The organism is Enterobacter sp. QK-SA4 (assembly GCF_056856775.1).
Genome location: NZ_JBXFXH010000007.1, coordinates 1369491 through 1484833, shown reverse-complemented (window position 1 = coordinate 1484833; position 115343 = coordinate 1369491). Strand labels below are relative to the sequence as shown.

The following is a 115343-nucleotide window of genomic DNA, read 5'->3' as shown; positions in this document are numbered from 1 at the left end:
GGATAAGCTGGGCCTGCATCAGGTTCAGCGTGTCGAGGCCGGGGATCGTATTCGGCGTTAGCCAGGCGGCAATGCGCGCCAGCTGGGTCAGCCCAAGGCTGGACTCAATCGACGAGCTGATGACCGCCGTCAGCCCCGAGGCGTGCGCCGCCGCGACCTGCTCGCGCACCTTCGCCAGGCTGCCGGTCAGCGTCGGCTTAATCACCACCGCGCTGACGCCGGGCTCGGCGATAAATTCAAAATCGTCCTCACGCAGGCTTTCATCCCAGGCGATGGCAATCCCCGTTTCGCGGGCAAACGCGCGCGAGTCATCGCGGGTTTTGCACGGCTCTTCCAGGAAAGCAATGCGGCTGCGGTACGCCGGGTTGACGTACTTTGCAAACTGCTGCGCCTTGAGCGGCGTCCAGGCGCGGTTAGCATCCAGACGCAGATGAAGGTCGGGGATCGCCTCCAGCAGCAGGTTAGCGACCATGCCGTCGCGCACCGCTTCGTAGAGGCCGACTTTAATTTTCGCCACTTTCTCGCCCGGCATGGCGGAAAGTAGCGCGAACAGCTCGTCAGGATCGCCCGTACAGAGCGGTGCCGCGCGGTAGTTGGCCTCTTCAGGCAGGCTGTCGTCCAGCTCCGCCAGCGCGCAGCTGATGCCAAAAGCCGCGGAAGGTACGTCCGGCAGCGCCGGATCCGCGCCCTCACGCCACGCGTCTGCCCACGCCAGCAATGCTGACTGCGCGTCATCCAGCGACTCCAGGCTAAAGCCCGGCAGCGGTGAAATCTCGCCCCAGCCTTCCCGCTCGTCCTGCTGCAGATGCACGAAGAAGCCATCACGGGTTTTTAACCGCCGTTCACGCAGCACCACGCCCGCGTCCATCGGTATCTGCCAGCGGTAAACCTGCGCGCGACGCATTACGGATTCCGTTTGTATTTGCTGAAGTCCGGCTGGCGTTTTTCGTTAAACGCGTTGCGCCCTTCCTGACCCTCTTCGGTCATGTAGAACAGCATGGTGGCGTTACCCGCCAGCTCCTGCAGACCCGCCTGACCGTCACAGTCGGCATTGAGTGCCGCTTTCAGGCAGCGCAGCGCCATTGGGCTGTTTTGCAGCATTTCACGGCACCAGCGCACGGTCTCTTTTTCGAGATCGGCAAGCGGCACCACGGTATTCACCAGGCCCATATCCAGCGCTTCCTGGGCGTTGTACTGACGGCAAAGGAACCAAATTTCGCGGGCTTTTTTCTGCCCGACGATGCGCGCCATATAGGAGGCACCCCAGCCGCCGTCGAAGGAGCCCACTTTCGGGCCGGTCTGGCCGAAGATGGCGTTCTCGGCGGCAATGGTCAGATCGCACATCATGTGCAGCACGTGACCACCGCCGATGGAGTAGCCCGCCACCATCGCCACCACCGGTTTTGGACAGGTGCGGATCTGGCGCTGGAAATCGAGGACGTTCAGGTGGTGGGTACCCGCATCGTCCTGGTATCCGCCGTAGTCGCCGCGCACTTTCTGATCGCCGCCGGAGCAGAACGCTTTATCGCCTTCGCCGGTCAGGACAATCACGCCGATGTTGTCGTCATAGCGCGCATCCGCCAGGGCCTGAATCATCTCTTTCACGGTCAGCGGACGGAAGGCGTTACGCACCTGCGGACGATTGATGGTGATTTTGGCAATGCCGTCGGTGGATTTGTGGTAACGAATGTCGGTGTAGCCTTCGGAGCAGTCCTGCCATTCAACCGGGGCGTAAAGCATGTTTTCATCAGGGTAGATCATAGAGTGTCCTTTATTCGATAACACAGTATCTGAGCCAGACTCGCGATAACCGCATCGGGGTTTTCCCGGTGGGCATTGTGTCCGGCGTCTGGAATGGCATGGCGAACGGCGTTCACTTCCGCGGCAAGGGCCGCGAACTTCTCATCCCGTTCGCCATAGAGATAGTCAAAAGAGAAATCACGTGCGCTAAGCGCGGCACGCAAATCTGGCTGCACGGCCAGCGAGGTCGCCTCGAGCATCATCGCCAGCGTCGCGCCGTTGTTCTGGCTGCGCAGGGTAATCAGCGCCTCGCGCTGGGCGTCCGTGAGGGAGGCGAACACGGGCTGTTGGTACCAGTCAGCGAACACCTTCTCCAGTGGTTCGGTGCGAAAACGCGTTGCCCAGCGGCGGTCGGACGCCAGCCGCGCACTTCGCGCCTCGGCATCCTGCAGGCCCGGATGCCCACCTTCAACAATCACCCCGAGCGGCCCCTTCGGCTGCTGGCAGGCATGGAACATCGCAATGCGGCCGCCGAGGGAGTACCCGATGAGCCAGAATTTAAGTATGTTGTAACTAAGCAGAGTTTGAGTGAGCAACGTGCTCATCTCGTCAAACCCCGTCACGCCCAGATTCCGGGATCCACCGTGACCCGGCAGATCCAGATAGAGCCGGGGATAATCGTCGAGCCCTTCACCGACCCTCTGCCACTCGCGGCAATCTCCAGAAAAACCGTGCAAAAAGACCAGCCAGGGATAGCCTGTCTTACCGGCCTGCTGCACGCCCGAGAGGATCACAGCTGGCTCACCTGCGCCAGCAGGCTTTGCAGGGCCTGCGCACCGTCAGCCTCGTTCACCACCAGCTCAACCAGCGTCGCGCCCGGCTGTTTCCAGGCGCTGCTTAACGCCGCGTCCAGCTGTTCCCAGCTTTCCGGGCGATGGTATTTCAGGCTAAACATCGCCGCGGCGTGTTCGAACTGCACGTTCTGCGGCATCAGATAGAAGCGCTCGCGCTCGCTCTGGGGCGTTGGCAACAGGGAGAAAATCTGCCCGCCGTTGTTGTTGACCACAATCAGCACAAACGGGGCTGACGCCTGACGCAGCAGCGCCAGCGCGTTGAGATCGTAGAGCGCGGAGAGATCGCCCACGATCGCCAGCGTCGATTTCGCGCTGGCGCGCTGCACGCCCGCCGCCGTCGAGATCAGCCCGTCGATGCCGCTGGCGCCGCGGTTGCTGTACACCGGGTAGCCCGCGGGCAACTTCGAGAAAGCGTCAATCAGCCGCACGACCAGGCTGTTGCCGACAAACAGCTGCCCCTGTTCAGGCAGGTACTGACGAATGCGGTGCGCCAGCCCGGCTTCGCTAAACGCTTCACAGTGCGCTTTGGTCAGTTCCCACGCCTGGCGCGAAAGGTCCGGTATAGCCACCGCCCAGGGCTTGCGTTTTTCAGCCGGATGAAGCGTCAGCCAGGCGTCGATGCTGCTGACCAGACGACGGCCGCGGTGGTGCGCCGGGTCAAGCCGTCCTTCCAGCGAATCCACCAGCCAGTACTCTTCCAGCGTGCAGGTGGCCTGCCACTGCAGTAACCGTTTGCCGGTTAAACTCGATCCAAGCTGGACCACAATCTGCGCCTGCGCAAGCTCGGTGACCGCTTTCGCGTTACCCAGCCAGAGATCGGCGCACGGCAGCGGCTGCCCGGTCTGGGAAAGTACGTCGCCAATCAGCGGCCAGCCAAGGGTTTGCGCCCATTCGGCAACCAGCTTGCCTTCGGCGGTGCTCATGCGCCCGGCAATCACCACACCGCGCTTCTGCCGCCAGAAGAACCAGTCGCGCTGTTTCGCGCTCTCAAGATGCATCTGCTCGCGCAGCCACGGTTTTTCACTCTGCCACCAGTCGCCGAGGGACTGCTGCCAGTCAAGACCCGTGTCGTCCAGCTCGCCGTACAGCGGCTCGGCAAACGGGCAGTTGATATGCAACGCCCCGCTGCGCAACGTCTCCATGGCGTGATCGACGGTGGAGACCAGCCAGCTTGCCGGAATATCCTGGGTGGGACGCGGTAACGAAATCGTCTGCGAAGGATGCGAAGAAAAGAGCCCCGGCTGGCGAATGGCCTGATTGGCACCGCAGTCGATAAGCTCAGGGGGACGATCGGCCGTCAGTAAGATCAGTCTTTCACCCGTTAACCCGGCTTCAATCAGGGCCGGATAAAGATTCGCCACGGCGGTACCGGAGGTGACGATCACCGCCACAGGTTCTTTGCTGACTTTCGCCAGACCCAGCGCAAGATGCCCGAGGCCGCGTTCATCAAAGTGGGTATGGTGAATTAACGCCCGGTTTTCTGCGGCCGCGAGCGTTAGCGGCGTTGAGCGAGAACCCGGTGCAATACACACGTGCCTGACGCCATGGCGCGTCAGGGCTTCAAGGATCACCGCCGCCCAGCGTCGGTTAAAAGAACTTACTGACATGAGATTGTCCGGTATCAAGAATGCGACACAGTATAAATAATAGAAAAAATTGGAATTTTGATATGAATCGGGATTGCGCGAATCTGTATTAATCCCTTAGGAGCAGAGAGCGCAATCCGGCGGCTTTGTTTTCGATCTCCTGCCACTCCTGCTCCGGGTCAGATCCGCTGACAATACCGGCACCGGCGTAGAGCCGCAGGGAGTCCTCCTGAACGCGCGCGGAGCGCAGCGCCACGCAGAACTCACTCTGTTCGGGGGATAAATACCCGGCCGAACCGGCGTACCACTCGCGGTTAAAGGGTTCAACCTTCTGGATAAACTCGCGCGCGGGCTGTCGGGGTAATCCGGCAACGGCCGCGGTCGGCTGCAACATGAGCAGACACTGCTCGTCGTCGGCCTGTTTGAGCTCGGTCCAGATACAGCGGCGCAAATGCTGCACTTTACGCAGGCGTACCACCTGGGGGGGCAGTACCTCAAGCGTCTGCGTAGAGTGCTGAAGACGCTGGCAGATATCTTCCACCACCAGCATATTTTCGCGCTGGTTTTTATCGTCGTTCAGCAGCCACTCGCCGAGACGCTGCGCCTGGCTATCATCGCTATGGCTGGCAACGGTGCCCGCCAGCGCTTCCGTGCGCAGCAGCTTGCCGCGCCGCCGCCAGAGACGCTCGGGGGTCGAGCCGAGAAAAGCGTTGCGGGCGTCGAATACCATGCAGAAATGATAGCAATGTAAATTGAGGGCGCGGCTGGCGGCCATCAGTGCGATAGGGTTAACGCGCTGCGTGAACTGCAGATCGGTTGCCCGGGCGAGCACCACTTTTTCAAAATCACCACGCGCGATGGTCTCCGTCGCCCTGCGGATTAGTCTCAGCCATTCGGCCTGCTGCGGCTGATGGGTTTCGTGCTCAACCCGCACGGAGAGCGGACGGATAGATCTCGCAGGACGGAGCTGCTGTAAAAAATCCAGCGCGGCGCGGGCATCCTCCTGAAGCGAGCGGTTGCTCCACAGCTGCAGACGCAGCGTAGCGGTGCCGGCGGTGCGTCGCCAGAGCAGTCGCGGTAAAAAGAGGCTGCCCTGTTCGGGATTAAAGGCGTTCAGGCCGCAGATGCGGGTATCACCTGCCGCGTTTTGCGCGCGCAAAAACTGCGAGGCTAATGCCAGAGAGGAAAATTGGGTGACCGCCCCCAGCGCGGCCAGCTCTTCATCGCCGTTACGCTGCTGCCAGTAAAACTGCGGATAACACTGCTGCTCGCCCAGCCAGGCGAGGGGATCGAAGGCGTCGTTTAACGGGAAAGAGACGTCGAAATGACGTATGCCGGGTGCTGCGGGTAACGCTTGCGAAAGCTGGGTACGCAGTTGCTCCAGCGCGAGGAAAATCGAATTCACGCGAACCTCTCCCTGTTAAAACGTCATATTATACGGGGTACTGGCCATAAATAGCAGTACCCACGTATAGGGAGTGGTTAAGCGGCTTAACGACGGGCTAACAGCAGCCCCAGCACCAGCCCCACGGCAGCACCCACCCCAATACCCTGCCACGGTTTTTCATGAACGTAATCATCGGCACGGTACACCGCTTTTTTGGCACGGTAGTAGTAAGTATCTGAGGCATGGCTGACGCGGTTTTTCACTTCATGCAGCGCCTGCTCGGCGCGGGCTTTTAGCTCAATATATTTCTGATCGGCAGGGTCGCCAGAGGAACGTAACACCTCTTCCAGCGTTTCGCTCAGCAAGGCCAGGTCGTCGTCGATACGGGTATCCCAGGATTGAAATGACATATTTTTCTCCATGTTAGTACACCAGTCCGCTAACTATAGCCAACGACTCGCCATTACGCCTGCTTCGTTTCCCGCGCCATGCCGATATGCGGAATACCATCTTCATCGTATACCTCCGTTACCGGCGTAAAACCAAAATGGCCGTAGAAGGACTGCAGGTGCGCCTGCGCGCCCAGGTATAACGCCTTGTCCGGCCACTGTTTCCGGCACGCCTCCAGCGTTTTTTCCATCAGCTGATAGCCCAGCTTTTCACCGCGCGCCTTGCCGCTGATGATGACGCGGCCAATGACGACAGGCTCAAAATCGTCTTCGCTTTTCAGAATCCTCGCATACGCCACCAGCTCGTTATCCCGCCAGCCGAGGATATGGCGGTTCTCACCGATAAGGTCATCCCCATCGATGTCCTGATACGGGCAGGTCTGTTCTACAACAAACACTTCACAGCGCAGCTTCAGCAGTGCATAAAGTGAATGAACGGTGAGTTCGCTATGATGTAAATCTTGCCACTGGATCATGTCAGTCTCCTTCCTGGGGTTCATCACGTTATACTAAACCCCTCCCCGTTCGGCAAAGGGCTGATTGCGTTATGGAACTGATTTTTCTGGGTACGTCCGCTGGCGTGCCAACCCGCTCACGAAACGTGACGGCGATCCTGCTGGATCTTAAGCATCCCACCCGCGGCGGGCTGTGGCTGTTTGACTGTGGTGAAGGGACGCAGCATCAGCTGTTACACACCGCTTACCACCCCGGCAAGCTGGATAAAATTTTTATCACCCATCTGCATGGCGACCACCTGTTTGGCCTTCCCGGCCTTCTGTGCAGCCGCTCGATGGCCGGTAACGCCAACCCGCTGACGATTTACGGGCCAGCGGGTATTCGTGAATTTGTTGAAACTACGCTACGCCTGAGCGGGTCATGGACCGATTATCCGCTGGAGGTCGTTGAGATTGCCGAAGGGCTGGTATTCGATGACGAGGATTATCGGGTTACTGCTCAACCGCTCAATCATCCTGTGGAGTGCTATGGCTACCGTATTGATGCGCATGATAAACCCGGCGCGCTGGATGCCGCCGCGCTGATGGCCGACGGCGTAAAACCCGGGCCGCTGTTCCAGCGTCTTAAGCACGGAGAGACCGTCACGCTGGAGGACGGACGAGTCATTAACGGCCAGGATTATCTCGCCGCACCGCAGCCCGGCAAAAAGCTGGCGATTTTTGGCGATACGGCCCCATGCCCGGCAGCGCTCACGCTGGCTCAGGGCGTGGACGTGATGGTGCATGAAGCGACGCTTGAAACGGCGATGGAAGAGAAAGCCAACGGCCGGGGCCATAGCTCCACGCGACAGGCGGCACAGCTTGCCCGTGACGCGGGCGTCGGGCGGCTCATCGTCACTCATGTCAGCTCGCGCTACGACGCGCGGGGCTGCGAAAAGCTGCTGGCAGAGTGCCGCGCGCTGTTCCCGGAATGTGAGCTGGCCGAAGATTTCGCTCAGGTTAGCGTTTAGTCCTTCATTTTTCCCTCAGGATGCCGATAACGATTAAAAGGTCAGCATTTCTCTCGAGGGTAGAATGGATAATTTCCAGAAAGATATTGATGACAGGGCGAATCTGACCCTGTCGAACCGTTTTGAACTGTTGCTGTTCCGTCTTGGCACCTCTCTGAACGAAAATAAATCTGAGCTGTTTGGCATTAACGTCTTTAAGCTGCGTGAAATTGTGCCGATGCCGGAGTTCACGAAACCCGCCGGGATGAAATCGCCGCTGATGGGAATGGTGAATATTCGCGATCAGGTGATCCCGGTGATTGACCTGGCCGCCGTGGCGGGCTGTAAGCCCACTACCGGGCTGAACATCCTGCTGATCACCGAATATGCGCGCAGCGTGCAGGCGTTTGCCGTGGAATCGGTTGAGAACATCATGCGTCTGGACTGGAAGCAGGTGCATGCGGCGGAAACCGCCGTCAGCGGTCGCTACATCACCAGCATTGCGTGTCTTGACGAGAAGACCGATACCAACGATCTGGCGATGGTGCTGGACGTTGAGCAGATCCTGTATGACATCACCCCGGCCAATCACGATCTGCACGCCACGAATCTAAAGACCACCAAATTCCATATCAAGCCAGGCGCTGTCGCTATCGTTGCAGAAGATTCCAAGGTGGCGCGCTCGATGCTGGAGAAAGGTCTGCAGGCGATGGAGATCCCCGCGCAGCTGCATATCACCGGCAAAGACGCGTGGGAGAAAATTGGCGTGCTGGCCGCACAGGCGCAGGCTGAAGGAGTTCCCATCACCGATAAGATCGCTCTGGTGCTGACCGACCTCGAAATGCCTGAGATGGACGGTTTTACGCTCACGCGCAAAATCAAAACCGACCCGGTATTGAAGGACATTCCGGTAGTGATCCACTCTTCCCTTTCCGGCAACGCCAACGAAGACCACATTCGCAAGGTGAAGGCCGACGGGTACGTCGCGAAGTTTGAGCTGAACGAGCTGTCGTCGGTGATTGAGGAAGTGCTGGACCGCTCGATGAAGAAGATTGCCGGGCCGTTGATTAGCCGCAAGCAGCTGGCTTAAGCATGGTGCGGGCTGGTGCCCTCACCCCGGCCCTCTCCTACTGGGAGAGGGAGAAAACCATAAAAAAACCCGCCGAGGCGGGTTTTTTGTTTTTACATCAGCGGCATCGCTCGCTGCACGATATCAATCAGCGGCTGCGGATAGATACCGAAGATCAGCACCAGCAGTGCGGAGATAAGCACGACGATACCACCGGCGCTGTACTGCCAGTTGGTTGGGGCATCACGGTTGAGCTGCTGAGGCGCGCTCAGGTACAGGCTCACGGCCACGCGCAGGTAGTAGTAGAGACCAATCGCGGAGCCGATAACCACGCCCGCGGTCAGCCACCACAGGTGCGCCTGCACACCGACGGCCAGCACGTAGAACTTACCGATGAAGCCAAGCGTCATCGGGATACCTGCCAGAGAGAGCATCATCACGGTCATTACCGCGGACAGGATCGGACGGTGCCAGAACAGACCACGGTAGGAGAACAGTGAATCGGCATCCGGGCCACGGTACGGGCTGGACATCAGGCTCACCACGCCGAAGGCGCCGAGACTGCTGAACAGGTAACCGGCCAGATACACGCCTACGGTTTCCATCGACATCTCGCCGCTCTGCAGCGCAATCAGCGCCACCATCAGGTAGCCCAGATGAGAGATAGACGAGTAGCCCAGCAGACGCTTGATGTTGGTCTGGCTCAGCGCCATCAGGTTACCGAAGATGATGGATACGAACGCGATAATGCCGAGCACAACGCGAACCGCTTCGCTGTCACCCACAGGCGCGTACAGGAACAGACGCATGACCACACCGAAGATAGCGATCTTGCTCGCCGTCGCCAGGAAGGTCGACACCGGAGCCGGGGCGCCCTGGTATACGTCTGGCGTCCACAGGTGGAACGGCACCAGAGAGAGTTTGAAGCCGAGGCCAACAATCATCATGCCCAGACCCGCCAGCAGCAGCGGCTCATGCAGCATGCCGTCACCGAGGCTCTTGCCGAGCGCCATAAAGGAGAGGTTACCGGACTGTGCGTACAGCAGCGCAATACCAAACAGCAGGAAGGACGATGCAGCAGCAGACAGAATGGTGTACTTGATACTCGCTTCCAGTGAGCGCTTCTGACGGAAGGCGTAACCAATCAGGCCGAACAGCGGCAGAGAGATCAGCTCAATACCGAGGAACAGCGCGGCCAGGTGGTTCGCATTCGCCAGCAGAATGCCGCCCAGCGCGGCAATCAGAACCAGCAGGTAAAACTCTTCTTTGTTGTCGTTGTAGCCTTCGAGCCACGGGTACGCAAAGGTACAGGTTGCCAGGCTCGCCAGCAGCACCAGACCGGTATACAGCATGGCGTAACCGTCAACGCGCATCAGCGGGGTGACGTCCATCGCCCCACCCTGGCCAACAAACCAGAGAGAGACTAACGCGGCGTTCAGGCCGATGACCGACAGCGTGGCATTCAGGAAGTGATTGCGTCGCCACGCAATGGAGAGCATCACAACCACCACCGTCAATCCGACGATCAGCAGCGGTAGCAGCGCGATCAGTTGTTGTGGAGTTATTGTCATGGCGAATTACGGCCTTGTAGTAGAAGCAGAATTAACAAACCACTGCTGGATGTTGCCCATCGCGCTATGCGAGGTATCCAGAATCGGCTGCGGGAAGAAGCCCAGCAGCACCAGCAGTACGACCAGCAGCAAGATGATGAACAGCTCACGCAGCGACATCCCCGGCAGTTCTTGTGCAGCAATTTCGCTCTTCGCTTTACCGAAGTAGGCGCGGTGCAGCATCGCCAGCGAGTACACGGAAGCGAACACCAGACCAAAGGTGGAGATCACGGTAATCACCGGTACCACTTTGAAGCTGCCGAACAGAATCATAAATTCGCCGACGAAGTTACCGGTACCCGGCATCCCCAGGGTAGCCACCGCGAAGAACATGGACAGCGCTGGCAGCCATTTAATTTTGCTCCACAGGCCGCCCATCATGCGCATGTCGCGGGTATGCAGACGCTCGTACAGCTGACCGCACAGGATGAAGAGGCCGGCTGCGGACAGACCGTGCGCAATCATCTGGATCACCGCGCCCTGGTACGCCAGCTGGCTGCCGGTGTAGATAGCAATCAGCACGAAGCCCATGTGGGAAACGGAGGTGTAGGCAATCAGACGCTTGATGTCGTACTGCGTGAAGGCCATCCAGGCACCGTAGAAGATACCGATCACACCCAGCCACATGGCAATCGGTGCGAACTCTGCGGAGGCATTCGGGAACAGCGGCAGTGCGAAACGCAGCAGACCATAGGCGGCCGTTTTCAGCAAGATGCCCGCCAGGTCAACGGAACCCGCCGTTGGTGCCTGAGAGTGCGCGTCTGGCAGCCAGCCGTGCAGCGGAACGACCGGCATTTTCACCGCGAACGCGATGAAGAAGCCCAGCATCAGCAGGTATTCAACGCCGTGGGACATTGGCGTCTTCAGCAGATCTTCGTAGTTGAAGGTCCAGGTGCCGGTCGCGTTGTGGTGAACAAACACCAGCGCCAGAATGGCAATCAACATCACCAGACCACTCGCCTGGGTATAGATGAAGAACTTGGTTGCCGCCGTGATACGCGTTTTACCGTCGGACGCCTTGTGGCCCCACAGCGCGATCAGGAAGTACATCGGCACCAGCATCATCTCCCAGAAGAAGAAGAACAGGAACATGTCGATGGCAAGGAACACGCCGATCACGCCGCCCAGGATCCACATCAGGTTCAGGTGGAAGAAGCCCTGGTATTTTTCGATTTCTCGCCAGGAGCAAAGTACCGCCAGAACGCCGAGCAGACCGGTCAGCACCACCATCAGTAGCGACAGACCGTCAATCGCCAGGTGGATCGTAATGCCGAAACGCGGGATCCACGGCAGGATGAACTCAGACTGCCACTGCGGAATGCCCGCAGACTGGGTCAGTGAGTAACCGCCCTGCAACCACAGTTGCAGGCCAAGCGCGAGCGTCAATCCCATGGTGATCAGCGCGATCCAGCGCGGCATCTTCACGCCAAAGCGTTCAGTCTGCCAGCACAGGAAGCCGCCGATGAAGGGAATTAATATTAGCCAGGGTAGTAACATGGCGATTTACATTCCTTTTTAAGGCCCCCAGCAGGGGCCTGATTTTCAACGAATTCGAATAAAATTCACTTAACGATCAACGCAACACCATCAGCAGCGCCAGCACGACAACCGCACCGATGCTCATGGACGCCACATACCAGCGCAGGTAACCGTTCTCGCTGTACAGCAGGCCTTTACCTGCGAAGCGGGAAAGGATCGCCGGGATATTCATCAGGCTGTTCAGTGGGTCGCGCTTCAGCAGCCACGCAATGCCCAGGAACGGCTTAACGAAGATCATGTCGTACAGCCAGTCGAAGCCCCACGCGTTGTACCACCAGGTGCCCAGCAGACGGCCCGGCGCACTGTTGGCAACGGCAGTCACCAGCGTACGTTTGCCCAGCCACAGCCATGCAGCGATCAGGATGCCCGCGATAGCGACCACACCGGAGGTGATTTCAAGCGTCAGAACGCGACCGTGCTCAAGCTCGGTGGTGTCTGGCAGTACGCCCTGCAGCGGTGGCACAATCATCGCGCCAACGAAGGTGGACAGTACCAGCAGCACAATCAGCGGCAGGTGGTGGGTAATCCCCTTCCCTGCGTGAGCGTGAATTTGTTCTTTACCGTGGAATACGATGAAAATCATACGGAAGGTATACAGGGAGGTCATGAACGCACCGACCAGACCCGCAACCATCAGATTGATATGACCATTCGCCATGGCACCCGCAAGGATTTCGTCCTTACTGAAGAAGCCCGCGGTGATCAGCGGCAGTGCCGCCAGCGCCGCGCCGCCTACCAGGAAGCAGACATAAACCAGTGGAATAGACTTACGCAGTCCGCCCATCTTGAAGATGTTCTGCTCGTGGTGGCAGGCCAGGATCACGGAACCAGATGACAGGAACAGCAGCGCTTTAAAGAACGCGTGCGTCATCAGGTGGAAAATGGCTGCGTCCCACGCCTGAACACCCAGCGCCAGGAACATGTAACCGATCTGGCTCATGGTGGAATACGCGAGAACGCGTTTGATGTCGGTCTGCACCAGCGCGGCAAAGCCTGCCAGCACCAGCGTGACCGCACCGACGATACCCACCAGATGCAGAATTTCCGGGGTCATCAGGAACAGGCCATGGGTACGCGCAATCAGGTAGACACCGGCGGTTACCATGGTCGCGGCGTGGATCAGCGCGGAGACAGGGGTTGGACCCGCCATCGCGTCGGCCAGCCATGTCTGCAACGGCAGCTGCGCGGATTTACCCACGGCGCCACCCAGCAGCATCAGCGTTGCCCACCACAGCATGTTGTTGCCTGCAGCGAAGTGCGCCGGCGCCAGTTCCACCATTTCGCGGAAGTTCAGCGTGCCCAGTTCGTTGTAAAGAATGAACAGCGCGAAAGCGAGGAAGACGTCACCCACGCGGGTCACGACGAACGCTTTCATGGCCGCTGCGCCATTCTTCGGATCGGTGTAGTAGAAACCGATCAGCAGGTAAGAACACAGACCTACGCCTTCCCAGCCCAGATACATCAGCAGCAGGTTATCGGCCAGCACCAGCACCACCATGCTGGCGATAAACAGGTTGGTGTAGGCGAAGAAGCGGGAGTAACCCTCTTCACCGCGCATATACCAGGAGGCGAACATGTGGATCAGGAAGCCAACGCCGGTGACCACGGAAAGCATGGTCAGCGAGAGGCCATCCAGCACCAGGTTGAAGCCGATGTTGAAATCACCGACCGACATCCAGGTCCACAGCGGCACGCTGAAAGGCTGACGCCCGTTGTTAAAGAAATCGATACCCGCATACGCCGTCACCAGCGCAGCCAGACCGACGGAGCCAATGCCCACGGTCGCAGACAGATTCTCAGACCAGCGGCCGCGAGAAAACGCCAGCAGCACGAAGCCAATCAGCGGAAAAATAATGGTTAAGGCAAGCATGTTCATCCACGCAACTCACTTACTGAATCGATGTTCAGGTTCTGGCGGCGACGATGGAGCTGCAGCAACAGCGCCAGGCCAATACTCGCTTCGGCAGCCGCAAGGCTGATGGCGAGAATGTACATCACCTGACCATCGGTCTGGCCCCAGTAGCTTCCGGCGACCACGAAGGCCAGCGCGGAGGCGTTAATCATGATTTCCAGACCGATCAGCATAAACAGCAGATTGCGGCGGATAACCAGACCGGTCAAACCCAGAACGAATAAAATCGCAGCGAGGATCAGTCCATGTGTTAAGGGGATCATGCGCGCTCCTCCGTTTTTCTTTTCGCGCGGTCGTCAGTGCGGTTGCTCAGCACCTCACCAGCACGCTCTTCGCGGCCAACGTGGAAAGCAACAACCAGACCTGCCAGCAGCAGCATTGAGGCCAGTTCAACCGCCAGAACGTATGGGCCAAAGAGCGTGATACCGACCTCTTTAGCGCCAATCGGCGTGCCGTCGATGCCCTGATCGTTGACCCCCAGAATGGCGTAAACAATCACCGCCAGCATGATGGCCGACAAAATTGCCGGACCAATCCACACCTGCGGTTTTAACCACTGACGTTCCTGCTCTATTTCAGAGCCGCCCAGGTTCAGCATCATCACCACGAACACGAACAGCACCATGATGGCCCCGGCGTAGACGATGATTTCCAGCGCACCGGCGAAGTGCGCGCCCAGTGCGAAGAACACCCCGGAAATGGCCAGCAGGGAGATGATTAAGTACAGCAGCGCATGCACCGGATTGGTGTGCGTAATCACTCGCAGCGTAGCCAGGATGGCGATAAGGCCACAGATATAAAAAGCGAATTCCATTGCCCTCTCCTTACGGTAACAGGCTCTTGACGTCGATAGGCTTAGCTTCGTTCTCTGCTTCGCCCTTATCTTTGCCGTCGATTGCCATACCCGCCATCCGGTAGAAGTTATATTCCGGGTATTTGCCCGGACCGGAAATCAGCAGATCCTCTTTCTCGTACACCAGGTCCTGACGCTTGTACTCACCCAGCTCGAAGTCTGGAGTCAGCTGAATCGCCGTGGTTGGGCACGCTTCTTCACACAGACCGCAGAAGATGCAGCGTGAGAAGTTGATGCGGAAGAACTCAGGGTACCAGCGGCCGTCTACCGTCTCTGCTTTCTGCAGAGAGATACAGCCTACCGGACACGCTACCGCACACAGGTTACAGGCAACGCAGCGCTCGGAACCGTCCGGGTCGCGCGTCAGCACGATACGGCCACGGTAGCGCGGCGGCAGATATACCGGCTCTTCCGGGTACATCCGGGTTTCGCGTTTGGCAAACGCGTGCAGGCCGATCATCCAGATACTGCGTACCTGGGTACCGAAGCCTACCAGTAATTCTTTTAAGGTCATGGTCTATAGCCCCTTATGGCTGCTGCCAGAGAATGACAGCGGCCGTTACCAACAAGTTGACGAGCGTCAGCGGCAGGCACACTTTCCAGCCGAAGGACATTACCTGGTCGTAACGCGGACGCGGTAACGCTGCGCGAATCAAAATGAACATCATCATGAAGAACGCGGTTTTCAGCGCGAACCAGATGAACGGCGGTAAGAACGGGCCATGCCAGCCACCGAAGAACAGCGTTACCATCAACGCGGAAATGGTGACGATACCGATGTACTCGCCCACGAAGAACAGACCGAATTTCATACCGGAATATTCGATGTGGTAACCGTCCGCCAGTTCCTGTTCGGCTTCTGGCTGGTCAAACGGGTGACGGTGACACACCGCCACGCCCGCGATAGCAAAGGTAATAAACCCAAAGAACTGCGGGATAACGTTCCAGATGTCGGCCTGGTTGTTGACGATGTCGGTCATGTTGAATGAACCGGCCTGCGCCACAACGCCCATCAGGGAGAGACCCAGGAACACTTCGTAGCTCAGCGTCTGCGCGGAAGCACGCATCGCACCCAGCAGCGAGTATTTGTTGTTACTGGACCAGCCTGCGAACAGCACCGCGTAAACCGCGAGGCCTGCCATCATCAGGAAGAACAGAATGCCGATGTTCAGGTCAGCGACCACCCAGGTCGGGCTGACCGGAACGATAGCAAATGCCAGCAGCAGCGAGGTGAAGGCGATCATCGGTGCCAGAGTAAAGATCACGCGGTCAGAGAAGCGCGGGATCCAGTCCTCTTTAAAGAACATCTTGATCATGTCCGCGACCAGCTGGAGTGAACCACCCCAGCCCACGCGGTTCGGTCCGTAACGGTTCTGGAACAGACCGAGCAGACGACGTTCACCAAAGCTCATGAACGCCCCGCAGGTGACCACCACCAGCAGAATAACAATCGCTTTCAGAATGCTCAGCAGGATGTCGATAAGATCCGGCGTTAACCAACTCATGCTTTTGCCTCCTGCAGATTATCAAGACGCGCACCCGCCAGAACCGGCGCGATGCCAGGCATACCCATCGGCAGACCCACCTGCCCTGCTGTCAGACCTTCGGAGATAATCAGCGGCAGGCTGATTGTCTGGCCGTCATAGCTAAAGGCAATGTTTGCGCCCGCGTTAACGCCAAGCTTCGCGGCATCCGCCGGGTTGAGCTTGATGTACGGCTGCGGCATACGAGTCTGGAAGACAGGTGAACGCTGGGACAGCTCGTCGCTACCGAACAGATGGTAGTACGGCGCGATACGCCAGCTACCGTCCTGCGCCTGGAAGCTCGCCGGTACGGTGGTGAAGAAGTCCAGACCGGTTTCGGAGGCTTCAATCAGACGCACGCCCGGATCGCCGTGGCGCAGGGAGCCACCCACTTCAGCCTGAAACTTGTTCCATGCCTGCGGGGAGTTCCAGCCCGGTGCCCATGCGAATGGGATTTGCGAACGCGGCGCAGACGGCTGGTTGTTCCCTTCCATCGAGAAGGCGAACATGGTGTCTTTATCCTGCGGCTGGCGCGGTTCGTGCACGCTGATGTTGGCGCGCATCGCGGTACGGCCGCTGTAGCGGTGCGGTTCACGCGCCAGTTTCTGGCCGCGAATGCGGAAGCTTGCTTCAGGTGCGGCATCTTTAATGCCTGCCAGCTGAGGCAGTTTTTCCACTACCGCGTCGATAACGTGGTCGAGCTGCGTCCAGTCTACTTCACGGCTCTGCACGGTGCTGTGCAGGGAGTGCAGCCAGCGCCAGCTTTCCAGCATCACGGTGTTGCTGTCGTAGTACGCCGGGTCGTAAACCTGGAAGAAACGCTGTGCGCGACCTTCGTTGTTGATAACGGTACCGTCGCTTTCTGCGAAGCTTGCCGCAGAGAGCACCAGGTGCGCTTTATCCATAATCGCCGTGCGCTGATGGTCAATGACCATCACCAGCGGCGCTTTGGAGAGCGCGGCGTCAACGCGAGCGGCAGAGGCGTGGCGATGCAGGTCGTTTTCGAGCACCACAACGGCGTCAGCAGAACCGGATTCCAGTTCGCTTAACGCTTCTTCCAGCGAGCCGCCGCCGATCATGCCCAGACCAATGCTGTTCACCGCACGGGCAATCATGGTCACACCGACGTCCGCACCGCGGCCTTTCAGGGCTTTGGCAACGTTGGCTGCCGCCTGAATGATCTCGGCGCTACCGGCGTTGGTACCGGAAATAATCAGCGGTTTTTTCGCACCCGCCAGGGCCTGAACAATCACGTCGACCTTGTTCTGCAGGTCGCGATCCAGCTCAACGGCCGGCGAGCTGCTATCCAGCGCGTGGGCAATCGCAAAGCCAAGACGAGCCTGATCTTCAACCGGCGCGCAGTAGGTCCACGCAGCGATATCGTCCAGACGGGTGTTATCGACGTTGGTCACAAACAGAGGATGCTTCGCGCGCTGGCCGATGTTCAGGATCGCCGCAATCTGCCAGTCAGCCACTTTCTGCGCCGCTGCCATTTCACGTGCTTTACCCTTCACCGCCTGACGAACCGCCAGAGCCGCGCGTGCGCCCGTCTGCGTCAGGTCTTCACCCAGCACCAGGACCGCATCATAAGATTCGATTTCGCGCAGCGCAGGGGTATGAATACCGCCTTCACGCAGCACTTTCAGTACCAGCTGCAGACGTTCCTGCTCGCCCTGAGCGATACCGGTATAGAAGTTTTCCGCTCCAACCAGCTCGCGCAGCGCGAAGTTGCTTTCGATGCTGGCGCGCGGGGAGCCGATACCGATCACTTTCTTCGACTGACGCAGAATATCTGCCGCGCCCTGCATCGCCTGCTCAGCGTTCAGGGTAATGAAGTCGTCGCCACGGCGCTGAACCGGCTGACGCGGACGGTCTTTCAGGTTCACATAGCCATAGCCGAAACGACCGCGGTCGCAAAGGAAGTAGTGGTTAACGGTGCCGTTGTAACGGTTTTCGATACGACGCAGCTCGCCGTAACGCTCACCCGGGCTGGTGTTACAGCCGAGGGAACACTGCTGGCAGATGCTTGGCGCAAACTGCATGTCCCATTTACGGTTGTAACGCTCGGAGTGGGTTTTATCGGTGAATACGCCGGTCGGGCAGATTTCTACCAGGTTACCAGAGAATTCGCTTTCCAGCGTACCGTCTTCCGGACGACCGAAGTAGACGTTATCGTGCGCGCCATATACGCCCAGATCCTGACCGTCTGCGTAGTCTTTGTAGTAACGCACGCAGCGGTAGCAGGCGATGCAGCGGTTCATTTCGTGAGAGATGAACGGCCCCAGGTCCTGGTTACGGTGGGTACGCTTGGTAAAGCGATAGCGACGGAAGCTGTGGCCGGTCATCACGGTCATATCCTGAAGGTGGCAGTTACCGCCCTCTTCACAGACCGGACAGTCGTGCGGGTGGTTGGTCATCAACCATTCCACAACGCTTTCGCGGAACTGTTTGGCTTCTTCGTCATCAATCGAAATAAAAGTGCCTTCGGTGGCTGGCGTCATACAGGACATCACCAGGCGACCACGCGTGTCTTCCGCGTTTTGATATTGCTTCACCGCACACTGGCGGCAAGCACCGACGCTGCCCAGCGCCGGATGCCAGCAAAAGTACGGAATATCGAGGCCAAGAGACAGACAAGCTTCCAGCAGGTTGTCCGCCCCGTTGACTTCGTATTCTTTGCCGTCTACATGAATCGTAGCCATTAGCATGCTTCCAGTTGGCTCGGTCGAAACCGAGCGTTAATCAAAATTCTTGTCGTTACCAGCGCGCTTTAAGCAGGTTCGGCTGAATCCCATTAATCGCATGGGTATTACTGAACGGCTGCTTGATGCCTGCTTCGAACTCGTCGCGGAAATATTTGATCGCGCTCTGCAGAGGTTCGACGGCACCCGGTGCGTGGGCACAGAAGGTTTTACCCGGGCCTAAGAATCGACACAGTTGCTCAAGCGTCTCGATATCCCCAGGCTGGCCTTCGCCACGTTCGATTGCACGCAGGATCTTCACGCTCCACGGCAGACCATCACGGCACGGTGTACACCAGCCGCAGGACTCGCGGGCGAAGAACTCTTCCAGGTTACGCACCAGCGAGACCATGCCGATCTCGTGGTCGACGGCCATCGCCAGCGCCGTACCCAGACGGCTGCCTGCTTTACCAATGCTTTCGAATTCCATTGGCAGATCAAGGTGGGCTTCGGTCAGGAAGTCTGTCCCTGCCCCACCCGGCTGCCAGGCTTTGAATTTCAGGCCATCGCGCATGCCGCCAGCGTAGTCCTCAAGAATTTCACGTGCGGTGGTACCGAACGGCAGTTCCCAGACGCCAGGATTTTTAACGCGACCAGAGAAGCCCATCAGCTTGGTACCAGCATCTTTGCTTGAGGAGATGCCCTGATACCACTCCACGCCGTTGGCGAGGATAGCCGGAACGTTACACAGGGTTTCAACGTTGTTTACGCAGGTCGGTTTACCCCATACGCCGGAGCTTGCCGGGAACGGTGGCTTGGAACGCGGGTTCGCGCGGCGGCCTTCCAGGGAGTTAATCAGCGCGGTTTCTTCACCGCAGATATAACGTCCTGCGCCGGTGTGCACGAACAGTTCAAAGTCAAAGCCGGTACCCAGAATGTTTTTACCCAGCAGGCCCGCTTCGGTGGCTTCGGCAATCGCGCGACGCAGGTTTTCCGCCGCTTCGATGTACTCACCGCGCAGGAAGATGTAGCCACGGTAGGCTTTCAGCGCAAACGCGGAGATCAGCATGCCTTCCACCAGCAGGTGCGGCAGTTGTTCCATCAGCAGGCGGTCTTTATAGGTGCCCGGCTCCATTTCATCGGCGTTACACAGCAGGTAACGGATGTTCATGGATTCGTCTTTCGGCATCAGGCTCCACTTCAGACCGGTGGAGAAGCCCGCACCGCCGCGCCCTTTCAGGCCGGAGTCTTTCACCGCGTTAACGATGTCGTCCGGCGCCATGCCGCCAAGGGCTTTACGCGCGCCGGCATAGCCGTTTTTGCTCTGGTATTCATCGAGCCATACCGGCTGTTTGTCATCGCGCAGACGCCAGGTCAGCGGATGCGTCTCAGCAGTACGAATTACAGTTTTCATTTGTACTGCTCCAGCAGGTCAGGAATCGCTTCCGGCGTCAGATGGCTGTGAGTGTCCTCATCAATCATCATGGTCGGCCCCTTGTCGCAGTTACCCAGGCAGCAGGTTGGCAGCAGAGTAAAGCGTCCATCGAACGTGGTCTGGCCCGGCTTGATATTGAGCTTTTTCTCAATCGCAGCCTGAATGCCCTGATAACCGGTGATGTGGCAGACAACGCTGTCACAGTAGCGGATCACATGGCGGCCTACCGGCTGACGGAAGATCTGGCTGTAGAACGTGGCTACGCCCTCTACGTCACTTGCCGGAATACCCAGCACTTTCGCGATCTCATAGATCGCCCCATCCGGCACCCAACCACGCTGTTTCTGTACGATTTTCAGCGCTTCAATGGACGCCGCACGCGGGTCTTCGTAGTGGTGCATCTCGTGCTCAATGGCGGCACGTTCTGCTTCACTCAGCTCAAAAGCCTCGGTTTGTGGTTGTTGATTCTCGTGCATAATTAGCGGTCCACATCTGACATAACAAAATCGATACTACCCAGATACACAATCAGGTCGGAGACCAGACTGCCGCGGATGGCGGACGGGATCTGCTGCAGGTGCGCAAAGCTCGGCGTACGTACGCGGGTACGGTAGCTCATGGTGCTGCCGTCACTGGTCAGGTAGTAACTGTTAATACCCTTGGTCGCTTCAATCATCTGGAAGGATTCTTGCGCCGGCATTACCGGACCCCATGAAACCTGCAGGAAGTGGGTGATCAGGGTTTCGATATGTTGCAGCGTGCGCTCTTTCGGTGGCGGCGTCGTCAGCGGGTGATCCGCCTTGAACGGGCCTTCCGGCATGTTGTTGAGGCACTGCTCAAGGATGCGCAGACTCTGGCGCAGCTCTTCCACTTTCAGCATCACGCGGGTGTAGCAGTCGGAAACACCGCCGCCCACCGGGACTTCAAAGTCGAAGTTCTCGTAGCCAGAGTAAGGGCGCGCTTTACGCACGTCGAAATCAATACCGGTCGCACGCAGACCTGCACCTGTCGTACCCCACTCCAGCGCTTCTTTCGCGCCGTAGGCAGCAACGCCCTGGGAACGGCCTTTCAGGATGGTGTTACGCAGCGCGGCTTTCTCGTAAGAGGCCAGACGTTTTGGCATCCAGTCAAGGAACTCACGCAGCAGACGGTCCCAGCCGCGCGGCAGATCGTGTGCCACACCGCCGATACGGAACCAGGCCGGGTGCATACGGAAACCGGTAATCGCTTCCACCAGATCGTAGATTTTCTGACGGTCGGTAAAGGCGAAGAAGACCGGGGTCATCGCGCCGACGTCCTGAATGAACGTGGAGATGTACAGCAGGTGGCTGTTGATACGGAACAGTTCTGACAGCATAACGCGAATCACGTTAACGCGATCCGGCGTAACGATACCCGCCAGTTTCTCAACGGCCAGCACGTATGGCATTTCGTTGACGCAGCCGCCGAGGTACTCGATACGGTCGGTATACGGAATGTAGCTGTGCCAGGACTGACGCTCGCCCATCTTCTCAGCACCACGGTGGTGGTAGCCGATGTCCGGAACGCAGTCGACAATCTCTTCGCCATCAAGCTGAAGAATAATACGGAATGCACCGTGCGCAGACGGGTGGTTTGGACCGAGGTTGAGGAACATGAAGTCCTCGTTGTCGGTACCGCGCTTCATGCCCCAGTCTTCCGGTTTGAAGGTCAGCGCTTCCATTTCCAGATCCTGTTTGGCTTTGGTCAGCTCAAACGGATCGAATTCGGTTGCACGTGCCGGGTAGTCTTTACGCAGCGGGTGGCCGGTCCAGGTCTGCGGCATCATGATGCGCGTCAGATGCGGGTGGCCGTCGAAGGTCATGCCAAACATTTCCCAGGTTTCACGCTCATACCAGTTCGCGTTCGGGAAAAGTTTGGTGATTGTCGGCAGATGCATGTCGTTTTCAGACAATGCCACCTTGAGCATGATATCCGTATTACGGTCTATTGAGATCAGGTGGTAGAAAACGGAAAAATCCGCAGCAGGGAGACCCTGGCGGTGGGTACGCAGACGTTCATCCATGCCGTGTAAGTCAAACAGCATGACGTACGGTTTTGGCAATTTCTTGAGGAAATCGACAACTTCCAGCAATTGCTCACGCTTCACCCAAACAACGGGTACCCCGGTGCGGGTAGCCTGAACAGTAAAGGCATCCGGCCCAAAACGGTTGCGCAGTTCGCCAATGACTGGGTCATCCAGATGATCCCGGGTCTGCCAGGCGGCTTCTTGCGCGGTTAAGTCGGTCATATTGTTCACCATTGCAAATGGTCCGTGGTGACTGTTAAGCCTGGCTTCGCGCTATTTGAGTAGTGATATGCGAAGGTGTTCTCCAGGCCTACAGGCGCAAATTAAATTTCGTCAGGCGTACGCAGGTTGGTGACGGCAATACGTTCACCACGTTTACGCTCGCGCTCAGACTGCATGTTCGCGCGATACACACCCTGATCGCCAACAACCCACGACAGTGGGCGACGTTCTTTACCGATAGATTCCTGCAGCAGCATCAGCGCCTGCATGTAGGCTTCCGGACGTGGCGGACAACCCGGGATGTACACATCCACTGGGATAAATTTATCTACGCCCTGCACGACGGAATAAATGTCGTACATACCGCCAGAGTTTGCACATGCGCCCATGGAGATAACCCATTTTGGCTCCAGCATCTGGTCATAAAGACGCTGAATAACAGGTGCCATCTTGGTAAAGCACGTACCGGCTACCACCATCAGGTCAGCCTGACGCGGGGAAGCACGGAGTACCTCGGCCCCAAAACGCGCAACGTCATGCACCGCAGTGAATGACGTCACCATTTCAACGTAGCAGCAAGAAAGGCCAAAGTTGTAAGGCCAGATGGAGTTCTTACGACCCCAGTTGACCATATCGTGCATGGCATGTTCGAGCTTGCCCATGTACACGCTTTTATTGACTTCTTGCTCCAGGGGGTCGGTTACGATCTCCTGTTTTTGCAGGGGGTAACGGTCATTCTCACCGTTAGGATCTATGCGGGTGAGCGTATAATCCATCTTATTGCCTCGCTGTTACTGCTGACGATTAGAGATACTGTTTTCCGGGTTGATGTGTTCACGACGTGAACGCGCAGGCGTCCAGTCAAGCGCGCCAATACGCACCAGATAAACCAGCCCGGCCAGTAGCACTAAAATGAAAATTGCGGCCTCGACAAAGCCCACCCAACCACTTTCGCGGATGGACGTTGACCATGCGAAAAGGTAAAGCGCTTCCACGTCGAAGATGACGAAGAACATGGCTACCAGATAGAACTTGGCAGACAGGCGTAAGCGAGCGGAACCTACTGAATCAATACCTGATTCGAAAGGTGTGTTTTTGTGCCTTGCACGGGCGCGACCGCCCAGGAACCAGCCGCCGACTAACATCAGGCAGCACAGGCCAATGGCTACAATAAGAAAGATTGCGAATGCCCAGTGATGAGCGATGACTTCTGTGGATGTTGACATACTCATTGCTTACTCATCAAAAGTGATACCAACGACACTGCTCTTGCTGGCAGATGGGCATCACATCGATTCATGGGGAGGAACAAATAACCTTACACTAACTGTCAGAAATGAGACGTAGACAGCAAAATGATGGGGTTTTTTACTCCTTTCTATAACCTATTGTCAACTTTAACAAAGGTTTCTTCACATTAAATTACATCGAGCGATTCTCATTAACATTTGGTGCCCTTTAACCCTGGTGGGTGCATGACTTTCCGTCAAATGTATGTTGTTGAATCGTGTCCGTTTCGGAAGTAAAAAAAATAACCCTCCTATTTTGACAGGATTTGCCAACGATTCCTCCCCCCAAATAGGAGTATTTTCTTGATCTGCGACACGCTTTTGTTAATTCAACATGGAAAACGGCAACATATTTCCTGTTTTTTTAACATGAGAGGGATATGGGCGAAGTTAGAACGGAAAACGGACAAGTTTTAAGCAAAAGTATTCAGCTTATTGATAAATAAGAGAGTATCCTGAAAACCCTTGCGCCATAAGCGGGTATTATTGCGTAAAAAAAGCCACTGCATGTGAAAATCACACGAGTGGCTGTTTTTTACACTTACATTTTGTTACCAGAATATTGAGCTATCAATCACTCAAAATCCCCTTCGACGATCAGGGAATCATCCCCCCCTTCGGAGGTAATGCGCTCGAACTGCCACGGATTATGGTAGTTTTCCATCGCCTCGAACACCACTTTGGCCAACTCATTATGACTGGACGAATTGTGGCAGAGCAGATACTCCGTATCCGGCAGCGCAGGAAGACCGTCGGATTTCCCCAGGACGCGCAGATCGGGACTCATCATCTCTACCGGACGGGCCGTTACGCCCAGACCGGCCTTCACGGCGGCACGAACCGCTGGCAGCGTGGAAGCCACATACGCCAGACGCCACGGAATGTTGGCCTCATTCAGCGCCGTGAGCACCATATCGCGGAACGGGCTCGGGTCATCAAGCAAGACCAGCGGAACCGGCTCCCCTTTTTGCAGCACATACTCGGCTGCACAATACCAGTGCGTAGGCGATGTGCGCAGCGTCAGGCAATCAAACTGCCCGGGACGATGCGTCGTCAACACCAGGTCGACTTTATGCTCATTTAACATCTCAACCATAAAGGCATTACGTTTTACGCTAACGTCAAGCGCAAGCTTCGGATAAACCGAACTAATACGATTGAGAAGAAACGGCAATATAGTATCCGCTGACTCATCAGATGCGCCTAACGTTAGCACTCCTTGAAGGTTGCTAAACATTAATGACATACATGCTTCATCATTAAAGCGAAGAATTTTCCTGGCATAACCCAGTAGCTGAATACCGTGTTCCGTTAAGAGCTTATTACGTCCGTGACGTGCAAAAAGCTCTTTACCGACCAGTTGCTCCAGCCGCTGCATTTGCTGGCTAACGGCGGACTGAGTTCGGCAAACGGCGGCAGCAGCTGCTGCAAAAGTGTTGAGATCGGCGACCGCAACAAACGTTCTCAGCAGATCGAGGTCGAGATTCATTATCGGACGATTTGCATTTATCATATCTATTCACTTTCAGGTTGCTCGTGCGGAGCTGCCCGGGTTGAAGCTGTGTGTAACAGTTAAGCAATTCCCTCTGAAGGTTTTCCCTCGCATCCCGGCCCGGCAGACTGCCTGACAGATAGTTATTGTGCTGCTTTATATCAACAGTCAGAAAGCACGTTTCATGACGTTATTTTTATTCTCTTAAACGTTCAGGATATTTAGATGTTCGCAGGTTTATGTAAATTACATTAAAGGTATAACACCTTTTCTGCCATCTTTATCGCAGCGCTGTCAACGTAGCAGGAGATGTGCGACACATTCCAGCCAGAGATAACTCCAACAATAACAATCAATTAATTCGAAAAGTCAGTGCCAGATATACAAAATTCTTGCATCTGTCCTCTGCTTTCCTGAAAGACATCTTAACCCAAATCCACTTTATTTATAAGTCTTATTGCAATATTGAGGATTAAAGAAGAATGTTAAGCTTCTAAACTAATTTTATTAAAATTAACTAAAGTTGCATTTTATAGGTTAATAATAAATAAATTTTAATTTAGATTAAGACCATTCATTAATGGCACTTAACATTAATTTCACATGAGTAACTTTTAGCCACATTATGCTTTTACAGGAACATGTATCAAGCATTCAGGTTTTACGAAAAGTCACGCAGGGTGATTGCTACCCTTGTCAGGTTCACCACTTATTTTTCCCAGCACAATATACAGAATTTTGACAAATGAATAGCACGTTTAACCTATCATCGTGCTATGCGCACAACTTTAAGACAGTAAAAAAGCTAACGCACAGCGAAAAAGATTTATCAAAATTTTGCTCCCGGCACAAAATCTTCTACTGCACACCCTTCAAAACGAAGCGAGGGGGGAGTACATTATTCCGTGCTGACTTCCACGGCAGGGAGTGGCAATAATAGCGAAAAGGTTAAAGGTTCATGTCCCCTATCGAAAAATCCAGCAAGCTAGATAACGTCTGTTATGACATCCGCGGCCCGGTTCTGAAAGAGGCAAAACGCCTTGAAGAGGAAGGCAACAAGGTTCTGAAACTCAACATTGGTAACCCTGCGCCATTTGGTTTTGAAGCGCCGGATGAAATTCTGGTTGATGTGATCCGCAACCTTCCTACTGCACAAGGCTATTGCGATTCAAAAGGACTTTACTCCGCACGTAAAGCCATCATGCAGCACTACCAGGCACGCGGTATGCGTGATGTTACCGTTGAAGATATCTATATCGGCAACGGCGTTTCCGAACTGATCGTGCAGGCGATGCAGGCGCTGCTGAACAGCGGGGACGAAATGCTGGTGCCCGCGCCGGACTATCCGCTGTGGACGGCTGCCGTATCACTGTCGAGCGGTAAAGCCGTGCACTATCTGTGCGACGAGTCTTCCGACTGGTTCCCGGACCTCGATGATATTCGCGCGAAAATTACGCCCCGCACGCGCGGGATAGTGATCATTAACCCTAACAACCCAACGGGCGCAGTATACTCAAAAGAGCTGCTGATGGAGATCGTCGAGCTCGCCCGCCAGCACAACCTGATCATCTTTGCCGACGAAATCTACGACAAGATCCTGTACGACGCGGCACAGCACCACTCAATCGCTGCGCTGGCTCCGGACCTGCTGACCGTCACCTTTAACGGCCTGTCTAAAACCTACCGCGTGGCCGGTTTCCGCCAGGGCTGGATGGTACTGAACGGTCCGAAAAAACACGCCAAAGGCTATATTGAAGGGCTGGAGATGCTGGCTTCCATGCGTTTATGTGCCAACGTTCCGGCGCAGCACGCGATCCAGACGGCGCTCGGCGGCTATCAGAGCATTAGCGAGTTCATCGTTCCCGGTGGTCGCCTGTATGAACAGCGCAACCGCGCGTGGGAGCTGATCAACGATATCCCGGGCGTCTCCTGCGTGAAGCCGAATGGCGCGCTCTATATGTTCCCGAAAATTGACGCGAAGCGCTTTAATATTCACGACGACCAGAAAATGGTGCTCGATTTCCTGCTGCAGGAAAAAGTGCTGCTGGTTCAGGGTACGGCGTTTAACTGGCCGTGGCCGGATCACGTGCGCATCGTGACGCTGCCGCGCGAAGATGATCTCGAAATGGCCATCAGCCGCTTCGGGCGCTTCCTCTCCGGATACCATCAGTAATCTTAAAATCAGGCTACTTCGGTAGCCTGATTTGCATCTTCCCTCCCCTCCCCGCACAATGAACGCCTGTCGCAGTGAAGACAAAAGGTAACCTATGAGTCAGAGTCATTTCTTCGCCCACCTCTCCCGCCTGAAACTCATCAACCGCTGGCCGCTGATGCGCAATGTCCGCACGGAAAATGTCTCAGAGCACAGTCTGCAGGTTGCGATGGTCGCTCACGCGCTGGCCGCCATTAAAAACCGCAAATTCAACGGTCAGGTCAATCCAGAGCGCATTGCCCTGCTGGCGATGTACCACGATGCGTCAGAAGTGCTGACCGGCGACCTGCCCACGCCGGTGAAATATTTCAACTCGCAGATTGCGCAGGAATACAAGGCCATCGAAAAGATTGCCCAGCAGAAGCTGATTGACATGGTGCCGGACGAGTTGCGCGACATCTTTGAGCCGCTCATCGATGAGCATCAGTACACGGAAGATGAAAAGTCGCTGGTCAAACAGGCCGACGCGCTCTGCGCCTACCTGAAGTGCCTGGAAGAGCTGTCTGCAGGAAATAACGAATTTTTACTGGCGAAAACGCGTCTGGAAAAAACGCTGGAATCCCGCCGCAGCGAAGAGATGGACTATTTTATGCAGGTGTTTGTGCCGAGCTTCCATCTGTCTCTGGATGAGATCAGCCAGGATTCACCGTTGTAATCTGTTTGCCCCGCAGCGCTGCGCTGCGCTTGCAGGGCCTACGGGTTGTTGGCCGGGTAAGGCGCAGCCACCACCCGGCAAAATTATCAGAACGGGAACAGAACCGGTATCAATACCACGCACACCACCATCACCAGCACGGTGAAAGGCACGCCCAGCTTCACGAAATCACTGAACCTATAATTCCCGGGCCCCAGCACCAGCGTATTCACCGGTGAAGAAACTGGCGTCATAAACGCCGCGGAGGCCGCCATTGCGACCATCATCGCAAAGGGATACGGCGACACGCCCATGGATTTGGCCATCGCCAGCGCAATCGGCGCCATCAATACCGCCGTCGCGGTGTTGGAGATAAACAGACCGATGGTGGCGCACATGATAAACAGACAGACCAGCATCATGTACGGCCCATACCCGCCCCCAACGTCCATTAAGCCTCTAACGATCAGATCCACCCCGCCGGTTTTTTGCAGCGCCAGGGCGAAGGGCATCATCCCGACAATGAGGATAATGCTCGGCCAGTGAATGGCTTTATAGGCGCTTTCGGCGTCAATGCAGCGGAATTTCCCCATCAACAGGCAGGCGATGATTGCCGCGACCGGATTGGGGATTTCATCGGTCAGCATCAGCGCCACCATCAGCACCAGACAAAAAATCGCGTGGGGCGCCTGGCTGTGCGCCGGGGAGGCGTCGCTCTCCTCGACAGGCATGTTGAGCACCACAAAATCGCGCCCTTTTTGCCCGAGCTGGCTTATCAGCTTCCAGTTACCGACAACCAGGAAGATATCGCCCAGCAGGATCGGCTCATCCACCACCGCCCCTTCCATCGCCACGCCATCGCGCTTCAGCCCCACGACATTCAGGCCATAGCGGGTTCGGAATCCCATTTCCCGCACGGTTTTGCCCAGCAGTTCCGATTCCGGGATCAGCGATACTTCGGCCATGCCGACATCCAGCGCCTGATCGGAGAAATACTCCCCGCGCAGCACCATCGGTTCCAGCAGCTGTTCGCTGCAAAACTCGCGCAGATCCACGTCCGCGGTGGACATATCAATCAGCAGGACGTCCCGCGCGCGGAATTCCGACACCCCGTTAACGTTGACAATCACCCGGCGAAAACGACGCCAGCGCTCCACGCCGATCACGTTTGCGCCATAGCGCTCACGCAGCTTCAGGTCGTCAAGACGCTGTCCCACCATCGGCGAGCCGGGGCGAATAGCCAGACGGCGCGCGCGCCCGGTGAGACGGTACTCTTTAATCAGATCGCGGAAGGTGCGTCGCTTCCACCCTTCTTTATTTTTGTCCTGTTTTTCACCTTTCAGGGCAAACCGGGTCAGCAGCATGTAGACCACGCCCAACACCAGAATGACCAGCCCAAGCGGGGTGACGCTGAAAAAACTGAAGCCCTGAAATCCTTCCCGGATAAGCTCGCTGTTGACGACCAGGTTCGGCGGCGTTGCCACCAGCGTCATCATTCCGCTGATCAAACCGGCAAAACTCAGGGGCATCATCAGGCGCGACGGCGAGATCTGCATCCGCATGGAGACGCTCAGCACCACCGGAATAAAGATGGCGACCACGCCCGTTGAGCTCATAAACGCCCCCAGCCCGGCGACGGTCACCATCAGGTAGATAAGCATTTTGGTTTCGCTGCTGCCCGCCACCTTCACCAGCCACGACCCCATGATGGTTGCCACGCCGGTACGCACCAGCCCATCACCGATAATAAACAGGGCGGCAATCAGGATAACGTTGGGATCGCTAAACCCGGAGAAGGCTTCCGGCAGCGTGAGCGTACCGCTCAGCACAAACGCGACGATGACAAACAAGGCGACGGCGTCCATGCGCACCTTGCCCGTTGCAAAAAGAAGGATGGCGATTAAAAGCAGGCTCAGGACCCAAATCAGTTCACCGTTCACAACATGTCCTTGTCAGTGGGGGATGAGGAATTTTGCCATAAAAAAGCCCCAGCAATGTGGGGCTATATCATGTGATTACATTTTTAGCGAGACGGTTACAACCCCGTCAGAGGCTTTCGATACGGCCAGCGCCGTCAGTGAATCCAGCACAAAGTCTGCCTCCTCCAGACGGGGAGATCCCGCCGGAACGTTAACGGCGATAACGTGGCTTCCGGCGTTCAGCCCGGCCAGTACACCAGCGGCCGCATCTTCCACCACCACGCACTCTGTGGGCGCGAGGCCCAGCAGTTCAGCGCCCAGTAAAAACGCGTCGGGCTCCGGTTTACCGCGCTTTACGCGCTCCGCAGTGATAAACACTTCCGGCTTCGGTAAACCTGCCGCCTTATGACGGGCGTGGGCGACGGGAATGGAGCCTGAGGTGACGATAGCCCACGGGATCTGCGCCTCGTTCAGATGCTCAAGCAATTCGCGCGCGCCCGGTAACGCAGTAATGCCGTCCGTATCCGTGGCTTCAATATGTTCCAGGTATTTGAACTCCGCCTGAATTTAGTCCTCAGAGCGTCCGGCCAGGAAGTGCCGTAGCGAGGTGATGGCCTGTTTGCCATGGATAAAATTCAGCACGTCCTGATGGTCGATGCCATGTCGGTCAGCCCAATGGCACCACGAACGCTCCACAACCGGCAGCGAATCCACCAGCGTACCGTCCAGATCAAACAGAAAACCTCTACACTGCACACGCACCTCCGTCAGGCATTAATGATTTGTTGAATTTCGTTGCTGCTTAAATGGTACTGACGCGGGCAGGCGTGCCACGCGCTTAGCATACGCTGATATTTTTCCCACATTGGGGTCTGCGCGTTGAAGCCGTGGGTGCCCGCGTCAAAGTGGGTATAACGCCCTTCTGTATTCACCATAAAGCGAACATAGCTCAGATAACGCGCTTCCGTTGCGGCATCAAAGCCTAAGAAAGTCACGCGGCGCTCGTCAATGGACTGCTGATCTTTGAGATTCGTCCAGGAGACGTGCAGAGCGTGATACATCTCCATAATGTCGATCACGATGCGACAGGTTTCTTCTTTCAGCTCGCCAAACTCGCGGTCCAGTTCGCGCATTTGCAAACCAAAACCGCGTTCGACGATGGTTTGCAGGCGGCTGTAGCGCGCAGCGTTATCGGGATCAAGCATAGTCATCATCTTGTACTGGTTAGACAAAATCAGACGTTGAGCATGGGTCATTTCCATCTTTCGACTCCTGTAGCGCATTGCACTTTAAAAAAAAGACACGGTAACTGATTGTTACTGTGCCTTCTTTTCGTCGTCGTTTCGATGATCAATCACAAGTCATCGAGGAATGTTTTATCCAGTTGCTTAAAAGCGCGCTTTAACGTGTCCGCCAGCGCCTGGTAGTCCGGCTTGCCTTCAACCGGGGCGAGCGCCTGCCCGGCCTCCTCCAGTTTTCCGCGCACTTCATAAAACCAGTGTAAAATAGATGGGGGAAGTGGCGTGATGGAGCGTTTACCTAACCACCACAGGCCCTGCATCGGCAGGCTTAATGCGAAGAGCGCCGTCGCGACGGCAGGGCCAAGCTGGCCGCCCAACGCAATCTGCCAGCACAGCGTAAAGACAGCGACTGGCGGCATAAAGCGAATCGCATAGCGCGTGGCGCGAATGGTGCGATTCTCAATGAACATCGGCGCAAGGCGCTTTTCCATCGGCCACGTCTTTGCGTAATGCTGTCCCCGACGAAACAGACTAAAGAAATTTACGGACGGGTTCTCTGGTGTCGACATGGCTGTACCTCAACTTCACATATAAAAATTAAAATTTTCGTGCAAAACCACAACAAGCTATGACAACGTTCAAAATATTTTGTCATCTCTACCCCGTATCGGGTATCCTGTGCCAGCCTGATAGGGCCTTAGACGAGAATCATTAACTCGTCAAATTATTGCATATTATACCATTGGCTGAAAATTGTGCAAAATGGCATAAAATCATAATTATTTCTTCCATCATGCCACAATGTTCGTTTGGCATGATGTTAATCATAAATGTCTGAGTCATCATGCGTTACGCTGTTAGACTCACTGACGTTTTTTTAGCCACGTATCAATAATAGGTACTTCCATGTCGAGTAAGTTAGTACTGGTTCTGAACTGCGGTAGCTCCTCACTGAAATTCGCCATCATCGATGCGCTCAACGGTGACGAATACCTCTCTGGTTTGGCCGAATGTTTCCATCTGCCTGAAGCACGTATCAAGTGGAAGATGGACGGCAGCAAACAAGAAGCGGCTTTAGGTGCAGGCGCCGCTCACAGTGAAGCGCTGAACTTTATCGTTAACACTATTCTGGCACAAAAACCAGAACTGTCTGCTCAGCTGACTGCGATTGGTCACCGTATCGTCCATGGCGGCGAAAAATACACCAGCTCCGTCGTCATCGACGAATCTGTGATCCAGGGCATCAAGGACTCTGCGTCCTTCGCACCGCTGCACAACCCTGCTCACCTGATCGGTATCGCTGAAGCGCTGAAATCCTTCCCGAATCTGAAAGACAAAAACGTGGCCGTATTCGACACCGCGTTCCATCAGACCATGCCGGAAGAGTCTTACCTCTATGCCCTGCCGTACAGCCTGTACAAAGAACACGGCGTACGTCGCTACGGCGCGCACGGCACCAGCCACTTCTATGTGACTCAGGAAGCCGCAAAAGTTCTGAACAAGCCGGTTGAAGAACTGAACATCATCACCTGCCACCTGGGCAACGGTGGTTCTGTTTCCGCTATCCGCAACGGTAAATGTGTTGATACCTCCATGGGTCTTACCCCGCTGGAAGGTCTGGTGATGGGTACCCGTTCCGGTGACATCGACCCGGCGATCATCTTCCACCTGCACGACACCCTGGGCATGAGCGTTGACCAGATCAACAAAATGCTGACCAAAGAGTCTGGCCTGCTGGGTCTGACCGAAGTCACCAGCGACTGCCGTTACGTTGAAGACAACTACGCAGAGAAAGAAGACGCTAAACGTGCAATGGACGTTTACTGCCACCGTCTGGCGAAGTACATCGGCTCTTACACTGCGCTGATGGAAGGCCGTCTGGACGCGGTTATCTTCACCGGTGGTATCGGTGAGAACGCGGCAATGGTTCGTGAACTGTCCCTGGGCAAACTGGGCGTTCTGGGCTTCGACGTTGATCACGAGCGTAACCTGGCTGCCCGCTTCGGCAAGTCTGGCTTCATCAACAAAGAAGGCACCCGCCCTGCTCTCGTTATCCCAACTAACGAAGAACTGGTCATTGCGCAAGACGCGCACCGCCTGACTGCCTGATTCCACACCGCCAGCAATGCTGGCGGTGCTGTTTTGTAACCCGCCCAATTGCGGCGGTAACGAAAGAGGATAAACCGTGTCCCGTACTATTATGCTGATCCCTACCGGAACCAGCGTCGGCCTGACCAGCGTCAGCCTTGGCGTTATCCGTGCTATGGAACGCAAAGGCGTTCGTCTGAGCGTCTTTAAGCCAATTGCCCAGCCACGTGCCGGTGGCGATGCGCCAGACCAGACCACCACCATCGTTCGCAAGAACTCCAATCTGCCAGCGGCTGAACCGCTGAAGATGAGCCACGTTGAATCTCTGCTGTCCAGCAACCAGAAAGACGTGCTGATGGAAGATATCATCGCCAACTACCATGCTAACGCGCAAGACGCGGAAGTGGTGCTGGTTGAAGGTCTGGTCCCGACGCGCAAACACCAGTTTGCCCAGTCTCTGAACTTTGAAATCGCGAAAACCCTGAACGCAGAGATCGTTTTCGTGATGTCTCAGGGCACCGACACCCCAGAGCAGCTGAACGAGCGTATCGAACTGACGCGCAGCAGCTTCGGCGGCGCGAAAAACACCAACATCACCGGCGTGATCGTGAACAAGCTGAACGCACCGGTGGATGAGCAGGGCCGTACTCGCCCTGACCTGTCCGAGATCTTCGACGACTCTTCCAAAGCGAAAGTCATCAAAGTTGACCCGGCTAAGCTGCAGGAATCCAGCCCGCTTCCGGTTCTGGGCGCGGTGCCATGGAGCTTCGATCTGATTGCCACTCGTGCAATCGATATGGCGCGTCACCTGAACGCCACTATCGTTAACGAAGGCGACATCAACACCCGCCGCGTGAAGTCCGTGACCTTCTGTGCACGCAGCATTCCGCACATGCTGGAACACTTCCGCGCAGGTTCCCTGCTGGTAACCTCCGCAGATCGTCCTGACGTGCTGGTTGCAGCCTGCCTGGCCGCGATGAACGGCGTGGAAATCGGTGCGATCCTGCTGACCGGTGCCTACGAGATGGACCCACGCGTCAGCAAGCTGTGCGAACGCGCGTTTGCGACCGGCCTGCCGGTCTTCATGGTGAACACCAACACCTGGCAGACCTCCCTGAGCCTGCAGAGCTTCAACCTGGAAGTGCCGGTTGATGACCACGAGCGTATCGAGAAAGTTCAGGAATACGTTGCGGGCTACATCAACGCAGACTGGATCGAATCCCTGACTGCAACCTCCGAGCGCAGCCGCCGCCTGTCTCCTCCAGCATTCCGTTATCAGCTGACCGAGCTGGCGCGTAAAGCGGGCAAACGCGTTGTTCTGCCAGAAGGCGACGAACCACGTACCGTTAAAGCAGCTGCTATCTGTGCAGAGCGCGGCATCGCGACCTGCGTGCTGCTGGGTAACCCGGATGAGATCACCCGCGTTGCGGCGTCTCAGGGCGTTGAGCTGGGCGCTGGCATCGAAATCGTTGACCCTGAAGTGGTTCGCGAGAGCTACGTTGCCCGTCTGGTTGAGCTGCGTAAGAGCAAGGGCATGACCGAAGCCGTTGCACGCGAACAGCTGGAAGACAACGTGGTGCTGGGCACGCTGATGCTGGAGCAGGACGAAGTTGACGGTCTGGTTTCCGGTGCGGTTCACACCACGGCGAACACCATCCGCCCACCGCTGCAGCTGATCAAAACTGCACCGGGCAGCTCTCTGGTTTCTTCCGTGTTCTTCATGCTGCTGCCTGAACAGGTTTACGTTTATGGTGACTGCGCGATCAACCCGGATCCAACCGCAGAGCAGCTGGCAGAAATCGCTATCCAGTCCGCGGACTCCGCGATTGCCTTCGGTATCGAACCGCGCGTAGCGATGCTCTCCTACTCCACCGGTACCTCTGGTGCTGGTAGCGACGTAGAGAAAGTGCGTGAAGCGACCCGTCTGGCGCAGGAAAAACGCCCTGACCTGATGATCGACGGTCCGCTGCAGTACGACGCCGCCGTGATGGCCGACGTTGCGAAATCCAAAGCGCCGAACTCGCCGGTTGCAGGTCGCGCTACCGTGTTCATCTTCCCGGATCTGAACACCGGTAACACCACCTATAAAGCGGTGCAGCGTTCAGCAGACCTGATCTCCATCGGGCCAATGCTGCAGGGCATGCGCAAACCTGTGAACGACCTGTCTCGTGGCGCGCTGGTAGACGATATCGTCTATACCATCGCTCTGACCGCGATCCAGTCTTCGCAGCAGCAGTAATGTTAAAAAGCCCGGTGGCGCTAGCGCTTACCGGGCAACAAAAAGGCGACCACTTAACGGGTCGCCTTTTTTATTTACAGCAGCTCTCGCGCCGCCGATACAATGTCATGTGCCGTCAGGCCATACTCCTTCTGCAGGAAATCTTGCGTCCCCACCTGTCCGTAACGCTCCTTGACGCCCACCCGCCGCATCGGTACCGGGCAGGTTTCCACCAGTACTTCCGCCACCGCCGATCCCAGCCCGTTGTGAATACTGTGGTTTTCACAGGTGACGATGCGCCCGGTTTTCTCGGCGTAGTTTTTCACAAGCATCCGGTCGATGGGCTTCAGGGTAAACATGTCGATGACCGCCGCGCTTACCCCCTCCTGCTCAAGCTGGCGCGCCGCCTCCAGCGCTTCCGCCACCATGATGCCGTTGGCAATCAGGGTAATATCGGTTCCTTCGCGCAGCACGTTACCTTTGCCGATGGTGAAGGTTGAGCCCGGGGCGTACACGCTCGGTGCCTGCTTGCGGATGGTGCGTACCCAGTAAAAGCCTTCGAGGTCGATAAGCTGGCGCAGCACGTCCTTAAACATCACCGCGTCGGTCACCTCCAGCACCACCGAATGCGCCAGACCGCGTACGATGCCCATATCCTCAAACGACATATGTGTTCCGCCGTTATGGCAGGCCGTCACGCCCGCATCCGAGGCAATCACCTTCACGTTGTTGCGCTGATAGTCCAGGGACATAAACAGCTGGTCGAAGCAGCGACGGCTGGCAAACGCGGTGAAGGTATGAACGAACGGTTTACGCCCGGTAAGCGACAGCCCCGCCGCCGTGCCGATGATGTTGGCCTCCATAATGCCGCAGTTAATCACGTGCTGCGGATAATCGCGCGCCACGCCGTCCATCGCCATCGAGCTCATCAGATCCGCTTCCAGGGCGATAATCTCGCTTCCCGCCTCAATCTGCTTTGCCACAAAGCCCGCGTAGACCTTACGCATCTCAACGGCGTCTTTCTCTCCTGCCGGTGCAACCTTAATCATGTGAAGCCTCCAGTTGGCGAATCGTCTCGTTGAGGGCCGCTTTGCTCTCCGTGGTCAACCGCAGGTGGTGCGAGTTGCTGAGCTGTTCCAGGTACGGCACCCCCTGCCCTTTGATGCTGTCGAGGATGACGACTAACGGACGCGCGTCGGCAGCCGGGACCCGCGACGTCACCGCCAGCAGGCCCGGGATGTCGTCGCCCTTCACCGTCGCCACGTCAAAGCCAAAGGCGCGGAATTTCCCCTCCAGGTCGAACGCGCTGATGATCTCGTCCAGCTCGCCGTCGAGCTGCTGTTTGTTCCAGTCCACGAACACCGTCAGGTTGTTCAGGCGATGGTGGGCAATAAACTGGAAGGCTTCCCAGCACTGCCCCTCGTTCAGCTCGCCGTCACCGACGATGCAGAAGACGCGGTTCGGTCGCCCCGCCAGCCTGTGCGAAAGCGCCATACCGCCGGCAATGGAGATCCCCTGCCCCAGCGAACCGGTGGTGGCGTCCACGCCGCGCGTTTTCAGACGGTCCGGGTGGCTTGGCAGGCGCGTGCCGTTCTGGTTCAGGGTGCTCAGCTCTTCCACCGGGAAGTAGCCCTTGATCGCCAGCGTGCTGTAGAGCGCCGGTCCCGCATGGCCTTTCGACAGGACAAAATAGTCTCGCTCCGGCCAGTCCGGATCCGCCGGGTCGATTTTCATCACCGCACCGTACAGCACGGCCAGGGTTTCGACCACCGACATACTGCCGCCATAGTGCCCAAAACCCAGCTGCGTCAGGGATTTCAGCGTCTCAAGACGGATCTGACGCGCGAGTTCGGTTATCTCTTTCTCATTCATGATTTGGCTCCGGTGTTTTCCTGCGCGTTACCGCCCGCAGGTTTGTTTTTCGCGAAGACGTTGTACGCCACCAGCAGCGCGAACAACGCCACAACCAGTCCGGTGATGGCAAGCGGCGACAGGAAGCGCGCCAGGTTGCCGAGGACAATCCCGACCGCGCCGAAGTCGGCGTCCGAGAAGGTGGTGTTGGCAAAGCCAATGGCGCCCAGCACCGGCAGCAGCAGGACCGGCAGGAAGGTGATCAACAGGCCGTTAGCAAAGGCGCCAATCATTGCCCCGCGGCGTCCGCCGGTGGCGTTACCAAACACGCCCGCCGTTGCGCCGGTGAAGAAGTGCGGCACGACGCCCGGGAGGATCAGCACCCAGCTAAACTGACCGCAGATGAACAACCCTACAATCCCGCCGAGGAAGCTGAACAGGAAGCCAATCAGCACCGCGTTTGGCGCATACGGATACACCACCGGGCAGTCCAGCGCAGGACGCGCGTTCGGCACCAGTTTCTCCGAGAAGCCGGTAAAGGCCGGAACGATTTCCGCCAGAATCAGGCGCACGCCCTGCAGAATGATGAACACGCCCGCCGCGAAGGTGATCGCCATGATGATGGCGTAGACCAGGTAATTCTGACCGCCGCTGAAGGTGGCCTCCACGTACTCACGTCCGGCGCTCACCGCCATGATCAGGTAGATAATCATCATGGTCAGGGAGATCGAGATCGAGCTGTCGCGCAGGAAGCTCAGGTTCTTCGGCAGGTTCATCTCTTCGGTTGAGCGGGAGCCTTTGCCGACCTTGCTGCCAATCCAGCCGGACAGCACGTAGCCCAGCGTGCCGAAGTGGCCGAATGCAATCTCATCGTTGCCGGTAATGCGCTTCATGTAGCGCTGGGCAATCGCCGGGAAGAAGGCCATGATCAGGCCGAGGATCAGCGAGCCGGTAAAGACCAGGCCCACGCCCTCAAAGCCCGCTACCGTCAGGATCACGCCAATCATGCACGCCATGTAAAACGTGTGGTGTCCGGTCAGGAAAATGTACTTCAGGCGGGTAAAGCGCGCGACGATAATATTCGCCACCATGCCGAAGGCCATAATCAGCGCGGTCGCTGCACCGTATTTCTCCAGCGCAATTGACACAATCGCTTCATTGTTTGGAATAATGCCCTGAATCGTAAAGGCGTGCTCAAACATACCGCCCAAAGGATTTAATGACCCCACCAGCACCGTAGCGCCGCCGCCCAGCACAATAAAGCCGAGAATGGTTTTAATCGTCCCTTTCACCACGTCCGAAAACGCTTTTTTCTGCGCAACCAGACCAATAAGCGCAATTAAGCCGACCAGCACCGAAGGGACTTTTAAAATATCAACAACGAAATTCAGCGTTTCAAGGATAAACATATCCACCTCGCCTTATCAGGGTTATTGTCTTTCGAACCAGGCGCGCAGCTGCGCTTCAAGTTCGTTGATGTCGATGATGTTGTTAATCACCACCAGCTGGCTTTCCGGCACGCTGGCGCTGGCCGCAATGTCTTTTGCCATCACGAACAGATCGGCCGCGCCCGGCGTGGCCGAGGAGAGATCGGAATGTTCAACCTCAGCCTCAATCTCCAGTTTTTTAAGCACCTTTTTAATATTCATTTCGACCATAAAACTGCTGCCCAGGCCGGAGCCGCAAATAGCCATGATTTTCATTGTTGTCCCCTTATTTTGAGTAGAGCACGCCCCATCACGCTGTCGCGTAATGTTGTGAATAATCGGATTAAAGAATTAAATCAGAAGCGGTCAATAATCGTTTTAATTTCCTCCAGGGTATTCGCCTGATGCAGTTTCTCCATATCCTCGTCGCTGGAAAATAATTCTGCGAGTGCGGATATCATTTCGATATGGCTATGTTTATCCGGTGCCGCGAGCATAATAATCACATCGATAGGGTCAAACTCACCGGCACCAAACGAGACGCCCTGTTTTAGTTTTAATAAAGACAACCCCAGTCCTTTGGCGCCTTCCTCCGGCCGCGCATGCGGCATCGCCAGCCCTGGTGCCAGCACATAATAGGGTCCTAACGCGTGGTGCTGCTGGATGATGGCCGTGACGTATTCAGGCTCAATCACCTGCAAATCCATAAGCGGCTTCGCGCACAGCTCCAGCGCCTGCGGCCAGTTTTCCACGCTATCCTGCAGCGTGATGGTTGTATCATATATCCATTTTTTGAGCACTTTTTACTCCCGCTACACGCTAAAGATGAGCAAACTTTATTCAACACATCGCTGGATGACTGCGATCGCGATCACAAAGATAGCGCTACCAATACTTAACATCCAGAAATGTGATAGCGCTATCAAATTGCAATCACGGCGCTAAATCACAGCAAAAAAAGGGATTTAAGGCGTATACTGCCTGTCACGTCAAGCGAAGGAAATGAAGAACGCGTCTGGTCAGCAGGAAGGTGTATGTCTCTAACCCGAAAACGGCGCAGTACTGGTAAAGTGACACTCGCCGATGTCGCACAGCTTGCCGGTGTGGGCACGATGACCGTGTCCCGTGCACTCCGCACGCCCGAACAGGTTTCCGATAAACTACGAGAAAAAATTGAAGCTGCCGTGCAGGAGCTGGGTTATATGCCGAATCTTGCCGCCAGCGCGCTTGCCTCGGCGTCGTCGTGGACGATAGCCATGGTGGTGCCTAACCTCTCCGAAGCCGGCTGCTCGGAGATGTTCGCCGGGCTACAGCAGGTGCTACAGCCTGCCGGGTATCAGATCATGCTGGCAGAGTCCCAGCATCGTCTTGAGCAGGAGGAGAAGTTGCTGGAGACGCTGCTGGCGTCGAATATTGCCGCCGCTATCCTGCTCAGCGTTGAACATACCGATACCGTTCGCCACTGGCTGAAAAACGCCTCCATTCCGGTGATGGAGATGGGCGCCATGCGCGCCGACCCGATTGATATGAATATCGGGATTGATAACGTAGCGGCCATGTATGAACTCACGGAAATGGTGATTAAGCGCGGCTACCAAAATATTGGCCTGCTGTGCGCCAACCAGGAGCAGTGGATTTTCCAGCAGCATCTGCAGGGCTGGTACAAAGCCATGCTTCGCCACCATATGTCGCCAACCCGGGTCATTAACGCGGCGATGCCGCCAAGCTTCTCGACAGGCGCGGCACAGCTGCCTGAATTCCTGCTGGCGTGGCCGGAGCTGGATGCGCTGGTATGCGTCTCAGATGAGCTGGCCTGCGGGGCGCTGTACGAGTGCCAGCGCAGGCGAATCAAGGTGCCGGACGACCTGGCGGTGGTAGGTTTTGGCGATAGCGACGTGAGCCGCGTCTGTCAGCCGCCGCTGACGACGATGGCGGTGCCGCATCGTAAGATTGGAATTGAAGCCGGGAAAGCGTTGCTGGAGCGTCTGAATGACGGTGACTGGCGCGATCAAAAGCCCATCGCGTCCAGTCTGTGTCTGAGAGAAAGTTGCTGAATATTACTCAGCCTCTTCCTCTTTCTCTGATTTGGTCGATTCGTTTTTGGCGTTGCGGGTCATCCACAGCGCCAGCGCTTTTAACGAATCCGGCGTGAACTCGTCGCAGCGCGCGGTGATCTCTTCCGGCGTCATCCAGCTGACTTCACTCACCTCTTCTTCCTGCAGAGCGAACGGCCCGTGGGAGACGCAGCTAAACAGCCCGCCCCAGACGCGGCAGTTTTCGTCTTCGAAATAGAACTGGCCGTGCTCGGCAAACGGCACGCCGGCGATACCTAACTCTTCTTCTGCTTCTCGACGCGCGGAATCCAGCAGCACTTCATCTGCCTGGACAACACCGCCTGCGGTGGCATCCAGCATACCCGGGAGAAAATCTTTGGTGTCCGTGCGGCGCTGGACCAGAATTTTGCCCATACCGTCATGCACAACGATGTACGTTGCGCGGTGGCGCAGACGCTCCGCACGCATTTGTTCGCGGCTGGCCTGCGCGATCACTTCATTCTCTTCGCTGACAATGTCAACCCACTCTGTACTTGCCAAATGACTCTGCTCCACCATCGGGAAACCTTCTCTTCTAAGCGCTCTTTCGGCGCGTTTGCAGTTGAGGTGTAACTTACGGATTAATCGCTACCTGCGCAATAACTTGCTGATCATTAAGTGCGATAACGCGCAGGGTATTTCCATCCAGCATGCCATAGCTCGCTGGATAACCGCCTTTCGGTATGCTGACCGATCCCGGGTTGAAGTGATAAATCTCACCGCGCTTTTCAGCAACCGGAATATGAGTATGACCGTAAACCAGGACATCGCCAGCCGCGAGCGCCGGGAGATTATCCGGGCTAAAAAGATGCCCGTGCGTCAGGAACAGGCGGCTTTGTTCCAGCAGCACCTGCTGCCATGGCGCGGTAAGGGGAAAATGCAGCAGCATCTGGTCCACTTCGCTGTCGCAGTTGCCGCGAACGGCGATGATTCGTGAGGCGTACGGGTTGAGCTTTTCCGCGACCTGCGCCGGAGCGTAGCCGTCCGGCAGCGCGTTGCGCGGGCCGTGGTTGAGCACATCCCCCAGTATAATCAGCCACTGCGCGCCGCTTTGTGCAAACAGGGAAAGGACACGCTCGGTAGCGGGCAGCGATCCATGGATATCCGACGCAAACATCAGTTTCATCAGTCACTCCTCGGGAAAACAGACTGCCCCCATCATACCTGAAGCGTCCGGGCTTATCAGCCCGCGCGCCTGGCAGATAGTGCCACATAGCGCTGCACGGAGGCACGCTGCCACTGAAACGCGGCATAATCCACCAGCAGCTGCGGCACCTCATCGCCGTTGAGGATCAGGCGGTTTAGCATCAACGCAAGATCGGCGTCGGCAATGCACCACTCGCCGAACAGGTTCGGGTTGCCGTGTGCGAGGAGCGAGGTGGCGGTTTCAATGAGTTTTTGCGCGCTTTCACGACCTTCAGCGCTGAGCGCTGGCTTTTTCACCCCGGCGAACACGACGTCCGTTGAGCGTTCCACGCGAATTGGCACCAGATCGCTTCGCAGCCACGCCTGGATCTGCCGCGCCCGCGCGCGTTTTTGCAGGTCGTGAGGATAGATGCGCTCCCACTCGGGCGGCGCGAACCGATCTTCCAGATATTCATCAATCGCCGACGATTCGCTCAGGGCAAAACCGTCAATCTCCAGCACCGGCACGCGTCGGGTCAGGTCGTAACCCTGCCACTGTGGCTTGAGATGCTCACCGCCGTCGAGATCAACGGTCTTCAGCGTAAAAGTGAGTCCTTTTTCGGCCAGCGCAACGTATACGCTCATAACATAGGGAGAAAAGAAATTCGCATCGGACCACAACGTGATTACGGGCTGGTTCATAACATCCTCATCGGCTGATCGGGTTTTTACTCAACATATAATCTCTTTGCGTCGCTGTCACTTGATGAAAACTCACGATTTACAACAACCACCTATACTCATTTGTCATGGCACCACTATTCGCATGGACAGGAGTTGAGAATGATCGACCTTTATTACGCCCCTACCCCAAACGGCCATAAGATCCCCCTCTTTCTTGAAGAAGCCGAGCTGGATTACAGGATCATTCGCGTGGATATCAGCAAAGGCGAACAGTTCAGCCCTCTCTTTCTGGCTATATCGCCGAATAATAAAATCCCGGCCATTATTGATAACCAGCCGGCGGACGGGGGCAGGCCGCTGAGCCTGTTTGAATCCGGTGAAATTTTGCTCTACCTGGCGGAGAAAACCGGCAAACTGCTGAGCGGCGAACTGCGCGAGCGTCACCATACCCTGCAATGGCTCTTCTGGCAGGCGAGCGGGCTGGGGCCCATGCTGGGGCAAAATCATCATTTTACCGCTTACGCCCCGCAGCCCATTCCCTACGCGATCGAACGCTATCAGGTTGAGACTCAACGGCTGTATGACGTTCTGAACCGTCGGCTGAAGAAAACGCCGTGGCTCGGGGGCGATCATTACAGTATTGCCGATATCGCCTGCTGGCCGTGGGTGAATACGCATGAAAAACACCGAATTGACCTGGCCGCTTACCCGGCGGTGAATAACTGGTTTGAGCGCATTCGGACCCGCCCGGCCACCAAGCGGGCGATGCAAAAAATCCAGCAGATTTAACCCTCTATGAGGCTGGGTGCCCGCGAGCCTCTCATGTATGATGAGCGTGAAATACTGACACGGAGAAGACCTGCAATGTCACAGCCAGACGCTATTATTCGCATAAAAAATTTACGCTTACGTACCTTCATCGGTATCAAAGAGGAAGAGATCGCCAACCGTCAGGATATTGTCATTAACGTGGTAATTCACTATCCCGCAGACAAAGCGCGGGCCAGCGAAGACATCAACGACGCGCTGAACTACCGCACAATAACCAAAAACATCATTCAGTACGTGGAGAATAACCGCTTCTCTCTGCTGGAAAAATTAACTCAGGATGTGCTCGATATCGCACGCGAACATCACTGGGTCACTTATGCTGAAGTTGAGATCGATAAACTTCACGCCCTGCGCTACGCCGATTCCGTCTCCATGACGTTAAGCTGGCGACGCCAGGCGTAACCCTGGAGGTTGTATGAAGATTTTGCTGACCGGCGGCACGGGCCTGATTGGTCGTCATCTCATTGCGCGTCTGCAGGCCTTGCATCACGACATTACCGTGGTCACGCGCAGCCCGGAGAAAGCGCGCCAGGTGCTGGGGGCGGGTATCGATATCTGGAAAAATCTGGCCGAGCAGCAAAATCTGGACGGCTTCGACGCCGTCATTAACCTCGCGGGTGAACCCATCGCCGATAAGCGCTGGACGGAAGAGCAAAAACAGCTGTTATGCAGCAGCCGGTGGAACATTACCGAAAAGCTGGTCGAGATGATCCGCAATAGCCATACCCCGCCTTCGGTGCTGATTTCGGGTTCAGCGGTAGGCTATTACGGCGATCTCGGTGAGGTGGTGGTGACCGAGGAAGAGCCGCCGCATAACGAGTTTACCCACAAGCTTTGCGCCCAGTGGGAGCGTATCGCCTGTGCGGCGCAGAGCGATCGCACCCGCGTCTGCCTGCTGCGGACAGGCGTCGTGCTTGCGCCTAAAGGCGGTATTCTGGCGAAGATGCTTCCCCCTTTCCGGCTCGGACTCGGCGGCCCCATCGGCAATGGTCGTCAGTACCTGGCGTGGATCCATATCGACGATATGGTCAACGGGATTCTCTGGCTGCTGGATAACGATCTGCGCGGGCCGTTTAACATGGTTGCGCCGTATCCGGTACGTAACGAACAGTTTGCCCATGCGCTGGGGCATGCCCTGCACCGCCCGGCGATATTGCGTGTGCCTGCCACGGTGATTCGCCTGATGATGGGTGAAGCGTCTGTGCTGGTATTAGGCGGGCAGCGGGCGCTGCCAAAACGGCTGGAAGCGGCCGGGTTTGCGTTCCGCTGGTATGAATTAGAAGAGGCGCTGGGGGATGTGGTGCGGTGAATATGTTACAGTGACAGGCCATGTTCCGAAGATATGGCGTAACAATGGCAACGATCACCACTCCCCGGCTTCACCTCACTCCTTTCGAACCCACTGACTGGGCTTTCTTCCGCTCGCTGCGTGAAGATCGCAGCATCATGCGCTACATGGCCGCCATCGCGCCGGAAAAAGAGACCCGCCGCGTGTTTGCCGCGCGGCTGATGGCGGAGCATGTCTTCGTGATCCGCTCTCTGGAGGACGATACGCCGCTGGGCGATATTGGCCTGCAAATCAGCCCTGAGAATCGTGAAGAGGCCGATATCGGCTATACGGTTGTGCCTGCCGCGCAGGGAAAAGGGATTGCCAGCGAGGCGCTGCGCGCGGTGTGCGATTACGCGTTTAACAAGACCAGCGTAAAAGCGATTAACGCATATGTGCTGGCGGACAACGGCGGTTCGGTGCGCGTGCTGGAGAAAGCAGGGTTTGTGCGTACGCAGGTGCTGGAAAAGGCGTATGAAATTGACGGCGTGCGCTATGACGACTGGGTGTATCGGCTGGAGTATGCCGGCCGGCATCGGAATTAGTAGGCCCGGTAAGCGAAGCGCCACCGGGCGATTAGGCTTCACTGCGGTCTGATGCCCTCACCCCGACCCTCTCCCACAGGGAGAGGGAGAACACCCAGTCCGTAGGCCCGGTAAGCGAAGCGCCACCGGGCGATTGGGCTGCACTGCGGGCTGATGCCCTCTTTACTTCAGAGATCCTTTGAGGAACTGCTGCAAACGCGGGCTTTGCGGGTTCGCCAGCACTTCGTCCGGGTGCCCCTGCTCTTCAATTTTCCCCTGATGCAGGAAGATGACGTGGTTCGAGACGTTTCGGGCGAAGCCCATCTCGTGCGTCACCACCACCATCGTTTTGCCCTCTTCGGCCAGCTTCTGCATGATGCGCAGCACTTCGCCAACGAGTTCAGGGTCCAGCGCGGAGGTCGGTTCGTCAAACAGCAGCACTTCGGGCTCCATCGCCAGCGCGCGCGCGATAGAGACACGCTGCTGCTGACCGCCGGAGAGATGCACCGGGTATTTCATCTGCTGGCGCTCGTCGATACCCACTTTCGCAAGGTATTTCACCGCGCGCTCGCGGGCTTCCTGCTTGCTCAGGCCCAGCACCTGAATCGGCGCTTCCATCACGTTCTCCAGCACCGTCATGTGGCTCCAGAGGTTGAAGTGCTGGAACACCATCGTCAGGCGCGTACGCAGCAGTCGCAGCTGGTTCTTATCTGCAACCTTCAGCTGGCCGTCTTTATCACGTACCAGATTGATATTCTGCCCGCTCACCACAATCGAGCCTTCACTCGGTTTTTCGAGGAAGTTAATGCAGCGCAGGAAGGTACTTTTCCCCGAGCCGGATGAGCCGATAATACTGATCACGTCGCCCGCATTCGCCTGCAGCGACACCCCTTTCAGCACTTCATGTTCGCCGTAGCGTTTGTGCAAATCAATAACGTTTAATTTGTTCTCAGCCATCATCTTTCTCAGTGCGTCGAAGAAGGTTTTATATGCTGCAACCAGCGTTTTTCAGCCTTACGGAACAGGCTTATCAGAACATAAGAGATAATTAAATAGAGCACCGCCGCAATGCCAAACGCGGTAAACGGCTGATAGGTCGCGGAGTTAATATCGCGCGCAATTTTGAGCAGATCCGGCACCGTCGCGGTAAAGGCGAGCGCGGTGGAGTGCAGCATCAAAATCACTTCGTTACTGTACGCCGGCAACGCGATACGCAGCGCCGACGGCAGAATAATGCAGCGATAAAGTTTCACCGAGGAAAAGCCGTACGCGCGCGCCGCTTCAATCTCACCGTAAGGAACAGAGCGAATTGCCCCGGCGAAAATCTCGGTGGTGTAGGCGCAGGTGTTGAGCGTCAATGCCAGCACCGTACAGTTCAGGCCGCTGCGGAAGAACGCGTTCAGCATCTCAGTGCCTTTTACGATCTCAAACGTATACATCCCCGAATAGAACACCAGCAGCTGCACGTACAGCGGCGTACCGCGAAACACGTAGGTGAACAGCCAGATCGGGAACTGGATAAATTTATTGTTCGACACGCGGCCAATGGCAAGAAACACCGCCAGAATACCGCCCATCACCACGGAGGAGATCAGCAGCCAGAGCGTAATCGCCACGCCGGTAAAGCGGTAGCCATCCGTCCACAGCAGCGATTTCCAGTATTCCTGAATAATCTCAATCACAGGTCAGCCCTCTTCACACCCACGGAGTAGCGACGCTCGAGCAGAAGCAGCACACCATTGGAGACGGTCGTAAAGACCAGATAAATCACGCCGCAGACCACCGCAAAGTAGAACGGCTCCCAGGTGCTCTTGCCCGCCAGCTGAGTCGCTTTCACGACGTCTTCCAGACCGAGCAGCGAGACCAGCGCTGTCGCTTTGAGGATAACCTGCCAGTTGTTGCCGATGCCCGGGAGCGCATAACGCATCATGGCCGGGAACATAATCCGACGAAACGTTTGTGAAGAGGTAAAACCAAATGCGGTTGCCGCCTCAATATGGCCTTTCGGCACGGCCATGTAGGCACCACGGAAGGTTTCGGTGAAGTAGGCACCGTAGATAAAACCGAGGGTAATAATACCGGCCACCATCGGGTCGATATCAATTTGTCCCATGCCCATCGCGTCCGTTACGCTGTTAAGCGCAATCTGCAGACCGTAAAAGATAAGCAGCATCAGCACCAGATCGGGAACGCCGCGAATAAGCGTGGTGTAGCCTTCAAATATGAGCGCCAGCGGTTTGTTAGCCGAAAGCTTCGCCCCTGCGCCCGCCAGACCTATCAGCACCGCCAGCACCACGGAGCTGATAGCCAGTTCAAGGGTGACAAGCGCGCCCTGTAAAATAACGCCAGAAAATCCGTACAGCATACCGCGAGCCCTGTCGTATCGTGAGTGGTGGAACCGTGTCTTTTCCCCTCCCACATCGGGAGGGGCCGCACGTTATTTGACGGGGCGATTAGCCGCCGTAAACATTAAAATCAAAGTACTTTTTCGCCAGCTTGTCGTAGGTGCCGTCAGCGCGCATTTCAGCAAACGCTTTGTTCAGCGCCTCACGCAGTTCGTTGTCTTCTTTGCGCAGGCCCATACCGGTGCCCACACCAAACAACTTCACGTCCTTAATAGACGGGCCGCCAAACTTGTAATCTTTACCCACCGGCGTTTTCAGGAAGCCTTCGCTTGCCGCAACTTCATCCTGGAATGCCGCATCAATTCGGCCTGCCGTCAGGTCAGCGTAGATATTTTCCTGACCCTGATAGGAGACGATTTCAATCCCCTTCGGCGCCCAGTGTTCGTTGCCGTAGGTTTCCTGCGTGGTGCCCTGCAGCACGCCGACGCGTTTGCCTTTCAGCGACTCCAGCGTTGGCTGAATATCAGACGATTTCGCCACCACCAGACGAGAATCGGCCGCGTAGAGTTTGTCGGTGAAGGCAATCTCCTGCTGGCGTTTTTCGGTGATGGAGAGCGAGGACATGATCACGTCGATTTTTTTCGCTTTCAGGGATGGGATCAGCGCATCCAGCGGGTTCTCAACGTAGGTACACTGTGCTTTGATGCGTTTGCACAGCTCATTAGCCAGATCGATGTCAAAACCCACCAGTTCACCCTTTGAATTCTTTGATTCAAACGGCGCATAGGTTGGATCGGTACCAATTCGAATTTTCTGCGGAATGGCTGCGAATGCCGCGGTGGCGCTGGAAAAGGCCAGTACCAGAGATAGTGACAACACGAGTTTTTTCATATTTGTCCTCAACAAACTGTCTTCATACGGGATTTTTACGACGACGGGGTGGTGCTAATGTGCCATCAATCCCCTCTGTCAGGCAAAGACTAATGCCCTTCAGGCGGGAATTTTTGCATTATAAATGCGTAAGTATGCACAAAGCGATCCAATACGGTGCAACAAATGCACCGCATTGGGTCAACCACTCCCGCAACGCACCTTTGCGGTGCGTTAGCGCCAGGTATTATTCACCGTATACGTTGAAGTCGAAGTATTTCTTCGCCAGTTTGTCGTAAGTCCCGTCTTTACGCAGCTCTGCAAAGGCTTTGTCGAAGGCGGCTTTCAGCTCGGTATCATCCTTGCGCAGGCCAATACCGGTGCCGTCACCAAAGTATTTTTTGTCTTTTACCGACGGGCCAGCAAACGCATAGTCTTTACCCGCAGGCTGTTTCAGGAAGCCTTCGCTCGCGGCGACTTCATCCTGGAATGCCGCATCCAGACGGCCTGCGGCCAGGTCAGAGTAGATCAGATCCTGGTTCTGGTAAGCCACCACGTCGACGCCCTTCTCGCGCCAGGTCGCATTGGCATAACCTTCCTGCGTCGAACCCTGAAGCACGCCAACATGCTTGCCTTTCAGCGAGTCGATGGTGGGCTTAATCGGGGAGCCTTTCGGCGCAATCAGGCGAGAATCCGCGGCGTAGAGCTTGTCAGAGAAGGCAATCTCCTGCTGGCGTTTTTCGGTGATGGAGAGAGAAGAGATAATGGCGTCGATTTTCTTGGCTTTCAGCGACGGGATTAACGCGTCAAAGTCGCTGCCCACCCATGTGCATTTCACCGCAATGCGTTTGCACATTTCATTTCCCAGATCGATATCAAACCCCACGAAATCGCCTTTCGCATCCTTGGAAGAGAATGGCGCGTAGGTTGCGTCTGTACCGATACGAACCGTCTGTGGAAGCGCTGCGTAGCTACCTGCCGCCGCACTTAACCCCACGAGCAAAGACAGAGCCAGAACCGTCTTCTTCATACATTTACCCTCAAGTACCGTGATTTTATTATGTATTGTGTTGTGTGTTGTGTTGCAGGCTTCATCTTGCAGGTCTTATGCCACATTGCCGTCTGGTCAAAACTTCGACGTTAAATATGTTAATAAAACGTTGCGATATTGCCTTAATGGTGAAAGATAGCAGGTCTGCCGAACGAACCGGAAAGAGAAAAAGGGAAAAAACGAATTAAATGTCGAGGATATGATCGCCGTTGCATAATTGCCCTGAAACAGGGCAACGTCTCTTTTCATGCACTCTGTTTGTGCACAGAATCAGGCCCCTTGCCAGCGGGTGAAGAGATCTTCGGGCAGGTCGATGTCAAACTGATCCAGCACGCGGTTAACGGTCTGATTAATCACGTCATCCAGCGAGATCGGGCGATGATAAAACGCCGGAACCGGCGGCATGATGATGGCCCCAAGTTCGGCGGCCTGGGTCATTAAACGCAGATGACCGAGATGCAGCGGCGTTTCCCGCACGCAGAGCACAAGAGGACGACGCTCCTTCAGCACCACATCCGCCGCGCGCGTCACCAGGGTGTCGGTATAGCTGTTCACAATGCCGGAGAGCGTTTTAATGGAACAGGGCAGGATAACCATGCCGGCCGTTTTAAACGAGCCTGAGGAGATGCTGGCGGCGATATCACGGGCATCGTGAACCACGTCTGCCAGTGCCTGAACATCGCGCAGGGAGAGATCGGTTTCCAGAGAGAGGGTCTGCCGCGCCGCCTGGCTCATCACCAGATGGGTCTCGACTTCCGCCACGCTACGCAGAACCTGTAACAAACGTACGCCGTAGATCGCGCCGCTGGCGCCGCTGAGCCCAACAATGAGTCGTTTCATGATTTTCGCCCTTACTGATTTCAGGGCAGACTGTGCAGGATTTTGCGGGGAGTTGCAAGTGAGGGCATTCGCCCTCACCTGCCGGAGCATCAACCTTCGTTGTGCATCTCTAAGCTTTCGAGATCGTTCTGCAGCTGGACGGCTTTCGCATCGTCGTTGCGCAGCGAATCAAGATAGTCGAGGTACTGCTGGTCAACGTCTTTGGTCACGTAAATACCGTTGAACACGGAGCATTCAAACTGCTGAATTTCCGGGTTCTCGGCACGCACCGCGTCGATGAGATCGTTCAGATCCTGGAAAATCAGGCCGTCGGCACCGATGATCTGGCGAATTTCATCCACTTCACGGCCGTGAGCGATCAGCTCGTTGGCGGTTGGCATATCGATGCCGTACACGTTCGGGAAGCGAATCTCCGGCGCGGCAGAGGCCAGGTAGACTTTCTTCGCACCCGCTTCGCGCGCCATCTCGATAATCTGCTCAGAGGTGGTGCCGCGAACGATGGAGTCATCCACCAGCAGAACGTTCTTGTCGCGGAATTCCGCGCGGTTGGCGTTCAGCTTGCGGCGCACGGACTTACGGCGCAGGTGCTGGCCCGGCATGATAAAGGTGCGGCCAACGTAGCGGTTCTTCACGAAGCCCTGACGGTATGGCTTATCCAGAATGCGGGCGATCTCCAGCGCGATATCGCAGGAGGTTTCCGGGATAGGAATAACCACGTCGATGTCGAGATCGTCCCACTCGCGGGCAATTTTCTCGCCCAGCTTCGTGCCCATGTTGACGCGCGCGCTGTAGACGGAAATCTTGTCGATGAAGGAATCCGGGCGGGCGAAGTAAACGTATTCAAACAGGCACGGGTTGCTGACCGGATTATCGGCACACTGGCGGGTAAACAGCTGGCCCTTCTCGGTGATATAGACCGCTTCGCCCGGCGCAACGTCACGCAGGAACTCGAAGCCCAGGGTATCCAGCGCCACGCTCTCAGAGGCAACCATGTATTCGGTACGGCCATCGCCGAGGTCGCGCTTACCGAGCACCAGGGGACGAATGCCGTTTGGATCGCGGAAGGCCACCATGCCGTGACCGATAATCATCGCCACGCAGGCGTACGCGCCGCGGATCTGGCGGTTGGTCGCGGCAATGGCAGCAAAGATGTTGTCTGCTTCCAGCGGGTAGTGACGGAAGTTATCCAGCTCGCTGGCGAACACATTGAGCAGGATTTCAGAATCAGAGGTGGTGTTAATGTGGCGACGTTTCTCTTCGAACAGCTTTTTACGCAGCTCATGCGCGTTGGTCAGGTTGCCGTTATGAGCAAGGGTGATGCCATACGGTGAGTTGACGTAGAAAGGCTGTGCCTCAGAGGCGCTGGAACTGCCAGCAGTAGGATAACGAACGTGACCGATCCCCATATTACCTTGCAGACGCTGCATATGGCGGGCTTCAAACACATCGTTTACCAGGCCATTGGCCTTGCGTAAACGGAAGCAGTTGTTTGCATCAATGGTGATGATACCCGCAGCATCCTGCCCACGGTGCTGAAGCACCGTTAACGCGTCATAAATCGACTGGTTTACCGGCATGAAACCGGCGATACCGACAATACCGCACATTCGTCTTTTCCTCGTTAAGCCACATCTCAGGGTTTATGCCCTGGGCAAAAAACTCGACGAGCTTTGCAGATAGTCAAAGAACCATCTGATGATGAAGCTGAACTCTGGAATGAGCTGCGATTTCTGCCAGTCTTCGCTTTTGGAGAACCCGGTGAAGGTATCCAGGAAGAACAGGATCGCGGCCACAATCAGCACGCCTCGTAACGCTCCGAAACAGATCCCGAGCACCCTGTCCGTTCCTGACAGACCGGTTTTCTCGACCAGCTGACCTATCACGTAATTCACGATAGCGCCGACAATCAGCGTTGCGATAAACAGCACCGCGATGGCAATTCCGTTTCGGACCAGTTCATCTTCAAAGCCCGTGAACCAGACAGACAGGTAAGTGTAGTAATGACTGGCAACAAAGAAAGCACAACCCCAGGTTACCAGCGATAACGCTTCACGAACAAAGCCACGGATCAGGCTAACCAGACAGGAAAAACCAATCACCGCAATGATGGCGTAATCAATCCAGACCATATGTGTCCCACGATTTAACGCCCTGTCATCCAGTTCGGGGCGAATTCTAACAGAAAAAGAAAACGTTTGCGTAGGGATTTCCTTCCCGCGCGTAAATAAAAAAGGCGCTGAAAAAATGTTCAACGCCGTTGGCTCATTACGTCTCTTTGGACGTCTGCCATTCCCCCTCACCCCAGCCCTCTCCCTCAAGGGAGAGGGAGCAAACCATCCCCTCGCCCCTCTGGGGAGAGGGTTAGGGTGAGGGGTAGATCTTATCAGTTCGCGCTGTAGCCCATCACCACACCGCTCAGGCCGGAGATCTGCTTCAGCTCACCGAGCGAACCTTTAAGCTTATCTTTGGACGCTTCTGGCCCCACGAGGATACGGGTAATTTTACCCTGCACCGGCGTGGAAGGTGAAGTGTAAACACGATATCCCGCACTGCGCAGTTTGCTCACGACCTCGTTGACCTTATCGGCGTTTTTCAGCGCGCCGAGCTGCACAACGTAAGCTTTTCCGGTCGGCGCCGCGTCTTGTTTTGCCGGCGGCGGGGTTTCTGACGCGGCAGCCAGCTGCTCTGCGGCTTTATCCCGCTGCGGTTTCGACTGCGGCTGCGGCTTCTCAACCGGCTTCGGTTTTTCAACAGGTTTAGGCTGCTCTACCGGCACCGGATCGATATCGCTGCTGCTCGCTGCCGCCAGGCGTGACGGATCGAGCGACGGTGCGGCGGCATCGCCTGCACGCACCTCTTCCGCCGCCCCTTCCGGAGGCTGAGCAGGCAGCGCCTGCGTCGCCGCTGGCAGCATATCAGGCTCATCGCGGTCACCCGGTTTCGGCACCAGCGGAATAGCGGCAAACTCATCCTGATAATGCTTTTTCTGCCCGTCGAGCAGACCCGGGAGAATAATCACCCCGAGCGCGACCAGCACAATGGTTCCTGTTAAACGGTTCTGAAACTTACTCGCCACCGGTTCTCCCCGCGTCCATCACTTCCATGACATGTGCCACCGTGTGGAATGAACCACACACCAGCACGGTATCTTCTGGTTTAGCATCCGCCATCGCGGCATGCCAGGCCTGAGCCACGCTACTATAGATTGCGCCTTTGCCGAGATGTTCCATCAGCTGCTCAGCCGTCGCGCCGCGCGGCCCCTCCAGAGGAGCACAATACCAGCTATCGACCACACTCTCCATGCAGGCCAGCGTCCCGCCGATATCTTTATCATGAAGCATACCGATAACCGCCAGCACGTGCCCGGTTTTTGGTAACGATTTGAGACGTCCCGCGAGATACGCCGCCGCATGCGGGTTATGCGCCACGTCCAGAATCAGGCGCGGTGACTCGCTGACAATCTGGAAACGCCCGGGCAGAATTGCGCTCTGAATACCGTCGCGGATCGCCCGCTCGCTGACCACGAGGCCGCTGGCGCGCAGTGCCGCCAGCGCGGTTGCCGCGTTCGGCTGCGGCACCTGCGGCAGCGGCAGGTTGTCCAGGGCGCCCTGCCCATCGCTGAAGCGCCAGCCGTTATCCTGAACCTCATACTGCCAGTCAACGCCGCGGCGCAGCAGACGCGCGCCCTTCTCGTTTGCCACGTCAGCAATGGTGTACGGCATGTCCGGTTCGCCGACCACGGCGGGTTTATTCGCCCGGAAAATACCTGCCTTCTCGCGGCCAATGCTTTCACGATCCGGTCCCAGCCAGTCGATATGGTCCAGCGCGATGCTGGTGACCACCGCCACGTCCGCATCCACCATATTGGTCGCATCAAGACGTCCGCCGAGGCCGACCTCAAGGATCACGACATCCAGCTGCGCCTGTTTGAACAGCCACAGCGCCGACAGGGTGCCGTATTCAAAATAGGTTAATGAGATCTCACCGCGTGCGGCTTCAATTTCCGCGAACGACGCCGTATGCGCCGATTCCGGCAGCTCGCTGTTCTGCACGCGAACGCGCTCGGTGTAGCGGACCAGGTGTGGAGAGCTGTACACGCCAACTTTGTAACCCGCGGCCATCAGGATAGATTCCAGCGTGCGGCAGGTCGTGCCTTTACCGTTGGTACCCGCGACGGTGAACACGAAAGGTGCCGGTTTGAGCACATCAAGACGCGCGGCGACCTGGCTTACGCGCTCAAGCCCCATATCGATGGTTTTACTGTGCAGGTTTTCCAGATAAGAAAGCCACGCGGCCAGGGGCGACGTGGCTTGGGGAATGCTTTTATTTTCCATAATGCCCGGTTGTCATTAACAGATTAGAAAGCAAAAGGGCAGCGCCAACCGGCCCTGCCCTTTTCAGTTATCAGGCCTCGGGTTCCTGATCCGGTACCACCACGCCTTCGCGCGGCTCATCCGGGTTCGGCGCTGGCAGATTCATCAGCTTCGCCAGGATGCTCGCCAGCTTCAGGCGCATTTCCGGACGGCGGACGATCATATCGATAGCGCCTTTCTCAATGAGGAACTCACTGCGCTGGAAGCCCGGCGGCAGTTTTTCACGAACGGTTTGCTCGATAACGCGAGGACCGGCAAAGCCGATCAGCGCTTTTGGCTCAGCGATGTTCAGATCGCCCAGCATCGCGAAGCTCGCGGAGACGCCGCCCATGGTTGGGTCGGTCAGCACGGAGATGTACGGCAGACCGCGCTCCTGCATCTTCGCCAGCGCAGCAGAGGTTTTCGCCATCTGCATCAGCGACATCAGCGCTTCCTGCATACGCGCACCGCCGGAGGCAGAGAAGCAGATCAGCGGACAGTTGTCTTCCAGCGCCTGCTCAACGGCACGCACGAAGCGCGCACCGACCACGGAGCCCATTGAGCCGCCCATAAAGGAGAACTCAAACGCAGCGGCAACAGCCGGCATCCCATGCAGGGTGCCTTTCATAACGACCAGCGCATCTTTCTCGCCGGTCTCTTTCTGTGCAGAGGCCAGACGATCTTTGTATTTTTTGGAATCGCGGAACTTCAGCACGTCTTTTGGCTCAAGTTCGCTACCCAGCTCTACCAGAGAGCCTTCGTCCAGCAGGCTATGCAGGCGGTTGCGCGCCGACATACGCATATGGTGGTCACACTTCGGACACACCTCAAGGTTGCGCTCCAGCTCTGCGCGGTACAGAACCTGACCGCAGCTATCACACTTCGTCCATACCCCTTCAGGAATGCTCGCTTTGCGCGTTGGGGTAATGTTGCTTTTAATTCGTTCAATCCAGCTCATTGATAACCTTTCTGCCTGAACCTGGTCGTATGCCAGTTTTGCTATAAGAGGCGAATAATGCCATTTTTGCCTCCAACAGACCATGAATGTTGCACATTAAAACATAACAGCCCGAAACTTTGGATAAAAAAGTGGTCGAACCGCCAGCGTGCATTTACTTCGCTTGTTTTGCCGCCGCACGTTTGTGACGAATGATTTCGATAACGCCCGGCAGTACGGAAAGCACAATAATCGCTACAATCAGTAACTTAAGGTTTTCCTGCACCACCGGAAGATCGCCAAACAGATAGCCTGCGTAGGTAAACAGCAGTACCCACAGCAGCGCGCCAACCACGTTGTATGCCGCAAAATGACGATAGGACATATGCCCCATTCCCGCCACAAACGGTGCAAATGTACGCACAATAGGCACAAAACGCGCAAGGATAATGGTTTTTCCACCATGGCGTTCATAAAACGCATGGGTTTTGTCTAAATAGCTGCGGCGGAAAATTTTCGAATCCGGATTGCTGAACAGCCGCTCACCGAATACCCGTCCAATCGTGTAGTTGACTGCATCACCGACAATGGCAGCAATCACCATCAGTATCACCATAAGGTGCACGTTCAGATCGTTAGTGGGCAGCGCCGATAACGCCCCGGCAACGAACAGCAGTGAATCCCCTGGCAGGAATGGGGTAACGACCAGTCCGGTTTCACAAAACAGAATGAGGAACAGAATGGCATAAACCCAGACGCCATACTGCGCGACCAGCTCCGCCAGGTGAACATCAATATGCAGGATGAAATCAATCAAAAAACGAATTACGTCCATATTGTCTAAGCCCTAATTGCACCTTTGTTTAGTCCGCTAAAAATAGCGGGCCCATTGGCGGTTTCGGCAGGTCAAATCGATCCGGATAGTCTACTGAGACCAGATACAATCCTTCCGCTTTCGCCGTGGCTGCCGCAAGCGTTCTGTCCTTCGCTGCCAGCAGGTCTGCAATCCAGCTCTCCGGCTGGTGTCCGGCCCCCACTTCCATCAGGCTGCCCACAATATTCCTAACCATATGATGTACAAAGGCATTGGCTTTGATATCCACCACCACATATGCGCCAAAACGGCTGACGTTTATGTGCATGACGTTGCGCCACGGCGTGCGGGACTGACACTGCACCGCACGAAACGACGTAAAGTCATTTTCACCAATCAGACACTGCGCCGCGCGATGCATACGTTCCGCATCAAGCGGTTCATAAAAATGCGTCACGCCCTGGCTTAACACCGCCGGACGCAGGCGCTGGTTATAGATGACATAACGGTAGCGACGCGCCGTGGCGCTGAAGCGCGCGTGAAAATCATCCGGCACAGCTTTTACCCAACGCACCGCAATGTCACCAGGCAAATTCGCATTTACACCCAGCGTCCAGGCGGCATCCTTACGCACGGCGGTGGTTTCAAAGTGAACCACCTGCCCCGTACCGTGAACACCCGCGTCCGTACGTCCCGCGCACAGGACGTTGATCGGCTCGTTTGCCACCTGAGAGAGCGCTTTTTCCAGCTTCTCCTGGACGCTGCGCACCTCGTTCTGACGCTGCCAGCCATAATATTTACTGCCATCGTACTCAATTCCGAGGGCAATTCTATGGACCGGCTTTTGTTCCACGTCTGACATCAGTACAGGTACTCCTGCACCAGTTTTTCAGCGATTTTGACCGCCATCAGCGCGCCGCCGAAGCGAACGTTATCGGCAACGGACCAGAACTGAACCTGCTCCGGCATGCCGTAGTCGTTACGCACGCAGCCAACGGAAAGATGCGCGCTACCGGTGGCATCGCCAACCTGGGTCGGGAACTCGCTCTCTTCAGAGAGCACGATGTCTTCACCGCGGCCAAACGCGTCGCGCGCCTCTTCTGCCGCCAGCGGACGAAGGGCTTCAAAGCCGACCATCTGCGCGTGGCCATAGAAGACCGGGGACTGCACGACGTTCGCGGAGATCATCAGGCCATCGTCCTGCAGAATTTTACGCACTTCATCGACGATACGACGCTCTTCGCGCACGGAGCCCTCGCGGTCCGGCAGCAGCGGCAGCATGTTGAACGCCAGCTGGCGACCAAAGAAATCATCTTCGTCAATCGGGATACCGTTCAGCAGCTTCGCGCTCTGCCCGGCCAGCGCGTCAACGGCCTTTTTGCCGTTCGCGGACGCGGACAGCAGGCTGGTGACGGTAATGCGCGACAGGCCGCCGTCGTCGATCAGCGGTTTCAGCGCGGTCAGCAGCTGGCTGGTGAGGCTGTTCGGAACCGCAATAACGTTACGGTTGCGGTAGTCAGCCAGCACAAACGGGTTCACGTCCGGCACCACCAGCGGCACATCCGGCTCCATTGAGAACAGGCCGCTCAGGTCGATCACCAGGCAGCCTGCGTTAGTCGCCTCTTCAACGTACGCAGCCGTCGCTTCAGCGCCCGCGGCGAAAAACGCCAGCTGCGCCTGCGTCCAGTCGAACGCGGCCGCGTCCTGGACCATGACGGATTTACCGTTAAAACGCAGATGCTCACCTGCGCTGTCGGTACGGGCCAGCGCATAGATATCGCCCACCGGGAACTGACGCTCAGCAAGGGTTTCGAGCAGGGCTTCGCCCACGGCACCCGTGGCACCTAAAATGGCAATGTTCCAGCCTTCAGACATGGTGGTTTACTCCAGAAATAAAAAAGCGTCCCTGTCGGAGTATCCGACAGGGAGCATTAAGAAGACATTAATGCGCCGGGTGATGAACGGCGTTAAATCCCAGCTTATGCAGCAGCGTCGCCGCCGACGCGTCGTCGCACATTACATACAGGGAAGACCACTCGCGGCGCTCAACGTAGTTCTTGCGCAGCTTATCAAACTCACCCGGGATCCCCGCCACTTTACGCAGCAGCGCATCATCGCGGCGCACATCATACACCAAATGCACCAGCCTTTTCAGCGTTGCCTGATCGAGCGGGCCGTGCAGGGTAATGCGGCCAAATTCAGGCGCGGGGAGTAAGGTATCCAGCGCCACCTGCTGCGGATGGCCGATAAAAGCGCTGTAGGCTTCGAAGACCTGCGTGGTACCGCGTGCTTTGCCTTCCAGGGTATAACCGGCGATATGCGCCGTGCCCACGTCCACCTTGTTAAGCAGCTCAACGTTGAGATCCGGCTCCGGCTCCCAGACGTCCAGCACCACGCTGAGGTGTTGCCCTTCGTTCAGGCATGTCAGCAGCGCGGCGTTATCTACGACCGGACCACGGCAGGCATTTATCAGAATAGTGCCAGTCTTCAGACGACGGATCAGCGCCTCGTCAGCAAGATGCAGCGACTTATACGGCCCCTCTTTAAACAGCGGCGTGTGGAAAGTCAGCACGTCACACTGTTCAACCAGCTCATCCAGCGAGCGGAAATCCCCGTCATCGCCGTTGTCTTTACGCGGCGGATCGCACAGCAGCGTGCGGATCCCTAACGCTTCCAGGCGCTTTTGCAGGCGCCCGCCGACGTTACCCACGCCGACAATCCCCACCGTGCGGTCTTTCAGCGCAAAACCGTCGCGCTCGGCCAGCATCAGCAGGGAGGAGAAAACGTATTCCACAACGGCGATGGCGTTACAGCCCGGCGCTGCGGAAAAACCGATTCCGGCCTGCTTCAGCCATTTATCATCCACATGATCGGTCCCTGCCGTTGCGGTTCCGACAAACTTAATCGCTTTACCGGCGAGCAACGCCTCATTTACTTTAGTCACCGAGCGCACCATCAGCGCGTCTGCGTCATCCAGTTCGTTGACCGGGATCGGGCGACCAGGGACAGCCTTAACGTTACCCAGGCGGCTAAACAGCTCACGGGCGTAAGGCATATTTTCATCAACGAGGATTTTCACGTCTGAGTACCTGTTTGAGAGGAAGAAAACCTGCCAAGTGTGCCATAATCTCGCCGCCAGGCATATATGTATGCCTGGTTTACGCTGAGTTTTGACTTTAAGGATTTTTGACGATGCAGCCCATTTCAGGTACGCCGCCACGCCCTCCGGGTGAAGGCCCTGTCACGCCAAACGTTGCCGGTGAACAACCGCTATCCACGCAACAGCGCACCGTGCTGGAGCGACTGATCACGCGCCTGATTGCGCTGACTTCACAGCAAAACGCGGAAGTCTGGGCCGGGGTAAAGCATGATTTAGGCGTGAGGAACGACGCACCTCTGCAGTCGCGCCATTTCCCTGCGGCCGAGCAAAACCTGAACCAGCGTATTAATACCGCGCAGCAGAACCACACCACGCGCCAGATTGTTGCTCAGCTGACGGAGCTGCTGGGCCAGGGTAATAACCGCCAGGCGGTGAGCGATTTTATTCGCCAGCAGTATGGTCAGACCGCGCTGGGCCAGCTGACGCCCGACCAGCTCAAAACCGTGCTGACCCTGCTGCAGAACAACGAGCTGTCAATCCCGCAGCCTCAGGTGCGCCCGGCAACCGAGCGTCCGCTGCTGCCAGCCGAGCACAACACGCTCAAGCAGATGGTGACGAAGCTGGCTGCGGCCACCGGCGAACCGACGAAGCTTATCTGGCAATCCATGCTGGAGCTGTCCGGCGTGAAGGCGGGTGAGTTAATCCCGGCCAAACAGTTTACTCATCTGGTGACCTGGCTCCAGGCGCGCCAGACGCTCAGCACCCAGAATACCCCTACCCTGCATACCGTCCAGGCGGCACTGAAGCAGCCGCTTGAGCCGCACGAATTTGAAGTCATCCGGGATTACGCCCAGCAAAACTGGCAGGCCACGCCGCAAACGGTTCTGACCACCGCGCAGGTGCAGGATCTGCTCAATCAAATCTTCGTTCGCCGCGCCGAGCGTGAGGGCGGCGTGCCGGAGGTGAGAAACATTCAGCCGCTCTACAGCCCGCTGTTTGCGCCGGTCGTCGAGACGTTCAGAACGCTCTCTGCGCGTCCAGGATTGATGTTTATTGCGCTACTAATTGCGCTGGCGATTTTCTGGCTGGTTGCTTAACACTGCCGGGTGGCGGCTTCGCCTTACCCGGCCTACGGCTAGTGCGGTTGTAGGCCCGGTAAGCGAAGCGCCACCGGGCAAAAACTACGATCTGCGAAACGCCACCAGCGTGACCACGATCCCAACCACCGCAGAAACCGCACCGGCCAGAAAGACGGACGGATAACCAAACGAGGTGGCTAACACCCCGGCCAGCGGTCCGGTTACCCCGTATGAGATATCCTGAAACGCCGCATAGCCGCCCAGCGCCGTACCGCGCACCTGCGGGGCCACGCGCTTCACCACTTCAACGCCCAGCGCCGGGAAGATCAGTGAACAGCCGCAGCCGGTTAGCGCCGCGCCGAGCAGCGCAACGGATGCCACGGGTGCATTCCACAGCAGCAGCAGACCGATAGTCTCAATCACCAGCGACGCCACCGCCACCTTCACGCCGCCGAAGCGATCCGGCATCCAGCCGAAGAAGACACGCATCAGCACAAACGCGCCGCCAAACGCGGTAAGCGTAAAACCGGCCATCGCCCAGCCGCGGCTCATAAAATAGAGCGAGACGAAGGTACCAATCACCGCAAAACCCACGCCCTGCAGCGCCAGGCCAAGACCCGGCTGCCAGATTTGGCCGACCACGCTCCACAGGGAAGGTCGCTCGCCTTTGTGCGCGGGCACCTTACGCACCGAGCCGTTAAACGCCCACGCCAGCAGGGGTAAAGCCATCGTGGTGGCAGCCAGCGCCGCAAACCCAAACTGGCTATTGATCAGCAGTCCAAGCGGTGCGCCTGCGGCCAGCGCGCCATAGATGGCCATACCGTTCCAGGACATCACCTTGCCGGAACGCGCAGGCCCCACCAGCCCCATTCCCCAGGTCAGGGTGCCGGTCAGCAGCTGGCTTTCACCAAAGCCAAGGATTAAACGGCCCAGCACCAGCAGCGCAAACTTATACGCGGCATCTACCGGCAGGAGAGCAGCCAGCAGCCATGCGCCGCCCGCCAGCCCACAGGCAAACATTCCCTGTAACGCCGAGCGTTTTGCACCGTGCTGATCCGCCAGCCGTCCGGCGTAGCCGCGGGTCAATACCGTGGCTAAAAACTGAATGCCAACGGCAATGCCGACCATGGTGTTGCCATAGCCCAGCTCCTGATGAACGAACAGCGGGATCACCGGCAGCGGCAGGCCAACGGTCATATAGGTCAGAAATACCGCGAAAGCGATACGGAACAGCGAGACGTTCGCTGAAGAGGTTGTTTCTGTTTGAGTTACTGCAGTCATGCTTTACTCCGAAATGAAGAGTAAGGCGGGGAAATGCCACGCCCCCTCTACCTGATAATCAGGATTAAGGTGCGTTGGTTGACGTTAAACGCTTACGCATTATCGTGAGGATAATGTTGAGGGGTGAAGTTTGCCTGTGAGATCAGCCGCTTGTCAATGCATAAAAAAGGGAGCCTTATGGCTCCCTTCCGGAATCAAACGTAAAACTTATGCTTTCAGCTTACGCATAACCAGCGTGGCGTTGGTGCCACCAAAGCCGAAGCTGTTTGACATGACGGTGGTCAGCGTCGCGTCCATTGGTTTGGTCACGATGTTCAGGCCAGCAGCCTGCTCGTCCATCTCATCAATGTTGATGCTTGGCGCGATGAAGCCGTTTTCCAGCATCAGCAGAGAGTAGATCGCTTCCTGCACGCCAGCCGCACCCAGCGAGTGGCCGGTCATGGCTTTGGTCGCAGAGATTGCCGGGCTGTTGTCGCCGAAGACTTCACGGATCGCACCCAGCTCTTTCACGTCGCCTACCGGAGTAGAGGTACCGTGGGAGTTCAGGTAGTCGATTGGGGTGTCAACGCCGTGCATCGCCATCTTCATGCAGCGCACCGCGCCTTCGCCGGATGGCGCAACCATGTCGGCGCCGTCAGACGTTGCACCGTAGCCCACGATTTCAGCGTAGATGTGCGCGCCACGTGCCAGGGCATGCTCCAGCTCTTCAACCACAACCATACCGCCGCCGCCCGCGATAACGAAACCGTCACGGTGCGCATCATAGGTACGGGAGGCTTTGTCCGGGGTCTCATTGTACCTGGTGGACAGTGCGCCCATCGCGTCGAATTCACAGGCCATTTCCCAGCCCAGCTCTTCGCCGCCGCCAGCAAATACGATGTCCTGTTTACCCAGCTGGATCTGCTCAACAGCATTACCGATGCAGTGCGCGGAAGTCGCACACGCGGAGCTGATGGAGTAGTTCACACCGTGGATTTTGAATGGGGTCGCCAGGCACGCGGAAACCGCAGAACCCATGGCTTTTGTTACCACGTACGGACCTACTGCTTTCAGACCACGCGGGCTACGCATTGCGTCAGCGCCGAATACCTGCGCTTTTGATGAGCCGCCGGAACCGGCGATCAGACCCACGCGCGGGTTGTTCTGATAAACCTCTTCGCTCAGGCCGGAATCTTTGATCGCTTCCTGCATGGAGAGATAAGCATAAATAGAGGCATCGTTCATGAAACGAACCACTTTGCGGTCAATCAAACCGGTGGTGTCCAGTTTGACGTTACCCCATACGTGGCTACGCATACCTGAATCTTTAAACTCTTCAGAGAAAGTGATCCCGGAGCGTCCTTCACGCAGAGATGCCAGGACTTCCTGCTGGTTATTACCGATGCTGGAAACAATGCCCAGGCCAGTAATCACTGCACGTTTCATTCAATACCTCTGTAAGTCGCACTATAGTAAGTTTCGAGTCGCACAATAGCGTACACTTGTACGCCGAACAAGTCCGATCAGACATTTTCTGCGGAAATTTGCACCGATGGACTCACATCGTTAAGATCGTGCCACTGCCTGTCAGACGAGTAACTTACGTGAAACAAAACGCTATACAACCCGCCAACCTCGAATTCAACGCTGAGGGTACACCTGTTTCCCGAGATTTTGATGACGTCTATTTTTCTAATGATAACGGACTCGAAGAAACTCGCTATGTTTTCCTCGACGGAAACCAGCTCAGCACCCGCTTCCCGGAGCATCCGCGGAGCCTGTTTGTGGTCGCGGAAAGCGGATTCGGCACCGGGCTCAATTTTCTGACCCTCTGGCAGGCGTTTGACCAGTTTCACGCTGCCCACCCTGAGGCTACGCTACAAAGATTACATTTCATCAGTTTCGAAAAATTCCCGCTCACCGCGCACGATCTGCGGCTCGCTCATCAGCGCTGGCCAGAGCTTGCAGCCTGGGCGGAGCAGCTTCAGGCGCAGTGGCCGCCCCACATCGGCGGCTGCCACCGTCTGATTCTGGACGGCGGACGCGTGACGCTGGATTTATGGCTTGGCGACATCAATGACCTGACCGATACGCTCGATGATTCGATGAACCAGACGGTGGACGCCTGGTTCCTTGACGGCTTTGCCCCCGCCAAAAACCCAGACATGTGGAGCCAGCATCTGTTTAGCGCGATGGCGCGGCTGGCGCGCCCGGGCGCAACGCTTGCCACCTTCACCTCGGCAGGCTTTGTCCGCCGCGGACTGCAGGAGGCGGGCTTTACCATGCAGAAAACCAAAGGTTTTGGCCGCAAGCGCGACATGCTGGTCGGCAGAATGGAGCAGACGCTGGATATCCCCGCCAGTGCACCCTGGTTTGCGCGCCGCGCCAGCGCATCACGTGAGGTGGCGATAGTTGGCGGGGGGATCGCCAGCGCCCTGCTGTCTCTCGCGCTTCTCCACCGCGGCTGGCAGGTCACGCTCTACTGTGCTGACGACGCGCCAGCAAGCGGCGCGTCCGGCAACCGCCAGGGGGCGCTCTATCCGCTTTTAAGCGCGCACGACCCGGCCCTGTTCCGTTTTTTCCCGGCGGCATTTACCTTCGCTCGTCGCCTGTACGATGCCCTGCCGGTGGCGTTTGACCATGACTGGTGCGGCGTGACGCAGCTCGGCTGGGATGAAAAGAGCCAGCAAAAAATCACGCAGATGCTGTCGCTGGGTCTGCCTGACGAGATTGCCCGTGCGGTAAGTGCGCAAGAGGTGGCAGAGACCGCTGGCGTGGAAACCGGGTGTGGGGGCATTCAGTATCCGCTCGGCGGCTGGCTGTGCCCGGCTGAACTGACCGCGGCAGCCATTGCCCTGGCGCAGTCGCGCGGGCTGACGGCGCATTATGCTCGCAAGGTTGAATCGTTGAGCCGGACAGAACGCTGGGATCTGCGTTTTGCCGATGGCAAAGAGGCGAGTCATGCCAGCGTTGTGCTGGCAAACGGGCATAACATCAGCCAGTTTATCCAGACAGAGTCATTGCCGGTTTATCCGGTCGGCGGCCAGGTAAGCCATATTCCTTCCGCGCCTGAACTGAGCAAACTGCGTCAGGTGCTGTGCTATGACGGCTATCTGACGCCGCAAAATCCGTCTAACGGCCACCACTGCATCGGGGCCAGCTATCATCGTGGCGAAACGGATATGCGCTACAGCGAAGCGGATCAGGCCCAGAACCGCCAGCGCCTGATTGACTGCTTCCCGGATGCGGCGTGGGCGAAAGAGGTTGACGTCAGCGAGGGTGACGCGCGCTGCGGCGTGCGCTGCGCCACCCGCGATCATCTGCCGATGGCGGGAAATGTGCCGGACTATGATGCGACGCTTGAGGCCTATCAGGATCTTGCTGAACGCAAGGAAACGGCGGCGGCCTCGCCGGTGTATCCGGAGCTGTTTATGCTGGGTGGATTAGGATCTCGCGGGCTCTGTTCCGCACCGCTGCTGGCAGAAGTGTTAGCCGCGCAAATGAGCGGCGAGCCGATTCCGCTGGACAGGATTACGCTTGCGGGGCTGAATCCGAATCGATTGTGGGTACGGAAACTGCTGAAGGGGAAGAAGGTTAAGTAGAGTGCGGTCTGGTGCCCTCACCCCGTCCCTCTCCCACAGGGAGAGGGAGGTGAAACACTTACTTCGCTTTCGCCTGCTGGAACAAAGTGTCCCACATGCCTAACACCAGAGACTGATCGCGCGGCGAGAGCTCTCCGGCCTGAATGGCTTTCTCCAGACTGCGGGCCACTTCGGCGTGAACGGCGTCGGCAGAGTGATCGTCCCCCGCTTCCAGCTCGGCTACCGCGAGCGTCAGGTGACCACGCAGATAACCGCTGGCGAACAGCTCATCATCACTGGCGTGTTCCACCATGTCATCAATTAACGCCAGAATGCGTGATTCAAATTCTGCGATCATCTTCTTTCCTCTGTTAAAGATCTTCCGGCCAAGGGAAGCATTCCGCCGTGATAACCGGCGTGTGGTAATAATTCTGTAAGGCCCCGATCAGGCGTGCCGGACGTTCGGGGATGCCTTTCTCAAGATATTCCATCACCTGCGCGTGAACGCGGCGCTGGAAGACGATACGGTCTGGCTCGAAGTCGCCTTCGAGGTTGTCACAGCTGACGTTGAACGGGAAACCCGCCGCGACGCAGAATAGCCATTCCAGCGCCTGCGGCTTCACTTCCACATCTTCAAACTGGCCCTGAGTGGCGGCATCACGTCCGTCCGGGCAGTACCAGTAACCGAAGTCCACCAGCTCGCGCCGCGCTTTCCCCGCGATGCACCAGTGCGAAATCTCGTGCAAGCCGCTGGCATAAAAGCCGTGGGCAAAGACGATGCGGTTATACGGAACCTCTGCATCAGCAGGAAGATAGATCGGTTCGTCGTCGCCTTTAATCAGACGGGTATTAAAATCGTCAGCAAAACAGCCGTCGAAAATTTCAATCAGCTGTTCGTAGTTATGCGTACTGTTCATTAGTGCATCCCCAACCAGGTGAGGATCTCCTGTCCATGGCTGTCATAAAGAAGTTTGGCGCTCATCACCGCCGAGACGATAACGATCATCGGGCGAATCAGCTTTTGTCCTTTGCTTAACACCAGACGCGAGCCCGCGCGCGCGCCCAGAAACTGCCCTGCCATCATCACAAACCCGGTTGCCCAGATAACCTTGCCGCCAATGATAAACAGCAGCAGGCCGCCGACGTTCGAGGTGGCGTTGAGTACTTTGGCATGGGCGGTGGATTTGGCGAGGTTAAACCCGGCCAGCGTCACGAACGCCAGCGCGTAAAACGAGCCTGCCCCCGGGCCGAAGAAACCGTCGTAAAAACCGACGCAGCCCCCGGCAATCAGGGCAAACGGCAGGCCGTGCAGACGACGCTGGCGGTCTTCCTCGCCGAGCTTTGGCATCAGCAGGAAGTAAAGGCCGATGCAGATGACCAGAACCGGCAGGATCTGGCGCAAAACATCCGACTGCACGTGCTGAACCAGCAGCGCGCCCGACGTGGAGCCGATAAAGGTCATCAGGATATTGAGCTTCTGATCGGCCAGGCTCACCACCTTACGGCGGATAAAATAGAGCGACGCCGAGAGCGACCCGCCGCAGGCCTGAAGCTTATTGGTGGCAAGCGCCTGCGCCGGGCTCATGCCCGCCGCCAGCAGAGCGGGCACGGTTAACAACCCGCCGCCGCCCGCGAGCGCGTCGATAAAACCGGCCAGCATGGCCACAAAGAACAGCACCACCAGCAGCAGCGGTGACACCATAAACAGATCGACGAAATTATCCATTAAAGTACATGCTCATCCAGTAGCGCCTGGCAGGAAGGCGGCAACGGAGGCGGTGTCTTCTTCTCAGGCTTAGAGGTTCCAGGTTTTGCCGGTTCAAACCAGCTTTGCAGTTCCGCACCGCAGCCATCGCCTGGCGGAGGTAGCGGCTGATCTTCACATTCCAGGCTATTCGCCGGGCAGCGCAGACGAACGTGCATGTGCGCACGATGCTGGAACCACGGGCGCACTTTGCGCAGCCAGTCGCGATCGGTTCCGGCATCCAGGCAGAGCTGCTGCTTGATGGCCGGGTTAACGAAAATCCGCGTGACGTCGTTATCTTCTGCCGCCAGCTTGATCATGCTGGAAACATCCCGCGTCCACAGGGACGGCACAACGCGCTTACCGTCGCTCGCCACCAGATCCAGCGCCTGCGGTTTCAGCAGTTGGGCGGAGGTCCAGCGCGCTTTCGGCAGCTGCAGGAAGATATCAACATCCAGTCCGGTCTGGTGACTGGCGTGCCCACCGTTAAAACGACCGCCGGCAGGCATCCCCATGTCGCCAATCAGCATCGTCCCCAGCCCCAGGCTATGCACCTGGTTGCCCAGACGCTGGATGAACAGCACCAGATCCGGGTGGCCGAAGTAACGACGCTGGTCGGTACGCATCACCTGATAGGTATCCGATTGCAGCGGAAGTTCCTGCGCGCCCACGATACAGCCGTTTGAGAAAGCGCCGATCGACTGCGCGCTCCCCGCCACCGGGTGGGTGATTTTTTGCCATGGCGTCGCGGCCAGACTGGCTCCACTGGCCAGCAGCGCCAGCAGAGCAATTGCGGTTTTTTTCATGTTTACCAGCGTGGAATGGTGGTCGTCACATCCGCATTCTGCGCGCGCTGGCGCAGGAAGTGATCCATCAGCACGATCGCAAGCATCGCTTCCGCGATCGGCACCGCGCGGATCCCCACGCACGGATCGTGACGTCCTTTGGTGATCATCTCAACTTCTTCGCCATCGCGGTTAATCGTGTGGCCCGGCACGGTAATGCTGGAGGTTGGCTTCAGCGCGATATTGGCAATTATCTGCTGCCCGCTACTGATACCGCCCAGGATGCCGCCCGCATGGTTGCTCTGGAAGCCTGCCTTCGTGATCTCATCGCGGTTTTGGCTGCCACGAAGCTGAACCACGTCAAAACCGTCGCCAATCTCAACGCCCTTCACCGCGTTGATGCTCATCAGCGCGTGGGCAATGTCGGCGTCGAGACGGTCAAATACCGGCTCGCCCCAGCCGGCCGGGACACCGTCTGCCACCACGGTCACTTTCGCCCCGATGGAGTCGCCCTCTTTTTTCAGGCCACGCATCAGTTCATCCAGCGCCTCAAGCTTGTCGGCATCGGCGCAGAAGAACGGGTTTTGCTCGACCTGATCCCAGTCCTTGATCGCCAGCGGAATGTCGCCCATCTGGGTCAGGCAGCCGCGGATAACGATGCCAAATTTCTGCTGCAGGTATTTCTTAGCAATCGCCCCTGCCGCCACGCGCATCGCGGTTTCACGCGCGGAAGAACGTCCGCCGCCGCGATAGTCGCGGAAGCCATACTTTTGTTCGTAGGTGTAGTCGGCGTGGCCCGGACGGAAGACGTCTTTGATGGCGCCGTAGTCCTGGGAGCGCTGATCGGTGTTTTCGATCAGCAGACCGATGCTGGTCCCGGTGGTGCGACCTTCAAAGACGCCGGAGAGAATTTTGACCTGGTCCGGCTCGCGACGCTGCGTGGTGTAGCGAGAGGTGCCCGGGCGACGACGGTCGAGGTCGTGCTGTAAATCGGCTTCGGTCAGTTCGATGCCTGGCGGTACGCCATCAACGATACAACCCAGCGCCAGCCCGTGTGACTCGCCAAAGGTGGTCACGCGGAATAACTGTCCAATACTGTTTCCTGCCATCACGGCTCCGATGTAGTTGTTTGTGTTTGAGCGTTGTGAAACGGGCCGAAGCCCGCTGGATTAATCTTTATAGATGCTGAAGTGTTCGCGCGCGTCGAGCAGCTGCGCTTTGGTCAGCATAAAGACGCCGTCACCGCCGTTGTCGAACTCAAGCCAGGTGAACGGCACATCCGGGTACTGCTCTATCAGATGTACCATGCTGTTGCCCACTTCACAAATCAGAACGCCGTCGTCGGTCAGGTAATCCGGCGCGCAGGCCAGAATGCGGCGCGTCAGCTTCAGGCCGTCAGAGCCTGACGCCAGACCGAGCTCCGGCTCGTGACGGTATTCGTTCGGCAGATCGGACATGTCTTCCGCATCGACGTACGGCGGGTTGGTCACGATCAGATCGTACTGCAGCGTCGGCAGATCGCGGAACAGGTCAGAGCGAATCGGCGTAACGTGATGAATCAGACCGTGCTCTTCAATGTTGTGCTCGGTCACGGCCAGCGCGTCGGTGGAGATATCGACGGCGTCAACTTCCGCTTCCGGGAAGGCGTAAGCACAGGCGATGGCGATACAGCCGCTACCGGTACACATATCCAGAATATGCTGCGGCTGATGGTTAATCAGACCTTCGAAATGGTTGTTGATCAGCTCGCCAATCGGCGAGCGCGGCACCAGCACGCGTTCATCGACATAGAACTCGTGACCGCAGAACCAGGCTTTGTTGGTCAGGTAGGCGACCGGAATGCGTTCGTTCACGCGGCGGATCACACGCTCAACGATGCGGTGTTTTTCGCTGGAGGTCAGGCGCGCGGTGCGCATGTCTTCAGGAATATCCAGCGGCAGATAGAGAGACGGCAGCACCAGCTGCACGGCCTCATCCCACGGGTTATCGGTACCGTGTCCGTACCAGATATTGGCGGCGCTGAAGCGGCTAACCGACCAGCGCAACATGTCCTGTATGGTATGCAGCTCGTTTACTGCTTCATCGACAAATATTTTATCCACTCTTTCCTCCAGGGCATGCTCGCATAATTTTCGGCGGCTAGTTTGCCATGAAGACGGCGATAAATCAGCAATGACGCGTACCGCTTGAGGTTAAAAAATGCGTTTAGTCGGGTACACTATCGGAAATACGAGATGAGAATGACGAATGAAAAAGAAAACATCGCTCAGCGAGGAGGATCAGGCGCTCTTCCGCCAGCTAATGACCGGGACGCGGAAAATCACGCAGGACACGATTGTCCATCGCCCGCAGCGCAAAAAAATCAGCGAAGTCCCGGTCAAGCGTCTTCTGCAGGAGCAGGCCGATAACAGCCACTACTTTTCAGATGAATTTCAGCCGCTGCTCAACACGCAGGGGGCCGTGAAGTACGTGCGCGAAGACGTCAGCCATTTTGAGCTGAAAAAGTTACGCCGCGGAGATTACTCGCCGGAGCTGTTTCTCGATCTCCACGGCTTAACGCAGATGCAGGCGAAACAGGAGCTGGGCGCGTTGATCGCGGCCTGTCGCCGTGAACATGTTTTTTGCGCCTGCGTGATGCACGGTCACGGTAAACATATTCTGAAGCAACAGACGCCGCTGTGGCTGGCTCAGCACCCACACGTAATGGCTTTTCATCAGGCACCGAAAGAGTACGGCGGAGATGCCGCGTTGCTGGTGTTGATTGAAGTGGAAGAGTGGCAGCCGCCAGAGTTGCCCTGACAGAATGGCGGGAAGCAGATTGCACCCGCCATATCGCACGTCACGTCAGATCGCTTTTGCCATCTTCAGGTTGCACGGACTCATTTGCCAGTTGAATACGCCTTTGCCCGTTTCGTCGAGAGAAACATTGGCAATGGCGGATGTCGTGAACATCGGCGGGGTCTCGCCCGGGCACAGCTCAGATACCAGATAGCCAACCAGTGGCAGGTGGGAAATGACCAGCGCGGAAGCGACACCTTCATTGCACAGCGCCTGAAGATAAGCGCTGACAAGGCCTACATCGCCACACGGGGTGAGTTCAGGCAGAACATCCACACTGGTCGGCAGGTTCATACACTCCCCTACCACCTCCAGCGTCTGTTCTGCACGCAGGAACGGACTCACCAGAACGCGTTCAATGTCCACTTTTTGACCGTTAAGCCAGGTCGCCATCAGACGAGATTCGTCGCAGCCGCAGACGGTCAAAGGACGTACTGAGTCACTGGCGGCATCGAGTGCCGCGTCGCCGTGACGCATGATAAAAACTTGCATATTGCACCGCTTTTGTTAACCAGAAGCACCGGCGTTAACTACCCGCGATAAATGCTGAGAGGTAGAAAACCCGATGGCCGGGCATTGTGCCTGATCCATTCGGTGAATGAAACGCTGTTTTTTACCTCAATGGCGTAAGTATAGTCAATCTCTGTTTACAAAATCGCCAGAACAGGGTCATTCACTTCAGGATTTACCCTTTTTTGACCTCAGCTTACGAGGACAGTTTCCCTTGCAGGCCAAAATGTCTGGCCGCGTTCCGCCATCTGTAATAATTCGTCACACGGTGTAAACCGTGGACCATATTGCGAAGCCAGACGTTGCAGGATAGCAACCACTTCACCCGCGCCGAGCGTATCCATGTAACGGAACGGGCCGCCGAGGAACGGCGGGAAGCCAATGCCAAATACCGCGCCAATGTCACCATCGCGCGCGCTCTTGATTACCTGCTCATCAAAACAGCGCGCCGCTTCATTGAGCATCATCATCACGCAGCGCTCAGCGCACTGAACGGCGGAGAGTTTTCCCTGACCCGTAGTCGAAATGAGTCCATATACCGAAGGGTCGACCTGTTTCCTGCTTTTACGCCCTTTCGCGCCGTAAAGATAGAAACCGCGTTCATTTTTTCTGCCTTTGCGATCGTCCTTCAAAATCGCAGAAACAATGTTTGCAGGTGGGCTAAAACGATCGCCATATGCGGCTTCAAGCACTGGTATAATTTTAGTGCCGGTGTCTATTCCCACCTCATCCAAAAGTTGGATTGGGCCAACGGGGAAACCAAACTTTACCAGCGCCTCGTCGACGTGCTCAATCTTCTCCCCTTCCGTCAGTAACCGCATTGCTTCATTAATGTAGGGAGCCAGAATGCGGTTGACGTAGAAGCCAGCTTTGTCCGCTACCACAATCGGGGTTTTGCCCTGTTTTTTCGCCAGCTTCACCACGGTGGCAACAGTTTGCGGACTGGTAGTCGCGTGCGGAATAACTTCCACCAGCGGCATTTTTTCGACCGGGCTAAAGAAGTGCAGCCCAATCACCTGCTCAGGACGCGCGGCTTTCGCCGCGATATCGCCAATCGGCAATGACGACGTATTGGAGGCAAAAATGGTATGCGGGGCGCAATGTTGCTCAACGTCTGCCACCATCTGCTGCTTAAGCGCCAGATCTTCAAACACGGCTTCAATCACCAGATCGCGGTGCGCAAAACCGCTGTAATCCGTCGTACCGGAGATCATCGCCAGGGTTTTATCACGCTCGCTTGCCTTGATATGGCGGCGCTTGACCTTTTGATCAAGGTTCTGCCAGCTGTACTGCAGCGCGTGGTTGATCCCCTTAGGATTAATGTCTTTGATGCGTACAGGCAATTTGCCTTTGCTGGCGGTAACAAAAGAGATTCCGCCACCCATGAGCCCCCCACCCAGTACGCCAATGGCACGCAGCGGCGCAGGCTGCGCCTCGCTGCCCGGATCTTTTTTCACGTCCGTGCTGGCGAAGAAGATGCTGCGCAGCGCCTGTGACTGCGGCGTCATCGCCAGTTCGCCAAAGGCTTTGGCCTCCGCTGCATAGCCGCTGCTGCTGCCCTGCGACAGCCCGGTTTCGATCACTTCCAGGATCCGCTTTGCCGCCGGGTAATTGCCTTTGGTTTTTTGTTCGGTCTTTTTGCCCACCATGTTGAACAGGAGCGTTCTTCCCAGCGGACCGGCCAGCACGCGCTCGCGTACCGGCAGAGGACGTTTTGCCTGACGCCCTTTCAGCGCAAGCTCAACGGCGGCCTCCAGCAAAATGGACTGCGGCACGACGTCATCGACCAGACCGGCTTTCAACGCCTGACGGGCACGCAGCTGTTTACCGGTTAAGATCATCTCCAGTGCCGTGCTAACGCCCACCAGGCGCGGCAACCGTTGCGTTCCGCCGGAGCCAGGCAGCAGGCCCAGCTGCACTTCCGGCAGGCCCAGAATCGTTTTCGCATCGTCGGTGCAAATCCGGCTGTGACAGGCCAGCGCCAGCTCAAGCCCACCGCCCAGACAGGCGCCGTGGATTGCGGCAATGACCGGGATCGGCAGGCCGCCGATCTCCGCCATCACCTGCTGGCCCTGACGCGCCAGCTCTTCGGCTTCCAGAGCGCTTTGCGCCCGGGCGATCATGTTGATATCCGCGCCGGCGATAAAGTTATCCGGCTTGGCAGAGATAAAGACCAGACCACGAATCGCTTTGTTGTCGCGGATCTGCTTTAGCATCGCGCGCACCTGAACACCAAATTCGGCCTTCAGGGTATTCATCTTTTCATCAGGCACATCAATAGTGATAACGGCCACGTTATCGAGGCGAACCGTCAGATTAAATGCAGATGGCATATCCATTATTCAGCCTCCAGAACCATTGCTGCGCCAAGGCCACCCGCCGCACAGGCGGTAACGAGGCCAAACCCTCCGCCGCGGCGACGGAGTTCATGTAATGTTTGCGTGATCATCCTCGCCCCTGTGGCGGCAAACGGATGACCGTAGGCGATAGAGCCGCCCAGCACGTTGAATTTACTCTGATCCACTTCGCCTGTGGCATGGGCGCGGCCCAGCACGTCGCGCGCGAAACGCTCGCTTGCCAGCAGCTGTACGTTTGCCAGGGTCTGCGCGGCAAACGCTTCGTGCATATCAATCAGGGTTAAATCAGCCAGCGTCAGCCCCGCGCGCTCCAGCGCCAGCGGCGTGGACCACGCCGGACCTAACAGCATGTCCTGCCAGACATCAATGGCGGTGAAGGCATAGCTGCGTAAATAGCCCAGGGGAGTGATGCCCAGCTCCTTCGCGCGGGATTCGGTCATCAGGATCACGGCGGCGGCGCCATCCGTCAGCGGCGTGCTGTTCGCCGCCGTCACCGTGCCGTGTTTGCGGTCAAACGCCGGGCGGAGTTTTGCGTAATCCGCCAGCGTTGAGGTGCCGCGAATATTGTTGTCCTCCGCGAGCGGTTCACGGTAAGGGGGGATATAGGCGGTCATGACCTCGTCGGTCAGCTTGCCTTCCGACCAGGCTTTTGCCGCAAGCTGGTGCGAGCGATGCGCCAGGGCATCCTGCTGCTCGCGGGTAATGCCGTACGTTTTTGCCATCTGCTCGGCGGTATCGCCCATGCGCAGGCCAGTAGAATATTCCGCTACGGCAGGCGGCACGGGCATGAGGTCGCGCAGGCGTAAACGCGAGAAGAGCTTGAGTTTCTGACCCGTCGTGCGGGCTTTATTGACATCCACCAGGATGCGCGCCAGCTTTTTACTCACGCCAATCGGCAGCACCGAAGAGGAGTCCGCTCCACCCGCGATCCCGGCGCGAATAGTGCCCGCCATCAGGCTTTCAGCGACGTTAGCCACGGCCTGGAAGCTGGTCGCGCAGGCGCGACTGACGCTGTAGGCATCGGTATGGACGTTCATCCCGGTACCCAGTACGATTTCACGCGCAATATTGGGGGCTTCAGGCATCTGCACGACCTGACCGAAAACCAGCTGTTCGATGACCTCAGGTGGAATTTCGCTGCGAGCCAGCATCTCCCCCACTACCATTTTGCCCAGGTCAACGGCCGGTATGCCATGAAACGCCGTTGCCTGCCGCGCAAACGGCGTGCGCAATCCACTGACTATGGCAATGCGATCGCCCTGACGGGTAATAAGCGGTAATGCCTGACTCATAACACTCCCCTGTAAAAAATTTTCGCCAACATAAAGTGGTCTGACCTGATAATAGTCTTAACCATTTTTTTACATTCAGCCAATCGGGGAAACGAAAAAGTGCGAGCTAAAACACAGAGAAGAAAAAGAAAATGCCGGCGTGATAAAAGCAAAACGGTAACCCTGAGGTTACCGTTTTTGATGTTTGAGCCCTCTCCCGTGGGAGAGGGTTCCGGCCGCAGAAATTAACGCAGGCCCAGCTGGAAAATCAGCGTTTCCGCTTCGCAGGCGAAAACAAAGTCGATGTCCAGCTTCACGCCGCCTTCCACTTCGGTAAAGGTTGACTTGATTTCACACGGATCGGATTCAACGTCACGCGCACGCTTGCTCAGCGCGGTCAGGGTCTCTTCCGCTTCAGCGCGGGTAGTGAACACGCGGCTGTAAGACGCGGTGCAATCGGAGTTGTCCATGATGGTCCCAACATCCATACAGCAGCAAACCGGGGTTTCATCAGCACTGCATTTACTCATAGCTCAATTTCCTCTGTATTCGCGCAGAGCGCGAGATAAACACGATGCTGATATTTTACGCCCCGGCGCGGGCTCTCTCCAGCCGTTAATGGCGCAAAACCGGTTAAGTGACCAATATCACACTAAAAAATGATCTAAAACAAAAACCACCCTTTTGGGTGAGTCGCGATGGTCACAATTTTGCCAAGCAGATCTCGTTTCACGAAACATGTTTGAAAATATTAATAAACAAACTTGCAACATTCAGGCTGGTCGGACCTATACTCTGGCCACTGGTCTGATTTGTCTGTCATACCTCAGACCCTACACTTCGCGCTCCTGTTACGGTATGTAACAATTATTGAATAAAAATAACTCAATGAGGTTATGGTCATGAGCCAGAAAACCCTGTTCAACAAGACTGCGCTGGCAGTCGCAGTGGCACTCGTCTCCACTTCCGCCTGGTCAGCGGGCTTTCAGTTAAACGAATTTTCTTCCTCTGGCCTTGGCCGCGCGTATTCAGGGGAAGGCGCCATTGCTGATGATGCGGGTAACGCGAGTCGTAACCCCGCGTTGATCATGATGTTCGATCGTCCGACCTTCTCTGCCGGAGCAATTTTTGTCGATCCAGGTGTTGATATCTCGGGCCGTTCTCCGACAGGTGCCGATCTGAAATCGGATAACATTGCCCCAACGGCATGGGTTCCAAACATGCACTTTGTGGCGCCGATTAACGACCAGTTCGGTTGGGGCGCATCCGTGACCTCTAACTACGGTTTAGCAACCGAGTTCAATAACGACTATGCAGCTGGGGCGTTTGGCGGTAAAACCGACCTCGAAACCCTGAACCTGAACCTGAGCGGTGCTTACCGTCTGGATAATCACTGGAGTTTCGGCGTTGGCTTTGACGCTGTGTATGCTAAAGCGAAGATCGAACGTTACGCGGGCGACCTGGGCAAAGTCGTCGCTGGCTCAGGCGCACTTCCACCAGCCCTGGCACAGCGTGTGGCTGGTATCCCAGCAGATACTCAGATCGCTTATCTGAAGGGCGATGAGTGGGGCTTTGGCTGGAACGCCGGTATCCTTTATGAACTCGATAAAAACAACCGTTACGGCTTAACCTACCGTTCCGAAGTAAAAATCGACTTTGATGGAGATTACAAAAGCAGCCTCCCTTCTGCTTATAACCAGATCCTCGGCAACTTCGGTCTTCCGATGGGAACCAATGGACAAACCACTGGCGGCTCTCTGAGCCTGCACTTACCAGAAATGTGGGAATTGTCAGGTTATAACAAAGTGGCGCCACAGTGGGCAGTTCACTATAGCCTGACCTACACCAGCTGGAGCCAGTTCCAGGAGCTGAAGGCGACCAATAGCAACGGCGACACGCTCTTCTATAAAGATGAGAGCTTCCGTGATGCTTACCGCATCGCGCTGGGGACAACCTACTATATGGATGACAACTGGACATTCCGCACCGGTATTGCCTTCGATGATAGTCCGGTACCAGCAGACAAACGCTCTATCTCGATTCCCGATCAGGACCGCTTCTGGCTGAGCGCTGGTGCGACCTATGCATTCAACAAGGATGCTTCTATTGATGCGGGCATATCTTATATGCACGGTCAAAAAGTTAACTTCAAGGAAGGTCCGTATGAGTTCTCTTCCGAAGGTAAAGCCTGGCTGTACGGCATGAACTTCAACTACGCGTTCTAATCGCGCTGGAATCAAAAAAGGTGAGCATTGCTCACCTTTTTTATTTACTCCGAATCGATATCTTTTAGTTCGTTTTCGATCGCTTTCGCGTTTGGATTCTCTTCCGGCTTCAGCTTGCCGCCGTTGGCAATAAAGTCATGATTCTGGAAGTACGCTTCGCGCACCATAATGTACGGATCAGAAGACTGGCGCAGCAGACCATCAGAGTCGAGCAGTTGCGCGCGAGTTTCAATCCCTTCCACCGTCCATTTACCCACCGACAGCGGCCAGGTCAGCCACGACAGGACCGGATACAGCGTATCCACCATATCGCCGCCATCATCACGGAGGGTGAAACTACCGTAGAACGGTAAATGCACGTACGGACCATACCCGACGCCATAGTGTCCCATCGTACTGCCGAAACGGTGCGGCTGTTCACGCTGCAGCTTCTGGTTAGCCATACCTGCAACATCAATAAAGCCACCCATCCCCAGAATGGAGTTCAGGAAGAAGCGAGTAAAGTGGACCATCCCCTGATACGGGTCGCCCTGCAGGAAGTAGTTCACCATGACCGCAGGCTCTTCGAGGTTGCTGGTAAAGTTACTTAACCCGTTACGCGCGGGTTGTGGAACATAATCGCGCCATGCTACTGCCACCGGACGAACCACATACGGGTCCAGTACGTTGTAGTTGAAGCTATACATTGAGCGGTTAAATCCTTCGAGAGGATCGGAGCGTCCCGTTTGCTCCCCGGAGCTGGCGCAGCCCACAAGCATCGTCGCGCCAAGCGCAAGCGCCGACAGCCGAAGTTTCATAAATATCTCCCTGTTCAGTATGGCTATCGTTGATTGCCATCCGTAACGGAGCCGTTGACGCTCCGTCTGTAAACGTGCAAGTGATTGTAACAGCACGTTTACCGATGTCTATGAGCACAATTACGGGCAGTAACCACCGTGACTCTGATCTCAGCATAGCCTGGCTTTTGGAATTCGTTTCGCTGGCAATTTTATAATGTCTTTGAAAGAGATGTATCACCTTTGTTGTCATTGCAGCCAAATTAAGAGCATCCCCACAGGCATCCCGACAAAAGCCGCTACGCTTAACAGAAAGATCAACCTCCGGGAGCAGATATGAAAGATGTAGGCGAAGAAAAAATTGGCGAGAGCACTGAGGAGCTTGAAATTGAAAGCGAGGAGAAGGCGCGCGGCGAGAAGATAGAAATTGATGAAGATCGCCTCCCCTCCCGCGCAATGGCCATCCACGAGCATATACGCCAGGATGGTGAAAAAGAGATGGAGCGCGACGCGATGGCCCTCTTCTGGTCAGCCATCGCTGCCGGGCTATCAATGGGCGCATCTCTTCTTGCGAAAGGGATATTTCATGTGCAGCTGGAAGGCGTGCCCGGTGGATTTTTACTGGAAAACCTCGGCTATACCTTCGGCTTTATTATTGTCATCATGGCCCGCCAGCAGCTGTTTACCGAAAACACGGTGACCGCCGTTCTGCCGGTGATGCAAAACCCCACACTCGGTAATTTCGGTTTATTGATGCGGCTCTGGAGCGTGGTCCTGCTGGGTAATATCATTGGCACGGGCATCGCGGCATGGGCGTTTGAATATATGCCGATCTTTGATGAACCCACCCGGGATGCGTTTGTGAAAATCGGCATGGACGTGATGAAAAACACGCCGGTCGAGATGTTCTCAAACGCCATCATTTCTGGCTGGATTATCGCCACGATGGTCTGGATGTTTCCTTCCGCGGGAAGCGCCAAAATTGTGGTGATCATATTGATGACCTGGCTAATTGCGCTGGCTGACACCACGCATATTGTGGTCGGTACCGTTGAAATCCTCTATCTGGTCTTTAACGGTACGCTTCACTGGAGCGATTTTTTCTGGCCGTTTGCCCTTCCGACGCTGGCGGGAAACATTTGCGGCGGAACGTTTATCTTCGCGCTGTTAAGCCATGCCCAAATTCGTAACGACATGTCGAACAAACGCAAAGCTGAGCTTAAGGCACGGGAAAATGATGATAAATCGACAAAAAAATCGACCTGAATGGTGACTCTTTGAGCAGTCAGGCGGCGATGCGCTTAACGCAAAGTGTAAATAAGGCTATACTCGTGCCGCCTCGTCCCCTTAGTTAAATGGATATAACGAGCCCCTCCTAAGGGCTAGTTGCAGGTTCGATTCCTGCAGGGGACACTTTACCCCCCCGCTTTTTCCAGTACATTCATTTGTCCACCGCCAGAATTCATTGAGCAGAAGAATCCTGTTTTATTTGAGCGTAACGCGTTGCCAGCTGCTTAAGACGCAACTCCAGTTGAGTCTTTTCAGCTTCGGGAAGCGCATCTCCTGCTGGGTGCTGCGACAGGCGCCTGAGTTGTTCTTCAGCCGGTATCGTCTGGTTGAATGACTGTATAGTCGAAAAAACTACGGATTTAAGCTCGCTTACCGTGATGTATTTTCCTTTTTGCTCGTCCAGGCTACTCAGCCGATGACTCAGCTGTTGAAGCGTCATCATTCCCTGATACCAGCTGTTCATTGCGTCGACAGGTAACGCTGCCGCGTTAAATTTTTGCTGCCACTGCATTGTGAGCGGTTTCGCCTCCTCCGGCCATAATGTCTGGAGCTGCTTTAACAGCTGAAGGCTGTAGGAAATATTCCAGTCAGGAGGCAGTTTATCCAGGCGGGCAAGCTGCTGCTGCGTGTCTGTGATAAACGTGGACGGTAAAGTACCTCGCAGTGTTAACGCGTTTTGCTGCACAGGCGTGAGCACTTCGGGTAACGGAGCCAGAGAGGCAAAAGCCTGAGTCGCCAGGGGGTCGGGTCTGGAAAAAGAAACCCATCCCCACGCCACAGCGATACAAACCACCAGCGTGGAACACATCCCGGCAAAAAAGAGCTTCCACTGTCTGACAGACACGGGGGCTGTCGTGCGATCCTCTCCATTCGGCTGATTTTCCTGATGCACAACATATACCCACTTCACCTCTTCGATCGGTTCGGCTTTATCCAGAGGCGATTCGCTATCGGGCTTCATGTTCACATTCAAATCGGACGTCTCATTACTGCTTTCCAGCCGTTCAGCATTTGAACGTATCAACGTTCGTAACGTATCGAGCTGGCTAAGGTGTTTAAGCTCAAGGCGCTGGAGCACCGCGCTCAGGCTGGTAAGTAACGCTTCAGCACGATAAAGCTCACTAAGATGGCTGCTGCTGAATGGATGCATACGCATGCGCTGCTGCAGGCGCTGGCTCAGGCCGCTAAGGATTTCCATACGAGCGTGTTGTGTCTTCGGCCATAAAGTTTCCCACTGGCGGCTAATCAGGGCCTCCAGAATCGCCAGCCCTTCATTCAGGCCAGCTAATCCAGACAGGTGAGTACGGGCAAGGGTGTACCAGGCTGCTGTCTGCAACTCCACACCGTTCTGTTCAAACATTGAGAGACAGAGTCTTTGGACATATTGCCAGTTCACATCAGGGCGAGCAGGATGTGTAAGCTTACTGAGTTCATCGCGGAGGGCGGCATAATCTGGCAGCGTACGCGGGTCGCCGCCGGTTTTTAACGTTATATGTGTGGTCATTCTGCAGGGCCTGCATATCCGTGTCGGTTAATATCGTCAGTTGATGTGTAAAGCAATTTTGCGTGTAGAAACGCAATGACTAATAAAGGAATGAATGTTATTGCTAGGGCAGCAGCGCTAAAATCAGACCGAAAAAAACACCTTCATCAAATAGTTGTCCTGACTGAGGTGATGTATCAGGGGGAGTAAAGATCCAGTCATATACACTCCCCACCCGCATGAACAGGCGTCCTTGAGAAATCGAGCTGTACCCGGAAAAAAAAGTCACCTCGACACAGCCTGCAACTCCCTGTCCATACAGGAATATCGGCATAAACTTAACCGCCCGGTTACCATAACGCAGGACGATACCGGAAATATCAAAAGCCCCACCCTCCACCAGCAGGTCCGGAACATATACCGCCAGTGCCTCTGCATTCAGTCCGGTATCTATCAGCCACGCGTCCATTTGATCCTGAAGCTGAGCCATTCGCTGGCGAAACGCTGCAATATCAGCCTGACTCTTGCTAACTGCGGGAACAGGTGAAGGTTGTCGCGCCTGCAGCTTCTTCAGGAACTGTGATTTTACTGACATGGTGTTATCTGACCTTATATACGGGGTGTTGTGTCGAGATACTGCTGTTGCCTGAGATGCCGCAACAGGACCCGTCCTTCGGGCATAAACTCAGTCCCGTAGCGCACCAGGCCAATCCCTTTAAGTTCAGCGTCAATGGCATAGCGCAGCTCGCCGGGAATGTTCTGATCCAGCAGAACAACGTCTATTTTTTTCAGGCGTGGCTCATATTTGAGCAGAACGGCAGACAATGTGCCCATGAGTTCATGAGCCGCTCCGGGCATGCCCTGCAGGATTTTCGTCATGTCGGGCAGCCCGTAATCAGGCAGATGCGCCAGCGTGCCGGCGCGACAGTTGAGAACGCGCTGCATATTGTCCAGAACCGAAAGGATGACCTGATTTTCTTCACTGACCTGTTTAAGGTCGAGGCCACCGCTGAAATTTCCGGTTAGCATTTCATACAGCGAAGGCGTGTTATGTCCCTGGGGCATCAGTCGTCCTTAAGCGGTTGCAGCGTCAGATGGTTCTCGCCGGCTTCAAGAATGCGCGGTTTATCGGGATCCAGATCGCTGCGCTTGATAACCTGCTTCCAGGTGTCGTTGGTCATGTCCGGATGGCGGAACAGCCCCACTACCGCGACAAACTGCGCCTCTTCTTCCATCGGCATATCAAGGCTCGCATCACCTCCCGGTTTTACCACGATATTACGACTGGCCAGCATGTCGTCTTTCAGAATGCTGGCATCATCCTGAAGCAATTGCTGATAAACCGTCTTATCAAAGGTTTTGCGGTCTTTGAGCTGGTAAACCCTGACCACGACAGGCTCAGACAGCGAGTTATTTTCGCGAGAGTCTGTGTTCAGAGCTTCGCGCGCGGTGAAATCCAGATGCAGGATTTTAATTTTTTTATAGAACACAGAATTAAGCGCCGATTTGGTACCGTCGGTAACGCTCTGCGTCACCCCGCAACCGGTCAGAATAAGCGCCATGAGAGGGATCATCCAGCGCGCGGTTTTAGTTAAATTTGTACGTGACACGTCGGTTTCCTTGTTGTGGTTTCGCGGGCTCCAGCCCGCTGTAATAGCCCAGTTCTGTCGTAAAGATTTCAGGAATGTCATCAGGATGGCTATCATCTTCTGCTCCCAGCACGCCGTTCATTCCCAGCCAGAAAGGGTTCTCACCCAGCGGGGGGACGGCCAGCAGTCGAACAGACGTCGTCAGGGTTATTCTGGCCTTAAACCGCCAGCCCAGATACACCCGCAGCATCACCAGAAAATCCATGAATAACTGGCCATCCGGTTTCCAGCCTTGCGCCTCCTGTTCGTTGTCCGTCGCAAGAGCAATCAGCAGCTGGCTGCCGGCATCCATCGCTTCGTCACCCAGCGGCGTATTGCCATCAAGCAGAAAATCTTCGTCACCGTAAAAACCCAGCGGCCTGTCGATCTCTACAGGCCGGAGACAATACGGACTCACCTGCACCGTCGTCTCGGGGGCCAGCAGGCTCACCAGTGCCTGCACCCCTTCCTGAGTTTTGCCCGGTTGTTGCAGAACTCCCAGCAGGGCCAGAAAGCGCGACACTGGCGTGGCAATGTGATTTGCCGTGCCCGGTATTCCAAGCCCCACCAGACCCAATAACGACTGTGAAATGCTGTCGGTTCCGCCGGGCTCAAACGTGGCGGGATAAGAGTATTTACGCCAGACGCGGTAAAACTGCGTCAGGATGCGATGACTGAAAATATCCAGAAACCCCTGCAGCGCCTCATGTCCTTCCCGGCGCTGGGTGATGTCATCGAGATACGCCGTTGGCAATGGGGAATCGACCCCGTACATCCCCATAAAGGTCGTGCGGATAACCGTCGGCTTGCTGTCATCGTCCTCATCATATTCGACAGCCTTCAGTTCACTGACCGGAAACCCCATTCCAGGGTGCGGTGCAAAGCGTACCGGGTCATCTGCGGGGTGGCTGGTCGATCCCATCAGCGGCCTGCCAGGATTGTTTTTCTCCAGCAGCTGACATAATCGATAGAAGTTAATGCGGTGAAGGTCGGCTTCCAGCCGCGGTGTCAGCCGGGAATGCGGCGGTTGTGCTTCTCTTCCCATTCCAGGCGCTCTCCGGTTGGTTGCAGGATAATAATCAGGCGGTTAAACAGATAGATGTCAGTGTAGAGCGCGAAGAAGCGGCTTAGCATCTCGCCGAACAAACAGATGTCGCCGCGCCCGGCAAAGCCGTGGCTGTCAAGCGTCACTTCAATCTGCACGCCGCGCACCAGGTAACCCTGCTCAAATCGCTCAGTTTCACTGTGCTTCACGTCGATGATGGCTTCCAGACGACGGCGGTTCATCTCGCCGTCGGTCCACTCGTACAGCGCGAGGGTACCGCGCAGCACGTCGGCGTTATCCATCATCGACAGGAATCCGCTGCCGAGGTGACTCAGCACGCGCCAGTGGAAGCGGTCTTGCGCAGGTGGATAACAGGGCAGTGTCGGTGCACACAGGTTGCGCACGACGATGCTGGCCGACGTAGTTTTCATCACCGTATCGAGCACGGTACTTTGCAACGCCCGTCGCGGCAGCTGGCCGTTGGTACCGGTGAGCGTCAACGATAAGCTTTCATCTTCCGGAACGGTGTGATTATCAAACGCTTCGCCACCCAGAATAAGCCAGGTATTGTACAGCCCTGACGAACCTCGCCGCACGCGGGTGTGGTAGTAATATTCCGGGGCTTCATGGCGCATCATTCCGCCTTTGTGACGAAAGCTTGAAAATGGTACGTAGGTATGCTGGCTCGATGACATCACCGAATCCACCGCATATATTTCGGTGTGCCCATCCTGCACGCGCATCGGGCGCAGCATGTATTCGGTCTGCAGAGAGTTAAGCGTCAGCGGGTCAGATTCGAGCGGGAACAGGTTAATCACCGGCACGCAGTTCAGGCGCAGGTGTTTTTCGGTAAAGTTAAAGTCATGCTCCCAGCGTTCTGCCAGCACCACGTCGATTTCAAACCAGGGAAGCTCAGCCGGGAAGTTGACGCTCTCCAGTCCATGCAGGCCAGTGAACATGAATTTTTCGCGAAAGGTGAAGTACTCCAGCAACAGCTGATATCCGCTAAAGCTGCTGTTGCCCTTCGGCCACAGGTCATCGTCATCGCCAAATCCCAGCGCGGCGAAGTACCCGTCGAGCGGTCTTCTGTCCATGTCACCCGGCATCCGTAGCCACAGGCGAGCAACATTCATGGTGAAGGCTTCGTGCATGGCGCAGGCGAGAGGTGCGTCAGCATTGAAGTAGAACGGGATCTGGCTGAGATCGACACGGCTCCAGTCCGCCAGATGGCTGCAGTTAAAGCGCAGGTTGATGACCGAACGCCCGTCAGGGTCAGTAGACAGGCGAGCGTGTTCCAGCGACAGCGGCTGGAGAGTTATCTCTTTAGTTGTGGTGTATCGGCAGCGCGTACCTTTTTCACCAATCGGCCGCGAGTTAATCTCGAAACCTTTGACAATACGCATATGCTCTTTCATTTCTCGCCAGTCAGGGGTGAACTCCACCACCGACATCGACGGTATGGTGCGCAGGTAATGCGGCCACAACAGGCTGACCAGCCCTTCGGTCAGTTCTGGAAGGTCATCATCAAGCTTCTGTCGAAGCCGCCCCATCAGGAAGGCAAAGCCTTCGAACAGGCGCTCCACGTAAGGATCGCGCGCGCCGGCTTTATCGAGGTTGAGCATTGCTGCCTGCTCGGGGTGAGCACGGGCAAACTCTTCACCGGCTTCCAGCAGGTAGCGCATTTCAGCGTCATAATAACGCAGGGTTAAATCGTCCATAAGAACCTGAATATTTGAATTTTAAAGGTAGGCCGGGCGTTTTACCCGCAAAGCACCGCACTGCTTGCCGGATCGAGCGCAATAAGACCGGCCAGAAGCTGGTCCATCTCAGACTGAAGCCGTGATTTATCGGTTTCACTGCGTGTGGCTTTCATGCGCAGCAACCGGAGGCGGCGCAATTTAACTTCAAACAACAGCGCGGGCATCCACTGCGTGAGGGTGATTGACTGAGCTGCACCATCAATTTCACCCAGCAGATGCAGGGCCAGTTCACTTTTGCCCTTCTGCTCCGCCACGCGAGCCATCAGCAGGCGCAGCAACCATTTGTCTTTCATGGAGTCCGTCCCCGGACGTGTCTGCAGCCAATGCAGTGTGGCATCCAGGCCATCCGTATCCGCTTTTTCCAGCGCTTCTGGCTCGAGGGCCAGAATGTCGTTGCCCGTCTCACTGACAGCACTGACCTGCTCATCACGCCAGCCGGACATATCGTCCAACACGCTCTGATTTATCCAGTTTAGCGTGACCTCATCAGCAAACGGCGTTCCGTCATTAAAGGCCAGCGTTTCAAGCCCGGTGAGGCGTCGCAGCAGCCCTTTCAGGTCGGCGATGATAATGTCGGCCAGCACATCCTGCCCCGACTTCACCAGAGCCTGATGGATATACCACTGCAAATCCAGCCAGAGGTGGTTGGCGCCACGCGAGAAGGTGCTGTCCGCATGTTCCAGTATCTCCAGCCAGCTCTGCTGCAGGTACAATCGTTTGAGCATTGCCCGCTGGTCAGCCCGCGGCGGTTCAATGCGCGTTTTCCCCTCAGCATCCGGCGCAGGGATCGCTCTCAGCGTGTCATGACGCAGGCTTTTCATCAGCCGGTGTGCGGGAAGCCATCCATCGGGTTGTTCACGCAAATACCCCGCCAGGGTACGGGCCTGAGTCAACAAATCCTGACCGGACGTGATGCGGCTCAGGGCTGGAGCGTCATGCTCTGTCGTGTGTACAGAGGTCTGTGACTGAGGGGTATTACTGGCGTTCTGTGGAACCAAAGCATCCATGCCACCGGCCTTCATCAGGCGGGACTCCAGCGCGCTGTAAAGCGCATTCAGATCCGGACAGGACGCTTCTGGCTCAGCGTCCAGACTGCTGTGGATGAGCAGCAGCGCACCGGTAGTGCGCATAGCATCGTCGCGTACCACTTCAGGCCATAAGGACAGACTATCAAGCAGACGAGAGCCTGCAAGCCACTCCAGCGCCGGTTTACGGCTTCGCTCCCGCTGCGGATAAAGCTGCGCTCCGTAGCGTTGCACTAATCCCGCCAGCAGTTCAAGCCCTTCGGCAAAGCCAGCTTCTCCGTCCTGATGCAGACGGGCCCAGCAGTAATAGGTCGCAATACGGATATCTTTGGCGGTGGTGGTCAGCAGTTTTTCGGCAAGCGTACAAATCAGCCCGGTATCGATGCCGGAGAGTTTATTGACCTCCTCTCTTATTCGCTGGAAATCATCGTCATATCCCGGCTCGTCCCCAGCAGGACGGGTATCGCTGATAGGGGAAAGCCAGGGATGCCAGCGTTCCGTGCGCGCCTGTGCCTGCTGCCGCAGCTCAGTTTCGTCCGCCTGGCAAGCGGCAACCAGATTCTGAAGAGTGTTCATTATTCGATTCCATCCATGTCACTGATTTCCTTATTGGCCATCAGAGCCTGTGCCGTGGCCGCGCTGTCAACGCTGAAAATCTGGTCCGGCAGCGTGAAGCCGCGCAGTGCCAGTAATGCCAGCGGCCCGCTGCCCAGCTGTGAACGCAACACCCACTGCAGCGTACTTCCATCCGGGGCGGTAAAACTCACCATCCACTGACTGCGGTCAAGCTGCTGCCGTTTGCCCTGATCCAGCCAGCGAATAAAGCCCCAGTTCCCTCGGTAATCCCCGAACAGACGCGCGCCTGCATTGACGGAGGTCCATGTCAGCATCGTTCCTGGTTTATAAGTGTCTCCCGGCCAGCGGAAGCTTTGCCAGTCAGCCATCTGGTTGAAGTAGTTCAGCTTTTGTCCATCAATTGTTAGCTGCGTCTCCACTACCCGCGGCACAGGACGCGCCTGCAGATCAAAGCTGATGCCCTGACTGCCATCGGTAAACAGAATGTCTGACAACTCGCTCAGCTGGTTAATGGCCCGCAGAAAGGCCGGGTTAAAGCTCAGCCCCTGGCTGTTGACCTTATCCGGTACCCACCGGCTGCCTTCTTTGTGAAGCACTCCATTGAGTTCTGTGGTCAGGAATCGATCTATGCGCCCACTGTCTTTACGGATGAACTCTGCCAGCATCGGCAAAGAGGCGTCACTCTTGCTCGCAGCGAACGGGAAGCGCCCGTCAAAGGCGGTGCGCCAGTTCGCCACCACGGAGCGGCTCCATTTGTCATTCAGGCTCGCTGCCGACGGCTGGAGTACGGTCTCCCAGGGCTGGGCCAGCGGCTGCATAAACATCGTGCTACCATAACCACTCCACTCTTCACCAAGGCTTGCCGAAATCAGACTGCCATATTGCTGGGTGTCGGTCAGATCCACACTTTTTCCCTGAAATACGGTCTGCGCCAGAGTTTGCATCATCTCCTGCGGATCTGAGGCGCTGGCCACCTGCTGCAGGCGAAGACGCACGCGGGTGATACGGGTCAGATACGTCTGCAGGCTCAGTGAGTTATCAGCCGACATGACGTTGCTGCCCGTGTTTTTGCCGAGAAGCTGAAGCAGCGGACCGAAAGTTTCATCCAGTGGTCCCTGTGGGCCTGTCGCAGACTGGTCAATTGCGGGTTTGTCTTTTCCACCAACCAGATCTTTAGCCGATTTGATAATGTAGTCCGAAAGGCCTTCGCTTTGCTGGCCGGTCTGCCCCTGCCAGGCTATGGTGTTCATCAGGGCAATCAGTGGAGACTGTCGGATATCACTCATTAGCGTCAACTGATCGGTCACATCGGCAATATTGTTTGCAGAATTCCAGCGCAGACTGTTAAGGAAGTTCAGCCAGCTGCCGGCAAAGTCAGTGAAGTAACGCTCTGTCAGGCGTGCTTTGAGCGCTTCCGGGGAGAGGTCCGCCGATACGGCTTTACGGGAATCGCTCAGCACCCAGTCGATTTCATCCCGGCGTGAATTTGCGGCCTTTTCGATAGCCTGCTGAATGCCACCTTCCCAGGCCTGGCGAGTGAACATGCCCGGCACTACTTCATCGGTGGTGAACAGCCGCCGCGCATCGGTTCCGCTGGTCATGTCTTCCAGAGACACATCGGCAAAGTTACGACGCACGGATTTGAGCATATTCTCGTACAGCGTGCTTTCAGCATTGCGGCGGCCAATCTGCTGTAACAGCACCTGGCGGCTCTGGCTGACCAGCTGTTCATCCGGCGTGATTTTCCACTGTGGCTGCTTGGGCAGTTCAGAGATATAGAAGGACCATAAATCCGGCGACAGGCTTTGCCACAGACTGGTGGAAACACCCATTCGTGTCGGCTGCACGGTTTTCATAGCTTGTGCATAAAACACGCCGTCGACTTTATCCGGACGGGCCATCATCAGCCAGGCTTTAAGCTGGTCATAACCCGGCCTCGCCAGCCGTGCACGCTGGTCGCTGTTGGGTGCAGAGTTGATCAGGGCTGTAAGCTCTTGCATCAGGACAGCATTTGCCGGGTCGCGTATTAACCGATTGTTCGCCACGCCGTACCAGGGCAGCATTGCGTTGAGCAACTGCTGATTATGGTCAAGACCGAAGCGCTGATACCACGGAGCACCGTCACGAACATGATGCTGCAGGCGACTCGCGTCATTGTGCAGGGCATGCAGGGCTGCCAACTGATAATCCGAGACCGAGGGATGCTTCACCAGATTGCGGGCCTGACCTGCCACAGAGGAAATCTGACTGTAGTTCAGGGCAAAAGAGAGCAACATCCCGACTCCCCAAATCCCGATGATGGTCATCAGTGTCCGGGCTAGAGTGCGCTCCAATGCCATGCCGACCCGGCGACCTCGCACGCGGGTACAATCATCAATAATCCTCTGCCAGGTTACCGGCAGCACCAGAGAATGCCGCCGTGATTCAGGGATGTACTTTTCTTCGCCTGCTGCTGTCGTGTCTTCGGTTTCTTCAACAGGCCTGTTCTGCGCCAGGCTGAACATCAGGCCACGCAACAGGATTTGTTGTTGAGTAGCATACAGCCACGGTGTCAGTTGCTGGACCCAGAGGCTGATGCCACCTTCTTTCAGGAATTGACCCAAACGCAGCAGAAAATCATTCTGCCGGTGTTCTGCAACCTGGCTGACGCCCTGAGCCCGCAATCCAGGCAGCATCAACTCAAACTGGCGGCTAATGTCGTCAGGTTTTGCGCGAAGTGGGAAGAAAGCACCCACGGCCTGTTCAGTACGGTGGGTTTGTACCCACTCACTGTCGCACAGTTTCCATAGCCAGACAGGCACAGCGTAACGCAATAATTCACTGATTTTTTCCAGTCCGCGTAAATCGTTGTCACTGATTTGTGGGGTCAGATTAAGCGACTGCGGCATGACGCGCACAATACCGTCCAGCGGGCGTCCGCGGCGCAGTTTGCGCAGCGCGCTGTATTTTTCCTTATCGGGCTCAGCAGTCAGACTGCCGCCGTAAATCAGAACGGTACGGTTACCTTCAAGCCACTGCCTTTCCCGCAGACCGGGTACCAGTTGTTCGATTGCCGCCTCATCGCCGGTGACCAGCAGCAGGCGAACCTTGCGACGCCAAAGGACGCCACAACGAAGCTTAAGATGATGTTTTAAATAAGTATAATCTCTGATGGTTGTGATCGCATCAGGAGTTGTTTTAGTTTCAGCACTTGAGGGTTCCGGTGGTAAATAAATGAGTTGCTTTTTTCTTTGCTCCCATCGCCAGTAAAAAGGAGAGCAAACAGTGCCTAAGAATAAAAAACCAAATCCCCCCCCCCAAACTGACCATATTTGGCGATGTGTTAATCCATATTTAAGCAAGATATCTTGATTAATAAACAGTAAAAACGCTGTTATACCAGCAAGTCCAATAATTAAAACAAGATACCCCCAAAATCCATAACGTGCCGGCTGTAATTCCTTTTCCTGAGTCATAAGTAAGTTTCCGGGTAATCAAACAAAGCAGTCTGGACTGAGGTGATGCCTGAATAATTAATAATTGGTTAGCTTCAGTCTTTTGAGCCGCGTCAACCAACAATGCGAGTGAAACAGGAAATACCATTTCACCAGGGGGGCCAAAAGAAAAATCAATAAAGTTAAAAGGATGTTTCTCTGGAAGTTTCCATTGACATCGATCGGCATACTGCATCAACTTTGAAGTAACTTCAGCATGAATACCTGAAAGCCAGACATGGCGTAAATCACTTTTATCAATTCGATTGTATTCAAAAAGCATTTCTAAATCTTTTTCAAGACTGTCATTTTCCACAGGCATAACACGACCTAATCCGGCAAGTACCGGTACAGCATGTCGTCTGGAAAAATTTGAGGATGATATAAGCTGGGCAGAGACCATTTCGCTGGATTGCCTCGGGATATCTGCCAACCAGCACTGGAAGCTAAGAACTAATATCAAACCATCAAAATCAACGTTGTCGTGGAGTTTTCCAATACACTCAACGGAACAATTTACTTCAGGAAGTAGATCCCATTGTGACAGAATAATCTGACTTACATTCTTTTTGTCCCAACCGGATGGTTGCAACACATAAATAATATGCAAAAATTTCCGATAACCAGGATACTGTTGCTCAAGCTGTTTGTCGATCGTATCAGACAAAACACGAAGGGAGCCCCAGGAATGTGACAACGACCTGACTTTATCCGGATATGCTGGAATATCAGACAGAGGCCCAAGAAAAGTCGCGGCCCCTTTTTCCTCAGGAGTAAGGATCACATTTCCAAGTACTGACAACTGCTGTCTGCTCCAGCGCTGCCATAAAGCCTTAGTTCTTTTAGTTTCTTCTTCCCAGGCAGAATGAGCGATCCTTGACTGCTCATAACGGTTTAGCGCTGCGCCAAAAAGACATAACCATATGAAAAACGCCGGAAGCAGCAGGAGAAATGCTACTTTCTTATATGCCTCCATTCCCCACAAAGAAAAACCAAAAACAGCACAAACGATTAACAGAGAAATAAGAACAATACCCCATCGCTTGTATGACAAACTGGCAATTGTACTTTTTTCGGGTACTTTGGGGATAGGCCACATAATATTAAGACTCAATAGTATTTTCGATGTGAGAACTAATAACCCGGCATCCACAGGCACAAATGCAGTTATTAACAACAACATTCACCCCATTTTCTGACGCTCCGGGAGCACCTTCTTTTATCGGATTAACTCCGTGTTCTGGACATGAAACCAAATCACCAACCAGGGCAACCTGAATACCATTGATAAACATTGTCGACGACGCGGTAATAACCTTTCCACCATGGGTGGTATCATCACCCAGGCAAACAACTCCAGGCATATCTTCCTCTTTTTAAAAATTAATTTACGACAATATAATGGTTTGCGACAAAGACAGCGCCCCACTTAATTATTATCGATAAAGTTTTAATTTTCGCTGTATGAAAATATATACTCAAAACGCGCCGGGGCGCACGCGTACGCTACGGCTGATCGTATCCCAGAAGGCGATAATTTCCTCCTTGCTGTAGGAGGTTGGCGGCATGGAATCATTTTCCAGGGTCAGAATAAAATTGGGAGTCTTGTAGCTGGCTGTCATTTCATTGATGAACATATCAAAGCCGTAACGCGGCTCGTCCTGAGATGCCTGTAAACCCGTTGCCAGAAACTCCTGGGCCTGCAGTCCGTTAACACTAAAGGCCCCTTTTCTTTCCACATGGCCACGGTACAAGTTACTCTCTATCTCACCAGCTCTCTCCAGCACCGTGTCTTTTTCTCGGGTGAAGTTATCGGTAGAAAGAATAACTCTGATATGTTCCAGTGTGTTACTTTCAAGCCCAACGGAGATATCTTCCCGTTCCCTTGCCGTCGGGTCGGTGGCAATAAACGCATGGGTGATACAGGAACCTGGTTTCGTCGGAATGACGTCATTATCCCTGCCACTAATTCTCGCCATCAGCGACTGCATCTGGCTGACGTCACTTGTGACATAGTTTCTGGCGGGTCGCCCTCTTCGTTGCTCATTATATACAGGGCTAGAATCATTAATGGTCTGTTTCTGAAATTTAATAACTACGCCGTTAGTATATAAATAGCCTTCCAGTATGCGCATTGCGTCCGCAACACTTTCGTTTTCATTCCGTTCAAAAATAACACCATCCATACCAGTGGGTAACGGCCAGACTTTTTTTAAAAACGGCATATCCTGGGCGTCTATGGTTTTACTTTTTTGTAACGCCTTTTCACGTAATGCGATTAACTGCACAAAACCCGGGTGGTACATTTTCTTTGTCGCCAGGTAGGTTTTATACATATCCTCAGGCCGGGAAATCACCGCTGCCCAGATATTGTTATCCAGAGGTGCAGCGTCATTATAAGCCGTAAAGGAGGATGGCAGGTCGAGCATATAGCGCCCGACGCAGTAAGGTTTCATTTCAGCGTTTATTTTGTTCATGGTTACCTGCTGTGATGACGTCAGTGTTTGTGGCGATGGGTTATAAGGGCGAAAATACTGATATACCCCGAATCCCAGTGCGAACAAAACAACAAAAATAATGACTTTCCGTTTTATTTTATCCATTTTGGAGCCTCCATGTCATTTATCCGTGATCCTTTCCGGCTGGTCAAAACGCGCCGGGGCGCACACATACACTACGGCTGATCGTGTCCCAGAAGGCGATAATTTCCTCCTTGCTGTAGGAGGTTGGCGGCATGGAATCATTCTCCAGGGTCAGAATAAAATTGGGAGTCTTGTAGCTGGCTGTCATTTCATTGATGAACATATCAAAGCCGTAACGCGGCTCGTCCTGAGATGCCTGTGAACCCGTTGCCAGAAACTCCTGGGCCTGCAGCCCGTTAACACTAAAGGCCCCTTTTCTTTCCACATGGCCACGGTACAAGTTACTCTCTATCTCACCTGCTCTCTCCAGCACCGTGTCTTTTTCTCGGGTGAAGTTATCGGTAGAAAGAATAATTCTGATATGTTCCAGTGTCTTACTTTCAAGCCCAACGGAGATATCTTCCCGTTCCCTTGCCGTCGGGTCGGTGGCAATAAACGCATGGGTGATACAGGAGCCTGGCTTCGTCGGAATAACGTCATTATCCCTGCCACTAATTCTCGCCATCAGCGACTGCATCTGGCTGACGTCACTTGCGACATAATTTTGAATTGGATCGCCATTTCGTTGTCTTTCATAACGTGAAGCTGAATCATTGACCGTTTGCTTCTGAAACTTGATAACCACACCATTGGTATAAATATATCCTTCCAGAATGCGCATTGCGTCCGCGGCACCTCCGTTTTCATTCCGTTCAAAAATAACACCATCCATACCAGTGGGTAACGGCCAGACTTTTTTTTAAAAACGGCATATCCTGGGCGTCTATGGTTTTACTTTTTTGTAACGCCTTTTCACGTAATGCGATTAACTGCACAAAACCCGGGTGGTACATTTTCTTCGTCGCCAGGTAGGTTTTATACATATCCTCAGGCCGGGAAATCACCGCTGCCCAGATATTGTTATCCAGAGGTGCAGCGTCATTATAAGCCGTAAAGGAGGATGGCAGGTCGAGCATATAGCGCCCGACGCAGTAAGGTTTCATTTCAGCGTTTATTTTGTTCATGGTTACCTGCTGTGATGACGTCAGTGTCTGCGGTAATGGATTGTAAGGGCGAAAATACTGATACAACCCATATCCCGCTACGATGAAGGCGACCAGGATCATTGCTTTTTGTTTTATCTTATTCATGGTAAGCAAGCCCTGTATTTTTCACCTGCTGTGCAATTCTTATAATTGAGCGAAGAGTAAACCAGCGCGCATCCATGGTGTTGTCAGGTTTGTACGCCCCTTCGTGGTCAACGCCCACACCGAGCTGGGCCTTTAACTTCGGAGAATTAATCACTGCCGCTCTGACCGGTACAGTGCCGTCACCGTCGTCCACAGGAGGTAATAATTCATATTTGCGGCTAACATACCCCTGGTCCGGTGTTTCCAGCGTTGCATAGCGAATGGTCTGGTTAAATTTGTCCGCCGTGTAGAATATTTCCCCCTGTTCGCTGACCTGCGAGCGGTAAGCTTCTGGGGTATGTTTTCCACTTGTGTCCTTCCAGTGCAGTTCGGCATAAGAAGGGTATTTCTTCCCGTCATTTCCATAAAAGGCATAGGTATATTCATGGTAATGCCCATTAAGCCCTTCTATAAATTTTTTGACTTTACCATCAATAATATCTACATAAGATTGCCAATCTTTTTCCAACTGGAGCTTATCCATCTTTTTGTTATCCGGATTAATAAAGCGCTCCTCACATAACCCCCACCACGCCGATCGCTCAGTGTATATATCTTTGTAGGGGTCTGTCTGAGGCAAAGGCTGTTGAAGACCCTCGACGTGAAACCAGCCCATACCGTATCCTTTGCCAGGCAGGAGCTGTAAAGGACCCGGCGATTGCGCCAGTACAGGGGTCATTTCAGCGCCACTGCTGCCAATCACTAAACCAACCGGCACTGCCTCTCCCGCTTTCATACGCTTATAGGCCATCGGGGCACCACGATCCGGCATCACCCCGTGTACAATACCCAGAATATTTTTCTTCCCGTAATCACCTTCCAGCAGTTCTGAATAGTAACGAGCAACCAGCCCTCCCATTGAGTGAGTCACCAGAATAACCTTTTCGCATTTGCGTCCGCTGGCTTTGTAATCGTTAATGATCTTATCAATGCGCCCGGCAAGTGCTTGGGCAGAATCCACGTTCGACTGCAGCCAGTTATAGCCCACCGCATGGACCGGAAAGAGGTACTGATAGCTCAGCGCCACTTCGTCAGAGGTCAGGTTACTCTCGCCAATTTCGGCCCCCAATTGTTTATCCATCAGCCTCTCACGCAGAGTCTGGCTGCCATTTTTGCTGGTCTTGTTTTTTAACATTGTCTGGTTATCGTTCAGCGCTTCCTGAAGCCAGGGAAGGAAAGTGCCGTAGCTCATTGCCCCCACCTCCCCCCAGCCTCTCTCCCGACGCGATGAAAATAACAGGAGTTCTTCCGGGCTTTCAGTCTCGAGTTTCCCGCTGGCATCGACAACGGTTTTGGTAGGATCCAGTAATTTTTTTCTTTCTCTGCGCCCCGCACTAACCAGGATTTCTTACTCCATGTTCCATCTACCTTCCAGATAGACTTGCCATCAGGACTCATCAAATTACTCCCCATCCCCCCCGGTAAAAACACAACCGGGATGACTCTATCCGGCATCTTATAAAGTTTGAGCCATTGCTCCTTGTCTTTCGGCGTGGCAATGACCTTATAGAGTGGATGACCAAACTTGTCGTACCCCAGCAGGACACTATTGCTATCAGTGGCTTCAATCATCGGTTAGTCCTCATCCTTCAGGTTTATTTGCATCAATGCAGGGGCCATCAGGCTTTGCTTTTCCCCACGGCCGGATGCAGCGGTCATTAACTCCTGTACGGTCCCATAGCTGTGCATCAGGCTGATTTTCTGACCCGCTACAGGTGTCTCAGAATAGGGCCACAGCACTTCAGGCCCCATTTCAAATTCGCTGCTCTCCCACTTCTGGACCGCCTGACTAAAACTCTGCCCACCAAACTTCTGCCACACCGCCCCCCGCTCGATGATTTTGTCCGGCGCCGCACACTCCACCGTTCCGTCCGCTATCCGGATATATCCTCCGCCGCTCGTCAGCACTATCTCCTGCTTCGCGCTGATGATGAGTTTTCCCTCACTGCTGCTGATGCGGATATCCTTCAGCGCATCCAGCGTCAGCGAACCGGCCTTCATCAGCATCATCTCTTTGCTGATAGCGTGGTCAGAACTTGAGAATTCAATACGGTAGCGGAACGGCGTGCTCAGGGCTTCATCGCCTTCAAACGCCAGCACGTCGGGTTCGGCTTCACAGCCCTTCACCGCCAGCAGGTGGCGGTTATGGCTGAATCTTAACGGAGGACTATTACTCATGCGTCCACTCCCTGTTTCACATCAAATTCCAACACGCTGCTCTTTTCTCACTCCAGCCGGCATAAGTAATTGCAATTTTAATTTATAGGATTCTGTAGATTAGCAGCGGGTGGTTATCTCAAAATTAAAACCAGCATTAAAAATATGTTTAGAGCGCTCCCTTATTTAAGATGCATTTACTCCCTGATGTTTACCGGAGCTGAGCCAGTTCGATACCTGAACGTTCTTGTGATTCTGTCCCAGATATCAACCAGTTGTGAATCCGTATAGGTTTTCGTTTCCAAACCAGAGTTATGTAACTCAATAGAGAATACAGGATGTCTCAAATCACCCATTTTTTCATTACCGTAAAATTGAAACGTATAGTAATTAACGTTTTTCTCTTTCGGTTGATAGATATCCTGCTTACCTTTCATCAGCCATTCTTCTGCATCTATGTCTGGCAACTTTACAGTGCCTTTCTTGAGGGTATGGGCACCAACCCTGATGAGGGCAGCATTTATTTCATTACCTCGTTCCAGTAATGTATTGTCTTTATCCAGAGTATTATAACTGTTAACGATAATCTCAAAATCAACTGGCTTATATATAAAAGTAATATCATCTTTCGATGTCATGTTTGCATCACTAATAAAACCTTCCGGAATACAGATACCAGGCAGTGTTGGCACTTCATCGTCTTTTCTTCCCTTCAGTCGGGATAGCAGGCTTTGCATTTCAGCAAGCTTCTGAGGCTTATCGTTTAAATCATTTTCCTTCGAACCACTATTTAAATAATCCTCTCTGTCCTTTTTATATTTTGGATCGGACAAGTCTGTAATCTCAGTTGTTACGATGAATGCCACGCCATTACTATAAAGATGGCCCTCAAGAAATCTCCCAAAGCCTGGAACACTCTCGTTTTCATTGCGGTCAAAAATGACTGCATTGTCATTTATCCGGTATACCTGTTTCAGATAAGGAAGGTCCTGGGGATCAACTGCAGGACTATTTTTTAACTCCTGTTCACGTAACTGGATATGTTGTGCAAACGCTGGAGGATACAGCCGCTTGCTGGTAATTCTCATTTCATTGATCTTTACCTGACCTACGTCAGCGTTATTGAATGAAGCGGGCACATCAAAAAGATAGCGGCCAATGCACTGAGGTCTGGTCTGTTCAAATAGTTTATCCGTCATTTGTTTTTCCTTTGCCGTTAAAGGGGTTACCGGCCACGAACGGGTGAGTAACCAGAAAGCTGTTCAGAGAATAAGGACGACAACAAGTAATCCCATCCATAAATGCCTTACCCGCATGAGGCGACCTCCCCGGCCATTTTTATAATCGAGCGTAACGTGAACTTCATCGCAACGGAAAGACTGTTTTCCGTACTGGTATCCCCCACGGCGTAGGCACCTTCATGATCTACTTCAGTCGCAAGCAGCGAATGGAGCCCGGGAAAATTAATCCTGCCGGCACGTACTGGCACCCATCTTGTTTCTTCATTTATAGCGCAGGGAATTCACCAGCCGGTCCCAGATTTCTATCATCTGCGCTTCGCTGTAGCGCGTTTTTTTATACTCGCTGGTGAGTCCAATGCTAAATTTTGGCTTGTCTGCGGTAGCATCACGCTCATTGGCTTTAAAATCAAAATCATAAAATGTATTCTTCTCATCTTTCCCCGTTACCGTATCTCTCATGGTTTGAGTACCACCAAACAACCATGACTCCGCGGGAATACCGTTCGGTGAGAGTGCCACTTTCTTTATAGTGTACTGATTTGACGTTTTAATTGCCTCATTAATTTGTGCACTACGGTTAAACAGGGTGTCCTCAGAACCAGGATATTTATTATTTGTGTATACACCTAAAATAAAATCTTCATTTTCATACTGGAAAGTAATTTTTTCAACATGCTGACTACCATCATCCCGGATAAACCCATTTGGGATACACACGCCTTTAGTAGACGGAATATCTTCATCTTTTCTGCCGCTAAGTCGTGATATCAGAGACTGCAGGGCAGCCAGCTTAGCTGGCTTAGTGTTGGTCTCTTCCTCGGTAAAACCAGCATTAAGATATGATTTTTTTTCATACGCATACTTACCTGCAGACAAGTCTAAAATCTTGGTAGTAATAATAAAAGCGATTCCATTTACATAAACATGAGCTTCCAGATACCGGAATGAATCCGCAGAGCCAAAGTTGTTTCGATCATAAATAATACCTTTATCGTTATGTATTCTAATAATCTGTTTTATAAAAGGTGCATTTTCTGGATTATTCCCTGGCTTATTTATTGCTTCATTAAGCTCCTGCTCTCTTAGCCGCACCCGCTGTTTAAATGCGGGGGGATAAAGAGGTTTACTTTCAATTTTAAAATCATCGATAAAAATCATATCGTGAAGCTGGTTGTTGAATGACTCGGGAACGTCAATCACATAGCGCCCGATGCACTGCGGTTTGGTCTGCGCAAACAAACTATTTATCACTGGACTGTCCTTCTGCACTGGCGTGGATGCCGTAGCCTGGGCAATAAAAAGCATGCTGCCCGCCATAAGAGATAACGCTGTGAGCTGTCTAATGGTCTTCATGGGTTCGGTATCTCCTGGACCATTTTCACAATGGCCCTGAGAGTAAACTGCAGGGCAGGCCTGGCCTGTATATCATCCAGGCTGCTGACGTCATAGGCTCCCTGATGTTCAACGCATGTTGCCAGAACGCTTTTGATGTCGCTGTTACGGCAAATCGCGCTCAGCGATTCCACCGGAACCGTGCCATCGCCTGGCGTATTTGATGAGGTGATCACATACATCTGAGAACGATTAAAAGGCAGGGGGATCTCCCGGTAGTTGTTGGGCAGCTTTCTGTCACTATCATGCCTGTTTTTCGGGTAGGTAATGGAGGTTTTTTGCCATGTCAGCGTACCGTCAGAGGCAATCTTTTGACCGTAGAAGGCAAATGTATTCGTGTGATATTTATTATCCACTTCAGTAATAAAAGAACGAACACTATCTTTCATCAGTTCGAAATAATCCTTCCAATTTTGACTGTAGATATTTTCATCCTTATCGATAATGTCGGACTCATACAGGCGGTACCACAGCGTCTTGTTGAGGTAAATCTCCCCGAAAGGATCCCCCGCTTGCGGTAGTTTTACATCGCTGCCGTCTTCGCCAGCCCCTTCCACGCTCAGCCAGGGCGCTCCGGAAAGGTATTTCGCCGAAGGTAAGAGCTGAAGCGGCGCGGGAGCCCTGGCCAGGACCGGCATCAGCTCTTCTGCGGTATTACCCAATACGGCTCCGGCCATGCCTTCCTGTTTTGCGCCAACCTTCATGCGGCGGTACGCTGCCGGTGAGCCAAGATCGGGGATCACCCCATGCACTATACCCAGAATCTTATCTTTTGCGCCCAACACCTGGGACGCGTAACGCGCCACCAGCCCGCCCATGGAATGGGTAACGATAATGACTTTTTCCTGCCCGGCGGGAAAGGGCATGCCATGGCCGCGCTGATTTTTGTAGAGGCTGATAATCCTGTCGATAAAGGCAACCAGTCCTTGCGCCGAGGTTTTATTATCCTGAAGCCAGTTATAGCCATAGACGTGAACCGGGAATAAAAAGTTCTTGAAATGGTTCAGTTCCTGCTGAGTCAGGATGGATTCGCCGGTAATTTCAGTATCTTTCTCTTCAGACAGCGATTTGCCGACCAGCTGACTTAATACCCCGTTTTTCTCCGACGTTGATTTACCATAGTGAACAAGATCCTGCTGCCAGTCATCCAACAACGCCCCCTGGAAAACGCTTATAAATTTACCGTAGCTGAAGGATAAAACCTCTCCCCAGCCCCGCTCCCGGCGGGTTGTAAATAATTTTCCGTCATCGGAAAGCGGAGAATAGAGGGTCTGGTTAATATCCCCACGATTATCCACCTTAGTAGTGTCGGGATTAAGTAACTCTCTTCGTTCAGTACCATCCTTGCGTGCCCATTTAAGAAATACGCCTCCCAAACTATCGCCACGCCAGATGTCATTTTCCTTTCCTTCGTCAGTTCCCATCAAATTGGTTCCCATCACTCCAGGAAGGAAGATAACGGGGATCGCTTTGACAGGCGGCTGCAGCAAAACAGCTTTAGCATTCTCTGATTTTTTCTGATTCTGTATGCCAGGCCAGTAGACCTTTCCATTGTCATCCCATTCTGGTTTTATGTAGATCGTCGAGGGACTGCTCTCATTACCTGTCGTATTTTCTTCCGTCATGAATTCCGTCCTTTTTCCGTTCAGGAAAATAATCTTCAGAAAGACCTTCTTGACAATCAATACGGTGCTTTCCCCGAAGATGTACTTCGAAATAACGCAACGCCTTATGTTTTATCCAGTAAAGAGGCGTTGAGAGAATCAATATTAATATTATTCTGCATCGCAGTGGCCCCTGAAGCGGAGGTTGCCAGACTTTGCTGCGTGCCATCCCCACCTGTTAAACCCAGCGTCAGACCAGCCACCGGCGAGTCATCCGATAACCGCCTGACTTCAGGCGTTATGGCAAATTCGGCGTTTTCCCAGCTCTGCATTGCCTGGCTTATGCTCTGTCCACCAAACTTCTGCCACACCGCCCCCCGCTCGATGATTTTGTCCGGCGCCGCACACTCCACCGTTCCGTCCGCTATCCGGATATATCCTCCGCCGCTCGTCAGCACTATCTCCTGCTTCGCGCTGATGATGAGTTTTCCCTCACTGCTGCTGATGCGGATATCCTTCAGCGCATCCAGCGTCATCTCATCCCCCTGCGCCTGGATCTCCACCTTCCCTTTGCCGGCAAACATTTTGATGCCCAGCTTTTGCGCATACAGACTTACCCGCTCCCCGGCCGCCACGGTAAATCTTTTCAGTGCGCTGAAATCCGTGTGCCCGCCGCTGGTGCTGATGATGTTGTCTCCCGCCGACTGCTGCAGGCTTTTCCCTGTCACCTGCGCTATTCCTTCCGGCGCCGAGACCAGCAGCGCCGCTTTCTTTAAATCCGTCAGCGCCTCTGACAGCAGCGCCTTCTGCGTCTGCACATCTGCCAGTTCAGCCCTCGCCGCTTCTGCCGCGCTGCGTAACGCTACAGCCAGCGACCGCGCCTGCTCCAGCTGGCTCATCGCTGCCTGCATCTCCAGCACCTGACCCTGCGCCCTGGCCTGCCCGTCAGCGCTGATAAATATCCCTTTCTGCGCCCGTATCGCGCCCCAGCAGTCCGTCCTGAGCTCAAACCCCTCGCCGCGCTGCTGTTTCCCGCTGTCGACCAGGTGACCGAGGTTCAGCTGGCTCTTGCCGCCGTACTCCGTGCTGACCTTGATGTGCTCTTTTCCACGCTCGTCATCGAGGCGGATTTTGTTGTTCGCCGGGGTACGCAGGACGTTGCGTTTGTAGTTCCGGATGGTGACGTGGTCGCCGTGCGCCGAGTCGTGCAGCACGCCGGCAATGTACGGCCGGTCCGGGTTACCGTCCTCAAAGCCAATCGCCACTTCGGTGCCCGCCAGCAGCGGCAGGTGCAGGCCATAGGTGTCCCCTGCATAAGGGCGGGACTGGCGCACCCACAGGCTCTCGAACCCGGTTTCCCAGCTGTCCCTGTCAAACAGCATGCTGACGCGGTAGCGGCCGTCTTTATCGATATGGCCGTAGGTGTCGTTCTCAGTGGTGCTTGTGACACGTGCCGGCAGCGTCCCGGCCATCACCGAACGCGAGCCGGGCTCAGGACGGAAGCTGAAATCCGGGCTGTCCGGAATGCCGTCAAAACGAAGGCTAAAGTCTTCATCCCGCCGCGCGTGGGTCTGCATCGCCGTGATGACCACGCCATGCGCAAACACGTCAGCCACTTCATACCCGCCGGTGACTTTCAGCAGCATCCCCGGAGAGAGCGCCGGACTGCTGGTGATAGCCCGGGTCTGCGTCTGGCCATTCAGGTAACGCTCGTGCCGGATGCGGGCATAAAACGCACCGGACTCGGGCGCCGGATTGAGGTCATACGCGCTGCCCGGCGTCAGATAATTATCGGCATAGTGGTACGCTTCCCCGTACGTGGTCGCATCCCCCCGGGTGACGTCAACCAGAGTATTCATATCCTCTGTAGCCTGACGGTAGTTGTAGTCACGGGTGCTGACCTGCTTCTGCACCACGCTGTGATGGCTTTCCATCCCCCACACCGAGTCCACACCCTGCGAGTGCTGCCCGGACGGCGGCACCGACGGCAGGCTCTGGCCTTTCTCGTAACCCTGCTGGCTGTCGTAAAACTCCACCACATCAATATTCAGGCGCGTGTCGGTGGTGAAGCGAAACCAGATGCCCACTTCGCCCAGCAGGCGGGTGATGAAGTGCAGATCGTCCTCGCCGTACTGCATCACCTGCTCACGGCGCGGATACTCTTTTGTGAGCGAGAACAGAAAATCCTGACCGCGCATGCCGTGACGCTCGCGCAGGATTTTTTCCACGATTTGCGGGACCGACATATCCTGGTAAATGGCGTTCTGGTGCGAACGGTCAAGCAGCGCCATGCGTGGCCGGAGCGTCAGGGCGTAGCGGGTTTCATCTTTTGACGTGCTGAGGCGTTCAAAACCGGTCACCACCCCCTGAATCACCCGCAGCGGCTGCTGGATTTTGATGCCATAACCCTGGTCAACCGGGGCCTGCAGCGTCAGCGAACCGGGCTTCATCAGCATCATCTCTTTGCTGATGCCGTGGTCGCGGCTGGTGAACTCAACACGGTAGCTAAATGGTCGGCTCAGGGCTTCGTCGCCTTCAAAAGCCAGCACGTCGGGTTCGGCCTCACAGCCCTTCACCACCAGAAGGTGGTGGTTATGGCTGAATCTTAACGGAGGATTGTTGCTCATGCGTTTACTCCCTGTATCCGATCAAACTCCAGGCCGATCCCCTCCTCTTCACTCCAGCTAAGGCGTAACGACGCTGGTTTCTGTCTGGCGGCCATGTGGGTGAGTAATTGCTGGCTTAGCACCGGCAAAATTTGTTGATTTAGCAGACTATCAACGTTACGTGCCCCCGTATCTGGCAGCAGGCAGGCTGAAGTCAGCGCGTCATAAAGACTTTCATCAATGTGCGTGCTCAGGCCGTAGTGTCGATGCAGGCGCTTGCTGACCTGTGTGAGTTTCATTTCCACGATGGTACGCATGGCTGCTTCCGAGAGGGGGCGGTAAATCACGGTCTGGAAGCGGGCCAGCAGCGCAGGCTGGAAGTGAGCGCGCAGTATCGGACGCAGCAGCTCGTGAAGATCGCCTTCGCTGGCCTCCGGCCGTTCGTCGAGCAGCTGCATCAGGTGGTCGCTGCCGAGATTAGAGGTCATTAGAATGACGGTGTTGCGGAAGTCGATTTCACGCCCTTCACCGTCGCGCATAAAGCCGCGATCGAAAACCTGGTAAAACAGGTTCATCACGTCGCGGTGCGCCTTTTCTACTTCATCCAGCAGCACCACGCTGTACGGACGCTTGCGCACAGCTTCGGTGAGGATACCGCCCTGGCCGTAACCCACGTAGCCCGGCGGCGAGCCTTTCAGCTGGGAAACCGTGTGCGGCTCCTGGTATTCAGAAAGGTTAATCGTAATGAGTGATTTCTCGCCGCCGTACATGACATCGGCCAGCGCAAGCGCTGTTTCGGTTTTCCCCACGCCGCTCGGTCCTACCAACAGGAATACGCCCAACGGACCGTTCTCGGACGTAAGGCCTGTTTTTGCCGCACGCAGACGTCGGGCGATAGCCTCAAGCGCCACATCCTGCCCAACCACACGTTTACCGATTTCATTTTCCAGAGTCAGCAGTTCGGTCTGCTCGTCCTTCATCAGCGAAGACAACGGCACGCCTGTCCAGTCGGCAATCACGTTGGCAACGGTGCGGACATCTACATCCAGGGAGAGCAGCGGGGTGCTGCGCTGCATCTCGTTAAGCTCCTGTTGCAGCCTGTGAGTCTCACGCTGGCGTGATATATCCTGACGGCTTTCGCGTAGCTGCTCGGTGAGTTTCATCTCCAGACCGTACTGGGTTTCCAGTTCGTCGAGTGTGACTATCTGGCGAACCTCTTCCTGCTCAATCTCGCTCAAGCGCTCGACATGACACTGATTGCCAATGGCGATATCTTCCAGTAACGCCTGCTTCTCCATGTCGAGCGCAGCGATACTCGCGCGAAGGCGGATTAGCTGTTCCGGTACGGTGTCGAGGCTCATACGCATGCGTGCGGCAGCGGTATCCAGCAGATCGACCGCTTTATCAGGAAGCTGACGTCCGGTCAGATAACGACGCGAAAGAGTAACTGCCGCACGAACCGCATCGTCGGTAATATGCACATTGTGGTGTTCGGCATAGCGGGATTTCAGTCCACGGAGGATCAGGCAGGCGGTGTCATCGTCAGGCTCATCCACTTTTACCATCTGGAAACGGCGCTCCAGCGCGGCGTCGCGCTCGAAGTATTGTTTATATTCAGACCAGGTGGTGGCCGCAATAGTACGCAGTTCGCCACGCGCCAGCGCCGGTTTCAGCAGGTTGGCTGCATCTGCACCACCCGCCTGGTTGCCCGCGCCGATGATAGTATGCGCTTCATCAATAAATAGCAGGACCGGGAACGGTGATTGCTGCACCGCATCGATAACGTTTTTCAGACGCTGTTCGAACTCACCTTTCACGCCCGCGCCAGCCTGCAGCAGACCCAGGTCAAGGGTGCGGAGAGTGACCGTTTTCAGGGATTCAGGCACATTACCCTCGGCAATACGCAGTGCCAGACCTTCAACCAGTGCAGTTTTCCCCACGCCAGGCTCGCCGACCAGAATCGGGTTGTTTTTGCGGCGACGAGAAAGGATGTCCACCATCTGGCGGATTTCTGTGTCGCGGCCAAACACAGGATCGATCTTCCCTTCCTTAGCCTTGGCGGTGACATCGAGGGTAAATTTATCCAGCGCGTTCTGCAGCGCAGGGCTCAGTTCCCCCTCTTTCATTTCCACACCAACCGGACGCCCGACAAATTCCATCTCACCACCGTGGCTCTGCGCCAGTTCAGCTTCGCGCTGCATTTCCAGACGTTCATCCGATTGCGCATCCAGCAAAGGCCGCAGGCGCTCCAGCTGGCTTTGAGCAAGCGTTAACAACGGCCAAAGGCCGTCACAACTTGCCAGTTTTGGTTTTTCCACCAGGGCCATCAGCAGATGGACGCTGCGAATGTGCTCTTCGCTGTTAAGGGAGGCAATCATCCAGGCTTCCTGCATCAGCGTCTGAATGGCATCAGACAGCTGGGGGCGATGGCGCACGGAGCGAGGTTGTCTGTCGAGCCAGCCAAGCAACTCCTGCCACAGTGCATCCATATCCCACTCGTAGCGGCGTGCCAGTACCGTCAGGTCACCTTCCCCCTGCTCCAGCAGCTTCAGAAGCCAGTGCTCCGGCAGAATTTCGGCATGGGCACGGGTCTGACAGAGCGAAGCTGCACCTTCCATCGCTCGGGCACAGTAAGGGTTCAGACGACGTAACAGGATGGCTGGATTTTCCATGAGATTCTCTCTTTGTCGGTTCCTGGACACGCTACCGCCCCTCGCTGTTCACCAAAGCGCATAAGGTCAGGCAGGCAGATTTTTTTCTTTGCTGAGTACCCGCATCTCAGGCACTCAGCAAAAAACTGCGGACAGGAAAACCTGCCCGCATCAGGATTACGCCGTGGCGCGTTCGTTCCAGGAGTCGGAATGAATGATGTTGCCGTCTTTGTAGGTCCAGGTGATTTTTTCGTAACGCAGTTCAACGCGTTCAAGGTGGTTGTGCTTCTCTTTAGAAGGATCCTTGATGTCATACATTTCAGGATTCACTTTCACTACCTTCACGTTCTCCAGTTTGGTGTTGAAGTACTCCACTTCCTGGCCCGCGTCGTTGATTTTGTACCACTTGAACTCAGCGGATTTTAGGGTCTGACCCGTGGTCACCGCCTTGTACAGGTACGGGCTGGAGGAATCGATATCCTTCGTGAACAGGAACGGCGTGTGGATGCGGGTGCCGGTCAGCTTGCCGGTATTGTTGTCGGTCGGGATGTACAGGTTATGCTCCTGTGCAACCACTTCAATGCTGCCTTCACGATCCTGAACGTCAACAGACCCTTTGATGTCCGCGCCGCCGTCGTCCTTCAGCCAAAGATAAACAGGAATTGCCATGTTAATTACTCCGTTTTATTTTCTGAGACGCCATCATCCTGCGATGGCGCCAGGTGTTTGCCGGGTATCTGACAGGCACTTGCCTGCGGTACCAGACTGATTTCGACACGGCGGTTAAGCGCACGCCCTTCCGGGGTGTCGTTGGTTGCGACAGGGCGGCTTTCGCCATAGCCCTGCACCGCAAAACAGCTTTCCGGCACGTCGCCGGTGTCACGCATCCAGTTGCGCACCGCTTCGGCACGTTTCAGGGACAGCGTCTGGTTCAGTTGCGGAGTACCGGTGTTATCGGTATGGCCGGACACGACAATCAGCCAGCCGGGCTTCGCTTTGATGCCAACCAGTGAATTCACCAGCATTTTGGTGGAACCCGCTTTCAGCACGAACTTGCCGGAATCGAACAGTGACATGCTGTCGAGCCTCACAATTTTCGGCATCGGTTTTGGGGTTGGCTGCGGTTTAGAAGGCGGCGGCACATACGAGCGGATCGCTTCCAGAAGGGGCATCCGTAGACGTTCCCCCTGATAAAGCCCCAGACCCAGTCGGGCCGGTACGCCGTTACGTGCATAGTCATCCAGCAGCGCCGCATTCTCACGAAGGGCCGCTACGGCGCTAGCCTTCAGGCCGTAGTCATCCATGGAGAGGCTGTCATAACGGGCTATATCGAAGCTCACGCGATGCAGCAGCTGGCGATTGTTCCAGCCACTGCTGAGCAGCGCGGCGATGGCCGCCAGGGTGAAAAGACCAAGGACACAGCGCCAGGTGCGGGCCCGAGGAGTGAGTCCACTTCCCTCCGGTAGCAGCGGCAGGATGAAATCCGGTAAGGGTGAGATCACCTTACTGTCCGTCCCCCTGGGCTGCCAGCCGGTCACCTGCTGCATGGCGGTATGACGCGATAACCACGCCGTCCAGGCTGATGATGCAAGGCTTCCGGCAAGAATCGGTCCCATTCCCCACAGCAGCGCTGCAGGTGCAATGGCCGGAACATCAGGATTATCATCGATGAATACCGCCTGGACATGCTGATGGAACCAGCTCATCAGGCTGTTCATCAGCACCTGCTGCTGCATCACAGGCGCACCGCCAGTGGAGACCCACGCGGCAATTGAACAAGGCGCACTCGACTCACGCCAGACAGTCCACCCTTCACCCGGAATAGCGGCCTGCCAGAGCATGTCATCCGTCATCGCGCTGCCGATCTGACCATTCAAAATCAATGGCACAGAATGTCCCGTTTCTTTACGCAGCTGGCTGATTTGCCAGCGCAGAGCCAGCAGACGACTTGTCAGGGCTTCGCTGTCAACGTGTTGCTGCGGGCAGACACTGACCATCACCGACATCTGACGTCCCCAGTCCGGACGCTGCCACAGTACCTGACGGGCAACCTGCTCCAGCTCCTGATGATCCTCAATACGGATCCAGCATCCCTGCGTGACGATGAGTACTGATGACTGCTGCGGCCAGGTCAGCGGCAGATCGCCACAAACCAGCACCACGGGTTGACGGTAAGAGGATTCAGGAAGGTCATCCAGAAGCAGGGTGACGTCATGCTCCGCACGAGGTTTGGTTATATACCAGAACACGAAGATAATCCCGAGCATCGCCAGCAGAACGAGCACTGAAGCCAGCCGGGATACCGGCAGAAAAGCCAGACAGACCACGGCACTCAGCAAGGCGGCCCACAGCGCAAGCCCGCGCTGTTGTGCAGGACTCATTTTATGGCTCCCGGCAGCAGGGTCAGCAGCATCTGATCGAGCCAACGATCCAGTCCCCACCAGAGCGCGGCAAGAAAAATCACGCTTAGTCCAATACGTGCAGGCCATGATGCGAGCCAACCGCCCATTCCCCACCCGGCACGGCTTTCTGCCAGAACAGGGTGGGTCTGCGGATAGCTGAACGGCGCGACATGTTCACTGAGCGCGCTGACCAGCTTCTGGCGTTCAGGATCGTTCAGCGCGCGATAGCCCCCCAGGAATCCAAGCATCATTACCCGCTGGAAGCAGGTCAGTACGGCAACGTCTGGTGTGGGTTCGCGCAGCACATCGCGCATCCTGTCACACAGGGTGTCACCCGCGTCCATCGTGCCGAGGAAGTGTCCCTGCAGCGGAATGTCATACCACTGAACACAGGCGTCATCCTCTACACCGCGCCCTTTGACCGCCTCGTCAAGTAATGCACATTGTGCAGTGAGGATATGCTCACAGCTGGCTTCGTCGAGTTCACTCGCTTTCAGTTCGCGCTGAACGCGCTCCACGTCAGCGACACAACGCTCCCACAAAACCCGACCTTCACCTTCCTGAAACTGCGGTCCATGACGAAGGCTAATAACCTGCAGCCAGGTATTCTGCAGCAGTGCGTCAATATCAACAGATACGGCAGCGCCGTGTTTACGTTCACTCATGTTCTCAGTACCGCAAAGAGTTCAAGTTCAGGCTCGCCCAGCATGCCCGGGACGTAAAACATACACGTCCCACTCTGGAGCATCTCAGTCGCCAGAGGATGGGAGAGATCGAGACTGAAATACTGATTTTCCAGGCGCAGCGGAATGGCGGCTGGTACATGGCGCAATGGCATCAACGGCACGCCCACGCGGGAAGAGTTGACGATCCCCCGCACATGGTCAGGACTGCCCACCTTACACTGACGCGGGAACTGTTCCTGCAGTTGCGCTACTGGGATCGGCGAGCGCACAGAAAGATAGTAATCAGCCCCTTCGCGCAGGCGCGGGTCATGCAGTCGAGCCTGCCAGAAGTGCAGTCGTGGGTCATAGTCGAGTGACAGGGCCACCACGCGGGACGGCAAGCTGGCTTCAAGCAAATCGCCAAGCAAATCAAACAGCGGCGGAAACACCATATTGAGTTGCTCGTGGTGCCAGATCGGTATAGCGCTCACCTGATGTTCCAGAGAGAAGGTCAGCAGGCTCCCTGCCAGGCGAGAAAGTTCCGGATACAGACGCTCCGGCGGGCTTTGCAGGTTACGCTGGAACTGGCCAAGCACGGGCTCAGCGCTGTTCAGCGCGTTGAGCAGCCAGAACAGTGATACATCGGCCACGGCGAAGTCTGCCATACGCTCATTGCTTTCACGCCGCATCGCCATCAGACGGCACAGACGAGCCCGCAGTTGGGTCATGAGTTGTTCAAGCTGGGTAACCAGCCAACGGCTGCCCTGGAGAGTCAACAGTGGAGGAAGAAACGTCTCGTCTAATTGCCATGTACCCTGCGAGTCTTGGTGCAGTCGGGCGACCGGACAAATCAGGTAATCGCTGTTGTTCTGATGCGCAAAACGCAGGGTCAGTTCGGGCTGCATTACGGCAATCTGACGGGTGTCATCTCCATAAGCATTGCGCACATCCCGCCAGCGCTGACGATATCGCACCGGACGCTCGGCCACTTCTTCGGGTTTCAGGCAGTTGCCGCCGTTCGACCGCAGCAGCGGGAGTGCCAGTACCGCCGTCACCTCCTGCGATTCGCGTTCAAGCGACAGGACCGGTGGCAGGGTATCAGCATTATCTGTATCAATCAGCGTGCCGTCCTGAAAACGGACATGCAGATGATGGGCCTGCAGACGTCCAAGCCTGAGAGCTTCCGGTTCGAAGGTGGCGTTGATAACCCCCCATGGACAGGAGAGGCCCAGTCGGGCAATGCATTCGGCAGACCAGGCCGCATACGCGACCTGTTGCTGAAAATGCTGGGGAGAGACCATAATGCCCCTGCCCCATAACGGTTGTTCCGTTTTCATCAGCTTCCTGCCTGTTTTTACGATTTGGCTTTCGGCATTTGGGAAACCAGCGACAGATTGACGTCCATGCCTTCCACCTGGAAATGCGGCACGGCGTAAAGCTTCACGCGGAAGAAGCCCGGATTATCTTCGATGTCTTCCACTACCACCTTCGCGTCGCGCAGCGGGTGAGAAGCCTGCAACTCGTCGCCCGGATCGGTCATTTCGGTAACCAGACTGCGGACCCACGTGTTCAGCTCCAGTTCCAGCAGTCGGCGATCCTTAGTGGTACCAATGTTCTCGCGCTGAATCAGCTTCAGGTAGTGGGCGATACGCGACAGCAGGAAGATGTACGGAAGACGGGCGTTGATGCGGCTATTCGCCGTCGCATCAGCGGTGTCATACAGCGCCGGCTTCTGAGTGGAGTTGGCTGAGAAGAAGCACGCGTAGTCGCGGTTTTTATAGTAGGACAAAGGAATGAAGCCCAGATTCGCGAATTCGAATTCGCGGGTTTCAGGAATCATCACTTCGCTCGGGATTTTTACCTGATTGCCGGTACCGAGATCGTACAGATGAATAGGCAGGTCCTGAACCGCACCACCAGCCTGCGGGCCGCGGATTTGTACACACCAGCCATTATTGATAAAGCTGCGTACCATGTTTGACGCGAAGGCAAATGATGCATTAGTCCACAGGTATTTGTCGTGATCCGGACCTTTGACTTCTTCGACATAGTTGAAGCTGCGAACCGGAACGGTGTCCGGGCCATACGGTAAACGTCCCAATACGCGCGGCATGACCAGGCCGATGTAGCGGGCGTCGTCAGTATCGCGGAACGATTTCCACTTGATGTACTCTGCGCGGTCAAAATAGTTACCAATATCTTTAATCGCCGCGACGTCTTCCATTGACTCCTTAAGGAAGAATTTCGGGCCTGCAGAGCCGATAAACGGCATATGTGCAGCAGCGGATACTTTGGAGATGTTGCGAAGCAGAGCGACATCCTGCGCTGAAGCATCAAACTCGTAAGCGGAAATCAGTGCCGCAATCGGCTCGCCGCCTGGAGTATCATATTCATCAATGTAGGTGTGTTTATACAGACCACTCTGGATGATTTCCGGGCTGTCTTCAAAGTCCTGGCGCAGATCTTCTTTGGACATACTCAGAAGCTCAATTTTCACGTTCTGGCGAAAATCTGTTTTATCAACCAGCGATTTCACCCCACGCCACAGGCTTTCGACCGCCTGAAACTCATCGTGGTGCATAACCGCGTCCAGCTGGCGGCTGATCTGGTAATCGAGCTCCGCGATGTGATGATCGATCAGGCTTTTATCCAGTTTTTCGATCTTCGCGCCTGCTTTGGTCAGACATTCCAGAAAGACCTGCATACCTGCAGTCAGACGCTCATCAGCGGTCGCATCTGACATCGCCTGCGCATCTTGCCAGAGGTCTAACGCGCTCAACTCGGAGACAGGACTCAGATTGATTTTCTCAAACAGGGAGGCGTAAACCCCACCCGGAGCAGGACGTTCCAGCACCACGCTTTCACTCCCGGAAGTATTATTTTGTACAGACATGAGCATTCCTTGATAAATCCGTTAAAACAGCGTGATGGTTACGATTTTCTTGATGCCAGCGCGGATAGTTCATTTCGCAACTCAGCGCTAAGCGACTGGTCCAGAACGATTTTTTCCAGCTCCTTTCGGAAGGTCTGGTTATCCAACAAGTTAGCCTTCAGGTCGCGCAGCAAGTTGCGCATCGCCAGCATTGCTTTCAGCTGCGGTATCTGAGCAGCCACCTGCTCTGGCGTAAAATCTTTCATGCTCTGAAAAGTCAGCTGAATAGAGTCCTCACCACCATCCTCGGACAGCGTATTTTTAACGGTTAGATTAAGTTTTGGGGAATATTCAGAAAGAACGCTGTCGAAATTATTTTTCGTGATGTTAACCTTCTCACGCTCAGATATTTGAGCAGACTCCTGACCATTACTGAAATCACCCGCAACCAGTAATTTCAACGGTAATTCCATTTTCTTACTTGCCCCGCCCGTATGCAGGTCAAGCTTCAGGTTTATACGTGCCTTAGGCACCTCATTTTGAAAACTGTCAGCCATTTCATCATCCCTCTGTGTTTTTGCTACGCCAACTTCACGGTATCGTTCTTGATGCACAACATTAGAATAATGATCGACGTAAAATCAAATATAAAGATTATTTACCCGCAATGAGAAATTTCTTAAGAATTTTCCACTAAGACATTATTGCGAATTATCCTTTAGCCTTAGTAAAAGACACTGCCTTCTTCATGCAAAGCGAATATTTGTATCGTAAAAAGGATCACAAACAGAGAGATGCTAATAAAACCATTTTGTTTTGATTTACATCACGGCATGATATCAAAAAAAGATGAATGAACAGCGACAGGTTATTGCGAGCAGATAAAAGACAGAGGTTAATGAATAAATACAAGCGACGAATTGATTTATGGCATGAATAATAGATAAGAATTTTCACAAAGAAAATTCTTATCTATTATTCGAAGGGAAAATAAAACGTATATTAAGGTCCGAAAATAAACACTGCTGCTCTTTTGTCGGCTCACTCCTGCTTACGCAAAGGCTTCAGTTCTCCCCTCAGGCATGAAAATCGCTCTCACTTCTTGAGCTTATACAGTGTAAAATCAAACACCTCCAGAATCGCCGCTTTTTTAATCAAAAACGAGTAATAGCACATATCGTATAAGGGTGCTACATTACGCCGCCCACCCAAATCAGCAGTGGCCAGGCAACGCCGTAAAGTTCGGTAAAGCCTGCAACCATCACCTTGAAGAACGGTCTTATCGGCACGTCGTATCGCAAACTCTGCGCTACCTTTACAGGCTTCACATAGGTTCTACTATTTTGTCTCAATCCAAATTTCAGCGTGCGTTTTTACACCCACGTTACTGGTTTACATGGTTTGGTCTTGGCGTGCTCTGGCTGCTGGTTCAACTTCCATACCCTGTCCTGCGCTTGCTGGGGTCAAAACTGGGCAGCGCTTCCCGCGTTTTTCTGAAACGTCGCGAATCGATCGCGCGTAAAAATATTGAGCTTTGTTTTCCGCAGTACAATGCCGAAGAGCGCGAGAAACTCATCGCGGAAAACTTCAAGTCTATCGGCATGGCGCTGCTTGAAACCGGAATGGCCTGGTTCTGGCCGGATGAGCGTGTCCGCAAATGGTTTGACGTGGAAGGACTGGATAACCTTAAACGCGCGCAGATGCAAAAACGCGGCGTGATGGTCGTCGGCGTTCACTTTATGTCGCTGGAGCTGGGCGGCCGGGTGATGGGGCTTTGTCAGCCAATGATGGCGACCTACAGACCGCACAACAGTGCGTTGATGGAGTGGGTGCAGACGCGAGGCCGCATGCGTTCCAATAAGGCGATGATCAGCCGTAATAACCTGCGCGGCATGGTCGGTGCCCTGAAGAAAGGTGAGGCCGTCTGGTTTGCGCCCGATCAGGATTATGGACGTAAAGGCAGCAGCTTTGCCCCCTTCTTTGCGGTGAAAGATGTTGCGACGACTAACGGCACCTTTGTCATTTCTCGTTTATCGGGCGCCTCCATGCTGACCGTGACGATGGTGAGAAAAGCAGATAAGTCAGGCTATCGTCTGCACATCTCTCCTGAAATGGCTAACTATCCGGAAAATGAGTGCGAAGCCGCGGCGTTTATCAATAAAGTTATCGAAACTGAAATCATGCGTGCGCCCGAGCAGTATCTGTGGATGCACCGTCGTTTCAAAACCCGCCCTCTTGGCGAAGCCTCACTCTATATTTAGCCCTTCATCAGGTTAGTTTCGCTAAGAAACTAACCTTTTCAATGACCTGTCTTCCCGCTGAGTAACTGTCTTTCAATGCGTCGCCCAAAGTGAATTTATTGCGAAGTGAAATCAAACTGTCGCCGTTCCACGACACACGTAAGTGACGGAAATTATTTAAAAAAATCCCTCTTGTCACCTCTCATTTTTAAGCGTACATTAGCGCCGTCTGGCAACAGGAAAGCACAGAATTCTGAGCTGGAGTTAACGGCGTAACGGGAAAATTCTCATTTCCGTTTTAACCGGATTTCAGTTCTCTATAATCAGGTGGACTCTGTTTTTAAATGCGTACCACAAGATACGCGGAGCGATGAAACGTGAAATATTTCTTTATGGGCATTTCGGTGATTGTTTTAGTCTGGGCCGGAACCTTTGCCCTGATGATCTAGTGAAGAACATGCTGTCAAAAAAACAGGAGCCATCGGCTCCTGTTTTTTTATGTCATGACGACGCGGGGTGTTCAGCGACGCTCTTTGAGGTGAGAAGACCGTCGGCCCGGAACATGCTCTTGATGCCCCTCACCGCCTGACGAATACGGTCGCTGTTTTCAATCAGGGCAAATCGCACATGGGTGTCGCCATAATCACCAAAGCCAATGCCCGGCGACACACACACCTTCGCATCCTGCAGCAGTTTTTTGGCAAACTCCAGCGATCCCATCGCCGCATACGGCTCCGGAATTTTTGCCCAGACGTACATAGACGCCTTCGGCATTTCCACCATCCAGCCCGCTTCATGCAACCCTTTTACCAGCACGTCGCGGCGGCGCTTATACTGGGCGGCAATCTCGTGGACACACTGCTGGTCGCCTTCCAGGGCAGCGATAGCGGCGACCTGCAGCGGCGTGAAGGTACCGTAGTCGTGGTAACTCTTAATGCGCGCCAGGGCACTCACCAGCGTTTTGTTACCCACCATAAAGCCAATACGCCAGCCCGCCATGTTGTAGCTTTTCGACAGGGTAAAGAACTCTACCGCCACATCACGCGCGCCCGGGACCTGCATAATCGACGGGGCTTTCCAGCCGTCATAGACGATATCTGCATAGGCTAAATCGTGAACCACCAGCACGTCATAACGCTTAGCCAGCGCAACAACTTTCTCGAAGAAATCGAGTTCAACGCACTGGGCCGTTGGATTCGACGGGAAACCGAGGATCATCATCTTAGGTTTCGGATAGCTTTCGCGAATCGCACGTTCCAGTTCGTTAAAGAAATCGACACCTTCCACCAGCGGCACAGAACGGACCTGCGCCCCGGCAATCACCGCGCCGTAGATATGGATCGGGTAGCTTGGATTAGGTACCAGAACCGTATCGCCATGA

The 115343-nt window shown here is 55.3% G+C and carries 107 protein-coding genes, 1 tRNA gene and 1 pseudogene (2 of these 109 cut by a window edge); 19 read left to right on the top strand and 90 right to left on the bottom strand.

Translation table 11 applies throughout. The features are described from left to right. From menC to AC1VYI_RS08680, 7 genes are all read right to left on the bottom strand, one after another. Nucleotides 1-904 carry the 5' portion of an o-succinylbenzoate synthase gene (menC, locus tag AC1VYI_RS08710; RefSeq protein ID WP_134867339.1) on the bottom strand. It extends 62 nt beyond the left edge of the window, so the window shows 904 of its 966 coding nt (coding positions 1-904); its start codon is at nucleotides 902-904; its stop codon lies beyond the left edge, outside the window. Further along, a complete protein-coding gene (gene menB / locus AC1VYI_RS08705; RefSeq protein ID WP_045402731.1) occupies nucleotides 904-1761 on the bottom strand; it encodes a 1,4-dihydroxy-2-naphthoyl-CoA synthase in 858 nt (285 codons plus the stop codon). The genes menC and menB overlap by 1 nt, the downstream gene beginning before the upstream one ends. After that, nucleotides 1758-2534 carry a 2-succinyl-6-hydroxy-2,4-cyclohexadiene-1-carboxylate synthase gene (menH, locus tag AC1VYI_RS08700; protein ID WP_134867338.1) on the bottom strand — a complete coding sequence of 259 codons (777 nt, stop codon included), beginning with the start codon at nucleotides 2532-2534 and terminating at the stop codon, nucleotides 1758-1760. The genes menB and menH overlap by 4 nt, the downstream gene beginning before the upstream one ends. After that, a complete protein-coding gene (menD, locus tag AC1VYI_RS08695; protein WP_134867337.1) occupies nucleotides 2531-4201 on the bottom strand; it encodes a 2-succinyl-5-enolpyruvyl-6-hydroxy-3-cyclohexene-1-carboxylic-acid synthase in 1671 nt (556 codons plus the stop codon). The genes menH and menD overlap by 4 nt, the downstream gene beginning before the upstream one ends. An 88-nt stretch (nucleotides 4202-4289) precedes the next feature. Then, nucleotides 4290-5585, bottom strand: coding sequence for an isochorismate synthase MenF (gene menF, locus AC1VYI_RS08690; protein ID WP_134867336.1), 1296 nt, complete (start codon nucleotides 5583-5585; stop codon nucleotides 4290-4292). Nucleotides 5586-5671: 86 nt separating this feature from the next. Then, on the bottom strand, nucleotides 5672-5977 hold the full coding sequence (elaB, locus tag AC1VYI_RS08685; RefSeq protein WP_008500219.1) for a stress response protein ElaB: 306 nt from the start codon (nucleotides 5975-5977) through the stop codon (nucleotides 5672-5674). Between the two features lie 53 nt (nucleotides 5978-6030). Further along, complete coding sequence (locus tag AC1VYI_RS08680; protein ID WP_134867335.1) at nucleotides 6031-6492, bottom strand: GNAT family N-acetyltransferase; 462 nt, start codon at nucleotides 6490-6492, stop codon at nucleotides 6031-6033. A 71-nt stretch (nucleotides 6493-6563) separates the two neighbouring features. On the opposite strand from AC1VYI_RS08680, the gene rbn reads away from it, so the two are divergent. Continuing rightward, nucleotides 6564-7481: a ribonuclease BN gene (gene rbn, locus AC1VYI_RS08675; protein WP_023312529.1), complete on the top strand. Its 918-nt coding sequence runs from the start codon at nucleotides 6564-6566 to the stop codon at nucleotides 7479-7481. Between the two features lie 64 nt (nucleotides 7482-7545). Continuing rightward, on the top strand, nucleotides 7546-8550 hold the full coding sequence (locus AC1VYI_RS08670) for a chemotaxis protein (RefSeq protein ID WP_134867334.1): 1005 nt from the start codon (nucleotides 7546-7548) through the stop codon (nucleotides 8548-8550). Nucleotides 8551-8642: 92 nt separating this feature from the next. Here AC1VYI_RS08670 and nuoN read toward each other — a convergent pair whose 3' ends face one another. The 14 genes from nuoN to lrhA all read right to left on the bottom strand — a co-directional run bounded on the left by nuoN (nucleotide 8643) and on the right by lrhA (nucleotide 25153). After that, nucleotides 8643-10100 (bottom strand): NADH-quinone oxidoreductase subunit NuoN, encoded by a 1458-nt coding sequence (nuoN, locus tag AC1VYI_RS08665; RefSeq protein WP_023312531.1) that lies wholly within the window; start codon nucleotides 10098-10100, stop codon nucleotides 8643-8645. Nucleotides 10101-10106: 6 nt separating this feature from the next. After that, nucleotides 10107-11636: an NADH-quinone oxidoreductase subunit M gene (gene nuoM, locus AC1VYI_RS08660; RefSeq protein ID WP_023312532.1), complete on the bottom strand. Its 1530-nt coding sequence runs from the start codon at nucleotides 11634-11636 to the stop codon at nucleotides 10107-10109. Between the two features lie 76 nt (nucleotides 11637-11712). Further along, entirely contained in the window at nucleotides 11713-13554 is a 1842-nt protein-coding gene (gene nuoL, locus AC1VYI_RS08655; RefSeq protein WP_023312533.1) for an NADH-quinone oxidoreductase subunit L, read from the bottom strand. Further along, complete coding sequence (nuoK, locus tag AC1VYI_RS08650; protein ID WP_003861496.1) at nucleotides 13551-13853, bottom strand: NADH-quinone oxidoreductase subunit NuoK; 303 nt, start codon at nucleotides 13851-13853, stop codon at nucleotides 13551-13553. The genes nuoL and nuoK overlap by 4 nt, the downstream gene beginning before the upstream one ends. Further along, the gene (gene nuoJ / locus AC1VYI_RS08645) at nucleotides 13850-14404 is read right to left on the bottom strand and encodes an NADH-quinone oxidoreductase subunit J (RefSeq protein WP_023312534.1); all 555 of its coding nucleotides are present in this window, start codon (nucleotides 14402-14404) and stop codon (nucleotides 13850-13852) included. The genes nuoK and nuoJ overlap by 4 nt, the downstream gene beginning before the upstream one ends. 10 nt (nucleotides 14405-14414) lie before the next feature. After that, nucleotides 14415-14957: an NADH-quinone oxidoreductase subunit NuoI gene (gene nuoI / locus AC1VYI_RS08640; RefSeq protein WP_003861491.1), complete on the bottom strand. Its 543-nt coding sequence runs from the start codon at nucleotides 14955-14957 to the stop codon at nucleotides 14415-14417. 13 nt (nucleotides 14958-14970) lie between these two features. After that, on the bottom strand, nucleotides 14971-15948 hold the full coding sequence (gene nuoH / locus AC1VYI_RS08635; RefSeq protein WP_008500211.1) for an NADH-quinone oxidoreductase subunit NuoH: 978 nt from the start codon (nucleotides 15946-15948) through the stop codon (nucleotides 14971-14973). After that, nucleotides 15945-18668 carry an NADH-quinone oxidoreductase subunit NuoG gene (gene nuoG, locus AC1VYI_RS08630; protein ID WP_134867333.1) on the bottom strand — a complete coding sequence of 908 codons (2724 nt, stop codon included), beginning with the start codon at nucleotides 18666-18668 and terminating at the stop codon, nucleotides 15945-15947. The genes nuoH and nuoG overlap by 4 nt, the downstream gene beginning before the upstream one ends. Before the next feature lie 55 nt (nucleotides 18669-18723). Next, nucleotides 18724-20061, bottom strand: coding sequence for an NADH-quinone oxidoreductase subunit NuoF (gene nuoF / locus AC1VYI_RS08625; RefSeq protein WP_023312536.1), 1338 nt, complete (start codon nucleotides 20059-20061; stop codon nucleotides 18724-18726). Then, nucleotides 20058-20558, bottom strand: coding sequence for an NADH-quinone oxidoreductase subunit NuoE (gene nuoE / locus AC1VYI_RS08620; protein ID WP_006176513.1), 501 nt, complete (start codon nucleotides 20556-20558; stop codon nucleotides 20058-20060). Before nuoE ends, nuoF begins: the two co-directional genes overlap by 4 nt. 2 nt (nucleotides 20559-20560) lie before the next feature. Beyond that, on the bottom strand, nucleotides 20561-22363 hold the full coding sequence (gene nuoC / locus AC1VYI_RS08615) for an NADH-quinone oxidoreductase subunit C/D (protein ID WP_023312537.1): 1803 nt from the start codon (nucleotides 22361-22363) through the stop codon (nucleotides 20561-20563). Nucleotides 22364-22452: 89 nt separating this feature from the next. After that, entirely contained in the window at nucleotides 22453-23127 is a 675-nt protein-coding gene (gene nuoB, locus AC1VYI_RS08610; RefSeq protein ID WP_003861482.1) for an NADH-quinone oxidoreductase subunit NuoB, read from the bottom strand. A gap of 15 nt (nucleotides 23128-23142) precedes the next feature. Continuing rightward, nucleotides 23143-23583 carry an NADH-quinone oxidoreductase subunit NuoA gene (gene nuoA / locus AC1VYI_RS08605; RefSeq protein WP_014171000.1) on the bottom strand — a complete coding sequence of 147 codons (441 nt, stop codon included), beginning with the start codon at nucleotides 23581-23583 and terminating at the stop codon, nucleotides 23143-23145. A 631-nt stretch (nucleotides 23584-24214) separates the two neighbouring features. Beyond that, nucleotides 24215-25153 (bottom strand): transcriptional regulator LrhA, encoded by a 939-nt coding sequence (gene lrhA, locus AC1VYI_RS08600; RefSeq protein ID WP_226484078.1) that lies wholly within the window; start codon nucleotides 25151-25153, stop codon nucleotides 24215-24217. A 937-nt stretch (nucleotides 25154-26090) separates the two neighbouring features. On the opposite strand from lrhA, the gene alaA reads away from it, so the two are divergent. Together alaA and yfbR are read left to right on the top strand one after the other, a co-directional pair. Beyond that, nucleotides 26091-27305, top strand: coding sequence for an alanine transaminase AlaA (gene alaA, locus AC1VYI_RS08595; RefSeq protein ID WP_008500204.1), 1215 nt, complete (start codon nucleotides 26091-26093; stop codon nucleotides 27303-27305). Between the two features lie 94 nt (nucleotides 27306-27399). Continuing rightward, complete coding sequence (yfbR, locus tag AC1VYI_RS08590) at nucleotides 27400-27999, top strand: 5'-deoxynucleotidase (protein WP_023312539.1); 600 nt, start codon at nucleotides 27400-27402, stop codon at nucleotides 27997-27999. Nucleotides 28000-28085: 86 nt separating this feature from the next. On the opposite strand, the gene AC1VYI_RS08585 is transcribed toward yfbR, so the two are convergent. From AC1VYI_RS08585 to yfbV, 4 genes and pseudogenes are all read right to left on the bottom strand, one after another. Further along, a complete protein-coding gene (locus AC1VYI_RS08585; protein WP_047744189.1) occupies nucleotides 28086-29918 on the bottom strand; it encodes an SLC13 family permease in 1833 nt (610 codons plus the stop codon). A gap of 75 nt (nucleotides 29919-29993) precedes the next feature. Beyond that, nucleotides 29994-30653 (bottom strand): annotated as a pseudogene (locus tag AC1VYI_RS08580) (sugar phosphatase). A gap of 11 nt (nucleotides 30654-30664) precedes the next feature. Further along, nucleotides 30665-31159 (bottom strand): YfbU family protein, encoded by a 495-nt coding sequence (locus AC1VYI_RS08575; RefSeq protein WP_023312542.1) that lies wholly within the window; start codon nucleotides 31157-31159, stop codon nucleotides 30665-30667. A 92-nt stretch (nucleotides 31160-31251) separates the two neighbouring features. Further along, nucleotides 31252-31707, bottom strand: a complete 456-nt coding sequence (gene yfbV, locus AC1VYI_RS08570; protein WP_023312543.1) for a terminus macrodomain insulation protein YfbV — start codon at nucleotides 31705-31707, stop codon at nucleotides 31252-31254. A 337-nt stretch (nucleotides 31708-32044) separates the two neighbouring features. On the opposite strand from yfbV, the gene ackA reads away from it, so the two are divergent. Continuing rightward, nucleotides 32045-33247: an acetate kinase gene (ackA, locus tag AC1VYI_RS08565; protein ID WP_023312544.1), complete on the top strand. Its 1203-nt coding sequence runs from the start codon at nucleotides 32045-32047 to the stop codon at nucleotides 33245-33247. 76 nt (nucleotides 33248-33323) lie between these two features. Beyond that, on the top strand, nucleotides 33324-35465 hold the full coding sequence (gene pta, locus AC1VYI_RS08560) for a phosphate acetyltransferase (protein ID WP_134867331.1): 2142 nt from the start codon (nucleotides 33324-33326) through the stop codon (nucleotides 35463-35465). Nucleotides 35466-35539: 74 nt separating this feature from the next. On the opposite strand, the gene AC1VYI_RS08555 is transcribed toward pta, so the two are convergent. From AC1VYI_RS08555 to AC1VYI_RS08535, 5 genes are all read right to left on the bottom strand, one after another. Continuing rightward, entirely contained in the window at nucleotides 35540-36493 is a 954-nt protein-coding gene (locus AC1VYI_RS08555; protein WP_134867330.1) for a transketolase family protein, read from the bottom strand. Further along, nucleotides 36486-37316 (bottom strand): transketolase, encoded by an 831-nt coding sequence (locus AC1VYI_RS08550; protein ID WP_223604494.1) that lies wholly within the window; start codon nucleotides 37314-37316, stop codon nucleotides 36486-36488. The genes AC1VYI_RS08555 and AC1VYI_RS08550 overlap by 8 nt, the downstream gene beginning before the upstream one ends. After that, the gene (locus tag AC1VYI_RS08545) at nucleotides 37313-38704 is read right to left on the bottom strand and encodes a PTS ascorbate transporter subunit IIC (protein WP_023312548.1); all 1392 of its coding nucleotides are present in this window, start codon (nucleotides 38702-38704) and stop codon (nucleotides 37313-37315) included. Before AC1VYI_RS08545 ends, AC1VYI_RS08550 begins: the two co-directional genes overlap by 4 nt. A 21-nt stretch (nucleotides 38705-38725) precedes the next feature. Next, on the bottom strand, nucleotides 38726-38998 hold the full coding sequence (locus tag AC1VYI_RS08540; protein ID WP_003861447.1) for a PTS sugar transporter subunit IIB: 273 nt from the start codon (nucleotides 38996-38998) through the stop codon (nucleotides 38726-38728). Between the two features lie 80 nt (nucleotides 38999-39078). After that, complete coding sequence (locus AC1VYI_RS08535; protein WP_134867329.1) at nucleotides 39079-39522, bottom strand: PTS sugar transporter subunit IIA; 444 nt, start codon at nucleotides 39520-39522, stop codon at nucleotides 39079-39081. 234 nt (nucleotides 39523-39756) lie between these two features. On the opposite strand from AC1VYI_RS08535, the gene AC1VYI_RS08530 reads away from it, so the two are divergent. Then, on the top strand, nucleotides 39757-40776 hold the full coding sequence (locus tag AC1VYI_RS08530) for a LacI family DNA-binding transcriptional regulator (RefSeq protein WP_023312550.1): 1020 nt from the start codon (nucleotides 39757-39759) through the stop codon (nucleotides 40774-40776). 3 nt (nucleotides 40777-40779) lie between these two features. Here the strand turns inward: AC1VYI_RS08530 and yfcD are convergent, their stop codons facing one another. Genes yfcD through yfcF form a run of 3 tightly spaced genes read right to left on the bottom strand, consistent with a single transcriptional unit; the run spans nucleotide 40780 to nucleotide 42642 of the window. Further along, nucleotides 40780-41334, bottom strand: coding sequence for an NUDIX hydrolase YfcD (gene yfcD / locus AC1VYI_RS08525; protein WP_023312551.1), 555 nt, complete (start codon nucleotides 41332-41334; stop codon nucleotides 40780-40782). Between the two features lie 55 nt (nucleotides 41335-41389). Beyond that, on the bottom strand, nucleotides 41390-41941 hold the full coding sequence (yfcE, locus tag AC1VYI_RS08520; protein WP_023312552.1) for a phosphodiesterase: 552 nt from the start codon (nucleotides 41939-41941) through the stop codon (nucleotides 41390-41392). Between the two features lie 56 nt (nucleotides 41942-41997). Next, a complete protein-coding gene (yfcF, locus tag AC1VYI_RS08515; RefSeq protein ID WP_023312553.1) occupies nucleotides 41998-42642 on the bottom strand; it encodes a glutathione transferase in 645 nt (214 codons plus the stop codon). 141 nt (nucleotides 42643-42783) lie between these two features. Between yfcF and yfcG the strand changes: the two genes are divergently transcribed. The 4 genes from yfcG (at nucleotide 42784) to AC1VYI_RS08495 (ending at nucleotide 45327) form a co-directional block, all read left to right on the top strand. Continuing rightward, a complete protein-coding gene (gene yfcG / locus AC1VYI_RS08510; protein WP_134867328.1) occupies nucleotides 42784-43413 on the top strand; it encodes a GSH-dependent disulfide bond oxidoreductase in 630 nt (209 codons plus the stop codon). 75 nt (nucleotides 43414-43488) lie between these two features. Continuing rightward, nucleotides 43489-43857 (top strand): dihydroneopterin triphosphate 2'-epimerase, encoded by a 369-nt coding sequence (folX, locus tag AC1VYI_RS08505; RefSeq protein WP_023312555.1) that lies wholly within the window; start codon nucleotides 43489-43491, stop codon nucleotides 43855-43857. A 13-nt stretch (nucleotides 43858-43870) separates the two neighbouring features. Then, complete coding sequence (locus AC1VYI_RS08500) at nucleotides 43871-44764, top strand: TIGR01777 family oxidoreductase (RefSeq protein ID WP_134867327.1); 894 nt, start codon at nucleotides 43871-43873, stop codon at nucleotides 44762-44764. Nucleotides 44765-44808: 44 nt separating this feature from the next. After that, a complete protein-coding gene (locus AC1VYI_RS08495; RefSeq protein WP_205915737.1) occupies nucleotides 44809-45327 on the top strand; it encodes a GNAT family N-acetyltransferase in 519 nt (172 codons plus the stop codon). A 162-nt stretch (nucleotides 45328-45489) separates the two neighbouring features. Here AC1VYI_RS08495 and hisP read toward each other — a convergent pair whose 3' ends face one another. The 15 genes from hisP to pdxB all read right to left on the bottom strand — a co-directional run bounded on the left by hisP (nucleotide 45490) and on the right by pdxB (nucleotide 59594). Further along, complete coding sequence (hisP, locus tag AC1VYI_RS08490; RefSeq protein WP_045354320.1) at nucleotides 45490-46263, bottom strand: histidine ABC transporter ATP-binding protein HisP; 774 nt, start codon at nucleotides 46261-46263, stop codon at nucleotides 45490-45492. 8 nt (nucleotides 46264-46271) lie between these two features. Then, nucleotides 46272-46988 (bottom strand): ABC transporter permease, encoded by a 717-nt coding sequence (locus tag AC1VYI_RS08485; protein ID WP_134867326.1) that lies wholly within the window; start codon nucleotides 46986-46988, stop codon nucleotides 46272-46274. After that, nucleotides 46985-47671, bottom strand: a complete 687-nt coding sequence (locus AC1VYI_RS08480; RefSeq protein WP_014832782.1) for a histidine ABC transporter permease HisQ — start codon at nucleotides 47669-47671, stop codon at nucleotides 46985-46987. The genes AC1VYI_RS08485 and AC1VYI_RS08480 overlap by 4 nt, the downstream gene beginning before the upstream one ends. An 88-nt stretch (nucleotides 47672-47759) precedes the next feature. Further along, entirely contained in the window at nucleotides 47760-48542 is a 783-nt protein-coding gene (hisJ, locus tag AC1VYI_RS08475) for a histidine ABC transporter substrate-binding protein HisJ (protein WP_008502592.1), read from the bottom strand. A gap of 226 nt (nucleotides 48543-48768) precedes the next feature. Continuing rightward, the gene (gene argT / locus AC1VYI_RS08470) at nucleotides 48769-49551 is read right to left on the bottom strand and encodes a lysine/arginine/ornithine ABC transporter substrate-binding protein ArgT (protein WP_023312560.1); all 783 of its coding nucleotides are present in this window, start codon (nucleotides 49549-49551) and stop codon (nucleotides 48769-48771) included. 291 nt (nucleotides 49552-49842) lie between these two features. Next, nucleotides 49843-50412: a UbiX family flavin prenyltransferase gene (locus AC1VYI_RS08465; RefSeq protein WP_134867325.1), complete on the bottom strand. Its 570-nt coding sequence runs from the start codon at nucleotides 50410-50412 to the stop codon at nucleotides 49843-49845. 89 nt (nucleotides 50413-50501) lie between these two features. Further along, entirely contained in the window at nucleotides 50502-52019 is a 1518-nt protein-coding gene (purF, locus tag AC1VYI_RS08460) for an amidophosphoribosyltransferase (RefSeq protein WP_021241570.1), read from the bottom strand. Between the two features lie 33 nt (nucleotides 52020-52052). Then, a complete protein-coding gene (cvpA, locus tag AC1VYI_RS08455) occupies nucleotides 52053-52541 on the bottom strand; it encodes a colicin V production protein (protein WP_000262116.1) in 489 nt (162 codons plus the stop codon). 254 nt (nucleotides 52542-52795) lie between these two features. After that, entirely contained in the window at nucleotides 52796-53488 is a 693-nt protein-coding gene (gene dedD / locus AC1VYI_RS08450) for a cell division protein DedD (protein ID WP_059446231.1), read from the bottom strand. Beyond that, nucleotides 53478-54746 carry a bifunctional tetrahydrofolate synthase/dihydrofolate synthase gene (gene folC / locus AC1VYI_RS08445; protein WP_134867324.1) on the bottom strand — a complete coding sequence of 423 codons (1269 nt, stop codon included), beginning with the start codon at nucleotides 54744-54746 and terminating at the stop codon, nucleotides 53478-53480. Before folC ends, dedD begins: the two co-directional genes overlap by 11 nt. A 70-nt stretch (nucleotides 54747-54816) precedes the next feature. Beyond that, the gene (gene accD, locus AC1VYI_RS08440; protein WP_023312564.1) at nucleotides 54817-55722 is read right to left on the bottom strand and encodes an acetyl-CoA carboxylase, carboxyltransferase subunit beta; all 906 of its coding nucleotides are present in this window, start codon (nucleotides 55720-55722) and stop codon (nucleotides 54817-54819) included. A gap of 154 nt (nucleotides 55723-55876) precedes the next feature. After that, the gene (locus AC1VYI_RS08435) at nucleotides 55877-56536 is read right to left on the bottom strand and encodes a DedA family protein (protein ID WP_045402676.1); all 660 of its coding nucleotides are present in this window, start codon (nucleotides 56534-56536) and stop codon (nucleotides 55877-55879) included. A 28-nt stretch (nucleotides 56537-56564) separates the two neighbouring features. Beyond that, nucleotides 56565-57377, bottom strand: coding sequence for a tRNA pseudouridine(38-40) synthase TruA (truA, locus tag AC1VYI_RS08430; protein ID WP_023312566.1), 813 nt, complete (start codon nucleotides 57375-57377; stop codon nucleotides 56565-56567). Beyond that, nucleotides 57377-58390, bottom strand: coding sequence for an aspartate-semialdehyde dehydrogenase (locus AC1VYI_RS08425; RefSeq protein WP_039263237.1), 1014 nt, complete (start codon nucleotides 58388-58390; stop codon nucleotides 57377-57379). Before AC1VYI_RS08425 ends, truA begins: the two co-directional genes overlap by 1 nt. A gap of 67 nt (nucleotides 58391-58457) precedes the next feature. Further along, nucleotides 58458-59594 (bottom strand): 4-phosphoerythronate dehydrogenase PdxB, encoded by a 1137-nt coding sequence (gene pdxB / locus AC1VYI_RS08420; RefSeq protein WP_134867323.1) that lies wholly within the window; start codon nucleotides 59592-59594, stop codon nucleotides 58458-58460. A 113-nt stretch (nucleotides 59595-59707) separates the two neighbouring features. Between pdxB and flk the strand changes: the two genes are divergently transcribed. Further along, entirely contained in the window at nucleotides 59708-60712 is a 1005-nt protein-coding gene (gene flk / locus AC1VYI_RS08415; RefSeq protein ID WP_059446233.1) for a flagella biosynthesis regulator Flk, read from the top strand. Between the two features lie 84 nt (nucleotides 60713-60796). Here the strand turns inward: flk and AC1VYI_RS08410 are convergent, their stop codons facing one another. Both AC1VYI_RS08410 and fabB read right to left on the bottom strand, forming a co-directional pair. Next, nucleotides 60797-61975, bottom strand: a complete 1179-nt coding sequence (locus AC1VYI_RS08410; protein WP_134867322.1) for an MFS transporter — start codon at nucleotides 61973-61975, stop codon at nucleotides 60797-60799. A gap of 207 nt (nucleotides 61976-62182) precedes the next feature. After that, the gene (gene fabB, locus AC1VYI_RS08405; RefSeq protein ID WP_045402666.1) at nucleotides 62183-63400 is read right to left on the bottom strand and encodes a beta-ketoacyl-ACP synthase I; all 1218 of its coding nucleotides are present in this window, start codon (nucleotides 63398-63400) and stop codon (nucleotides 62183-62185) included. 158 nt (nucleotides 63401-63558) lie between these two features. On the opposite strand from fabB, the gene mnmC reads away from it, so the two are divergent. Beyond that, nucleotides 63559-65556 carry a bifunctional tRNA (5-methylaminomethyl-2-thiouridine)(34)-methyltransferase MnmC2/FAD-dependent 5-carboxymethylaminomethyl-2-thiouridine(34) oxidoreductase MnmC1 gene (gene mnmC / locus AC1VYI_RS08400; RefSeq protein ID WP_134867321.1) on the top strand — a complete coding sequence of 666 codons (1998 nt, stop codon included), beginning with the start codon at nucleotides 63559-63561 and terminating at the stop codon, nucleotides 65554-65556. Between the two features lie 58 nt (nucleotides 65557-65614). On the opposite strand, the gene AC1VYI_RS08395 is transcribed toward mnmC, so the two are convergent. Genes AC1VYI_RS08395 through prmB form a run of 6 tightly spaced genes read right to left on the bottom strand, consistent with a single transcriptional unit; the run spans nucleotide 65615 to nucleotide 70166 of the window. Next, complete coding sequence (locus AC1VYI_RS08395) at nucleotides 65615-65893, bottom strand: YfcL family protein (protein WP_023312573.1); 279 nt, start codon at nucleotides 65891-65893, stop codon at nucleotides 65615-65617. A gap of 13 nt (nucleotides 65894-65906) precedes the next feature. Next, nucleotides 65907-66452 carry an elongation factor P hydroxylase gene (locus AC1VYI_RS08390; RefSeq protein ID WP_134867320.1) on the bottom strand — a complete coding sequence of 182 codons (546 nt, stop codon included), beginning with the start codon at nucleotides 66450-66452 and terminating at the stop codon, nucleotides 65907-65909. Continuing rightward, on the bottom strand, nucleotides 66452-67261 hold the full coding sequence (locus AC1VYI_RS08385) for a sulfite exporter TauE/SafE family protein (protein ID WP_047744165.1): 810 nt from the start codon (nucleotides 67259-67261) through the stop codon (nucleotides 66452-66454). Before AC1VYI_RS08385 ends, AC1VYI_RS08390 begins: the two co-directional genes overlap by 1 nt. Then, nucleotides 67261-68085: a penicillin-insensitive murein endopeptidase gene (mepA, locus tag AC1VYI_RS08380; RefSeq protein WP_134867319.1), complete on the bottom strand. Its 825-nt coding sequence runs from the start codon at nucleotides 68083-68085 to the stop codon at nucleotides 67261-67263. The genes AC1VYI_RS08385 and mepA overlap by 1 nt, the downstream gene beginning before the upstream one ends. 2 nt (nucleotides 68086-68087) lie before the next feature. Continuing rightward, complete coding sequence (gene aroC, locus AC1VYI_RS08375; RefSeq protein WP_045354342.1) at nucleotides 68088-69173, bottom strand: chorismate synthase; 1086 nt, start codon at nucleotides 69171-69173, stop codon at nucleotides 68088-68090. Between the two features lie 60 nt (nucleotides 69174-69233). After that, complete coding sequence (gene prmB, locus AC1VYI_RS08370) at nucleotides 69234-70166, bottom strand: 50S ribosomal protein L3 N(5)-glutamine methyltransferase (RefSeq protein WP_023312578.1); 933 nt, start codon at nucleotides 70164-70166, stop codon at nucleotides 69234-69236. 145 nt (nucleotides 70167-70311) lie between these two features. On the opposite strand from prmB, the gene smrB reads away from it, so the two are divergent. Then, the gene (gene smrB / locus AC1VYI_RS08365; protein WP_032646638.1) at nucleotides 70312-70863 is read left to right on the top strand and encodes an endonuclease SmrB; all 552 of its coding nucleotides are present in this window, start codon (nucleotides 70312-70314) and stop codon (nucleotides 70861-70863) included. A gap of 45 nt (nucleotides 70864-70908) precedes the next feature. Here smrB and sixA read toward each other — a convergent pair whose 3' ends face one another. From sixA to AC1VYI_RS08345, 4 genes are all read right to left on the bottom strand, one after another. Beyond that, nucleotides 70909-71394, bottom strand: coding sequence for a phosphohistidine phosphatase SixA (gene sixA / locus AC1VYI_RS08360; RefSeq protein ID WP_023312580.1), 486 nt, complete (start codon nucleotides 71392-71394; stop codon nucleotides 70909-70911). Nucleotides 71395-71603: 209 nt separating this feature from the next. Continuing rightward, on the bottom strand, nucleotides 71604-73751 hold the full coding sequence (gene fadJ / locus AC1VYI_RS08355; protein WP_045402644.1) for a fatty acid oxidation complex subunit alpha FadJ: 2148 nt from the start codon (nucleotides 73749-73751) through the stop codon (nucleotides 71604-71606). Then, complete coding sequence (fadI, locus tag AC1VYI_RS08350) at nucleotides 73751-75061, bottom strand: acetyl-CoA C-acyltransferase FadI (protein WP_047174229.1); 1311 nt, start codon at nucleotides 75059-75061, stop codon at nucleotides 73751-73753. The genes fadJ and fadI overlap by 1 nt, the downstream gene beginning before the upstream one ends. A gap of 224 nt (nucleotides 75062-75285) precedes the next feature. Then, a complete protein-coding gene (locus tag AC1VYI_RS08345; protein ID WP_023312583.1) occupies nucleotides 75286-75570 on the bottom strand; it encodes a YfcZ/YiiS family protein in 285 nt (94 codons plus the stop codon). A 372-nt stretch (nucleotides 75571-75942) separates the two neighbouring features. On the opposite strand from AC1VYI_RS08345, the gene fadL reads away from it, so the two are divergent. Then, entirely contained in the window at nucleotides 75943-77265 is a 1323-nt protein-coding gene (gene fadL / locus AC1VYI_RS08340) for a long-chain fatty acid transporter FadL (protein ID WP_023312584.1), read from the top strand. Nucleotides 77266-77309: 44 nt separating this feature from the next. On the opposite strand, the gene mlaA is transcribed toward fadL, so the two are convergent. Beyond that, the gene (mlaA, locus tag AC1VYI_RS08335; protein WP_023312585.1) at nucleotides 77310-78062 is read right to left on the bottom strand and encodes a phospholipid-binding lipoprotein MlaA; all 753 of its coding nucleotides are present in this window, start codon (nucleotides 78060-78062) and stop codon (nucleotides 77310-77312) included. A 315-nt stretch (nucleotides 78063-78377) separates the two neighbouring features. Here mlaA and AC1VYI_RS08330 point away from each other — a divergent pair, with 315 nt between their 5' ends. Together AC1VYI_RS08330 and AC1VYI_RS08325 are read left to right on the top strand one after the other, a co-directional pair. Continuing rightward, a complete protein-coding gene (locus AC1VYI_RS08330; protein ID WP_029740160.1) occupies nucleotides 78378-79307 on the top strand; it encodes a formate/nitrite transporter family protein in 930 nt (309 codons plus the stop codon). 75 nt (nucleotides 79308-79382) lie between these two features. Beyond that, nucleotides 79383-79454 (top strand) — tRNA-Arg (locus AC1VYI_RS08325). A 49-nt stretch (nucleotides 79455-79503) separates the two neighbouring features. On the opposite strand, the gene AC1VYI_RS08320 is transcribed toward AC1VYI_RS08325, so the two are convergent. From AC1VYI_RS08320 to AC1VYI_RS08185, 28 genes are all read right to left on the bottom strand, one after another. Next, nucleotides 79504-80835 carry a VasL domain-containing protein gene (locus AC1VYI_RS08320; protein ID WP_134867318.1) on the bottom strand — a complete coding sequence of 444 codons (1332 nt, stop codon included), beginning with the start codon at nucleotides 80833-80835 and terminating at the stop codon, nucleotides 79504-79506. 103 nt (nucleotides 80836-80938) lie between these two features. Further along, nucleotides 80939-81409, bottom strand: coding sequence for a hypothetical protein (locus tag AC1VYI_RS08315; protein ID WP_226484106.1), 471 nt, complete (start codon nucleotides 81407-81409; stop codon nucleotides 80939-80941). A 14-nt stretch (nucleotides 81410-81423) separates the two neighbouring features. Next, entirely contained in the window at nucleotides 81424-81879 is a 456-nt protein-coding gene (gene tssE / locus AC1VYI_RS08310) for a type VI secretion system baseplate subunit TssE (protein ID WP_134867317.1), read from the bottom strand. Then, nucleotides 81879-82424: a type VI secretion system lipoprotein TssJ gene (tssJ, locus tag AC1VYI_RS08305; RefSeq protein ID WP_226484118.1), complete on the bottom strand. Its 546-nt coding sequence runs from the start codon at nucleotides 82422-82424 to the stop codon at nucleotides 81879-81881. Before tssJ ends, tssE begins: the two co-directional genes overlap by 1 nt. Beyond that, nucleotides 82402-83487 carry a type VI secretion system baseplate subunit TssG gene (gene tssG, locus AC1VYI_RS08300; protein WP_226484122.1) on the bottom strand — a complete coding sequence of 362 codons (1086 nt, stop codon included), beginning with the start codon at nucleotides 83485-83487 and terminating at the stop codon, nucleotides 82402-82404. The genes tssJ and tssG overlap by 23 nt, the downstream gene beginning before the upstream one ends. Then, a complete protein-coding gene (tssF, locus tag AC1VYI_RS08295) occupies nucleotides 83451-85205 on the bottom strand; it encodes a type VI secretion system baseplate subunit TssF (RefSeq protein ID WP_134867315.1) in 1755 nt (584 codons plus the stop codon). The genes tssG and tssF overlap by 37 nt, the downstream gene beginning before the upstream one ends. Before the next feature lie 41 nt (nucleotides 85206-85246). Next, nucleotides 85247-86848 carry a type VI secretion system protein TssA gene (gene tssA / locus AC1VYI_RS08290; RefSeq protein ID WP_134867314.1) on the bottom strand — a complete coding sequence of 534 codons (1602 nt, stop codon included), beginning with the start codon at nucleotides 86846-86848 and terminating at the stop codon, nucleotides 85247-85249. Continuing rightward, nucleotides 86848-90303 carry an ImcF-related family protein gene (locus AC1VYI_RS08285; RefSeq protein ID WP_482879163.1) on the bottom strand — a complete coding sequence of 1152 codons (3456 nt, stop codon included), beginning with the start codon at nucleotides 90301-90303 and terminating at the stop codon, nucleotides 86848-86850. Before AC1VYI_RS08285 ends, tssA begins: the two co-directional genes overlap by 1 nt. After that, the gene (locus AC1VYI_RS08280; protein WP_482879160.1) at nucleotides 90200-91420 is read right to left on the bottom strand and encodes a hypothetical protein; all 1221 of its coding nucleotides are present in this window, start codon (nucleotides 91418-91420) and stop codon (nucleotides 90200-90202) included. The genes AC1VYI_RS08285 and AC1VYI_RS08280 overlap by 104 nt, the downstream gene beginning before the upstream one ends. 4 nt (nucleotides 91421-91424) lie before the next feature. Continuing rightward, on the bottom strand, nucleotides 91425-91685 hold the full coding sequence (locus AC1VYI_RS08275) for a PAAR domain-containing protein (RefSeq protein WP_134867313.1): 261 nt from the start codon (nucleotides 91683-91685) through the stop codon (nucleotides 91425-91427). Between the two features lie 114 nt (nucleotides 91686-91799). Then, nucleotides 91800-92924 carry a T6SS immunity protein Tli4 family protein gene (locus AC1VYI_RS08270; protein ID WP_158513741.1) on the bottom strand — a complete coding sequence of 375 codons (1125 nt, stop codon included), beginning with the start codon at nucleotides 92922-92924 and terminating at the stop codon, nucleotides 91800-91802. 43 nt (nucleotides 92925-92967) lie between these two features. After that, nucleotides 92968-93675 (bottom strand): T6SS immunity protein Tli4 family protein, encoded by a 708-nt coding sequence (locus tag AC1VYI_RS08265; protein ID WP_482879148.1) that lies wholly within the window; start codon nucleotides 93673-93675, stop codon nucleotides 92968-92970. Continuing rightward, complete coding sequence (locus AC1VYI_RS08260) at nucleotides 93656-94093, bottom strand: hypothetical protein (protein ID WP_482879141.1); 438 nt, start codon at nucleotides 94091-94093, stop codon at nucleotides 93656-93658. Before AC1VYI_RS08260 ends, AC1VYI_RS08265 begins: the two co-directional genes overlap by 20 nt. Continuing rightward, on the bottom strand, nucleotides 94086-95324 hold the full coding sequence (locus AC1VYI_RS08255) for a lipase family alpha/beta hydrolase (protein WP_226484127.1): 1239 nt from the start codon (nucleotides 95322-95324) through the stop codon (nucleotides 94086-94088). The genes AC1VYI_RS08260 and AC1VYI_RS08255 overlap by 8 nt, the downstream gene beginning before the upstream one ends. Beyond that, nucleotides 95321-95704, bottom strand: coding sequence for a hypothetical protein (locus tag AC1VYI_RS08250; protein ID WP_226484129.1), 384 nt, complete (start codon nucleotides 95702-95704; stop codon nucleotides 95321-95323). The genes AC1VYI_RS08255 and AC1VYI_RS08250 overlap by 4 nt, the downstream gene beginning before the upstream one ends. Nucleotides 95705-95707: 3 nt before the next feature. After that, a complete protein-coding gene (locus tag AC1VYI_RS08245) occupies nucleotides 95708-96310 on the bottom strand; it encodes a DUF2345 domain-containing protein (RefSeq protein ID WP_134867311.1) in 603 nt (200 codons plus the stop codon). Between the two features lie 176 nt (nucleotides 96311-96486). Next, nucleotides 96487-97488, bottom strand: coding sequence for a T6SS immunity protein Tli4 family protein (locus tag AC1VYI_RS08240; RefSeq protein ID WP_134867310.1), 1002 nt, complete (start codon nucleotides 97486-97488; stop codon nucleotides 96487-96489). A gap of 303 nt (nucleotides 97489-97791) precedes the next feature. After that, nucleotides 97792-98883, bottom strand: a complete 1092-nt coding sequence (locus tag AC1VYI_RS08235; protein WP_134867309.1) for a T6SS immunity protein Tli4 family protein — start codon at nucleotides 98881-98883, stop codon at nucleotides 97792-97794. Further along, nucleotides 98880-100547, bottom strand: a complete 1668-nt coding sequence (locus AC1VYI_RS08230; RefSeq protein ID WP_134867308.1) for a lipase family alpha/beta hydrolase — start codon at nucleotides 100545-100547, stop codon at nucleotides 98880-98882. The genes AC1VYI_RS08235 and AC1VYI_RS08230 overlap by 4 nt, the downstream gene beginning before the upstream one ends. Nucleotides 100548-100651: 104 nt before the next feature. Then, nucleotides 100652-103153, bottom strand: a complete 2502-nt coding sequence (locus AC1VYI_RS08225; protein WP_226484138.1) for a type VI secretion system Vgr family protein — start codon at nucleotides 103151-103153, stop codon at nucleotides 100652-100654. Continuing rightward, nucleotides 103150-105804, bottom strand: coding sequence for a type VI secretion system ATPase TssH (tssH, locus tag AC1VYI_RS08220; protein ID WP_134867305.1), 2655 nt, complete (start codon nucleotides 105802-105804; stop codon nucleotides 103150-103152). Before tssH ends, AC1VYI_RS08225 begins: the two co-directional genes overlap by 4 nt. Nucleotides 105805-105960: 156 nt before the next feature. After that, nucleotides 105961-106452: a type VI secretion system effector Hcp gene (hcp, locus tag AC1VYI_RS08215; RefSeq protein WP_134867304.1), complete on the bottom strand. Its 492-nt coding sequence runs from the start codon at nucleotides 106450-106452 to the stop codon at nucleotides 105961-105963. A 5-nt stretch (nucleotides 106453-106457) separates the two neighbouring features. After that, nucleotides 106458-108164 (bottom strand): OmpA family protein, encoded by a 1707-nt coding sequence (locus AC1VYI_RS08210; protein ID WP_226484139.1) that lies wholly within the window; start codon nucleotides 108162-108164, stop codon nucleotides 106458-106460. Then, nucleotides 108161-108850: a type VI secretion system protein TssL, short form gene (tssL, locus tag AC1VYI_RS08205; protein ID WP_226484145.1), complete on the bottom strand. Its 690-nt coding sequence runs from the start codon at nucleotides 108848-108850 to the stop codon at nucleotides 108161-108163. The genes AC1VYI_RS08210 and tssL overlap by 4 nt, the downstream gene beginning before the upstream one ends. After that, nucleotides 108847-110190 (bottom strand): type VI secretion system baseplate subunit TssK, encoded by a 1344-nt coding sequence (tssK, locus tag AC1VYI_RS08200; protein WP_226484556.1) that lies wholly within the window; start codon nucleotides 110188-110190, stop codon nucleotides 108847-108849. The genes tssL and tssK overlap by 4 nt, the downstream gene beginning before the upstream one ends. 14 nt (nucleotides 110191-110204) lie before the next feature. After that, nucleotides 110205-111749, bottom strand: a complete 1545-nt coding sequence (tssC, locus tag AC1VYI_RS08195; RefSeq protein WP_134867302.1) for a type VI secretion system contractile sheath large subunit — start codon at nucleotides 111747-111749, stop codon at nucleotides 110205-110207. 32 nt (nucleotides 111750-111781) lie between these two features. Continuing rightward, nucleotides 111782-112279, bottom strand: coding sequence for a type VI secretion system contractile sheath small subunit (gene tssB / locus AC1VYI_RS08190; protein WP_023308708.1), 498 nt, complete (start codon nucleotides 112277-112279; stop codon nucleotides 111782-111784). 633 nt (nucleotides 112280-112912) lie between these two features. After that, entirely contained in the window at nucleotides 112913-113050 is a 138-nt protein-coding gene (locus AC1VYI_RS08185; protein WP_162184392.1) for a hypothetical protein, read from the bottom strand. A gap of 12 nt (nucleotides 113051-113062) precedes the next feature. On the opposite strand from AC1VYI_RS08185, the gene lpxP reads away from it, so the two are divergent. Both lpxP and ypdK read left to right on the top strand, forming a co-directional pair. Beyond that, a complete protein-coding gene (gene lpxP, locus AC1VYI_RS08180) occupies nucleotides 113063-113983 on the top strand; it encodes a kdo(2)-lipid IV(A) palmitoleoyltransferase (RefSeq protein WP_024907634.1) in 921 nt (306 codons plus the stop codon). 356 nt (nucleotides 113984-114339) lie between these two features. Next, nucleotides 114340-114411: a membrane protein YpdK gene (gene ypdK, locus AC1VYI_RS08175; RefSeq protein WP_099458937.1), complete on the top strand. Its 72-nt coding sequence runs from the start codon at nucleotides 114340-114342 to the stop codon at nucleotides 114409-114411. A 52-nt stretch (nucleotides 114412-114463) separates the two neighbouring features. On the opposite strand, the gene alaC is transcribed toward ypdK, so the two are convergent. Beyond that, on the bottom strand, nucleotides 114464-115343 hold the 3' portion of the coding sequence (alaC, locus tag AC1VYI_RS08170; protein ID WP_023308710.1) for an alanine transaminase. It continues 359 nt past the right edge of the window; the window shows 880 of its 1239 coding nt (coding positions 360-1239); its start codon lies beyond the right edge, outside the window — the gene reads right to left on this strand; its stop codon occupies nucleotides 114464-114466.

What these genes read in the sequence shown, in the direction of transcription:
- menB (WP_045402731.1), bottom strand. Translation starts at nt 1,761, where the DNA reads ATGATCTACCCTGATGAAAACATGCTTTACGCCCCGGTTGAATGGCAG.
- menD (WP_134867337.1), bottom strand. Translation starts at nt 4,201, where the DNA reads ATGTCAGTAAGTTCTTTTAACCGACGCTGGGCGGCGGTGATCCTTGAA.
- elaB (WP_008500219.1), bottom strand. Translation starts at nt 5,977, where the DNA reads ATGTCATTTCAATCCTGGGATACCCGTATCGACGACGACCTGGCCTTG.
- AC1VYI_RS08680 (WP_134867335.1), bottom strand. Translation starts at nt 6,492, where the DNA reads ATGATCCAGTGGCAAGATTTACATCATAGCGAACTCACCGTTCATTCA.
- rbn (WP_023312529.1), top strand. Translation starts at nt 6,564, where the DNA reads ATGGAACTGATTTTTCTGGGTACGTCCGCTGGCGTGCCAACCCGCTCA.
- AC1VYI_RS08670 (WP_134867334.1), top strand. Translation starts at nt 7,546, where the DNA reads ATGGATAATTTCCAGAAAGATATTGATGACAGGGCGAATCTGACCCTG.
- nuoN (WP_023312531.1), bottom strand. Translation starts at nt 10,100, where the DNA reads ATGACAATAACTCCACAACAACTGATCGCGCTGCTACCGCTGCTGATC.
- nuoM (WP_023312532.1), bottom strand. Translation starts at nt 11,636, where the DNA reads ATGTTACTACCCTGGCTAATATTAATTCCCTTCATCGGCGGCTTCCTG.
- nuoL (WP_023312533.1), bottom strand. Translation starts at nt 13,554, where the DNA reads ATGAACATGCTTGCCTTAACCATTATTTTTCCGCTGATTGGCTTCGTG.
- nuoK (WP_003861496.1), bottom strand. Translation starts at nt 13,853, where the DNA reads ATGATCCCCTTAACACATGGACTGATCCTCGCTGCGATTTTATTCGTT.
- nuoJ (WP_023312534.1), bottom strand. Translation starts at nt 14,404, where the DNA reads ATGGAATTCGCTTTTTATATCTGTGGCCTTATCGCCATCCTGGCTACG.
- nuoI (WP_003861491.1), bottom strand. Translation starts at nt 14,957, where the DNA reads ATGACCTTAAAAGAATTACTGGTAGGCTTCGGTACCCAGGTACGCAGT.
- nuoH (WP_008500211.1), bottom strand. Translation starts at nt 15,948, where the DNA reads ATGAGTTGGTTAACGCCGGATCTTATCGACATCCTGCTGAGCATTCTG.
- nuoG (WP_134867333.1), bottom strand. Translation starts at nt 18,668, where the DNA reads ATGGCTACGATTCATGTAGACGGCAAAGAATACGAAGTCAACGGGGCG.
- nuoF (WP_023312536.1), bottom strand. Translation starts at nt 20,061, where the DNA reads ATGAAAACTGTAATTCGTACTGCTGAGACGCATCCGCTGACCTGGCGT.
- nuoE (WP_006176513.1), bottom strand. Translation starts at nt 20,558, where the DNA reads ATGCACGAGAATCAACAACCACAAACCGAGGCTTTTGAGCTGAGTGAA.
- nuoC (WP_023312537.1), bottom strand. Translation starts at nt 22,363, where the DNA reads ATGGTGAACAATATGACCGACTTAACCGCGCAAGAAGCCGCCTGGCAG.
- nuoB (WP_003861482.1), bottom strand. Translation starts at nt 23,127, where the DNA reads ATGGATTATACGCTCACCCGCATAGATCCTAACGGTGAGAATGACCGT.
- nuoA (WP_014171000.1), bottom strand. Translation starts at nt 23,583, where the DNA reads ATGAGTATGTCAACATCCACAGAAGTCATCGCTCATCACTGGGCATTC.
- lrhA (WP_226484078.1), bottom strand. Translation starts at nt 25,153, where the DNA reads ATGATAAATGCAAATCGTCCGATAATGAATCTCGACCTCGATCTGCTG.
- alaA (WP_008500204.1), top strand. Translation starts at nt 26,091, where the DNA reads ATGTCCCCTATCGAAAAATCCAGCAAGCTAGATAACGTCTGTTATGAC.
- yfbR (WP_023312539.1), top strand. Translation starts at nt 27,400, where the DNA reads ATGAGTCAGAGTCATTTCTTCGCCCACCTCTCCCGCCTGAAACTCATC.
- AC1VYI_RS08575 (WP_023312542.1), bottom strand. Translation starts at nt 31,159, where the DNA reads ATGGAAATGACCCATGCTCAACGTCTGATTTTGTCTAACCAGTACAAG.
- yfbV (WP_023312543.1), bottom strand. Translation starts at nt 31,707, where the DNA reads ATGTCGACACCAGAGAACCCGTCCGTAAATTTCTTTAGTCTGTTTCGT.
- ackA (WP_023312544.1), top strand. Translation starts at nt 32,045, where the DNA reads ATGTCGAGTAAGTTAGTACTGGTTCTGAACTGCGGTAGCTCCTCACTG.
- AC1VYI_RS08555 (WP_134867330.1), bottom strand. Translation starts at nt 36,493, where the DNA reads ATGATTAAGGTTGCACCGGCAGGAGAGAAAGACGCCGTTGAGATGCGT.
- AC1VYI_RS08550 (WP_223604494.1), bottom strand. Translation starts at nt 37,316, where the DNA reads ATGAATGAGAAAGAGATAACCGAACTCGCGCGTCAGATCCGTCTTGAG.
- AC1VYI_RS08545 (WP_023312548.1), bottom strand. Translation starts at nt 38,704, where the DNA reads ATGTTTATCCTTGAAACGCTGAATTTCGTTGTTGATATTTTAAAAGTC.
- AC1VYI_RS08540 (WP_003861447.1), bottom strand. Translation starts at nt 38,998, where the DNA reads ATGAAAATCATGGCTATTTGCGGCTCCGGCCTGGGCAGCAGTTTTATG.
- AC1VYI_RS08530 (WP_023312550.1), top strand. Translation starts at nt 39,757, where the DNA reads ATGTCTCTAACCCGAAAACGGCGCAGTACTGGTAAAGTGACACTCGCC.
- yfcD (WP_023312551.1), bottom strand. Translation starts at nt 41,334, where the DNA reads ATGGTGGAGCAGAGTCATTTGGCAAGTACAGAGTGGGTTGACATTGTC.
- yfcE (WP_023312552.1), bottom strand. Translation starts at nt 41,941, where the DNA reads ATGAAACTGATGTTTGCGTCGGATATCCATGGATCGCTGCCCGCTACC.
- yfcF (WP_023312553.1), bottom strand. Translation starts at nt 42,642, where the DNA reads ATGAACCAGCCCGTAATCACGTTGTGGTCCGATGCGAATTTCTTTTCT.
- yfcG (WP_134867328.1), top strand. Translation starts at nt 42,784, where the DNA reads ATGATCGACCTTTATTACGCCCCTACCCCAAACGGCCATAAGATCCCC.
- folX (WP_023312555.1), top strand. Translation starts at nt 43,489, where the DNA reads ATGTCACAGCCAGACGCTATTATTCGCATAAAAAATTTACGCTTACGT.
- AC1VYI_RS08500 (WP_134867327.1), top strand. Translation starts at nt 43,871, where the DNA reads ATGAAGATTTTGCTGACCGGCGGCACGGGCCTGATTGGTCGTCATCTC.
- AC1VYI_RS08495 (WP_205915737.1), top strand. Translation starts at nt 44,809, where the DNA reads ATGGCAACGATCACCACTCCCCGGCTTCACCTCACTCCTTTCGAACCC.
- hisP (WP_045354320.1), bottom strand. Translation starts at nt 46,263, where the DNA reads ATGGCTGAGAACAAATTAAACGTTATTGATTTGCACAAACGCTACGGC.
- AC1VYI_RS08480 (WP_014832782.1), bottom strand. Translation starts at nt 47,671, where the DNA reads ATGCTGTACGGATTTTCTGGCGTTATTTTACAGGGCGCGCTTGTCACC.
- hisJ (WP_008502592.1), bottom strand. Translation starts at nt 48,542, where the DNA reads ATGAAAAAACTCGTGTTGTCACTATCTCTGGTACTGGCCTTTTCCAGC.
- argT (WP_023312560.1), bottom strand. Translation starts at nt 49,551, where the DNA reads ATGAAGAAGACGGTTCTGGCTCTGTCTTTGCTCGTGGGGTTAAGTGCG.
- AC1VYI_RS08465 (WP_134867325.1), bottom strand. Translation starts at nt 50,412, where the DNA reads ATGAAACGACTCATTGTTGGGCTCAGCGGCGCCAGCGGCGCGATCTAC.
- purF (WP_021241570.1), bottom strand. Translation starts at nt 52,019, where the DNA reads ATGTGCGGTATTGTCGGTATCGCCGGTTTCATGCCGGTAAACCAGTCG.
- cvpA (WP_000262116.1), bottom strand. Translation starts at nt 52,541, where the DNA reads ATGGTCTGGATTGATTACGCCATCATTGCGGTGATTGGTTTTTCCTGT.
- folC (WP_134867324.1), bottom strand. Translation starts at nt 54,746, where the DNA reads ATGGAAAATAAAAGCATTCCCCAAGCCACGTCGCCCCTGGCCGCGTGG.
- accD (WP_023312564.1), bottom strand. Translation starts at nt 55,722, where the DNA reads ATGAGCTGGATTGAACGAATTAAAAGCAACATTACCCCAACGCGCAAA.
- AC1VYI_RS08435 (WP_045402676.1), bottom strand. Translation starts at nt 56,536, where the DNA reads ATGGACGTAATTCGTTTTTTGATTGATTTCATCCTGCATATTGATGTT.
- truA (WP_023312566.1), bottom strand. Translation starts at nt 57,377, where the DNA reads ATGTCAGACGTGGAACAAAAGCCGGTCCATAGAATTGCCCTCGGAATT.
- AC1VYI_RS08425 (WP_039263237.1), bottom strand. Translation starts at nt 58,390, where the DNA reads ATGTCTGAAGGCTGGAACATTGCCATTTTAGGTGCCACGGGTGCCGTG.
- flk (WP_059446233.1), top strand. Translation starts at nt 59,708, where the DNA reads ATGCAGCCCATTTCAGGTACGCCGCCACGCCCTCCGGGTGAAGGCCCT.
- AC1VYI_RS08410 (WP_134867322.1), bottom strand. Translation starts at nt 61,975, where the DNA reads ATGACTGCAGTAACTCAAACAGAAACAACCTCTTCAGCGAACGTCTCG.
- fabB (WP_045402666.1), bottom strand. Translation starts at nt 63,400, where the DNA reads ATGAAACGTGCAGTGATTACTGGCCTGGGCATTGTTTCCAGCATCGGT.
- AC1VYI_RS08395 (WP_023312573.1), bottom strand. Translation starts at nt 65,893, where the DNA reads ATGATCGCAGAATTTGAATCACGCATTCTGGCGTTAATTGATGACATG.
- AC1VYI_RS08390 (WP_134867320.1), bottom strand. Translation starts at nt 66,452, where the DNA reads ATGAACAGTACGCATAACTACGAACAGCTGATTGAAATTTTCGACGGC.
- AC1VYI_RS08385 (WP_047744165.1), bottom strand. Translation starts at nt 67,261, where the DNA reads ATGGATAATTTCGTCGATCTGTTTATGGTGTCACCGCTGCTGCTGGTG.
- mepA (WP_134867319.1), bottom strand. Translation starts at nt 68,085, where the DNA reads ATGAAAAAAACCGCAATTGCTCTGCTGGCGCTGCTGGCCAGTGGAGCC.
- aroC (WP_045354342.1), bottom strand. Translation starts at nt 69,173, where the DNA reads ATGGCAGGAAACAGTATTGGACAGTTATTCCGCGTGACCACCTTTGGC.
- smrB (WP_032646638.1), top strand. Translation starts at nt 70,312, where the DNA reads ATGAAAAAGAAAACATCGCTCAGCGAGGAGGATCAGGCGCTCTTCCGC.
- sixA (WP_023312580.1), bottom strand. Translation starts at nt 71,394, where the DNA reads ATGCAAGTTTTTATCATGCGTCACGGCGACGCGGCACTCGATGCCGCC.
- fadJ (WP_045402644.1), bottom strand. Translation starts at nt 73,751, where the DNA reads ATGGATATGCCATCTGCATTTAATCTGACGGTTCGCCTCGATAACGTG.
- fadI (WP_047174229.1), bottom strand. Translation starts at nt 75,061, where the DNA reads ATGAGTCAGGCATTACCGCTTATTACCCGTCAGGGCGATCGCATTGCC.
- AC1VYI_RS08345 (WP_023312583.1), bottom strand. Translation starts at nt 75,570, where the DNA reads ATGAGTAAATGCAGTGCTGATGAAACCCCGGTTTGCTGCTGTATGGAT.
- fadL (WP_023312584.1), top strand. Translation starts at nt 75,943, where the DNA reads ATGAGCCAGAAAACCCTGTTCAACAAGACTGCGCTGGCAGTCGCAGTG.
- mlaA (WP_023312585.1), bottom strand. Translation starts at nt 78,062, where the DNA reads ATGAAACTTCGGCTGTCGGCGCTTGCGCTTGGCGCGACGATGCTTGTG.
- AC1VYI_RS08330 (WP_029740160.1), top strand. Translation starts at nt 78,378, where the DNA reads ATGAAAGATGTAGGCGAAGAAAAAATTGGCGAGAGCACTGAGGAGCTT.
- AC1VYI_RS08320 (WP_134867318.1), bottom strand. Translation starts at nt 80,835, where the DNA reads ATGACCACACATATAACGTTAAAAACCGGCGGCGACCCGCGTACGCTG.
- AC1VYI_RS08315 (WP_226484106.1), bottom strand. Translation starts at nt 81,409, where the DNA reads ATGTCAGTAAAATCACAGTTCCTGAAGAAGCTGCAGGCGCGACAACCT.
- tssE (WP_134867317.1), bottom strand. Translation starts at nt 81,879, where the DNA reads ATGCCCCAGGGACATAACACGCCTTCGCTGTATGAAATGCTAACCGGA.
- tssG (WP_226484122.1), bottom strand. Translation starts at nt 83,487, where the DNA reads ATGGGAAGAGAAGCACAACCGCCGCATTCCCGGCTGACACCGCGGCTG.
- tssF (WP_134867315.1), bottom strand. Translation starts at nt 85,205, where the DNA reads ATGGACGATTTAACCCTGCGTTATTATGACGCTGAAATGCGCTACCTG.
- tssA (WP_134867314.1), bottom strand. Translation starts at nt 86,848, where the DNA reads ATGAACACTCTTCAGAATCTGGTTGCCGCTTGCCAGGCGGACGAAACT.
- AC1VYI_RS08285 (WP_482879163.1), bottom strand. Translation starts at nt 90,303, where the DNA reads ATGACTCAGGAAAAGGAATTACAGCCGGCACGTTATGGATTTTGGGGG.
- AC1VYI_RS08280 (WP_482879160.1), bottom strand. Translation starts at nt 91,420, where the DNA reads ATGTGGCCTATCCCCAAAGTACCCGAAAAAAGTACAATTGCCAGTTTG.
- AC1VYI_RS08275 (WP_134867313.1), bottom strand. Translation starts at nt 91,685, where the DNA reads ATGCCTGGAGTTGTTTGCCTGGGTGATGATACCACCCATGGTGGAAAG.
- AC1VYI_RS08270 (WP_158513741.1), bottom strand. Translation starts at nt 92,924, where the DNA reads ATGGATAAAATAAAACGGAAAGTCATTATTTTTGTTGTTTTGTTCGCA.
- AC1VYI_RS08265 (WP_482879148.1), bottom strand. Translation starts at nt 93,675, where the DNA reads ATGGATGGTGTTATTTTTGAACGGAATGAAAACGGAGGTGCCGCGGAC.
- AC1VYI_RS08260 (WP_482879141.1), bottom strand. Translation starts at nt 94,093, where the DNA reads ATGAATAAGATAAAACAAAAAGCAATGATCCTGGTCGCCTTCATCGTA.
- AC1VYI_RS08255 (WP_226484127.1), bottom strand. Translation starts at nt 95,324, where the DNA reads ATGAGCTACGGCACTTTCCTTCCCTGGCTTCAGGAAGCGCTGAACGAT.
- AC1VYI_RS08250 (WP_226484129.1), bottom strand. Translation starts at nt 95,704, where the DNA reads ATGATTGAAGCCACTGATAGCAATAGTGTCCTGCTGGGGTACGACAAG.
- AC1VYI_RS08245 (WP_134867311.1), bottom strand. Translation starts at nt 96,310, where the DNA reads ATGAGTAATAGTCCTCCGTTAAGATTCAGCCATAACCGCCACCTGCTG.
- AC1VYI_RS08240 (WP_134867310.1), bottom strand. Translation starts at nt 97,488, where the DNA reads ATGACGGATAAACTATTTGAACAGACCAGACCTCAGTGCATTGGCCGC.
- AC1VYI_RS08235 (WP_134867309.1), bottom strand. Translation starts at nt 98,883, where the DNA reads ATGAAGACCATTAGACAGCTCACAGCGTTATCTCTTATGGCGGGCAGC.
- AC1VYI_RS08230 (WP_134867308.1), bottom strand. Translation starts at nt 100,547, where the DNA reads ATGACGGAAGAAAATACGACAGGTAATGAGAGCAGTCCCTCGACGATC.
- AC1VYI_RS08225 (WP_226484138.1), bottom strand. Translation starts at nt 103,153, where the DNA reads ATGAGCAACAATCCTCCGTTAAGATTCAGCCATAACCACCACCTTCTG.
- tssH (WP_134867305.1), bottom strand. Translation starts at nt 105,804, where the DNA reads ATGGAAAATCCAGCCATCCTGTTACGTCGTCTGAACCCTTACTGTGCC.
- hcp (WP_134867304.1), bottom strand. Translation starts at nt 106,452, where the DNA reads ATGGCAATTCCTGTTTATCTTTGGCTGAAGGACGACGGCGGCGCGGAC.
- AC1VYI_RS08210 (WP_226484139.1), bottom strand. Translation starts at nt 108,164, where the DNA reads ATGAGTCCTGCACAACAGCGCGGGCTTGCGCTGTGGGCCGCCTTGCTG.
- tssL (WP_226484145.1), bottom strand. Translation starts at nt 108,850, where the DNA reads ATGAGTGAACGTAAACACGGCGCTGCCGTATCTGTTGATATTGACGCA.
- tssC (WP_134867302.1), bottom strand. Translation starts at nt 111,749, where the DNA reads ATGCTCATGTCTGTACAAAATAATACTTCCGGGAGTGAAAGCGTGGTG.
- tssB (WP_023308708.1), bottom strand. Translation starts at nt 112,279, where the DNA reads ATGGCTGACAGTTTTCAAAATGAGGTGCCTAAGGCACGTATAAACCTG.